97 protein-coding genes and 1 tRNA gene (1 of these 98 running past the window's edge) are annotated in these 113,813 nt (G+C 72.0%); 60 read left to right on the top strand and 38 right to left on the bottom strand.

What is annotated here, in order from left to right; translation table 11 throughout:
- Nucleotides 1-78 precede the first annotated feature (78 nt).
- From ACIF6F_RS23265 to ACIF6F_RS23290, 6 genes are all read right to left on the bottom strand, one after another.
- Nucleotides 79-432, bottom strand: coding sequence for a transposase (locus tag ACIF6F_RS23265; protein WP_399949570.1), 354 nt, complete (start codon nt 430-432; stop codon nt 79-81).
- A 415-nt stretch (nt 433-847) separates the two neighbouring features.
- Nucleotides 848-1,369, bottom strand: coding sequence for a hypothetical protein (locus tag ACIF6F_RS23270; RefSeq protein ID WP_399949572.1), 522 nt, complete (start codon nt 1,367-1,369; stop codon nt 848-850).
- Nucleotides 1,370-2,091: 722 nt separating this feature from the next.
- Nucleotides 2,092-2,484 carry a hypothetical protein gene (locus tag ACIF6F_RS23275; RefSeq protein ID WP_399949573.1) on the bottom strand — a complete coding sequence of 131 codons (393 nt, stop codon included), beginning with the start codon at nt 2,482-2,484 and terminating at the stop codon, nt 2,092-2,094.
- A 748-nt stretch (nt 2,485-3,232) separates the two neighbouring features.
- Nucleotides 3,233-3,637, bottom strand: coding sequence for a type II toxin-antitoxin system VapC family toxin (locus ACIF6F_RS23280; RefSeq protein ID WP_399949575.1), 405 nt, complete (start codon nt 3,635-3,637; stop codon nt 3,233-3,235).
- Between the two features lie 9 nt (nt 3,638-3,646).
- A complete protein-coding gene (locus tag ACIF6F_RS23285) occupies nt 3,647-3,844 on the bottom strand; it encodes a hypothetical protein (RefSeq protein ID WP_319168565.1) in 198 nt (65 codons plus the stop codon).
- Nucleotides 3,845-4,458: 614 nt separating this feature from the next.
- The gene (locus ACIF6F_RS23290) at nt 4,459-4,881 is read right to left on the bottom strand and encodes a winged helix-turn-helix domain-containing protein (RefSeq protein WP_298555283.1); all 423 of its coding nucleotides are present in this window, start codon (nt 4,879-4,881) and stop codon (nt 4,459-4,461) included.
- A gap of 328 nt (nt 4,882-5,209) precedes the next feature.
- On the opposite strand from ACIF6F_RS23290, the gene ACIF6F_RS23295 reads away from it, so the two are divergent.
- The 3 genes from ACIF6F_RS23295 to ACIF6F_RS23305 are packed head-to-tail and all read left to right on the top strand — an operon-like array spanning nt 5,210 to nt 8,405.
- The gene (locus ACIF6F_RS23295; protein ID WP_399949578.1) at nt 5,210-6,910 is read left to right on the top strand and encodes a replication initiator; all 1,701 of its coding nucleotides are present in this window, start codon (nt 5,210-5,212) and stop codon (nt 6,908-6,910) included.
- On the top strand, nt 6,907-7,098 hold the full coding sequence (locus ACIF6F_RS23300) for a helix-turn-helix domain-containing protein (protein ID WP_399949580.1): 192 nt from the start codon (nt 6,907-6,909) through the stop codon (nt 7,096-7,098). Before ACIF6F_RS23295 ends, ACIF6F_RS23300 begins: the two co-directional genes overlap by 4 nt.
- Nucleotides 7,098-8,405, top strand: coding sequence for a tyrosine-type recombinase/integrase (locus tag ACIF6F_RS23305; RefSeq protein ID WP_399949582.1), 1,308 nt, complete (start codon nt 7,098-7,100; stop codon nt 8,403-8,405). Before ACIF6F_RS23300 ends, ACIF6F_RS23305 begins: the two co-directional genes overlap by 1 nt.
- A gap of 116 nt (nt 8,406-8,521) precedes the next feature.
- Here ACIF6F_RS23305 and ACIF6F_RS23310 read toward each other — a convergent pair whose 3' ends face one another.
- The 3 genes from ACIF6F_RS23310 to ACIF6F_RS23320 all read right to left on the bottom strand — a co-directional run bounded on the left by ACIF6F_RS23310 (nt 8,522) and on the right by ACIF6F_RS23320 (nt 19,981).
- Nucleotides 8,522-9,028 (bottom strand): hypothetical protein, encoded by a 507-nt coding sequence (locus tag ACIF6F_RS23310; protein ID WP_399949584.1) that lies wholly within the window; start codon nt 9,026-9,028, stop codon nt 8,522-8,524.
- Between the two features lie 12 nt (nt 9,029-9,040).
- Nucleotides 9,041-15,880: a polymorphic toxin-type HINT domain-containing protein gene (locus tag ACIF6F_RS23315; protein ID WP_399949586.1), complete on the bottom strand. Its 6,840-nt coding sequence runs from the start codon at nt 15,878-15,880 to the stop codon at nt 9,041-9,043.
- A 378-nt stretch (nt 15,881-16,258) separates the two neighbouring features.
- A complete protein-coding gene (locus ACIF6F_RS23320) occupies nt 16,259-19,981 on the bottom strand; it encodes a LamG domain-containing protein (RefSeq protein ID WP_399949588.1) in 3,723 nt (1,240 codons plus the stop codon).
- Between the two features lie 556 nt (nt 19,982-20,537).
- Here ACIF6F_RS23320 and ACIF6F_RS23325 point away from each other — a divergent pair.
- The 4 genes from ACIF6F_RS23325 to ACIF6F_RS23340 all read left to right on the top strand — a co-directional run bounded on the left by ACIF6F_RS23325 (nt 20,538) and on the right by ACIF6F_RS23340 (nt 24,711).
- On the top strand, nt 20,538-21,944 hold the full coding sequence (locus ACIF6F_RS23325; RefSeq protein WP_399949590.1) for an FG-GAP and VCBS repeat-containing protein: 1,407 nt from the start codon (nt 20,538-20,540) through the stop codon (nt 21,942-21,944).
- A 457-nt stretch (nt 21,945-22,401) separates the two neighbouring features.
- Nucleotides 22,402-22,749 (top strand): GntR family transcriptional regulator, encoded by a 348-nt coding sequence (locus tag ACIF6F_RS23330; RefSeq protein ID WP_399949592.1) that lies wholly within the window; start codon nt 22,402-22,404, stop codon nt 22,747-22,749.
- A complete protein-coding gene (locus ACIF6F_RS23335) occupies nt 22,746-23,723 on the top strand; it encodes a DUF1648 domain-containing protein (protein ID WP_399949594.1) in 978 nt (325 codons plus the stop codon). The genes ACIF6F_RS23330 and ACIF6F_RS23335 overlap by 4 nt, the downstream gene beginning before the upstream one ends.
- A gap of 238 nt (nt 23,724-23,961) precedes the next feature.
- The gene (locus ACIF6F_RS23340) at nt 23,962-24,711 is read left to right on the top strand and encodes a chaplin family protein (protein ID WP_399949596.1); all 750 of its coding nucleotides are present in this window, start codon (nt 23,962-23,964) and stop codon (nt 24,709-24,711) included.
- Nucleotides 24,712-24,905: 194 nt separating this feature from the next.
- Here the strand turns inward: ACIF6F_RS23340 and ACIF6F_RS23345 are convergent, their stop codons facing one another.
- Nucleotides 24,906-26,186: a M6 family metalloprotease domain-containing protein gene (locus tag ACIF6F_RS23345; protein ID WP_399949598.1), complete on the bottom strand. Its 1,281-nt coding sequence runs from the start codon at nt 26,184-26,186 to the stop codon at nt 24,906-24,908.
- 275 nt (nt 26,187-26,461) lie between these two features.
- Between ACIF6F_RS23345 and ACIF6F_RS23350 the strand changes: the two genes are divergently transcribed.
- From ACIF6F_RS23350 to ACIF6F_RS23360, 3 genes are all read left to right on the top strand, one after another.
- The gene (locus tag ACIF6F_RS23350; RefSeq protein ID WP_399950172.1) at nt 26,462-27,151 is read left to right on the top strand and encodes a TetR/AcrR family transcriptional regulator; all 690 of its coding nucleotides are present in this window, start codon (nt 26,462-26,464) and stop codon (nt 27,149-27,151) included.
- Between the two features lie 110 nt (nt 27,152-27,261).
- Nucleotides 27,262-28,809: an MFS transporter gene (locus ACIF6F_RS23355; RefSeq protein ID WP_399949600.1), complete on the top strand. Its 1,548-nt coding sequence runs from the start codon at nt 27,262-27,264 to the stop codon at nt 28,807-28,809.
- Nucleotides 28,810-28,989: 180 nt separating this feature from the next.
- The gene (locus tag ACIF6F_RS23360; protein WP_399949602.1) at nt 28,990-29,778 is read left to right on the top strand and encodes a dioxygenase; all 789 of its coding nucleotides are present in this window, start codon (nt 28,990-28,992) and stop codon (nt 29,776-29,778) included.
- A 6-nt stretch (nt 29,779-29,784) separates the two neighbouring features.
- Here the strand turns inward: ACIF6F_RS23360 and ACIF6F_RS23365 are convergent, their stop codons facing one another.
- Nucleotides 29,785-30,429, bottom strand: a complete 645-nt coding sequence (locus ACIF6F_RS23365; protein WP_399949605.1) for a Uma2 family endonuclease — start codon at nt 30,427-30,429, stop codon at nt 29,785-29,787.
- Nucleotides 30,430-30,965: 536 nt separating this feature from the next.
- Between ACIF6F_RS23365 and ACIF6F_RS23370 the strand changes: the two genes are divergently transcribed.
- Nucleotides 30,966-31,970, top strand: a complete 1,005-nt coding sequence (locus ACIF6F_RS23370; RefSeq protein WP_399949608.1) for an RNA polymerase sigma factor RpoD/SigA — start codon at nt 30,966-30,968, stop codon at nt 31,968-31,970.
- A gap of 76 nt (nt 31,971-32,046) precedes the next feature.
- Here ACIF6F_RS23370 and ACIF6F_RS23375 read toward each other — a convergent pair whose 3' ends face one another.
- A complete protein-coding gene (locus ACIF6F_RS23375; protein WP_399949611.1) occupies nt 32,047-33,030 on the bottom strand; it encodes a helix-turn-helix transcriptional regulator in 984 nt (327 codons plus the stop codon).
- A 74-nt stretch (nt 33,031-33,104) separates the two neighbouring features.
- Here ACIF6F_RS23375 and ACIF6F_RS23380 point away from each other — a divergent pair, with 74 nt between their 5' ends.
- The 3 genes from ACIF6F_RS23380 (at nt 33,105) to pfkB (ending at nt 36,534) form a co-directional block, all read left to right on the top strand.
- Nucleotides 33,105-34,679, top strand: coding sequence for an MFS transporter (locus tag ACIF6F_RS23380; protein WP_399950175.1), 1,575 nt, complete (start codon nt 33,105-33,107; stop codon nt 34,677-34,679).
- 152 nt (nt 34,680-34,831) lie between these two features.
- A complete protein-coding gene (locus tag ACIF6F_RS23385) occupies nt 34,832-35,593 on the top strand; it encodes a DeoR/GlpR family DNA-binding transcription regulator (RefSeq protein ID WP_399949613.1) in 762 nt (253 codons plus the stop codon).
- Nucleotides 35,590-36,534 (top strand): 1-phosphofructokinase, encoded by a 945-nt coding sequence (gene pfkB / locus ACIF6F_RS23390; protein WP_399949616.1) that lies wholly within the window; start codon nt 35,590-35,592, stop codon nt 36,532-36,534. The genes ACIF6F_RS23385 and pfkB overlap by 4 nt, the downstream gene beginning before the upstream one ends.
- Before the next feature lie 51 nt (nt 36,535-36,585).
- On the opposite strand, the gene ACIF6F_RS23395 is transcribed toward pfkB, so the two are convergent.
- Complete coding sequence (locus tag ACIF6F_RS23395; RefSeq protein ID WP_399949619.1) at nt 36,586-37,356, bottom strand: DUF6227 family protein; 771 nt, start codon at nt 37,354-37,356, stop codon at nt 36,586-36,588.
- Between the two features lie 199 nt (nt 37,357-37,555).
- The gene (locus ACIF6F_RS23400; protein WP_399949622.1) at nt 37,556-38,593 is read right to left on the bottom strand and encodes a P1 family peptidase; all 1,038 of its coding nucleotides are present in this window, start codon (nt 38,591-38,593) and stop codon (nt 37,556-37,558) included.
- An 87-nt stretch (nt 38,594-38,680) separates the two neighbouring features.
- Here ACIF6F_RS23400 and ACIF6F_RS23405 point away from each other — a divergent pair, with 87 nt between their 5' ends.
- Nucleotides 38,681-39,328 (top strand): vitamin K epoxide reductase family protein, encoded by a 648-nt coding sequence (locus ACIF6F_RS23405; protein WP_399949625.1) that lies wholly within the window; start codon nt 38,681-38,683, stop codon nt 39,326-39,328.
- A gap of 157 nt (nt 39,329-39,485) precedes the next feature.
- On the opposite strand, the gene ACIF6F_RS23410 is transcribed toward ACIF6F_RS23405, so the two are convergent.
- Nucleotides 39,486-39,896 (bottom strand): rodlin, encoded by a 411-nt coding sequence (locus ACIF6F_RS23410; RefSeq protein WP_399949628.1) that lies wholly within the window; start codon nt 39,894-39,896, stop codon nt 39,486-39,488.
- Between the two features lie 182 nt (nt 39,897-40,078).
- On the opposite strand from ACIF6F_RS23410, the gene ACIF6F_RS23415 reads away from it, so the two are divergent.
- Both ACIF6F_RS23415 and ACIF6F_RS23420 read left to right on the top strand, forming a co-directional pair.
- Nucleotides 40,079-40,579, top strand: coding sequence for a hypothetical protein (locus ACIF6F_RS23415; RefSeq protein WP_399949631.1), 501 nt, complete (start codon nt 40,079-40,081; stop codon nt 40,577-40,579).
- A 122-nt stretch (nt 40,580-40,701) separates the two neighbouring features.
- The gene (locus ACIF6F_RS23420) at nt 40,702-40,941 is read left to right on the top strand and encodes a chaplin (RefSeq protein WP_399949634.1); all 240 of its coding nucleotides are present in this window, start codon (nt 40,702-40,704) and stop codon (nt 40,939-40,941) included.
- A gap of 233 nt (nt 40,942-41,174) precedes the next feature.
- On the opposite strand, the gene ACIF6F_RS23425 is transcribed toward ACIF6F_RS23420, so the two are convergent.
- The 5 genes from ACIF6F_RS23425 to ACIF6F_RS23445 all read right to left on the bottom strand — a co-directional run bounded on the left by ACIF6F_RS23425 (nt 41,175) and on the right by ACIF6F_RS23445 (nt 44,374).
- Nucleotides 41,175-41,519 (bottom strand): hypothetical protein, encoded by a 345-nt coding sequence (locus ACIF6F_RS23425; RefSeq protein ID WP_399949637.1) that lies wholly within the window; start codon nt 41,517-41,519, stop codon nt 41,175-41,177.
- Nucleotides 41,520-41,720: 201 nt separating this feature from the next.
- Nucleotides 41,721-42,947: a chaplin gene (locus ACIF6F_RS23430; protein WP_399949639.1), complete on the bottom strand. Its 1,227-nt coding sequence runs from the start codon at nt 42,945-42,947 to the stop codon at nt 41,721-41,723.
- 129 nt (nt 42,948-43,076) lie between these two features.
- Nucleotides 43,077-43,310: a chaplin gene (locus ACIF6F_RS23435; RefSeq protein ID WP_399949642.1), complete on the bottom strand. Its 234-nt coding sequence runs from the start codon at nt 43,308-43,310 to the stop codon at nt 43,077-43,079.
- Nucleotides 43,311-43,599: 289 nt separating this feature from the next.
- Nucleotides 43,600-44,010, bottom strand: coding sequence for a rodlin (locus ACIF6F_RS23440; RefSeq protein WP_399950178.1), 411 nt, complete (start codon nt 44,008-44,010; stop codon nt 43,600-43,602).
- 103 nt (nt 44,011-44,113) lie between these two features.
- On the bottom strand, nt 44,114-44,374 hold the full coding sequence (locus ACIF6F_RS23445) for a chaplin (RefSeq protein ID WP_399949645.1): 261 nt from the start codon (nt 44,372-44,374) through the stop codon (nt 44,114-44,116).
- Between the two features lie 175 nt (nt 44,375-44,549).
- On the opposite strand from ACIF6F_RS23445, the gene ACIF6F_RS23450 reads away from it, so the two are divergent.
- The 9 genes from ACIF6F_RS23450 (at nt 44,550) to ACIF6F_RS23490 (ending at nt 55,628) form a co-directional block, all read left to right on the top strand.
- Nucleotides 44,550-45,680, top strand: a complete 1,131-nt coding sequence (locus ACIF6F_RS23450; protein ID WP_399949648.1) for a DUF3344 domain-containing protein — start codon at nt 44,550-44,552, stop codon at nt 45,678-45,680.
- A gap of 21 nt (nt 45,681-45,701) precedes the next feature.
- Entirely contained in the window at nt 45,702-46,883 is a 1,182-nt protein-coding gene (locus tag ACIF6F_RS23455; RefSeq protein WP_399949651.1) for a glycosyltransferase, read from the top strand.
- Nucleotides 46,880-48,379, top strand: a complete 1,500-nt coding sequence (locus ACIF6F_RS23460) for an exopolysaccharide biosynthesis polyprenyl glycosylphosphotransferase (protein WP_399949654.1) — start codon at nt 46,880-46,882, stop codon at nt 48,377-48,379. Before ACIF6F_RS23455 ends, ACIF6F_RS23460 begins: the two co-directional genes overlap by 4 nt.
- 1 nt (nt 48,380) lies before the next feature.
- Nucleotides 48,381-49,811, top strand: coding sequence for an O-antigen ligase family protein (locus ACIF6F_RS23465; RefSeq protein ID WP_399949657.1), 1,431 nt, complete (start codon nt 48,381-48,383; stop codon nt 49,809-49,811).
- A 122-nt stretch (nt 49,812-49,933) separates the two neighbouring features.
- Nucleotides 49,934-51,691, top strand: coding sequence for a murein biosynthesis integral membrane protein MurJ (gene murJ / locus ACIF6F_RS23470; protein WP_399950181.1), 1,758 nt, complete (start codon nt 49,934-49,936; stop codon nt 51,689-51,691).
- Nucleotides 51,681-52,466 carry a polysaccharide deacetylase family protein gene (locus tag ACIF6F_RS23475; protein ID WP_399949660.1) on the top strand — a complete coding sequence of 262 codons (786 nt, stop codon included), beginning with the start codon at nt 51,681-51,683 and terminating at the stop codon, nt 52,464-52,466. Before murJ ends, ACIF6F_RS23475 begins: the two co-directional genes overlap by 11 nt.
- Nucleotides 52,463-53,674 (top strand): glycosyltransferase, encoded by a 1,212-nt coding sequence (locus ACIF6F_RS23480; RefSeq protein ID WP_399949662.1) that lies wholly within the window; start codon nt 52,463-52,465, stop codon nt 53,672-53,674. The genes ACIF6F_RS23475 and ACIF6F_RS23480 overlap by 4 nt, the downstream gene beginning before the upstream one ends.
- Before the next feature lie 8 nt (nt 53,675-53,682).
- A complete protein-coding gene (locus ACIF6F_RS23485; protein WP_399949665.1) occupies nt 53,683-54,453 on the top strand; it encodes a lipopolysaccharide biosynthesis protein in 771 nt (256 codons plus the stop codon).
- Complete coding sequence (locus tag ACIF6F_RS23490) at nt 54,450-55,628, top strand: GNAT family N-acetyltransferase (RefSeq protein ID WP_399949669.1); 1,179 nt, start codon at nt 54,450-54,452, stop codon at nt 55,626-55,628. The genes ACIF6F_RS23485 and ACIF6F_RS23490 overlap by 4 nt, the downstream gene beginning before the upstream one ends.
- Nucleotides 55,629-55,636: 8 nt before the next feature.
- Here ACIF6F_RS23490 and ACIF6F_RS23495 read toward each other — a convergent pair whose 3' ends face one another.
- Nucleotides 55,637-57,082 (bottom strand): glycoside hydrolase family 26 protein, encoded by a 1,446-nt coding sequence (locus ACIF6F_RS23495; protein ID WP_399949672.1) that lies wholly within the window; start codon nt 57,080-57,082, stop codon nt 55,637-55,639.
- 150 nt (nt 57,083-57,232) lie between these two features.
- Between ACIF6F_RS23495 and ACIF6F_RS23500 the strand changes: the two genes are divergently transcribed.
- The 4 genes from ACIF6F_RS23500 (at nt 57,233) to ACIF6F_RS23515 (ending at nt 62,640) form a co-directional block, all read left to right on the top strand.
- On the top strand, nt 57,233-58,717 hold the full coding sequence (locus ACIF6F_RS23500; RefSeq protein WP_399949675.1) for an ATP-grasp domain-containing protein: 1,485 nt from the start codon (nt 57,233-57,235) through the stop codon (nt 58,715-58,717).
- Nucleotides 58,714-60,000, top strand: a complete 1,287-nt coding sequence (locus ACIF6F_RS23505; RefSeq protein WP_399949678.1) for an NAD(P)-binding domain-containing protein — start codon at nt 58,714-58,716, stop codon at nt 59,998-60,000. Before ACIF6F_RS23500 ends, ACIF6F_RS23505 begins: the two co-directional genes overlap by 4 nt.
- Before the next feature lie 270 nt (nt 60,001-60,270).
- Entirely contained in the window at nt 60,271-62,352 is a 2,082-nt protein-coding gene (locus ACIF6F_RS23510; RefSeq protein ID WP_399949681.1) for a SpoIIE family protein phosphatase, read from the top strand.
- Between the two features lie 120 nt (nt 62,353-62,472).
- Nucleotides 62,473-62,640 carry a hypothetical protein gene (locus ACIF6F_RS23515; RefSeq protein WP_399949683.1) on the top strand — a complete coding sequence of 56 codons (168 nt, stop codon included), beginning with the start codon at nt 62,473-62,475 and terminating at the stop codon, nt 62,638-62,640.
- Between the two features lie 53 nt (nt 62,641-62,693).
- On the opposite strand, the gene ACIF6F_RS23520 is transcribed toward ACIF6F_RS23515, so the two are convergent.
- On the bottom strand, nt 62,694-63,131 hold the full coding sequence (locus tag ACIF6F_RS23520; protein WP_399949687.1) for a DUF6299 family protein: 438 nt from the start codon (nt 63,129-63,131) through the stop codon (nt 62,694-62,696).
- Between the two features lie 163 nt (nt 63,132-63,294).
- Here ACIF6F_RS23520 and ACIF6F_RS23525 point away from each other — a divergent pair, with 163 nt between their 5' ends.
- Both ACIF6F_RS23525 and ACIF6F_RS23530 read left to right on the top strand, forming a co-directional pair.
- Nucleotides 63,295-63,921 carry a hypothetical protein gene (locus ACIF6F_RS23525; protein ID WP_399949690.1) on the top strand — a complete coding sequence of 209 codons (627 nt, stop codon included), beginning with the start codon at nt 63,295-63,297 and terminating at the stop codon, nt 63,919-63,921.
- 57 nt (nt 63,922-63,978) lie between these two features.
- The gene (locus ACIF6F_RS23530) at nt 63,979-64,476 is read left to right on the top strand and encodes a DUF5949 family protein (RefSeq protein WP_399949693.1); all 498 of its coding nucleotides are present in this window, start codon (nt 63,979-63,981) and stop codon (nt 64,474-64,476) included.
- Nucleotides 64,477-64,632: 156 nt separating this feature from the next.
- Here the strand turns inward: ACIF6F_RS23530 and ACIF6F_RS23535 are convergent, their stop codons facing one another.
- The gene (locus ACIF6F_RS23535) at nt 64,633-65,895 is read right to left on the bottom strand and encodes a cytochrome P450 (RefSeq protein ID WP_399949696.1); all 1,263 of its coding nucleotides are present in this window, start codon (nt 65,893-65,895) and stop codon (nt 64,633-64,635) included.
- Between the two features lie 103 nt (nt 65,896-65,998).
- A complete protein-coding gene (locus tag ACIF6F_RS23540; protein ID WP_399949700.1) occupies nt 65,999-67,165 on the bottom strand; it encodes a low temperature requirement protein A in 1,167 nt (388 codons plus the stop codon).
- 347 nt (nt 67,166-67,512) lie between these two features.
- Between ACIF6F_RS23540 and ACIF6F_RS23545 the strand changes: the two genes are divergently transcribed.
- From ACIF6F_RS23545 to ACIF6F_RS23565, 5 genes are all read left to right on the top strand, one after another.
- Nucleotides 67,513-68,937, top strand: coding sequence for an MFS transporter (locus ACIF6F_RS23545; protein WP_399949703.1), 1,425 nt, complete (start codon nt 67,513-67,515; stop codon nt 68,935-68,937).
- Nucleotides 68,938-69,214: 277 nt separating this feature from the next.
- Entirely contained in the window at nt 69,215-71,482 is a 2,268-nt protein-coding gene (pflB, locus tag ACIF6F_RS23550; protein WP_399949708.1) for a formate C-acetyltransferase, read from the top strand.
- A gap of 145 nt (nt 71,483-71,627) precedes the next feature.
- Nucleotides 71,628-72,443, top strand: a complete 816-nt coding sequence (gene pflA / locus ACIF6F_RS23555; RefSeq protein WP_399949711.1) for a pyruvate formate-lyase-activating protein — start codon at nt 71,628-71,630, stop codon at nt 72,441-72,443.
- A gap of 73 nt (nt 72,444-72,516) precedes the next feature.
- Nucleotides 72,517-73,938 (top strand): NarK family nitrate/nitrite MFS transporter, encoded by a 1,422-nt coding sequence (locus ACIF6F_RS23560; RefSeq protein ID WP_399949714.1) that lies wholly within the window; start codon nt 72,517-72,519, stop codon nt 73,936-73,938.
- 64 nt (nt 73,939-74,002) lie between these two features.
- Nucleotides 74,003-74,185, top strand: a complete 183-nt coding sequence (locus tag ACIF6F_RS23565; protein WP_399949717.1) for a hypothetical protein — start codon at nt 74,003-74,005, stop codon at nt 74,183-74,185.
- A gap of 10 nt (nt 74,186-74,195) precedes the next feature.
- Here ACIF6F_RS23565 and mscL read toward each other — a convergent pair whose 3' ends face one another.
- From mscL to ACIF6F_RS23595, 6 genes are all read right to left on the bottom strand, one after another.
- Nucleotides 74,196-74,684: a large conductance mechanosensitive channel protein MscL gene (gene mscL / locus ACIF6F_RS23570; RefSeq protein ID WP_399949720.1), complete on the bottom strand. Its 489-nt coding sequence runs from the start codon at nt 74,682-74,684 to the stop codon at nt 74,196-74,198.
- A 126-nt stretch (nt 74,685-74,810) separates the two neighbouring features.
- Nucleotides 74,811-75,332 carry a hypothetical protein gene (locus ACIF6F_RS23575; RefSeq protein WP_399949723.1) on the bottom strand — a complete coding sequence of 174 codons (522 nt, stop codon included), beginning with the start codon at nt 75,330-75,332 and terminating at the stop codon, nt 74,811-74,813.
- A 173-nt stretch (nt 75,333-75,505) separates the two neighbouring features.
- Nucleotides 75,506-76,339: an S-methyl-5'-thioadenosine phosphorylase gene (locus ACIF6F_RS23580; protein WP_399949726.1), complete on the bottom strand. Its 834-nt coding sequence runs from the start codon at nt 76,337-76,339 to the stop codon at nt 75,506-75,508.
- 95 nt (nt 76,340-76,434) lie between these two features.
- Nucleotides 76,435-76,746, bottom strand: a complete 312-nt coding sequence (locus ACIF6F_RS23585; RefSeq protein WP_399949729.1) for an FmdB family zinc ribbon protein — start codon at nt 76,744-76,746, stop codon at nt 76,435-76,437.
- Nucleotides 76,747-76,813: 67 nt separating this feature from the next.
- The gene (locus ACIF6F_RS23590; RefSeq protein ID WP_399949731.1) at nt 76,814-78,148 is read right to left on the bottom strand and encodes an MFS transporter; all 1,335 of its coding nucleotides are present in this window, start codon (nt 78,146-78,148) and stop codon (nt 76,814-76,816) included.
- Between the two features lie 275 nt (nt 78,149-78,423).
- Complete coding sequence (locus tag ACIF6F_RS23595; protein WP_399950184.1) at nt 78,424-80,019, bottom strand: potassium/proton antiporter; 1,596 nt, start codon at nt 80,017-80,019, stop codon at nt 78,424-78,426.
- A 178-nt stretch (nt 80,020-80,197) separates the two neighbouring features.
- On the opposite strand from ACIF6F_RS23595, the gene ACIF6F_RS23600 reads away from it, so the two are divergent.
- Complete coding sequence (locus ACIF6F_RS23600; RefSeq protein WP_399949734.1) at nt 80,198-82,942, top strand: penicillin acylase family protein; 2,745 nt, start codon at nt 80,198-80,200, stop codon at nt 82,940-82,942.
- Nucleotides 82,943-83,028: 86 nt separating this feature from the next.
- Here ACIF6F_RS23600 and ACIF6F_RS23605 read toward each other — a convergent pair whose 3' ends face one another.
- The gene (locus ACIF6F_RS23605) at nt 83,029-83,574 is read right to left on the bottom strand and encodes a 5-formyltetrahydrofolate cyclo-ligase (protein ID WP_399949737.1); all 546 of its coding nucleotides are present in this window, start codon (nt 83,572-83,574) and stop codon (nt 83,029-83,031) included.
- Between the two features lie 147 nt (nt 83,575-83,721).
- Here ACIF6F_RS23605 and galU point away from each other — a divergent pair, with 147 nt between their 5' ends.
- The 8 genes from galU to ACIF6F_RS23645 all read left to right on the top strand — a co-directional run bounded on the left by galU (nt 83,722) and on the right by ACIF6F_RS23645 (nt 89,882).
- Nucleotides 83,722-84,624: a UTP--glucose-1-phosphate uridylyltransferase GalU gene (gene galU, locus ACIF6F_RS23610; RefSeq protein ID WP_399949739.1), complete on the top strand. Its 903-nt coding sequence runs from the start codon at nt 83,722-83,724 to the stop codon at nt 84,622-84,624.
- A gap of 4 nt (nt 84,625-84,628) precedes the next feature.
- Complete coding sequence (glp, locus tag ACIF6F_RS23615) at nt 84,629-85,951, top strand: gephyrin-like molybdotransferase Glp (protein WP_399949742.1); 1,323 nt, start codon at nt 84,629-84,631, stop codon at nt 85,949-85,951.
- A gap of 72 nt (nt 85,952-86,023) precedes the next feature.
- Entirely contained in the window at nt 86,024-86,503 is a 480-nt protein-coding gene (gene moaC / locus ACIF6F_RS23620; RefSeq protein WP_399949745.1) for a cyclic pyranopterin monophosphate synthase MoaC, read from the top strand.
- Nucleotides 86,500-87,093, top strand: a complete 594-nt coding sequence (locus ACIF6F_RS23625) for a molybdenum cofactor biosynthesis protein B (protein WP_399949748.1) — start codon at nt 86,500-86,502, stop codon at nt 87,091-87,093. Before moaC ends, ACIF6F_RS23625 begins: the two co-directional genes overlap by 4 nt.
- A 17-nt stretch (nt 87,094-87,110) precedes the next feature.
- The gene (locus ACIF6F_RS23630; protein WP_399949749.1) at nt 87,111-87,716 is read left to right on the top strand and encodes a GNAT family N-acetyltransferase; all 606 of its coding nucleotides are present in this window, start codon (nt 87,111-87,113) and stop codon (nt 87,714-87,716) included.
- Between the two features lie 175 nt (nt 87,717-87,891).
- Nucleotides 87,892-88,944 (top strand): hypothetical protein, encoded by a 1,053-nt coding sequence (locus ACIF6F_RS23635; protein WP_399949752.1) that lies wholly within the window; start codon nt 87,892-87,894, stop codon nt 88,942-88,944.
- A gap of 106 nt (nt 88,945-89,050) precedes the next feature.
- A tRNA-Ala gene (locus tag ACIF6F_RS23640) sits at nt 89,051-89,124 on the top strand.
- 194 nt (nt 89,125-89,318) lie between these two features.
- Nucleotides 89,319-89,882: a hypothetical protein gene (locus ACIF6F_RS23645; protein ID WP_399949755.1), complete on the top strand. Its 564-nt coding sequence runs from the start codon at nt 89,319-89,321 to the stop codon at nt 89,880-89,882.
- 123 nt (nt 89,883-90,005) lie between these two features.
- Here ACIF6F_RS23645 and ACIF6F_RS23650 read toward each other — a convergent pair whose 3' ends face one another.
- On the bottom strand, nt 90,006-90,932 hold the full coding sequence (locus ACIF6F_RS23650; RefSeq protein WP_399949758.1) for a LysR family transcriptional regulator: 927 nt from the start codon (nt 90,930-90,932) through the stop codon (nt 90,006-90,008).
- Nucleotides 90,933-91,067: 135 nt separating this feature from the next.
- On the opposite strand from ACIF6F_RS23650, the gene ACIF6F_RS23655 reads away from it, so the two are divergent.
- The gene (locus ACIF6F_RS23655; RefSeq protein ID WP_399949761.1) at nt 91,068-91,502 is read left to right on the top strand and encodes a nuclear transport factor 2 family protein; all 435 of its coding nucleotides are present in this window, start codon (nt 91,068-91,070) and stop codon (nt 91,500-91,502) included.
- Nucleotide 91,503: 1 nt separating this feature from the next.
- On the top strand, nt 91,504-91,710 hold the full coding sequence (locus tag ACIF6F_RS23660; RefSeq protein WP_399949763.1) for a 4-oxalocrotonate tautomerase family protein: 207 nt from the start codon (nt 91,504-91,506) through the stop codon (nt 91,708-91,710).
- A 105-nt stretch (nt 91,711-91,815) separates the two neighbouring features.
- Here ACIF6F_RS23660 and ACIF6F_RS23665 read toward each other — a convergent pair whose 3' ends face one another.
- Complete coding sequence (locus ACIF6F_RS23665) at nt 91,816-92,091, bottom strand: DUF6355 family natural product biosynthesis protein (RefSeq protein WP_399949766.1); 276 nt, start codon at nt 92,089-92,091, stop codon at nt 91,816-91,818.
- 207 nt (nt 92,092-92,298) lie between these two features.
- Between ACIF6F_RS23665 and ACIF6F_RS23670 the strand changes: the two genes are divergently transcribed.
- The 3 genes from ACIF6F_RS23670 to ACIF6F_RS23680 all read left to right on the top strand — a co-directional run bounded on the left by ACIF6F_RS23670 (nt 92,299) and on the right by ACIF6F_RS23680 (nt 95,223).
- Nucleotides 92,299-93,666: a CoA transferase gene (locus tag ACIF6F_RS23670; protein WP_399949769.1), complete on the top strand. Its 1,368-nt coding sequence runs from the start codon at nt 92,299-92,301 to the stop codon at nt 93,664-93,666.
- 178 nt (nt 93,667-93,844) lie between these two features.
- Nucleotides 93,845-94,330, top strand: a complete 486-nt coding sequence (locus ACIF6F_RS23675) for a GNAT family N-acetyltransferase (RefSeq protein WP_399950187.1) — start codon at nt 93,845-93,847, stop codon at nt 94,328-94,330.
- A gap of 101 nt (nt 94,331-94,431) precedes the next feature.
- A complete protein-coding gene (locus ACIF6F_RS23680) occupies nt 94,432-95,223 on the top strand; it encodes an exodeoxyribonuclease III (RefSeq protein ID WP_399950190.1) in 792 nt (263 codons plus the stop codon).
- An 18-nt stretch (nt 95,224-95,241) separates the two neighbouring features.
- Here the strand turns inward: ACIF6F_RS23680 and ACIF6F_RS23685 are convergent, their stop codons facing one another.
- Nucleotides 95,242-95,976, bottom strand: a complete 735-nt coding sequence (locus tag ACIF6F_RS23685) for a MerR family transcriptional regulator (RefSeq protein ID WP_399949772.1) — start codon at nt 95,974-95,976, stop codon at nt 95,242-95,244.
- Between the two features lie 167 nt (nt 95,977-96,143).
- On the opposite strand from ACIF6F_RS23685, the gene ACIF6F_RS23690 reads away from it, so the two are divergent.
- From ACIF6F_RS23690 to ACIF6F_RS23700, 3 genes are read left to right on the top strand one after another with little or no spacing between them, the layout of a single operon-like run.
- A complete protein-coding gene (locus ACIF6F_RS23690; protein ID WP_399949775.1) occupies nt 96,144-97,781 on the top strand; it encodes a flavin-containing monooxygenase in 1,638 nt (545 codons plus the stop codon).
- The gene (locus ACIF6F_RS23695) at nt 97,778-98,701 is read left to right on the top strand and encodes an alpha/beta fold hydrolase (RefSeq protein ID WP_399949778.1); all 924 of its coding nucleotides are present in this window, start codon (nt 97,778-97,780) and stop codon (nt 98,699-98,701) included. Before ACIF6F_RS23690 ends, ACIF6F_RS23695 begins: the two co-directional genes overlap by 4 nt.
- Nucleotides 98,698-99,582: an SDR family oxidoreductase gene (locus tag ACIF6F_RS23700; RefSeq protein WP_399949781.1), complete on the top strand. Its 885-nt coding sequence runs from the start codon at nt 98,698-98,700 to the stop codon at nt 99,580-99,582. The genes ACIF6F_RS23695 and ACIF6F_RS23700 overlap by 4 nt, the downstream gene beginning before the upstream one ends.
- Nucleotides 99,583-99,668: 86 nt before the next feature.
- On the opposite strand, the gene ACIF6F_RS23705 is transcribed toward ACIF6F_RS23700, so the two are convergent.
- Nucleotides 99,669-102,944 (bottom strand): S41 family peptidase, encoded by a 3,276-nt coding sequence (locus ACIF6F_RS23705; RefSeq protein ID WP_399949784.1) that lies wholly within the window; start codon nt 102,942-102,944, stop codon nt 99,669-99,671.
- Between the two features lie 233 nt (nt 102,945-103,177).
- Between ACIF6F_RS23705 and ACIF6F_RS23710 the strand changes: the two genes are divergently transcribed.
- Nucleotides 103,178-103,768, top strand: coding sequence for a TetR/AcrR family transcriptional regulator (locus ACIF6F_RS23710; RefSeq protein WP_399949786.1), 591 nt, complete (start codon nt 103,178-103,180; stop codon nt 103,766-103,768).
- 103 nt (nt 103,769-103,871) lie between these two features.
- Entirely contained in the window at nt 103,872-106,082 is a 2,211-nt protein-coding gene (locus tag ACIF6F_RS23715) for an MMPL family transporter (protein WP_399949789.1), read from the top strand.
- 60 nt (nt 106,083-106,142) lie between these two features.
- Here ACIF6F_RS23715 and ACIF6F_RS23720 read toward each other — a convergent pair whose 3' ends face one another.
- A complete protein-coding gene (locus ACIF6F_RS23720; RefSeq protein ID WP_399949792.1) occupies nt 106,143-106,637 on the bottom strand; it encodes an SsgA family sporulation/cell division regulator in 495 nt (164 codons plus the stop codon).
- A gap of 171 nt (nt 106,638-106,808) precedes the next feature.
- Between ACIF6F_RS23720 and ACIF6F_RS23725 the strand changes: the two genes are divergently transcribed.
- The 4 genes from ACIF6F_RS23725 to ACIF6F_RS23740 all read left to right on the top strand — a co-directional run bounded on the left by ACIF6F_RS23725 (nt 106,809) and on the right by ACIF6F_RS23740 (nt 110,715).
- Nucleotides 106,809-107,870 (top strand): energy-coupling factor ABC transporter permease, encoded by a 1,062-nt coding sequence (locus ACIF6F_RS23725; protein ID WP_399949795.1) that lies wholly within the window; start codon nt 106,809-106,811, stop codon nt 107,868-107,870.
- 1 nt (nt 107,871) lies between these two features.
- Nucleotides 107,872-108,633, top strand: a complete 762-nt coding sequence (gene cbiQ, locus ACIF6F_RS23730) for a cobalt ECF transporter T component CbiQ (RefSeq protein WP_399949798.1) — start codon at nt 107,872-107,874, stop codon at nt 108,631-108,633.
- Nucleotides 108,621-109,415, top strand: coding sequence for an energy-coupling factor ABC transporter ATP-binding protein (locus ACIF6F_RS23735; RefSeq protein ID WP_399949802.1), 795 nt, complete (start codon nt 108,621-108,623; stop codon nt 109,413-109,415). Before cbiQ ends, ACIF6F_RS23735 begins: the two co-directional genes overlap by 13 nt.
- Nucleotides 109,416-109,497: 82 nt before the next feature.
- A complete protein-coding gene (locus ACIF6F_RS23740; protein WP_399949804.1) occupies nt 109,498-110,715 on the top strand; it encodes a serine hydrolase domain-containing protein in 1,218 nt (405 codons plus the stop codon).
- Nucleotides 110,716-110,810: 95 nt separating this feature from the next.
- On the opposite strand, the gene ACIF6F_RS23745 is transcribed toward ACIF6F_RS23740, so the two are convergent.
- Entirely contained in the window at nt 110,811-112,427 is a 1,617-nt protein-coding gene (locus ACIF6F_RS23745) for a penicillin-binding transpeptidase domain-containing protein (RefSeq protein WP_399949806.1), read from the bottom strand.
- Between the two features lie 661 nt (nt 112,428-113,088).
- A protein-coding gene (locus ACIF6F_RS23750) for a dolichyl-phosphate-mannose--protein mannosyltransferase (RefSeq protein ID WP_399949809.1) crosses the window boundary here: on the bottom strand, nt 113,089-113,813 show its final stretch. 1,021 nt of this gene lie beyond the right edge of the window; only the last 725 of its 1,746 coding nucleotides appear in the window; the start codon falls outside the window, past its right edge — the gene reads right to left on this strand; its stop codon occupies nt 113,089-113,091.

A 113,813-nucleotide genomic window follows, 5' to 3' on the forward strand; every position in this document is an offset into this window, starting at 1 on the left:
GGTTCAGGCCGAGGACCTCGCAGAGCCGCTTCACCTCGTAGGTGTCCCGGTGGTCGTCAACGAACTGGAAGCGGCTCCTCACCAGTTCGTCTCTCCGGCGAAATACTTGGCCGCCTTGCGGAGTATGTCCCGCTCGGTCGCAAGCTTCCGCTCACTCGTCTCGAGCTCGGCCACCCGGGCCTCCAGTTGCCTGATCCGCTCGTCCGGATCGGCGGACGCCGTCGCCTGCGTGGCTCGGGCGGCTGTCCCCCCGGCCCGGGCGGCGACCGAGCCGGCACCTCGGCGTTCCCGGTCCCGCAGCACCCACTCACGCAGGGTGGCCCGGTTGACGCCCAGGTCCGCGGCGATGCTCTTGTAGGTCGCCCCGGGTGTGGACTCGTACAAGGCCACAGCGTCAGCCTTGAACTCGTCCGAGTAGTCCTTCATCGCCATCGGCGGTGTCTCGCTTCCTCCGGATCAAGCAGATCCAGTATCAACGTGTCCACCACTCAGGGGGAGGCCCCTTCCCCGCCCCCAGTCGGTCCCGCTCAGACCGGCCCGTGTGATCACCGCTTGGGGCAGGCCCAGGCGCTGGATGGGTGAAGCGCCGCGCCGCCGTAGCCAGCGCTCCCGACGGGCGCACTCGTGTGGGCTGAGCGAGTTCCAGTCGTCATAACGGACCCCGCGGGGCCGATGGGGCCGGCCTCGTGTGAAGCCTGCTGTACGAAGCCGAACTCGGCGGGGGCATGGCGCAGGGCGATCAGGGCCCAGGCTGTTTCGTAGTCGAGTGTGGGCCCGTGCTGCCGCATGAGACGGTACGTACGCCAGTGACGCACAGGGGCGAGGAGCCGGCGCCTGGTCTTCAGGTTCACGTGGTCGGGCCTCCGGGGTCGGTCAGGCGGGTCGGCAGCCAGGAGGCCGCCGACTGTTGGAGTTCGGAGCTGCTGAGGGTGTGCAGGGCCTGAGTGAGAGCGCGCAGGAACACCTCGTGTTGCTGCGGTGTACGCATGTCGGTGAGCGGCCGGTCGACGAAGCGGCTGACCTCGCCGTGAACGACGTCATGGTCGGAGTCGCGCGGGGGCTTGAGGTCTTTCGTCTCCCTGGCCAGATGGGTGAGATCGCCGATGCGGTCAGGGTGCTGGTCGAGCCACCACACGAGGCGGAGATCGGGATCGGCGAGGAGACGCTGGAGGAAGACGAGCCGTTGGTGAGCATCCCGCTCTTCCAGCTCAGCCGTCTGCCGGCGCCGCAGGTGCTTTTCGGCCAGGGTCCTGTCGCCCTCAGCGACGGTGAGACAGGCGGCGCCGTACGAGAGCAGTCCGTCTTTGGGGTGAAGTGGCCGGCCTATGGCCAGATTCACGGCGTCCTGTGCCGCGGGGAGTTCGAGCACGGTGTAGCCGACGAGCGTACGACGGGCTCGTTCGCGCAGGTCGTGACGAGCGAGGCTCGCCTGTCGCGTTGCATCCGGCTGCTCGAGAACGTCCCCGGAGGGCACGCACCAGCCGGCCGTCGATGTGCTCGGTGAAGGAGACGCACGGGCTCGGATTACACAGGTACGGGAAGACCCGCTGGTGGCCAAGGGCGACTGGGGGATTTGCTGGAGGGCTCGGCGCGGCGGCAGCCACGTTTGCTGTCGCTCTTGAGTGGCTTGCCGCTACCGACCTCCCGCAGGACTCGGTTCTCCTGGCGGTCGTGACGCCTGCCGGACCCGCTGGGTGGCGGAACGAGATGCGCAGGACGTGGTGCCAGCGGCCCTTGCCGTCGCCGATGTTCGGTCCAGCTCGGCGATCGGTTGGTGCACCTCCCTCGACCGCCGGTGGCGGCCTTCACAGCGAGGGCGAATGGCGGCAGGCCGCTCATGGCGAGGTCGGGCACTGCGTTGCGCGCCCTCTCCCGACGGCCGCGCTCTCCGGCTAGACCATCCCGGCGGCCTCGAAGCACATGCCGCCTACACCCACAACGAAGATGTAGCGCCGCCAGTGCCCAGGACCACCTCCACGCCTTGAACCTCAGCGTCAGACAGCTGAGGAGCCCCGCCGAATCACGTGGAGCTCCTCAGGTGTACTCGACTCTATGGCCTTATCGACCAGCGGGTACCGATCTGAGATTTGACTAAATTACTTCGACTTCATGCCCGTACTGCTCCTTTATATTCGCGGCCATTTCATGGCCGGCGATGCGGGGGAGTTTTCGCTCCCACCAGCCACGGCCGCCTGTAACCTCGAACCCCTGAGCCAACAACCTCGCAAAGATCTCATCTGCTCGATGGATCTCTGATTTAAACCACGCGAGTTCGGGAGTCTCTTTGATTGCGGGGTCGTCGATTACGCGCTGCAGAAAACTGCGAATTGTCAGGTCGTCCCAGTACTCAAAGAGAGTTCCCTCGTACCCCTCTGCGCAATCGTCGACGAAGTCTGACCACTCTTCGACGGCTCGATGGGGGGTTAGTCCCGGGGATCGTCTGAGATCGCCAGCCAATTCCCTGAATCTCTCAAGGAACTGCATTTCGTATCTCCTTCTGAGCTTTACCGATACCGCATCGTGGTTCGGCGGAAATAGGAGAGACCATCCGCCGGTCGGAAGAATGTCGAGATACTCCCGCTGCTGTTCATGTATCCGTAGTACCCCGTGGCTGGATCGTAGCGATGCATGCCGCCACTCTCTGTGCGGACGGTGATTGCCGAGTCGGGGCCGTCGCCGCCCATGAGGTCGCGAGCGGCTTGCCTGTATGCCTTCCTGCCGCCTGGTCGATCGAACTCCGGCATGTCGGGTTCTACGGCACGCGGTTCGCGCTGCCTTCCCTTCTTGAGTCGCACGTCCACTCCCTTGACGTGCTTCGCGTAGTGAACTGCCGCAGACAGGTCAGAGTTGAAATCTGGGCAATTACTATTGTGGGCCAGAATCGGGGTCGTGCCCGCCAGCACATAGTACGTGTGCTACGCGAGCTCTCTCTACCTGCGTTTTCGCAGGTCAAGACCATATTCGGCGGTCCGTCGAGGTGCGGGTTCGGCCGGGGTTGTTCGTGGTTGTTGCCGTCATTACTGCCGTCAAGGGTCTTTACCCTCAGGCGGGGCTGAGGCCTCGCAGCGGCCCGGCCGCCCGTCCGGCAGTGCGGGGCGGGTTCGCCGCTCGGAGGGGGGGCCAGCTTTGCTCCCCGCCGGAGGCGCCGCGCCGGCAGCCGGCTTCTGCTCAGCCTGGTCACGGGCCGCTGCCTCGTTTGTGAGCCGGATCCGGCTGCGCCAGCGGCGAGCGGCTACTCCGCGCCGAGGATGCGCAGACCATGGTGGGCCCGGAAGTCCTCGTAGTCCTTGAGGTTGAGCGTGGCCAGCGGCAGGTCGTAGGTGAGGGCACAGGCCGCGATCCACATGTCGTTGATCGGGCGTGGGCGTCCGCGCTGGATGCCTGCGGCTGACAGGCGGCCCCAGGTTGCGGCGACGGCTTCGTCGCCGGGCAGGATCGGGATGCCGGAGAGCCAGTCGGCGAGTTCCTGGCGGCTGCGGGTGCCCCAGTGGCGGATCTCGGTCCACTTGGTCAGTTCACCGAAGGTCACGAAGGTGATCAGCGGCTTGCGGCCGATCAGCCTGGTGGCGAGCGAGCCGGTGAGCTTGCGCTTGTGGGACAGCGACGCGACGTCGGTGTCGAGGATGACGGGTTGCATGGCGGCGGCTCAGGCGACGTCGCGGTGGCGCTCGGCGTACGTGAAGGCCAGGAACTCCTCCAGTTCCTCGTCCGACTCGAAGGTGTCGGCGGCAAGGTCGTCCAGGGACCGGATCGGCTGGGTGTTCTTCACGGCCAGCAGTTCCTCGACCGAAACGCGGGGCCGAAGCGGTGGGTAGCCGGAGTACTCCGCGTCGGGTGTGCTCATCGGGACCTCCACGGGACGGGGTGTGGCTACCGAGGCCAGCATACGGGGGCTGCCCCGCGCTGACACCGGGCTTCACCCCACGGAGCCGATCTCCGAACGTGCGTGCGCCGGTCCTCGTAGGTGCTGGCGGGATCTTGGGCCGGTGGCCTGCCTGGGGTGGGTCGGGTATGGGCAGGGGGCCGTAGGCCGGGACGGCGAACGGGGCAGGCACTTGGTCTGCTGCATCAGCGCGTTCGTGGGCGGGATCGGCCGATGGTGGGGCGCTGGGAGCTTCGCTCCCCGCCGGAGGCGACGCTGGCTACCGTCCTCGGTGAGCCCGGTGACGGACGTGAAGGGTCGGCCTCCTGGTCGGCCCTGTGCCTGCGATCCGGCCGTAGGACGGTCGTCGGCGACAACTTGCTCCGCCAGGAGCCCGGTTCCGGTCATCCCGGCAATCTGGTCGGTTGCCGCTCTCGCAGTCCTGGACCGTTCCCTTGCCGGGGCGGCTGGCCTCCCGAGCGAACGGCGGGCTTGTCGGCGGCGGCGGTCAGCCAATGCGGGCGGGGCCCGCCTTGAACCTCGTACAGAAAATCTGGACGCAGGGCCCAGGTCACCCAGGTCTACCCGGAACGGGGTCAGTGGCCGGGCTCATCGTTGCCCGCTTCCAGAACTGCGACGCGGGCGCGGAGCTCGGCGAGCTGCTCGACCGCCTCGGCCAACGCCTGCTCCAGTGCCTCGACTCGGGCCGCCGTCCCACCTGCCGGGGCGGCCGCTTCCGGGTGATCGAGAGCATCCGCGTCGGCCTGGTCGTGGTGGGCGACGAAGGCGCCCTTGCCGGGCCGGGAGACCGCCCAGCCGTCCTGCTTCAGCAGGGTCATGGCCTTCTGCACGGTCAGGCTGGAGGCCCCGAACTCCCGCATCAACGCGGTCTGCGTCGGCAGCGCGTCGCCCGGCTTCAGTCGCCCGGAGTGGATCTGCTCCCGCAGGGTCTCGGCGATGACCTCGAACGTCAGCTGCACCCCGCCGCCCGCCTGCCTGCGCCCGCGCCGCGTCGTCATCACGCTCGCCACCCCGTCGCCTTCCGTGCCCACTATCAGGTATTTCCGGCCCGTCCAAACCGGGAAACCGGCCCCACACTACCCGCGTCCCGCCACCTACAGAAAGGAATGAGGAGGGATGCACTTGAATGCGCCCGTGGGGCGATGTTAACGTCACGCACCCGCCGGTGATCACCACCGCGCCCACGCCGCCCAGACCTCGCCGGTCCCGGCGTCCGCGCCCACCCACGAGGCGCCCGTTCCCCTGTGAGGTCGAACGCTTCGGCCTGCCCACGCACCCGCGTCGCCCCTCTCACCTTCCGCCTTCCGCCGAAAGGGCCATCCACCCATGCCCGCACAGCTCCAACTGCCGCCCACCTCGACACACGGCACCACCGACGCGTTCGCCCGTCGGCATTCGGCGCTGGAGCGCCGAGCCAGGCTCACCGCCAGGCTGGCGAAGCTCGCCGCCACCGGCCAACTCGCACCCCTCGCACGACAGATCAGCACGCTCGGCGGGTGCGCGCACCCGATCCGCCTCACCGGGCACCGCACCCGTCTGGACAGCGCGACCGGCGAGATCCTCGACCACTTCGAATCCGGCCGACTCCCGGCGGGCGAACTGCTGGTCCGCTGCGGCAACCGCCGAACCACCCGCTGCCCCGCCTGCTCCACCGTCTACCGCTACGACACCTACCAGCTCATCACCGCCGGACTACGCGGCGGCAAGACCGTCCCCACCAGCGTCGCCGCCCACCCCCGCGTCTTCGCCACCCTCACCGCACCCGGCTTCGGCCCGGTCCACAACCAACCCGACACCGGCCGCTGCCACTGCGGCCACACCCACCCCGACGACGACCCGCTCCTCGGCACCCCGCTCGATCCCGAGCACTACGACTACACCGGCGCGGTCCTGTGGAACGCCCACGCCCCGGCCCTGTGGGCACGCTTCACCACCCACCTGCGGCGGGAGATCGCCAAGGCCGCCGGCCTCACCCAGCGGACCCTGCGCCACCACGCCACCCTCTCCTACGCCAAGGTCGCCGAGTACCAGAAACGCGGCCAGATCCACTTCCACGCCGTCATCCGCCTCGACGGACCCACAGGCCCCACCAGCACACCACCCGACTGGGCCACCACCCAGCTCCTCGACCACGCCGTCCGCGCCGCCGCCACACGCACCCGCGTCCACCACAAGGGCCAACCGCCGAAGCAACCACAGCCCGCCGGGGACATCCCCGCGTCCCAGCCCCAAGGCTCAGATCGGGCAGGGCGGTTGGTGTTCCGGTTCGGGCGGCAAATAGATGTCCGGGCGATCCGCAGCACCGACTTCACCGGCGGCCCGGTCACCGACCGGCACGTCGCCGCCTACATCGCCAAGTACGCCACCAAGGGAGCCGAGACCACCACCGGCACCCTCGACCGCCGACTCCGCCTCCTCGCCGAACTCGCCACCCACGACATCACCGACCACGCCCGCCGCATGATCCACACCGCCTGGCACCTCGCCACCAAACGACGGCACGCCCACCTCCGCCTACGCCAATGGGCCCACATGCTCGGCTTCCGAGGCCACTTCTCCACCCGCACCCGCCACTACTCCACCACCCTCACCCACCTCCGAGTCGAACGCACCGCCTGGCGAACCGGCCGACCCGACACCCACACCCCAGCCCCGGCTGAGACGCAGGCCGGCCAGATAGACGACAGTCCGGTCAGTGACCGCGCCGGACACCCCACCGACCTGGCCCCCGGTCACCGACCCGGTCACGGTCATTCCACAGGTCACCATCCCGGTCACCGCGATATCGCCGCACGGCCCGACGGTTCGGACACGACGCTGGTCATCTCCCACTGGCAGTACGCCGGAACCGGCCTCCTGCCCGAACTCGAACACCTCGCCAACCTCCTGGCCGCACAACGGCAGACCCGACCCGAGCAACCGACCCGAACCCGACGCTCGAAGCACTCCGGCGACCGCGCCGGTCACCCGGTCAGTCACTCCACTGATCGGCTGACCAGTGCTGTCCGGCCGGGGGCCGTCGCGTGACCGCCAGCACGGAACTCCTCACCGTCCCCCAGGTCATGGAACGCCTCCAACTCGGCCGCACCGCCGTCTACGACCTCATCCGCACCCGCCAGCTCGCCTCCCTCACCCTCGGCCGCGCCCGCCGCATCCCCGCCCACGCCCTCACCGACTTCATCCGTACCCGCCTCGACCAGGAAGCCGCCGCCTGATGACCACGCCCCGAGACACCCCCGCCTCCCGCCGCACCCGCGCCAACGGCGACGGAACCGTCTACCAGCGCAAGGACAGCCGCTGGGAGGCCGCTGGATACGTCCTCGCCCCCGGTAACACTCGCAAGCGCGTCCGCGTCTATGGCAGCACCCGCAAGGAAGCGCTGGTCAAGCTCACCGAGAAGATCGCTGCCAGCAACCGCGGGCTCCCCGTCCCCTCCGCGCAGGGCAGCCTGGCTGCGTACCTGACGTACTGGCTGGAGAACGTCGCCGTCCACCAGCTCCGCGAGAACACCCACACCCGCTACACCGCCTGCGTCAACCGGTACCTCATCCCTGGCCTCGGCAAGAAGAAGCTCACCAAGCTCACCGCCAAGGACGTCCGCACCTGGCTCAACCAGCTCCGCACCACATGCCAGTGCTGTGCGCGAGGCATTGATGCGGGGCGTGATGAGCCCCGTTGCTGCGCCGTCGGATCGTGCTGCCGCAAGCTGCTCTCCCCGCTGACGCTCACCTACATCCACTCTGTGCTCAAGTCCGCCCTGGAGCACGCCGTGCGCGAGGAGGAAATCCCTCGCAACGTGGCCCGTAATGTCCGCACCGGCACCCCACGGCCCCGACGCTTCGAACCCCTCACCGCCGACGAAGCCCGCCAATTCCTCACAGCCGCGCGTGGACACCGGCTCCATGCCCTGTTCGAACTCGCACTCCACACCGGACTCCGCAAAGGCGAACTTCTCGGCCTCCGCTGGGAAGACCTCGACCTTGACCGTGGCACGGCTGTCGTCCGCCGCACCTTGCAGCGCACAAGCACGGGCGGACTCATCACGTTGCCCACCAAGACCCGGTCCTCCGAGCGCCGCATCGCCCTCCCTGCCCGCTGCCTCCAGTCGCTGAAGCACCACCATGAGGAGCAGCAGCGCGAACGGGATACCGCGGGCACCGCGTGGCGGCACAGCGGTTACGTGTTCACCACGCCGCAGGGCAGGCCGATCGACCCGACCAACCTCACCCGGACCTTCACCATGCTCCTCCGCAAGGCCGGCCTCCGGCGCATCCGATTTCATGACCTCCGCCATTCGACCGCGACGCTGCTCCTGGAGCAGGGAGTCGAACTCGTCGTGATCAAGGAACTCCTCGGCCACGCCCACATCGGCGTCACCGCCACCGTCTACGCCCACGTAAGGCTCCGCCTCCAGCGCGACGCCATCGACACCCTCAGCACCGCGCTTGACGGTCCTGCCAACGACGAGTCGACCCGCGACGACGGCGGCGACCCGCCGCTGTACGGAGCCACCGTCCACTGACGTTGCCGTCAACTACTGCCGTCACCCACCGCAGAAGCCCCGCCAGGACGTACCTGACGGGGCTTCAAGTTTGCTGCTGCTATCCAGCGCGAGGGTTGCGGGATCGAGCAGCGAGGCTACACCTCACCCTCCAACCAACGCTCGAATGGTGCGACCTCCGACAGTTCGGAATTGATCGCCTTCAACCCTCTGGCGAAGTCTTCGGCCAATTTCGAGAGCATCGCGACTAGCTCACTCTGTGCAATGCTCTCGCGCTCTGGGTTTGGAACCCAATTGGTCCGCGACTCGCAGTGAATCATCACGAGATCCCCGCTTGGGCGGAAAATCAAAGTCCTCTCGATGCCCTGCGAGTAGAGATCCACCTCGACTTCGCGACGGTCGCGCACACCCGCCAGAAGCGACGGGAGCTGCTCCAAGAAGGCAGACAAGTCATAGGCGACATCGAGCGGCCACTCATCACTCCCGAAGCCGCCAATGTGGAACCTGCTGCCTCCAGCATCAGAGAGGGCGCTACACGCCTCCATGACCAGGGTTTCGTAATCGTCACCCGGCTCCAGACCCGCTGAAGCAGGAGACACAGCACCTGACGGCACGGCCGGATTGAACGACACGGAGAAGCTCATCTCTCCAGCCTCCTAGTTCGGACCAATGATCGGGAATCCCGTCTTGTACAGCCCATTTGGACTCGGGATGATGGTAGCTGCCCGCGCTTGGACGATACTCCCATCCGGCATAATCACCTGCCCCAGTCCGTCCGGAATGCGCACCGACCTGGGCCCGGCTCCTTCGACATGGAGTCCCTTCAAGAACTCTGCCGCGGCATCATTGTCCAGCCACTGACCTTGCTGATTATTGGTGCTACGAGCGCGATCGGTCAGAGCCTTCGTGTTCTTCGCTCCGGCGCCATGAGTCTTGAATGTATGACCCCACGTTTTAACGCTGTTGGAGGCCCAGTTCACGCATCCATTGCTGTTGTGAACGAGCACCGGCGTCTCGCCCGCCAGCACATAGTACGTGTGGAGGTCGGCGACGGTGAGGTTGTAGGTGGTGGCGTGCTTCGAGAAGGGCTTGTTGCCGGTGACGATGACGGTGGTGCCGTCGTCGGTCAGAAGCGTCATTCCCGGCTTCAGGTCCTGGGCATTCATCCACGCGCGGGCGGACGGGGACCAGAAGGGGTGCTCGTAGGTGGCGGTGAGGGTCTCGATGCCGTTTTCGGTGGCGATGGACAGACGGTTGAAGTGCTTGTCGTCCGCGGTCTTGATGAGGCGGGTTACTTCACGTGCGCCGGTCTTGCCAGTCTCCGGGTCGGTTGCCAGGACCTGGTCACCGATTTCGACGTCCTCGATGTCCTTGGTGGAGCCATCGGCCATCAGGACGTCGGTGCCGGCGAGGAAGCACTGGGTGCAGCCTGAGCCGTAGTTCCTGTTGCTCGTCCAGCCGCTGCGTCCAGCTCCCTTGGCCGCACGAAGGCCGTAGACGCCTGTGCCGTTGCCGTCGGACCCACCCGCAATCACGCCGGATTCGGCGCCTGCGGCGAGCATCTTCGTCCAGGTGAAGACGTCGACGTCACCGCAACCGCCCGCGACTGCGCCGCACGCCACCATGACCGCGTACATCCGGGCGTGTGCGGAAGGTCCTTCGGGGCTCGTCCACTGGCAGGCGGCCGATCCGTAGGAGCGTCCGCAATTGCCCTGGATGTAGGAGTTGAACTTGTCGATGAACTGGGCTGCGTGGTCCCAGTTCAGCGGGATGGTGACCTCGGGGTAGACGATCACCGTTTCGTTGACGACGGTGAAGGTGTTGCCCTTGTCGGTGCTGGTGACGATTTCCTGTGAGCCGACCCCGCTCGTGCCGCGGGTGTCGTCCTGGCCGCCCTTGCCACCCTCGATCTCGTGCTCCTGCTTCGGGGGCTCCCAGTCGTCGGCCGGACGCTGCAGACCAGTCGGGTCGCTGAAGCTGACCGGGTTGTTCGTGGCATAGCTGTAGCCGTTGAGGGATTGGTGCTGGTCCAGAGTCAGGATCGGGTCGACGCTCAGGAACTGGCCCGCGTACGGGTCGTACTCCCGGGCGCCGATGTGGGTGAGCGCGGTGTTGGTGTCCGCTGACTTCCCGAGGAAACGCTTGTCGTCCGGCCACTCCCCGACGCCGTTGCCGCGCGGGGCGCCGAACGGGGTGATGTAGCGCTTGCTGGCGGTCTGCTCCTCGCCGCTGTCGATGCTCACGCTCGACGTGCCGTGGTGGTCGCCGCCGAGGAACGAGACCTTGGACGTGCCGGTCTCGGTGCTCCGGACGGCTACGCGCTGTCCACCGAGGGAGTAGTAGCGGTTGGCCCACTTCTTGGTGCCGTCGAGGTGGACCTCGGTGTTTCCGGCGTAGAGGACCGTTTCGCCCGTCGCGTTGCGGCGAATCAGGAGCTCGCCGTCGGCGTCGTAGAGGTAGTCGGTGACGTCGGTGCCCTCGGTGAGCTTGCTGAGCTTGCCCTCCGTGTTCCAGAGCAGTGACTGGCTGGTGGTGCTGGAGGGCGCACGGAGGCGCTTGGTGGTGTTGCCCGCGTCGTCGTAGGTGTACTGCGGGGTGATGCCGGTGCAACTGGTGCCGCTGGTGGTCGTCGCCTGGAGGGCGTGTGGCCGCGCGGGGTCGTAGCAGTAGGTGCGGGTCGAGGTGCTGGTGGAGGTGTGGGTGGTTTCGCTGGCCCGCTGGCCGGCGGTGTTGTAGGTGTAGCTCTTCCAGTAGGGGGCGGCGCCGTCGAGGTTGTCGGTGGTGCGTCCGGCGGCGGAGCAGTTGTTCGTCTTGGGGGTCCAGGCTTCGGTGAGGCGGCGCTGGCCGTCGTAGGCGAAGCACTGGTAGTCGGCTCCGCTGATGGAGCTGACCGGATCGGCTATGGACAGGACGTTGCCGGCCTGGTCGTACGTGTAGGTGAGGTCCTGCAGCGGACCGGAGTGGGTCTCGTCGCTGATCTTGGTGTTGATCAGGCGGCGGGTTCCGTCTTCGTAGGTGTTGCTGATCCTGGCCTTGGCGACGCCGACGGCTTCGGAGCGCGCGAGGTCCATGGACCAGGCCTCGCCGTACTCGGTGTAGGTCACGTTCTGGACGTAGCCGCTGGTGCCGCCGAGCTTGGTGGGCAGGTCGTAAGCGTTGTAGTTGGTGCCGACGATTTCGGAGGCCAGCCCCGCGGCCGCGGGCTCGAAGAGCTGCGAGACCGTGCCGTCGAGACGGTGGTTGACGCGGAACTCGGTCGTTGCCTGCACCGCTCCCGAGGTGACCAGTGGGTCGTCCGTCGGAAGCTTGAGCTGAGTGGTGGTGGGCCGGTTCAAGGAGTCGTAGGCGGTGACTTCCTTGGTGTACTTGTCGCCGGCTATGCCGCCTTCGTAGCGGATGGACGCGGTCGGCAGGCCCTTGAAGACGCTGTCGTAAGTCCAGGCGGCGAGCTTGTTGGTGTCCGTGCGGCTGCTCTTCCACATGCCGGTCTTGCGGCCGAGCTCGTCGTACGCGAAGAGGGTGGTGATGCCGCGGCCGTCTTCAACACTGGAGATCTGGTCCAGCGCGGTGTAGTAGGTGGTGGACGTGCCCTTGTCAGGGTCGGACGCGGTGCGCTGACGACCGTAGAGGTCGTAGGTGTACGACCACTTCGCGCCGTCAGGGCCGGTCATCGTGGCGGGGAGATTGTCGACCGTGTAGGTGTTCTTGACACTCGTGTAGGAGGTCCCGAGGGTGGCGCCGTAGGCCGCGTCATCGGGCTTCGTGCCGGCGTACGTACGGGTCTCGGCAGTGCGTCCGAGGGCGTCGGATATGACGCGGGTCGCGGTGCCTCCGTCCGGGGCGGTGGTGGCCACGGAGTCGCCGGTGTAGCTGGTGGTCGTGGTCCACTTCGTGACCCCCCCGACCTGGAACTCCGACGTGGTCGGTCGGCCAACCGCGTCATACGTGGTCAGCGTGCGGGCCGGAGTTTCGCTGATGCCCGCTCGCTTGTAGATGCCGCTGGCAGTGCTGTCCGCGTCGTAGATGCCGGAGCGGCTGTCGATCACCAGACCCCGGGAGTCGTAACGGGTGTCAGTGAGGATCCGCCCCGTGATCGCGGCCGGGGTCTGGGTCTGCAGAGGCCTCAGCATCGAGTCGACGATGGTGTAGCTGGTGCGGTAGCTCTCGCCGTCCGCACGGAGCGTCGACGTGCTGCTCCACGGGGCCGCAGCTCGATCAAACGAGTAGGCGTGCTTCACGTTGGCCGACTCGCCCGAATCACGGTCGCGATTGGGCAGCCAGGTCGCCGTCGTGCGGCCCAGCGCGTCATAGGTGGTGTCGCTGCGCTTGTTGTTGGCGTCGTAGATGCGAGTGACCTTGCCGAAGGCAGGGTCGTAGTACGAGACGGTTACGTGCTCCTGCCCGTTCGAGGCCAGCTTCGGGCTCGTGACGGACTGCGCGGTCAGCGGGCCCGCGCTTGCCGGGACGTACTTCGTCGTCGTCGTTTGTCCGGAGCCGTTCGTGACGGTCAGAGGTCGGCCGAGCGTGTCGTATGTAGTGGTGGCCGCCGTCTGCCACCCACCGCTCTCCACGGGGTTGCGGTCCTCGTCGCCGTTGACCGCGGGGTAGGACTTGGCCCGGCCGGTCCAGGTGGCGAGGCCCTTCGAGGGAACCTGCCCCGGCGCCCAGCCGGTCACGGTGGCATCGTCGTAGACGGTTGCCTTGTCCGCGATGACGTCCCCGCGGCTCGTGAAGCTGGTCGGCAGATCCAGCTTGTCATCGGTGATCGTCTTGCCGTCGGCGTCCGTGCAGGAGCCTGTCACCGTGCGGCTTCGGGAAGCCAGGTTGATCAGACCGATGGCGGTATTGCGGGCGTACCACGTGCGCGTGCACGTCTCGTCGCCGGACTTGTTCGAGTCGCCGGCGGAGTTGACCTGCTTGACCATGCCGTATCCGTCGTACTCGAAGTCCGTGTGCGTCCGGCGCCAGCTGTTGGAGGCGGTCAGGTACGTGTATTGGTACGAGCGCTGGGTGCGGACGTAGTAGGCCTTGATGTCGGCATACGACCTCTGCTGACTGATGGTCAGGTCGCTGTACGGATTGTCGATGGTTGAGGCCACGGGAGTCGACCCGTTGTAGGTGACCTGCTGGCGCAGGAAGCCGGCGTACTGGTCGTTGTCCACCCAGGAGGTGATCGAGATGGGGCCGCTGCCGTCGATGTCGATCGGCGTGACGGTGGCGCTGCGCCGCGGCGTGTTGGTCGTGGGGTCGGTGTTCTTGAGCCGGTCCCCGTTCATGCCCTGCATGAAGACCTGGACGGTCTTCGTGCGGTCCGTGTCCGTCGTGCCGGAGTAGGTGGTGACCCGCCCGTAGCCGCGCCAGATCGACCAGGTGCGCTCCTTCTCAGGAGTCATGGGGTCGTCGTTGTAGTGCCAGGCGGGGTTGGCGTACTCGTAGGTGTTGTGCGTCGTTGCGCTGTCGCCATGAGCGTCGGCGGTGGAGACGGCCAGGACGCGGTACTTGTGGAACCAGTCCAGCTCCGCGTCCCCACCATTGACGGGCCACCAGACGGGATAGCACGGGAGGGTGTTCTGATCCTCGGCCGGCTTGGCCATCGCGGCCGTGCACTCGTCCTCCGAGGAGAGGGCCACCGTGGTGACAGCTCCGGTCTCTGAGGTGATGGTCTGGATCCGGGGACGGTGCAGGGGCAGGATGTCGTCGTCTTCGGCGTCGACCCGGTTGGCCCGCATCTGGTACGTGAAGTCGATGGGCTTGAGCGGGATGTCGGTGCCGTGCTTCGCTGTGCGTTCGATCGACATCAGGGCCAGGCTCTTGTCGCTGGTGTCACCGATGTCCGCGCCGTCGAGGTACTTCTGGGTGAGGGCGTACGAGTCGACGGCGGTGTACGCGTCGGGCTCCGAGGACGTGGACCAGACGTACGTGTCGATGCTTGTGAGGCGCTTGCGGGTGAAGAACGACGGCCCGGTCGCCTCGCAGTCGGTGTCCGTCGACGAGCAGATGGCATGGAACGGAACGTCGGGCCAGTTGTCCGACGTGTCCTGGTTCAGTGACGTGCAGTCCGTGGCGAAGCAGCGCTCTGCATAGGTGAAGGCGACCTTGCCGGAGGCGACGCCGGTGAAGAGGGCGTCGGCCCGCTGGCCGTACTTGATCTCCTTCAGGTAGCCGCCGCGGGTGTAGCTGCCGAGGGCGGTCTTGTCGCCGTTCTTGGCGTAGTAGTTGCCCTCCTTGGTGTACCAGTACGTGGAGGCGTTGCCACGCAGGTCCTGGACCAGGTCGAGGTTCCAGCGCCAGGCCTGCTGGACCGAACGGCCGCTGAAAAAGGTCCCCTTCTTGTAACCCGGTTCGCCGGCGTCGTCGCCGTAGACGGGGACGGTCCACACCGAGTTGGTGCGATCCGTGTCCGGTGCACCGGGCAGCTTGTTCAAGCCGAACGTGTAGGAAGTACCGTCGCCGGTGACGACGCGCCAGTACTCGCCGTCCTTGTCATTCGGGTCCGTCAGCGGGTCACCGTCGTCGGTGCTGTCGGCGCCGGTCTCGCGGTACACCCGCGAGGCGTCGTCGTCCTTCATGCGCCAGGTCCGGCCTGTGGCGTCGGACTCGTCCTTGACGAGCTCGGTGGCCTTGCCGTTCAGGACCAGGGACGCGTTGTCGTACTTCCAGCAAAGGTCGTACTTCGTGTCGCCCTGGCCGTCGTCCTTGCACGAACCGTACTTGCGCTCGACGTAGGACATGGGCAGGTCAAAGCCCTCGCCGACCTGAGAGCCCTGGTTGTTCGTGTTCGCGGTACGGCCGTCCACGCTGCCGGAGTCGTAGGACAGCCGCACGGTGGGAACCGGCCCGGCAGCGGCTGGAGGGACACCGATCGGGTAGGACCAGGAGAAGGACCCGGAGGAGTTGCCAGCCTGCCAGGTCGAGGACGCCGACAGGGGGGTGGCGGTGCTCATGCCCGCTCCCTTGGCCGGCGCTGCCGCATCGGCAGTGACGGCGAAGACGGAAGCCTGAGGTGCCGAGCCGCCTACGGCTCGCGCCTCCGGCCCGATCGAGGGGCCGGCAAGGTTGACCCGGGCAGTGACGGTCCGCGTCTTCAGGCTGTTGCTGGACACGAGCTTCGTGGTCTTGCGGCACTCGGGCTTCTGCGGAGTGGTCAGAGCACAGGCGGGCAGCGAGACCAGCCCCAGCTGCGCGGACCAGTTGCCGCCGACGGCGGAGGCGAACGACGAGTAGTCGACGCTGACCTCGGCAGGGCCGGCCTGCTGGGGCGCGGCGGTGAACAGGACCCCGACGACGCCCGCCCTGCGTGCGGCCTGCTGGTCCAGGACTCTCACCGCCGTAGCGTCCAAGGACGCGGCGGCAGTCTTGGAGGCGCTCTTGCCCGCGGCCGCGGCCCTCACACGCACGATCTGCCGCAGTGCTGCCGACTGGTCGCCGATGGCCGGAGTGAAGGTGGTGGCGGCAGGCCATGTCGTGGCCTTGTCGCCCCTGGCGCGCGCTGCCATGGCCTCAGTGGCGGCCCGGGCATGGGCGAGCTGTTCTTGGACCGCTTTGGCTGCCTTGGGATCGGGAGCGTTCACCTTGGCATCCCGCGCCGTGTAGCGGGCGGCCGGCAGGGGGCTTCCTTCCGCTGCCGCTGCCAGGGGCACCAGTGGGCTGGGTACGGTCAAGGTGAGGGCCAAAGCCCCGATGAGTGGTATCTGGCGGCTGCGGACGCGAATCGCGCCTCGGGCCGCCCGTGTGGGCAACAAGAATCTGCGCACGGTTGGTCTCCGAAGATGGCAGACCGGGCCGCAGCCCGGTCTCGATGGATTGCAAGAGAACCGGCCACCCGTCCCCGGGCCCGCTCCTGACTTGGCGGGCCCGGGGACGGACGGCTCGGCTCAGGTGATTACGCGGGTACCGATCTGGTTGTCATCGAAGGCACCCACCCACAGGCGTGCTTCGCGGATCCGGCCGGGGAGGTAGCCGCCCCACTGGCCTCCGACGTAGCCCTTGCCGACGGCGAACGTGCCGTTGCCCGCCTGGGCGGTGAACTCCTGCCCGCGCTCGTGGATCCCGTCCCCGAGGTAGAGGGATATCTCGCCCTCTTGTGCGTCGAAGACACCGGTCACCTGAAGCTGGGAGGTCCCCTCGATCGTGTTGCTTGAGGCCGAGGTGTAGGACGTGGAGCCGAGACGGCCGAAGTGCCACTTGCCCTTGACGTCGACCGGCACCTCATTGAGGTCCGCATCCCTGCCCATGACCACACCGGTCTTCTCGTACCAGATGCTCCACGCGGAACCCGCGGACGTCCGCTGGCCCATGACATGCACCTTGGTGTTGACCGGCAGGGACATCAGCTTGTCGTGATCGAGCTCGACCCGGGCCGTGGCGGTGAACGAACCCGTGTCGTCCAGTGCGGGGGCCGGTAGGGTGCCTGCCCCACTGGTGCCGTTCAGGTTGAGGTACTCGCCGCTCAGGGCGGCGCCCGATGACAAGGCCAGGTCACGGTTGTAGCCCGAGGTGTCGCTCAGGGTGCTGCCCGTGGGTCCCTCCGGGTTCCAGTTGGCGACCAGCTCTGCGAAGGCCCCATCCGTATCCGGGTCACGCAGCTTGGCCTCGGCCTTGATCTCCTCCGGAGTGAGAAGGTCTTGCCAGACCGTTACCTCATCGATCAGACCGGGGAAGTAGTCCACCCAATTGCCCTGGTACTTGATTCTCCCGAACGACATCCCACCTCCGGCCCATACAGGGTGGAGTACCTCGGTCTCACCCTGCTTCTCGCCGTTGATGTAGAAGCGCAGCATGTTCGACGACGCGCTGTATGTGGCCATGATGTGGGTCCACACTCCCGCCACGGCGGGACGCTTGGCCATCACCACGTTGGTGCTGATGTCTGCGCCGGGCTCGTCCTTTGTGGGCAGACGGACCGACCACGTCGCGCCTGCGTGGTGGGAGATGGATACGCCGCTCATGTAGTCGCCGGCCTGGCCCAGCACGGAGAACGTCCTGTCCACCCGGTCCGGACGCACCCATACCGAGATGGAGTACGACGACTGAGTGCTGATGATCCGGTCCTGGGTCGCGGCGTACGCGCTGGTTCCGTCCAGCTTCAGGGCCCGGTCCTCGTAGTCGTACTTGGGGAGCCAGCCCCGTCGCCCATCGCTCGGGCGCGAGGCGCCACCGGCCAAGGTCGCGGCGTCATCAGGGTCCGACACCGCCTTTTCCGGATTCGTGGTCAGCGGATCGGTATCGAGCGCAGGGCCGGAGGTCTCGCCGAAGTTCCAGTGACCCACCGGTGCGGCACGACGAGCCACGTTGAACGAGACATCCGCCTGAGCCCCCCACGCCAGGCCGTCGAAAGCCTGCACGTACAGCGTCACGAGGCCAGAGGTATTGGGCACCACCCGCACCTCGGGCGCGGCGCCGTTGATCGGGTCGGACCAGTCGCTCTTCGTGTCAGTGTTGAGGCGGTACCGGTATGCGGTGTTCACGTCTCCCGAGGCAGGCTTGAACTTGAAGTCACCGCCACGACCCGGGCCACCGTGCGGGGCGCACTCGTCGCCTTCCTTGGTCGGGTCCTGTTCCAGGCACTCGGTGTAGGTCGAGACGAACTCGACCACCGGGGGCTTCGGCTTGAGGGTGTCCACCTGGAAGTAGCAGCCAGGGGTGATGGGGCCGCCCCAGTAACGGGACGAGGTGGCATCTGTGTAGGACCGCACCCAGGCGCGGTACCGGTACAGCGGGCCATTGAGCAGAGTGTCCAGAGAGTCGTGCGTGACAGGTTTGCCGTCTGTGGCATAGGCGGGTGCTTGGGGCCAGTTCCGGTCTCCGGTATCCCCGACACGCGTCCAGCTACCGTCACCGTTCTGCTTCTCCACCAGCATCACGACACGCAGGTACGCTGACGTCTCGCCTCCAGGCGCAGTCTGCGCCAGGGCTGTGAAGGTCGGCTTGGTCTCCGAGATGACCATGGGCTTGCCGGGGTCCTTCGCGCAGTCCCCGCCCGATCCACCCTCGCGGACTGCGACTCCGGTGGGCAGCCCGGGGCGGCCGGTGTACTTCACACTCAGGACGGCGTCATTACGGAACCGCTTCCAGGCGCTGGTGTCCGTCTCGTCCTCCGCGCGAAGCTCCAGCGTGAGCCGGTCGAACTTGCCGTCGGCGAAGTCCTGCACGGTAGGAGTGAGGTTCTCGTCCGGCTCGTCCGGGTTGTCGTTGAACTCGATCGGCGCCGCAGGTGAGTTGGGGTCACAAGCGGAGCCGCGGCCTGCCGAGACCCATCGGTCGCCCAGTAGGTCCTTGTACGCAGGCTTGGTCGACCACGTGGTCGACTTCGTGATCTCCGATGCGGTGCGCACCAGCCACACGTTGCGAGGCTCGCACTGGAAGGCCCACGGCTCCGTGATGCGGAAGGTAGCGTCCAGAGCGATCTTCCCGCGCAGGAACGCGGGTGTGAACTCGAAGTACAAGCGCTGCACGTATCCGGGACCACACGGCTCCCCGTTCCACGAACCGCACTTGCCGACACCCTTGCCCAGGTTGTCGTCGCCGTTGCCCCAGCCGTAGTTCTCGTAGCCGTCGCTCCGCAGCAGCAACCGCTCTACTTCGTTCGACTCCTCGAAGTTCGGATCGATGTAGATCGGGAACGCTGACGGCTCCGTGGTGGCAAGCATGTCGGCGTCGGGGACGACGGTGACCGAGTCGTGGTCTACGTCGACGGGCACGTCGGCTTTGGCGTCATCCTGGTCCGGGCCGTCGAGCGAGGACTCCGCCATGCCGGATGTCTCCGTCGGGGAGTCCTCAGCGGCTGAGCTCACCGCGGACACGGTGGTGAAGGCGGCGGTCTTGACGCGGCTCTGGGTCTCGGCCACCGCCGTGTCGCCAGTGCTCGCGTCCCCGCTCGAGTCCCACATCAGGGCTGGTGGCGCAGCGAAGACGGCCTTCCCGTCGCTGTCAGTAGCGGTGATGCCCCCTTCCTTGGAGCCAGCAACTGCCAGCCCGTCGGACTTCAGGGAGAACTCGATGCGCTTCAGGGCCGGATTCGCGGCAGCCTGTGGCGTCTTGACCACCAGCACCTCGCGGTAGCCCTCGACGGTGGCGGTCATCCGCAGGTCGACGCCAGGAAGAACCTCCTGGTACGTAGCGTTCGGGCCGTCAAGGGTGGGCTTGGGAAGGTTCCCGGGCCAGCCCAGGGCCAGTGTGCGCTCGCCCTCTGCCAGTTCAACCAGGTCCGTTCCGGCACCGCCGTTGGAGAAGCTCACGTCCACCACGGCAGCCTTGGGGCCAATGGTCCCGTCCGGGCGCACTTCAAGTGTCGCGTCAGGGGCCATCCAACCACCCGCATCCGTCTTGACCCGGACCGGGACTGCCGACTGGTCTAGCTGAAAGGATTCTCCGTCAGGGTTGGCGTACGTGGTGGTGAACTCACTCCGTTCGCCCACCACCTCAACCGGCTTTCCGGTCTCCGTCGCCTGCACCAGGGCCCGCTCGGCCTCGGACTGCGCCTCCGGGACGGTGTCGGCGGCGGTCGCGCCGATCGCAGGCGCCATGCCCGCCACCAGCGTCACGCCGAGGGCCGCACTCAGGACGAGGCTTAGTCTTCTATGGCGTTTTTCGGCCACTATCCCCCCAAAAATATCAAGAGGGCTCCCCCGAACCCTCAGTGTGCAACCTGCAATTCACGACAGGTCTGAGTTGTAAATGTAGGTCCCACGTATGACACTCGGCCCGCCGCCCCTGGTTCGAGCCGGCAGCGTGTCATCGAGGATGAGCAAACTGGCCCGATCGTCCGAATTGACCGTCCTTCCATTATTGGTGCGCCTTAAGGGGATTCGGGAGATAGGGACTGTTGGATTGTTTATGGCGATCTGCGCCCCGGATAGCCAGAACTGCCGCCGATCTGCGACGATCCACCGTTCGTCGCCCATGAGGTGCGGGCCGGGAGAAGGCCCGAACAGGCGTGGCCGCCAAGGCGAACGGGATTCCGGCTGAGCGTGTGACATGAGCCCATTCAAGGGGGGTGAGCTCTTGTTGGAAGGCGTGTGATTTCATCTCCACTCCACATATGACCTTGAAAGGCGTGGGGGGATTCGCGTGAGTGTGCGTAGGGTTGGAGCGGTTGGTCTGTGTTCCATGGCGCTTTTTGCGGCGGCGTGCCCGTCTTCGGCCGTCGCCAGTGTGACGTCGGCTTCCAGCGCCTTGAAGGGTGCCGGGGTCGATTCCGCCGACTTCAACGGTGACGGCTTCTCCGACCTCGCCATCTCCGCGACGTACGCGGTGATCAACGGCTCGGAGCGCGCGGGTGCCATCGGCGTCCTGTACGGCTCCGCTGCCGGCATGGGGAAGCAGAACTCGGCCCTGATCACCGAGGCCAGCCCCGGGGTGCCCGGCACACCGGGTTACGGCCACGACTGGGGGGCGATCCAGGGCCACGGCGATCTGGACGGTGACGGCTTCGACGATCTGCTCGTGAGCGGGCGCAGGCTGGCCGAGAAGTACCAGTACCTGGTGCTGTGGGGCGGCAAGGCGGGCCTGTCCGGCGGCACGCTGGTGCCGGCCGGCGTGCCATCCACGACCGTCTCCCGTCTCACCCCCGAGCGGGCCTCGGTGGCGGACGTGAACGGCGACGGCATCGCCGACATCGCCGGCAAGGGCTACCTCGGAATCGGCGCCCAGACCGGGACCGGACTGAGGACCATGCTCGGACCGTTCAGCCGAACCACCGGGAAGCCCACCACGACCAAATACCGCGCCACCGGTGTACTGGACCGCCTCCTGGCGGTCCATCCGGCCGTCGGTGACATCACCGATGACGGCCGCGCCGACGTCGTGACGCAGGTTGCCGACGCCAACTACAGGATCACGAACATCGTCTACAAGGGCACGTCCACCGGAGCGTTCGTCAAGGCCAACTCTCTGTCGCCCGACTGGGGCAAGCCCGGCTACTGGAAGAACGCCGCCTTCGGGGACATCAACGGCGACGGTTACCGGGACTTCGTCGCAGGGAGCATCCCTGGTTCGGGCGACAATCTGATCGGGCGCATCCACGTCGCCTACGGCGGGCCGGAAGGCTTCAGCACCACCATCCCGGCCAGGACCTACCGCCAGTCCACGGCCGGTGTCCCCGGCACGAACGACCGCGCCGACGAATGGGGAGTGGCGGTGGCCATGGGTGACACCGACGGCGACGGTTACGCCGACATCGTCATCGGCGCCCCCCGCGAGGCCGCGGCCGACGGGACCCGCTGGACCGGCGCCGTGACCGTCCTGCGCGGCAGCGCCGGCGGCGTCACGACCACCGGCGCGAAGCTGATCACGCAGAACACCTCCGGTGTCCCCACCGCCAGCGAGGAGTTCGACCTGTTCGGCACCGCCGTCAGCGCCATCGACAGCGACAACGACGGGCACAGCGAGGTCTACGTCGGCGGTCCGGGCCAGGACAAGTTCGGCGGCCGGGTCTGGAAGCTTCCCTCGGGATCTTCCGGCGTCACCGGCACTGGTGCGACGTCGTTCAGGCCGACCGACTTCGCCGGCTTCGGCAGCCCCATCGGCGAAACGAAGTTCGGGGCTGTCCTCACACGGTGACGGCATCCTGCCTGTCGGCCCCACCTGCTGCGTGTGCGGGTGGGGCTGAGGGGAACGTGCCGCAGGCCGGATGATGGCCGCGACTCGCAGGATCGGACGCATGGGCTGCGGCGGGCACTCCGCCATCAGAGTGACCCACAAGGTGTTCGGAGCGGTGTACCGCCAAGATGAGCGCAACCGCCTCGGTGACCTGCATTGATACGCAGTACGTTCCGCAGGGGCCGGGGTGGCGTTTCGCGTCGCTCCCATCGCAGGGCTCTGACCTGCACTTCTGGGGTTATCTCCAAGCCCTACGAAGGCGGAAGGCGTGGTGGCAGCCCGTGAGGGTGTGGCCACCGCGGTCAGTGTAGCGGGTGGCGCATGATCCGCAGGCGGCAATACGCGCGTGCTGGGTCGGGGCGTGGGAGGGGCGGTGATTCCGCGGGATGGCGGGGATGGTGCTAGCTTCATTGGCATCATGCTGCTGAAGTTGGACGCGAGTGACAGTCGGCCGCTGCACGAGCAGGTCGCCGGGGCGATTCGGCGGGCCGTTGCCGAAGGGGAGTGCGCGCCGGGCGACCGGCTGCCGCCCGCGCGCGATCTGTCGCGGGCGCTCGGTGTGAACGCGAACACCGTGCTCCGCGGCCTGCGCGCCCTGCGCGACGAGGGCGTGCTGGAGTTCCGGCGCGGTCGGGGGATCAGTGTGGCCGAGGCCGCCGATCAGCGGGCGCAGCTCGTGGAGCGGGTCCGTGAGTTGGTGGCCGACGCGGCGCGGGCCGGGTACGGGAGGGACGACGTGGTCGAGATGATCAGGGGGCTTTCGTGATCGTGCGTACGGGGGCGAAGGGTGCCCGGTGGGCTGTGGTGACCTGGGTGGCCGGGGTGGCGGTCTTCCTGGCGGCGCTGCCCGTTGTCGCGCGGGGGAGGCTGCCCGGGCGGCTCGCCACCCACTGGGGGACGGGTGGGCCGGACGGCTCGATGCCCTTGTGGGCGGCGGCTGCCTTCCCGGTGCTGGTCTGGGGCGTCCTGGCTTTCGTGGCGGCTCTGGCCGGACGGCGGGCAGGCGAGTCGGCCGGGGCGTGGGGCGGTGTCGCGTTGGTGTCAGGAGGGGTGCTCCTGGCCGGTGTCCAGGCGTTCGTCGTACGGGCCAACCTGGACCGGACGGACTGGCGGGACGTGGGTTCGGTCGGGTCGGGCGTTGCGATCACGGCGGTCGCCGCCGTGGTGGCGGGCGCGCTCGGGTGGCTGGTCGGCCGTCGCGCGTCCTTTCCCGCCCAGCCGGCGCAGCCCGCCGCGGGCGACGTCATGGAGATCCCCGGCGGGGAGCGGCGCGTCTGGCTCTCCCGTACGTCCAACCCCTGGCTCCACCTCGTCGCGGCGGTCACCGGCCTGGTTGCCGCGGCTGCCGCCGTGGCGGCCGCGGGTGGGCTGGTCGGTGTGCAGTGGGGCCTGATCGCCCCCTTCGCGATCGCCTCGCTCTGCGTGCTCGCGTGTTCCTCGGTGCAGGCGTGCGTGACGGAAGCCGGGCTGGAGGTGTCGTTCGGCCCGCTCGGGTGGCCGGTGCGTCGCTGGGCGGCCCGCGACATCGTCTCGGCGCGCTCCGAGACGCGTTCCCCGGCGCAGGTCGGGGGCTGGGGCTACCGCCTGAGCGGACTCGGCACCACCGTCATGCTCCGGTCCGGCGAGTGCCTGGTCGTCCGGCCGCGCAAGGGGGCCGAGTTCGCCGTGAGCGTCGACGACGCGGGGCGCGGCGCCGCGCTGATCAACGCCCTCTCCGCGGGCGGCCGCGTGGACACGTGAAGGGGGTTCGGGAGGGGCGGAGGCGGGGGAGCGCGGGCTGCCGTGGGTCGCTCGTGTGCGACCTTCCGCGCTTGCGGGGTGCGCCCTCCCGCACTCGCCCGTTCGGCGGTCGGTTCGCCGGTCCGTTCGAATGCCGCATAGGGGGCGAAAGGCTGACAAGCCATAACCCTCCCGGTCCGCCGGCCGTTTCACCTGGCGACCGCGGGTAGCCGCGATTTCGTCCGGAAGGCAGGGACCGATGAGACGGGCCAATCGGAACAGCGTGATCACCATCGCGGCCGCGTCAGGCGTGATGGCCTTGGCGGGGCCGGTCAGTGCCGACTCCCACGCGGACGGCTCGGCGGCCGGTTCGGCCGGGCTCGTCTCCGGCAACGGCATCCAGCTGCCGGTGCAGCTCCCCGTGCAGGTGTGCGGGAACACCGTGAACGTGGCGGGCCTGCTGAACCCGGCCGCCGGCAACACGTGCGCGCACAAGGGCGGGGGCGCCAAGGACCGTACGCCGGCGCGGGATTCCAGTACGTCCGGCAGCGTGAAGGATTCGCCGGGCGTCCTGACCGGGAACCTCGTCCAGCTCCCGGTGAAGGTGCCGGTCAACGCCAGCGGCAATTCCGTGAACCTGGTGGGCGTCGGCAACCCCGTCTTCGGCAACGGTGCGGAGAACGGCCCCGCGGAGCCCGTCGAGCCGGTCCGGCCGGAGCAGCCCGTCGAGCCGGTGAAGCAGCCGCCCGTCAAGGAGCCGACGACGCGCGTGGTGCCGCCGGCGCCCGTCCGGCCGCAGGAGCCGACCGCCCCCCGGCCTCTCCCGGAGCCGCTCCCCGCCGAGGTCCCGGTACGTACGACCGGCGAGCTGGCCCGTACCGGCGTGGAGGAGGGCAGCCTCGGCGTCGCGGGCCTGAGCCTGATGTCCGTGCTCGGGGGCGGCGCGCTGTACGCGGGGATGCGCGGGCGGACGCGCCGCGGCGCGGCGTCGCCCCAGCAGGGCGCCTGAGCCGCAACGCGCTAATGCGCTAACGCGCTAATGCGCCAATGCGCTTACGCGCCCACCCTCACCCCCGGTGCAGGCGGGCGGCCGCGACCGTGCCGCCGCCCGCCCAGCCGTACGCTCTCTGCCGCACAGCCCTCCGCCGCACACCCCGGCCCCACGCCACGGCCGTGTCCCCGCGCCACGGCCGCGTCCCCTCCCTACGGCCGCGTCACCCGCACCTGGTACGCCCCGGTGCGGAGCTGGCCCACCACCGAGATCGAGATGCCGGCCTCGTCGTCCGTGAAGGTCTCGCCCGGGGAGAAGGGGGCGTCCGACAGCTCCGCATGGACGTTCGGGCGGCGCGTGCAGCCCCCGCTGTCGCGGGTGCTGTCCGAGACCGTCACCGGCCCGCGCCCGGTGTCCACGTCCGAGTCCACCTTGTAGATCAGTACGCCGGGCTTGCAGACCGCCTCGTCGTTCCCGGCCCGCGTCCGCACCTCCACCGCGTACCCCGCCGACTCCGACGTCGGCACGAAGGCCAGCTTCGTGCCGCCCGCCACCGCCAGCGGCGACAGGACGTGGTCGCTCGTCCCCGCCTTGGAGGCGCAGCTGATCTGTGACGCGTCCAGCCAGCCCAGCTTCCACTTGTGCCAGCCCAGCAGGTCGTTGTTGGCGCCCCAGTCCTCGGACATGATGTCCCAGTGCCCGACGGCCCCGCCGCCGTCCGCGGTGTAGAGGTCGGGCAGCCCGAAGACGTGGCCGTTCTCGTGCGGCAGCACCCGGTAGCCGGTCTCGCGGTACGAGCCCGAGCCGTCGTCCTGGCGGCTGTAGACGAACGAGGTGTTCGCGAGCGGCACCCCGTCCGCCACCGGCGCGTCCGTGTTCCCCGAGAAGGTCACCGACAGCACGGTGTCCAGCGCCGACGGCCCCGCGTTCGGCGTGACCAGGATGTTGACCAGGTCGTACCTGCTGAAGTCCACCTCGTCGTCCGCTGCCGCCACGATGTGCTGGACCAGCTGCCGGTACCCCGGCTCGTACGGGGCGCCGCGCTCGATCCCGTACGCGGCGAACGGCATCGGCATCCGAAGCCACTGCCGTATCGGCGCCTCGGGCCGGTAGCTGAGCCGCCCGTACGAGCTGGTCCGGAACCAGTCCGAGGTCTGCGGGAAGAACTCGGCGAGCCGGTCCGCCGCGGTCCCCTCGCCCTTGGCGTCGGGGAAGTCGACCATCAGGTTCAGCGCCCGCACCTCGCCCGTGGAGCGCGAGTACCCCGGTGGCGTGGGCAGCCCTTCGGACATCTGGACGCCCATCGAGCCGGAGATCCGGCAGGGCGCGAGGGTCGCCGTCTCGTTCGCGGCGGCCACGGGGCCCGGGGACGAGTGGCCGTGGTGGGAGATGCCGGTGCTCGCGGTTGCGGTGACTCCGAGCGCCAGTGCGGTGAGGCCGATGTACGCACTGGTGCGGCGGTGTCTGCATATGCGGTGCCGGATCTGCGCCATGCCGCCGCCCTCGTGCCTCGTCGGCCGCCCGGCCCGTCCCGGATGGCGCCTGTGCGATCACCCTCTGCCGCCGCTCGCGAGCCCGCTCGCCGGAGTCGTCCGAACGTGGGGTGTGATGTGACTCAGGTCACACGGGCGAGTGAAATAAGCGGGGACTCCCTCCCCGTTTGCATGACTGTCCCCGAAGCGGGGAGTCGTTCCCCGGTTTGTTCGTCGCGGGTGCGGCACGGGGGAAGGGCCTGATCAGCGAGGAGGACGCCGTGCAGGCGCCAGTCATGGACATCGGCAGTACGGGCCAGGCGGGCCCGCCCCACCGCGTACCCCGCCCCCGTGCCGACGCCCTGCGCAACCGCGAGCGCATCCTGGTCGCAGCCCGTGAGGTCTTCGTGGAGCACGGGTCCGACGCCCCGCTGGACGAGATCGCCCGCCGGGCCGGCGTCGGGAACGCCACGCTCTACCGCCACTTCCCCGACCGGAAGCTCCTCGTCCACCACGTCGTCCTGTACGTCATGGACCGGGTCGCCGACCAGGTCGAGACCGCCCGCGCCGAGGAGCCCGACGCCTTCGCCGCGCTCCGCCGCTTCGTCCACTCGGCCGCCGACGAGCGGATCGGTGCCCTGTGCCCGATGCTCTCCGACGGCTTCGACCGCGAGCACCCCGAGCTCCTGGCCGCGCGCGACCGCCTGGAGGGCGCGGTCGAGCGGGTGATGGCCGAGGGCAGGGACGCCGGACTGCTGCGCACGGACGTGGCCGTCGGCGACCTGATGGTGGCCCTTTCCCAGCTCAGCCGCCCGCTGCCGGGCAGCGGCTGTCTGTCGTTCGACCGCTACGTCCACCGCCACCTGCAGATCTTCCTCGACGGGCTGCGCGCGCCGGCCCGCTCCGAACTCCCGGGCATGGCGGCCACGCTCGACGACCTGAGGCGCTCCGACACGACCCGAGACGCCCGAGGCGGGTCCGTATGACGCCGACCTCCTAGCGGCTGGTCACCGGTCCGACCTCCACCGAGCCTGAATCTTCAACTCGCCCTTTTTCTCGGGTTCTTCCCGATCCGCATCACGAAGTGGGTACCCCCATGTCCAAAACAGCCCCCTCCCCGGCCCCCGGCGGCCTGCCGCAGGCCGACCCCAGCCGCTGGAAAGCGCTCGTGTTCATCGCGCTCGCCCAGCTGATGGTCGTGCTCGACGCGACGATCGTGAACATCGCGCTCCCCTCCGCCCAGCAGGACCTCGGCATCTCCGACGCCAACCGGCAGTGGGTCATCACCGCTTACGCCCTGGCCTTCGGCGGCCTGCTGCTGTTCGGCGGCCGCATCTCCGACCTGTGGGGCCGCAAGCGCACCTTCGTCACCGGCCTGATCGGCTTCGCCGCGGCCTCCGCCCTCGGCGGCGCGGCCACCGGCGAGGCCATGATGCTCGGCGCCCGCGCGCTCCAGGGCGCCTTCGGCGCGCTGCTCGCGCCCGCCGCGCTCTCCCTCCTCGCGGTGATGTTCACCGACGGCAAGGAGCGCGCCAAGGCGTTCGGCATCTACGGCGCGATCGCCGGCGGCGGCGGCGCCGTGGGCCTGATCCTCGGCGGCTTCCTCACCGAGTACCTCAACTGGCGCTGGACCTTCTTCGTCAACATCCCCTTCGCGGTCGTGGCCGCCGTCGGCGCGTACTTCGTGATCCACGAGCCCAAGGGCGGCCGCAACCGCGCGTCGCTCGACATCCCGGGCGTGGTCCTTTCGACCCTCGGCCTGGTCTCCCTGGTGTACGGCTTCACCCGCGCCGAGTCCGCGGGCTGGACGGACGGCCTGACGCTGGGCCTGTTCGTGGCCTCCGCCGTCCTGCTGGCCGCGTTCGTCTTCACCGAGGCCAAGGTCCGCTCGCCGCTGCTGCCGCTGCGCGTCCTGACCGAGCGCAACCGCGGTGGCGTGTACCTCTCCCTCGGCCTTGCCGTCATCGCGATGTTCGGGCTCTTCCTCTTCCTGACGTACTACCTCCAGGTCGTGAAGGGCTACTCCCCGGTCAAGACCGGCTTCGCCTTCCTCCCGATGATCGCGGGCATGATCACGGGCTCCACGCAGATCGGCGCGCGTCTGATGACCCGGGTCGCCCCGCGCCTGCTGATGGGGCCGGGCTTCCTGACCGCCGCCGTGGGCATGCTGCTGCTGACCCAGCTTGAGGTCGGCTCCTCCTACCCCGCGCTGATCCTGCCGGCGCAGCTGCTGCTGGGCCTCGGCATGGGCATGGCCTTCATGCCGGCGATGTCGCTGGCCACGCACGGGGTCGCCCCGGTCGACGCCGGTGTCGCGTCCGCGATGGTCAACACCTCGCAGCAGGTCGGCGGCGCGATCGGCACGGCGCTGCTGAACACCATTGCCGCCTCTGCGACCACCGGGTACCTGGTCTCGCACGCCGCCGAGGCGGCGGGCGGCAAGCAGGCCGCCCTGGCGCTCCAGGCCGAGGCCATGGTGCACGGCTACTCCAGCGCCATCTGGTGGGCCGTGGGCATCCTCGTGGCTTCCGCGGCGATCGCCTTCACGATGATCAACACGGGTCGGCCGGGTGCCGCCGGCGCGGTGGCGGGTTCGGGTGCGGCCGAGGGCTCCGAGCCGCAGGTGCCGGTGATCGCCCACTGACCGGGCGGCGTCGACGTGACTGAAGCCCTCCGGGCACGGGTACCCCTTGACCCGTCCGCCCCGGCCACACCTGACGGTGGCCGGGGCGGACGGCTGTCCGGACCTCGGCGCGGCACCCGCAGCACTTCAACCTCGAACCATCTTCTTCAAATTTGAACTAAATGGGTCTACGCTGGTCCCATGACCACCGCCCCGGAACGCATGCCCGCCCTCTACCTCAGCCACGGCGCCCCGCCCCTGGCCGACGACCCGGTCTGGCCGGGTCAGCTGGCCGCCTGGTCCGCGGACCTGCCGCGTCCGCGCGCGATCCTGATGGTCTCCGCCCACTGGGAGGAGGCGCCCCTCGCCCTGGGCGCCACCGAGACCGTCCCGCTCGTCTACGACTTCTGGGGCTTCCCCGAGCACTACTACCGGGTCCGGTACGACGCCCCGGGCGCCCCCGGGCTCGCGGAGGCCGTCCGGAAGCTGCTGCGGGCCCCGGGCGCCCCCGTACAGGACATCCCGGACCGGGGTCTCGACCACGGCGCGTACGTCCCGCTCGTCGAGATGTTCCCGGAGGCGGACGTCCCCGTGCTCCAGATCTCCCTGCCCACCCTCGACCCGCGCGCCCTCATGGAGATCGGCCGCAGGCTGGCCCCGCTCCGCGACGAGGGCGTCCTGATCGTCGGCAGCGGCTTCTTCACCCACAACCTGGCCGCCCTGCGCCACTCCGGACCCGGCGTGCCGGCCTGGTCGGCGGAGTTCGACAGCTGGGGTCACGAGGCGCTGGCCGCCGGGGACGTGGACGCGCTGCTGGACTTCGAGCACAAGTCCCCGTCCGGCCGCCTGGCCCACCCGCGCACGGAGCACTTCGCCCCGCTCTTCGTCACCCTCGGCGCGGCCGACGCCGCCGGCGACCTCACGGCCCGCCGCGACGTCATCGACGGCTTCTGGATGGGCCTGGCGAAGCGGTCCGTGCAGTTCGGCTGAGGGTCCCTAGCCGATCGCGTTCCGCGGCGGTCCCGTGATCGCCTCGTCGATCACGAAGCCTTTGGCGGGGCCCTCGGGGATGACCACCTCGCTGCCGTACTGGACCCGCAGCTCCCCGGTGTAGCGGGCCTCGCCCGGGATGGGCGAGGTCAGCACGCTGACGGTGCCGTGGCCGTCGTAGTCGTCGACCAGCACGTACACCGGGATGCCGGCCCGGGCGTAAGCGCGGCGCTTGCGGACCCGGTCCCGAGCCGTGCTGTCGTGGCCGGGAGGGACCACCTCGACGACGAGCGGAACGGCGGATGCATCGACTCCGAGACCGTCCTCCGTGACGTACTGTCCGTCGTCGTCCTCGGAAAGGACGAACACGTCCGGGATCCAGACCTTCCGGCCGTGGATCACGTTCACGTCCTGGCGCGCGGCGTACTCCGAACCCGCCAGGAACGCACTCAGTCTGTCGCGCAGACGGTTGACGATCCGGGAGTGCGAGTAGCGACCCGTGGGCGACACCTCGATGAACCCCTCGACGATCTCCGCGCGGTAGCCCTCGGGGAGTTCCATCGCCTTCCACGCCTGCCACAGGACCTCGTCCAGGTCCTGATGCGGCATCTTCGCTTCGGGAGCGTCGTGCTCGTGGGCGAGAGCGGTCATGGGGCGGCACCTCCTCCTCAAGTGTGGGCGTCGGTGGCCCGCTGCCACAAGCGACACCCGGACGGTAGGGGAGGGAGGCGGCATATGCCGGGGGAATGGTCCTGTGATCACCCGGACGGGTGGCGGTCCTCGGGTGGCGGGGCGATCCGGGGGTACACGCAGGCAACCAGGACGTGGCTCCGGCCGTCTTCAGGGGTGTGGGAGCAGGTACGGGCAGCGTCGCCCGAGGGGTGGATCCGCGCCGCACCTGATGTGACGGCTGTCTCATCGGAGCGGGGTCTCGGGTGTCCGCGGGGCCTCCGGCCCGACCGCCGCTCCCGGCCTGACCTGCGTCTCTTCGTGGTCAGGTGGCGTCCGGCCCCCGTGTGGGCGGGGCAGGATACTGCAAGATCTCGAAAATGGGGCGCGGCGTGGGAATTCTGTCCCGATTCCGGTCGTTGTCTCCTTCGGATGCAGGGCACTCGGGAGAGTGTCGAGGCACCCGGACAGAGCCGCACCAGCCACACCGCGACCGAACTCATCGCAAGGGAGCACGCATGGCAACCCGCGCCGTCGCCCGTCGCCAGTCCGACACGGCCAACACCGTTCGCGCCGTCAGCGGGGAGATCGCCGACCGCGACCTGGTCGGCATGTACCTGGACGAGATCGCGCGAACCCCGCTGCTCGACGCCGCCAGGGAAGTGGAGCTCTCCCAGATCATCGAGGCGGGCGTGTACGCCCGGCAGATCCTCGACGAGGAGGGGCAGGGCACCGGGAACACGGACGGCGGGGCCGCCGCCGGGGCATCCCGTGAGGAGCTCCAGGCGCTGGCCGATGCCGGCGAGCGGGCGAAGGAGGTCTTCATCCGGTCCAACCTCCGCCTGGTCGTCGCCGTCGCGCGCCGCTACCCGCGCAGCGGGCTGCCGCTGCTCGACCTGATCCAGGAGGGCAACGCGGGCCTGGTGCGGGCGGTGGAGAAGTTCGACTACACCAAGGGCTTCAAGTTCTCCACGTACGCGACCTGGTGGATCCGCCAGGCGATCACCCGCTCGATAGCGGACCAGTCCCGCACGATCCGCCTCCCCGTCCACCTGGTCGAGGAGCTGGGCCGCATCCGCCGCGTCCAGCGTGAGTTCAACCGCGAGAAGGGCCGCGACCCGGAGCACGCGGAGATCGCGGCCGAGCTGGGCTCCACCGAGCAGCGCGTGGGCGACGTTCTGGACTGGGCGCGTGACCCGGTCAGCCTGAACATGTCCGTCGACGACGAGGGCGACACCCAGTTCGGCGACCTGCTGGAGGACACCTCGGCGATCTCCCCGGAGCAGTCCGTGCTGGCACTGCTGCGCAGCGAGGAGCTGGAGGACCTCATCGGCAAGCTCGACCAGCGCACCGCGTCGATTATCAAGATGCGTTACGGCATCGACGACGGTCGGGAGCGTACCCTTACAGAAGTGGGCAAGCAGCACGGACTGACCCGCGAGCGGATCCGGCAGATCGAGAAGCACGCCCTGCTGGAGCTGAAGAAGATGGCCCGGGACACGGGCTTCGACGCCGCCGCCTAGAGCGGCCGGCGCCCCCCAGCCGCCCCGGCACCTATCCCCCCCAGGTGCCGGGGCTCTCCCGTTCCCGGACCCGGTGTCACCCCTCGCGCGCCCCCGTACCGGCCCCCGCCGCCAGCCGCGCCCCCAGCGCCCCCGCCGCCGCCACCAGCGCCTCCGGCGAATGGATCGTGAAGGGCAGGCCGGTCAGCGCGAGCCGGACCGCGACCCAGTCCAGCGTCTCCGAGGTCTCGAAGCGCAGCCGGGAGCCCGTGCCCGCAGGCCCCGGTTCCGGTACGCCCACCCAGGCCGGCGTCACCGCGGCCACCTCCTCGACCGTGGCCGCGAAGGAGACGTCCACCCGGTACGCGGGGGCCTGCCGCCCCCGTACCGCCTGGGCCACGAAGGCCAGCACGTCCCCCATCGGCAGCTCCCGCGGCGTGAACCGGGCCCCGGTCGCGAAGGGCTCGCTCACCCGGTCCACCCGGAAGGTCCGCCAGCCCGACCGGTCGAGGTCGTAGGCCGCCAGGTACCAGCGGCGCCCCGTCGACACCAGCCGATACGGCTCCACCAGGCGCTTCGAGGCCGCACCGTCCCCCGCCCGGTACGCGAACCGCAGCCGCTCCTGGGCGGTGGCCGCACCCGCGATCGCGGTCAGGGTGTGCGGATCGATGCTCGCCCCGTCGCCCCGGGTCAGCGGCACGGTCGCGGCCTGGAGGGTGCCGACCCGGTGCCGGAGCCGCGCCGGCAGCACCTGCTCCAACTTGGCCAGGGCCCGTACGGACGCCTCCTCGATGCCCTCGATGGCGTGCCCGGCCCCCGCCCGCAGCCCCACCGCGATCGCCACCGCCTCCTCGTCGTCGAGGACCAGCGGCGGCAGCGCGGCCCCGGCCACCAGCCGGTACCCGCCCTCCGCGCCCAGCGTGGCCTCGACCGGGTACCCCAGGGCCCGCAGCCGGTCCACGTCGCGGCGGATCGTCCGGGAGCTGACCCCGAGCCGCTCCGCGAGCTCGCGGCCGGGCCATTCGCGGGGGGTCTGCAACAGCGAGAGCAACGTCAGCAGGCGCGCGGGTGTATCGGTCATGGAATCCAGGTTCCCCGGGAAATAGGACACGATCTGTCCTACTCGCAGTCTACGGTTCCCCCATGAGCACCGAGATGAAGAAGACGCCCCAGGCGGGGGCGGAACCCGAGAACACAGCCGGCGACGCCGGCGACCGCCGGCGCTGGTTCGCGCTGGCCATCGTCATGACCGCGGCCTTCATGGACCTGGTCGACGTCACCATCGTCAACATCGCGCTGCCCAGCATGAAGACGGAGTTCGGCGCGTCCGACACCGCGATCCAGTGGATCACCGCGGGGTACGCCCTCGCCTTCGCCGCCGGTCTGATCACCGGCGGCCGTCTCGGTGACATCTACGGCCGCAAGCGGCTGTTCCTCGTCGGCATCGCGGGCTTCACCGCCGCCTCCGCGCTCTGCGGCTTCGCGGCCAGCCCCGAGATACTCGTCGCCTCCCGGATCCTCCAGGGAGGCATGGCGGCCCTGATGGTCCCGCAGGTGCTCGCGATCATCCACGTCACCTTCCCGCCGCACGAGCGCGGCAAGGTCTTCGGCATGTTCGGCGCGATCGTCGGCCTCGGCGCCGTCTCCGGCCCGATGCTCGGCGCGCTGCTCACCGAGTGGAACCTCTTCGGCCTCGAATGGCGCCCGATCTTCCTGATCAACCTGCCCGTCGGCATCGCCGGCCTGCTCCTGGGCTACCGCTTCATCACCGAGTCCAAGGCTCCCAAGGCGCTGCGCCTCGACCTGGTCGGCGTCGTGATGGTCACCCTCGGCCTGGTCATGCTGATCTACCCCCTCACCCACGGCCGCGAGGCGGACTGGCCGCTGTGGGGCTTCATCTCGATGGGCGCCACCCCCTTCGTCTTCGCCGCCTTCATCGCGTACGAGCGGCACAAGACCAGGAAGGACGGCTCCCCGCTGGTGGAGCTCTCCCTCTTCAGGATCAAGAGCTTTGCGGGCGGCATCGCGGTCCAGCTGACCTTCGGCATCGCGCTCGGCATCTTCTTCCTCTGCTGGACCCTCTACATGCAGATCGGCCTGGGCTGGACCCCGCTGCATGCCGGCGTCACCGGCATCCCCTTCTCCCTGGCCGTCTCCGTGGCCGCGGGCATCTCCGTGCAGAAGCTGGTCCCGCGGTTCGGCCGCAAGGTGCTCCAGGCGGGCGCGCTGATCATGGCCATCGGCGTCCTGATCTACATCTGGGAGGCCAACCGCTACGGCCTCGCCATCCACTCCTGGCAGATGGCCCTCCCGCTGGTCGTCATGGGGCTGGGCATGGGCCTGATCGTCGCCCCGCTGACGGACGCCGTCCTCGCCGACGTGCCGCGTGAGCACGCCGGCTCCGCCTCCGGCCTGATCAACACCATGGGCCAGGTGGGCAACGCGCTCGGCCTCGCCCTGGTCTCGGTGGTCTTCTTCACCGTCATCGACGACAAGCTGCCCGAGGTCGGCCCGGGCACGGCGTTCGTCGAGGGTTACCAGACCGCCCTCTGGTACGTGCTGGGCGTCCTGGCCCTGATCTTCGCCGTGATGTTCCTGCTGCCGCCGCGGCAGAAGCAGGGCGTCGGCCACGAGGCCGAGGCCGGCGCGCTCGAAGCCGGCACCGAGGAGGCCGCCGGCACGGAAGAGGCCGCCGGCACCGGCGAGCCGGTGAAGGTCGCCGCCGGCTGAGCGTGACGCCGGCCCGGCCGGCTGCGCACGCCCCACGGACATACCCGCCCCGCCGCGGGCGGGTATGTCCGTTTCGTCTGTTCTGTGCCCTGCGTGCGGGTAGTCTGGCCTCGAATCCACACATTCGGGCATCGAACGGACTCGAAACCCCCATGTACGCTCCGGAGCGCCGGCAGGAGATCCTCCGCCTCGCCCGTGCGGCGGGCCGGGTGGACGTGCTCTCCCTGGCCGAGGAGTTCCAGGTCACCGCCGAGACCGTACGCCGCGACCTCAAGGCCCTCGACCGGGCCGGCCTCGTCCGCCGCGTCCACGGGGGCGCCATCCCCGCCGGACGCCTCGACTTCGAGCCCGACCTCGCCGAGCGCGAGGCCACCGCCGCCGACGAGAAGGACCGCATCGCCCGCGCGGCCCTCGCCGAACTCCCCGACGGGGGGAGCGTCATCCTCGACGCCGGCTCCACCACCGCCAGGCTGGCCGCCGCCATCCCCGTCGACTCCGCGTTCACCGTGGTCACCCACGCCCTGCCGGTCGCCGCCCGCCTCGCCGCCCACACCGGCATCGACCTCCACCTGGTCGGCGGCCGCGTGCGCCGGCGCACGCGGGCCGCCGTCGACGCCTGGGCCCTGCGCGCGTACGCCGAGATCCGTGCCGACGTCGCCTTCCTCGCCACCAACGGCTTCAGCGCAGAACGGGGCCTGACCACACCCGACCTCGCCGAGGCCGCCGTCAAGACCGCCGCGCTGCACGCCGCCCGCCGCGTGGTCCTCCTCGCCGACTCCGCCAAGGCCGGCCAGGAGCACTTCGCCCGCTTCGGCGGCTTCGCGGACGTCGACCTGCTCATCACCGACGCGGGCCTGGACCCCGCCCAACAGGCGGCCATCGAGGCCGCCGGTACGGAAGTCGCACTCGTATGATCCTGACCGTCACGCCCAACCCCTCCCTGGACCGCACCTACGAGGTCGCGGCCCTGGAACGCGGTGCCGTGCTGCGCGCCACCGCCGACCGGGTCGACCCCGGGGGCAAGGGCGTCAACGTCTCCCGCGCCGTCGCCGCCGCCGGCGGCCGGACCGTCGCCGTCCTCCCGCTCGGCGGGCCGCCCGGCACCCTCATCGCCGAACTCCTCGGCGGCCAGGGCATCGACGTGACGGCCGTGGCCATCGCCGGCCAGACCCGCTCCAACATCTCCGTGGCCGAGCCCGACGGCACCCTCACCAAGATCAACGCGGCCGGTCCCTCGCTCACCGGCGCCGAGGCCGACCTCCTCCTCGGCACCGTCCGGCACCAGGCCACCGACGCCGACTGGATCGCATGCTGCGGCAGCCTGCCGGGCGGCCTGCCCGTCGGGTGGTACGCCGACCTGGCCGCCCGCGCCCACGAGGCCGGCGCCCGCGTCGCCCTCGACACCGCGGGCCCCGCCCTGCTCGCCGCCCTCCCGGCCCGCCCGGAGGTGGTCAAGCCGAACGCCCACGAGCTCGCCGAGGCCACCGGCCGGCAGCTCATCACGGTCGGCGACGCCGTCGCCGCCGCCCGCGAACTCCGCGACCGCGGCGCCGCGGCCGTCCTGGCGAGCCTCGGCGCCGACGGGCAACTGCTGCTGGAGGCGGGCGGCACGTACTACGGCACCGCCGGCGTCACCGCGGTCCGCAGCGACGTCGGGGCCGGCGACGCCGCCCTGGCCGGCTTCCTGCTCGCCGGCGGCCGTGGCCCCGAGGCCCTCGCCTCGGCCCTCGCGCACGGTGCGGCGGCGGTCCGGCTGCCCGGCAGCGCGATGCCCACGCCCGCGGACCTGGACCCCGCGGCGGTCACCGTCACCACCGAACTCCCCCTGGACCGCCCCCTGTCGAAGCCTGCCTGACGAACCGCCGGGCCGGACCCGCCGCCGGGCCGGACCGCGGCAGCCGGCCCCTCAGCGCACCCGGGCCCGCAGCTCCATCGCCCCCCGGGCCGCCTGCTCGCTCGTGTACACCTCGCACATGTGCCGCCCGTCGGGCGTGGCCGTGTGCTCGACCTCCCACAGGCTGAACTCCGTGCCGTCCAGCAGCACGAACGCGTGCTCGTACAGCGTGAACCCCGCGTCCCGGCCGTCCGCCAGGCACTGCCGGCTCCCGAACGCCTGGGTGATCTGGTGCGCGTACGCCGAGGCCAGCAGCCGCCCCACCGCCGGACCCGGCCGGTCCGGGTTCTCCGCGCGCCGCAGCACCCGGCGCGCGTGGTCCGCGGACTCGTCCACGGCGTACATCCGACGCTGCCGCGGCAGGCCGGGCCGGGCGAACAGCGCCCCGAGCACCGCGAGGTCGTCCTCCGCGTCGTCCGGCGCGTCCGGGGCCTCCGCCACCGCCGTCGCCACGTCGAACTGCTCGCCGAACAGGCGGTTCGTGGCCAGGCAGAGCTCCGCCCTGCTCGCGAACACCTCGTGCTCGGTCCGGCTCGTGCCCGGTGCGCGGTACGCCAGCTCCCACAGGCACACCGCCTCGCCGTCGGACAGGAGGTAGGTGTGCCGGAAGGTCTCGCGGTGCAGCCCGGTCACCGAGCTGTGGTGCGAGGAGTACAGGGCCGAGCTGTGGGCGAGCGCCGTGCCGAGGCGCTCGACCAGCTGGTCGGGCAGGTCGTAGGAGTTGAGGGCGCGGCCGAGGAGTCGCTCGAGGTGCGCCTCGGTTGTCTCGTACGGATCGCTCAAGGTGGGTCTCCAGGCCGTCGCAGCTTGTCACTTCACGGACGCTCAACGTAGCCCCTGGGTCTGACATCGCGCCCGGGTTATGGAAAGACGTACGGCATCCGCGGCAGGTTCCCGGGGGTCGGCCCGATCCGTACCCCGCCACCCGCGCCACCGCCGGGGCCCGGACGGGCCCCCGGACCCCGGCTGCCGGGGCGGCAGGTCAGTACAGGTCGCGGTACGAAGGGAACACGCCCCCGGGGCCGTCCACGCCCTCCGCGTGCACCACCGCCCGCACCACCGCCCGCGTCACCGCGTCCGCGCCGGCCGCCAGCACGGCGTTGAACTCGTCCACGCCCGGCACCTCGCGCCCGCCCGCCGACAGCGCGAAGACCGTGTCCCCGTCGTGCATCAGGTGGACCGGCCGCACCGCACGCGCCAGCCCGTCGTGCGAGGTGCCCGCCAGCTTCCGCGCCTGCGCCTTGGTCAGCGCCGCGTCCGTGCCGACCACGGCCAGGGTGGTGTTCAGCTGCGGCCGTACGTAGCCGGCCGCGCGCTCCGCGGTCGCCGCCTCCGCCGCCGCCAGCCGTTCCAGTGCCGCCTCGTGCACGGGGTCCGCCGGGTACGCGATCCTGCCCTCCAGCATCCGCCCGTACAGCACCCCGGTGAGCGGGTCCACGACCGAGCCCGCCGCGTTCACGACCACCAGCGCCCCCACGGTCACCCCGGAGTCCAGCCGTACGCTCGCCGTGCCCACCCCGCCCCTGAGGCCGCCGGCCACCGCGCCGGTCCCCGCGCCCACCGAGCCCTGCGCCACCGGTGAGCCGGGCTCCGACGCGGCCGCGGCCTCCACCGCCGCCCGCCCCACCGCGGCGTCCGGCCGGGCCCGCCAGTCGCCGCCGCGCCCGAGGTCGAAGAGCGCGGCGGCCGGCACGACCGGCACCACCTGCGAGGGGTCGGGCCCGACCCGGACCCCGCGGCCGCGTTCCTCCAGCCAGGCCATCACCCCCGACACGGCGTCGAGTCCGTACGCGCTCCCGCCGGTCAGTACCACCGCGTCGACCCGGGAGACCAGGTTGAGCGGGTCCAGCGCGTCGGTCTCCTTGGTGCCGGGGCCGCCCCCGCGCACGTCCACCGCGGCCACGGCGCCGCCCTCGGGCGCGAGCACCACGGTGGTGCCCGTCAGGGCGCCGTCCCCGGCCAGCCGCGCGTGCCCCACCCGCAGCCCGGTCACATCGGTCAGAGCGTCTACTCGGTCCATGCGTCATCAGTACCAGTTCTCGTCAACTTGCGTACCAGGACGCGACGTTAGCCCATGTCTGTCCGGGAATGCGGGAGTATGGCGGGCATGGCAACGAACGTAGTGGGCGACTCCATCCCCCGTCAGCAGGGGCGGTCGCACGGTCAACGAGAGTCCGAAGGGGCCGGTTCCGAGCGGGGCACGGCCTGGCTGCTGGCGATCACGGGCGCGGCCGGCCTGCTGGCCTCCTGGGTGATCACGCTGGACAAGTTCCTCCTCCTGGAGGACCCGAACTTCACTCCGGGGTGCAGCCTCAACCCGGTGGTCTCCTGCGGCAGCGTCATGAAGAGCGACCAGGCCGCCGTGTTCGGCTTCCCCAACCCCATGCTGGGCCTGGTGGCCTACGGGGTCGTGGTCTGCGTGGGCGCGGGCCTGTTGGCCGGGGCCCGGTACCGCGGCTGGTTCTGGCTCGGCCTCAACGCCGGCCAGCTGTTCGGCGTCGCCTTCTGCTCCTGGCTGATGTTCCAGTCCCTGTACCGGATCAACGCGCTGTGCCTGTGGTGCTGCCTGGCCTGGGTCGCGACGCTCCTGATGTTCTGGGCCACCACCGCACGCAACGTGCGGGCCGGGGTGCTGCCGGCGCCGGCCCCGGTGCGGGCGGCCGCGGCGGAGTTCGCGTGGCTGCCGCCGGTGCTGCACGTCGGGGTGATCGGGATGCTGGTGCTGACCCGCTGGTGGGAGTTCTGGACGAGCTGACGGCGTACGGGCCCGGTCTCCCGCACCGGGCCCGTACTCCCGCGCGGTGCGGGGCCGTTCACCACGAGACCCCCGGCAGCTGGAGGCTGCCGGGGGTCTCGTCGGGTCTCGTCACATCGCTCCACGGGCGTCAGCCCGGACGGAAGGTGGAGCGGGGTCAGCTGCCGACGGCACCGTTGCCGGAGAGCGCCGAGATGTCGTCCAGGATGTGCGAGAGCGGCTCGTCGCCCTTCGCCTGGGTGGAGTTCTCGGCGCACTGCTGGGTCTGCGGCGCGGACAGGACCGGGATGTCCTGGACGCCGACGTTGACCAGGGCGAGGATCGACTGGGCGTTGACCTTGGCCGGAACGCCGATGCAGGGCTTGTTGAGGGTGCCCTGGACCAGGCCGAGCTGCGGGCTCATGTCGCCGTGGGTCTTCTGGTTGCCGTAGACCTGCGAGGCGCCGTTGCCGTTGAAGGTGGTGGTGCCGTTGTCGTTGCCGATGGCCAGGGCCTGCGGAGCCAGGGCGGCGCCCGTGCCGATCACGGAGGCGGTGACCGCGGCAGTGGCCATAATCTTCTTGAGCATGGGATTGGTCCTTTTGTCGCACGAGTGCCCGCTAATGGAGCGTCCTGGTCAACTGCCCCTCCTGGGGGTTGGTTCCGCTGCTTCACTCAAACGGCCCGCGGGCGTTGCGCGGTGTGGACGCTGATCCCACGGTGGACGAGGGGGGTTGTCCCCGGTCTTCGCACCCCACCGAAGGAAGTTCCATGCATCCCAAGAAGGCGCCCCGCGTCCTCGTCCCGGCCGCGCTGAGCGCCGCCCTGCTGTTCGGCGCGGCCGCCCCCGCGAGCGCTCTGGTCCGTGACGACGACGCGGAGCTGCGGCAGCGCGTCGCCGCCGTCCAGTCCGTGCGCGAGGAGGTCGAGGACCGGGCCGCCGCCGCACAGGCGGGCCCGCTCGACGACCTGCTCGCGGGTCTGTCCGCCACCCTCAACAGCCTGCTCGGCTCGCTGACCGGCATGCTGGGCGGCATCAAGCTGCCGCCCATCGAGCTGCCCAAGCTGCCGCCGCTCGAACTGCCGAAGCTCCCGCCGATCGAGCTGCCCGTCGAACTCCCCAAGCTCCCGCCCGTCGAGCTCCCGCTGGAGCCGCCGAAGCTCCCGCTGGAGCCCCCGGCCGTACCGCTGGAACCTCCGGCCGTACCGCTGGAGCCCCCGGCGGCGGCGCCCGTCCAACTGCCTGCGGTGCCCGACCTCAAGCTCCCGTGAGCTGACTATTGGGCTGAACAGGGTGAGTTTCCCTCCTGGCCGTGTCGTCCTGGCCGGTGCGCCGTTCCCCTCGTTGTGAGCCCCGGATCGGGGCAGATCATCGAACAGAAGGTGCACTTCCCATGAACTCTGCCAAGAAGGCCGCCCTGGTCCTGGCCACCGCCGGTCTCGCCGCGGGCGCGGCCGCCGGCTCCGCCGTCGCCGACTCCTCGGCGGAGGGCGCCGCGGTGGGCTCCCCCGGCGTTCTGTCCGGCAACCTGGTCCAGGTTCCGGTGCACGTCCCGGTCAACGTCTGCGGCAACACCGTGAACGTGATCGCCGCGCTGAACCCGGCGTTCGGCAACCACTGCGTCAACGACTGACGCCCGCGACGCGTTCTCCGTGGCGCCCCCGGCTCGGGCCGGGGGCGCCACGCGCGTTTTCCGGGGCGACGGGGGTGCTCCGGAAGGCGCGCGGGGGAGTGCGGGGCGTGCGGGCGTGCGGGGGGGGAGCCGCGTACGTGGTTGCGTACGCATGCGAAGACCGCCCGCGCCGCGGGAGTCGGCGGCACGGGCGGTGCGGGCGGTGCGGAGGGGCGGCGCGAACGTCGGCCGGCTCAACCGTGGTTGATGTTCAGACCGCCGAGCAGCTGGGGCGCGACCGGGGCGGTCTCGGTCGCGGTGGTCAGGGTCCCCAGGACCTCGTTGGGGGCGTTGTTGCGGAGGCGGTTGACGCCTTCGGCCCCCTCGACGGCGGAGTGCAGCACGGATCCCTGCTCCTCCAGCGCGTTCTCGAGGTGCAGCGGGAGGTTCTCCGACAGCGGGGCGGTCGCGGCGACCGCGTCCATCGCCCCGCCGTTCAGGCTCATCGGCTGCATGTCGTCGGCGGCGAACGCGGGGGTGACGGCACCGAGTGCGGCCACGGAACCGGCGACGACAGCGGCGACCTTCGAGAACTTCATTTGGGATCCCTTTCTCCAGCGGCGACCGTCGCGCCACTTCCGTCATGCACAACGATTCCTCGCGGCTGCGGAAACTCCGCGTCCACCGCTTTCTTGCCCGGCCGCTCGGACAAGTGATCGGCCGGAGAATCCTGACGGATTCTCCGGCCGATATTTATTCACCTTTTTCGATTACCGGCAAAGCTGCGGCCGAATGCCCGGTCAGGCGATTCGGGAGCGCCGGTACAGGACGGCCCCGCCGAGCAGCAGCCCCGCGCTGAGGGCGGCCGCGGGGAGGGTCGCTCCGGTCGCTCCGGTCGCCGCGAGGACGGGGACCTGGCGGGCGGGCGCCGCCGGGACGGACTCGGTGGCCGGAGCGGGAGCCGGCGCCGCCTCGTGGGGTGCGGGTGCCGGGGTCAGGTCGACCGGGCGGTCCTCCTCGGGCGCCGAGGGGGGCTGGTCGGCCCGGGGGACGTCCACGGCCGGGGCGGGAGCCGGAACCTCGGCGACGGGGGCGGGCGCCGCCGGGGCCGCGGGGACGGGCGCGGGCGCCGGCGCGGGCGCCGGTGCCGCCGGAGGGACGACGACCGGCGCCGGGGCGGGGACCTCCTCCTGGTGGCCGCGGCGGGGACGCGGCTCGGGGACCTCGACCGGGGCGGGGGCCGGCAGCGGCTTCGCCTCGTGGACCGGCTCGGGCTTGTGGTCGGGCTTCGGCTCCGGCTTCGGTGCGGGCTCGGCCTCCGGACGGGGCTCGGGCTTCGCCTCCGGCGCGGGGGCCGGCGGCATGACCGGCGGAGGGGCGGGGACGGCCTGCTCGGGGACGGTCTCCGGGACGGGAGCCGGCTTGGGCTGAGGCTTCGGCTCGGGCTGCGCGGGCCTCGGGGGCGCCTGGTGCGCGGGCGGGGTGCCGTGCTCCTCGTCGCACTCCTCCTCGGGGGCGCCGTACCCGGGCCCGTGCTCGTGCCCGTGGCCGGCCTGGGGGGCCGGGGCGGGCTTGCGGTGCTTGCCCGTGCCAGGGCCGGGCCGGTGGTCCTCGCGGCCCGGACCTGCCCCGGGCCGCGCGTGCTGCGGCTCGGGCCGCTCGGGCGCGGGGCGGAGGTAGCGCTCGTAGTCGCGCGCCTCCGGCTCCAGGTACCGCTCGTAGTCGTACCCGCCCCCGTACGAGCCGCCGTAGTGGTGGTGCTCGTGGGAGGCGCCGGTCTCGCAGTGGTTGCCCATCGAGGGGTTGAGCGCCGAGGCGGCGTCCGCCGAGTTGCCGCAGAGGTTCGGGCTGACGGTCAGCGGTACCGAGACGCTGTTGCCGGACAGTACGCCCGGGGAGTGCGAGGCCTCGGCGCTCGCGCCCGGGTGCGCGTAGGCGGCGCCGGCGCCTAGGGACAGCAGGCTCGACGCCGCCGCGGCGGTGAGTACGCCCTTGCTCAGTACTTGTCGGCTCAGTACCTGTCGCATGGGTCCTTCCCTGTCTACCGGCGCTCGCCGCCGGTGCGGTGTAAGTCAAGGTGGCCCCGGAGTGCACCGCCGTGCACTCCGGGGCCACCCCGAGGAGGTTTGCCCTGGCGGGCGAGGACGCTTCGCGCGTCAGTCGTTGACGCAGACGTTGCCGAACGCGGGGTTCAGCAGGCCGACCAGGTTGGCCGAGTTGCCGCAGACGTTGACCGGGATGTTGATCGGCACCTGGACGTTGTTGCCGGAGCCGACGCCGGGGGAGCCGACGGCCTTGCCGTAGGCCTCGGAGTCGGCCATGGCGGGGGTGGCGGCACCGGCGGCGATCAGGACGCCCGCGGTGACGGCGAAAGCCTTCGTGTACTTCATTTTCGATCCTTCCCGCAGAAGTGTTCCGCCGCATGCACGACCCTCGTGCTGCGTGCCCAGTTTTCTGTTCTTCAACACCGCTGCGAGTTGAGTAACGAGTCGCCATGGGAAAGGAAACCGAAAATTCGGGAGCCGCTCTTCCGATTTCACTCCGTTGCCGTCGGGCAAACTCGGAGACCGGAATTCGCCGCGTATTTCAGGCCGCTTTGCGGATCGATTTCCGCCGCACAGACGACGAGGCCGCCGCGACCCGAAGGTGCGGCGGCCCCGTGGCACTGGGCGGTCCCGACTAGCTGTTGACCGCGCCGTTGCCGGAGAGCGCCGAGATGTCGTCCAGGATGTGCGAGAGCGGCTCGTCGCCCTTCGCCTGGGTGGAGTTCTCGACGCACTGCTGGGTCTGCGGGGCGGACAGGATCGGGATGTCCTGGACACCGACGTTGACCAGCGCGACGAGGGACTGGACGTTGCCCTTGACCGGCAGGGCCACGCAGGGCTTGTTGAGCGAGCCCTGGATCAGCGCCATCTGCGGGCTCATGTTCCCGTAGGTGGCCTGGTTGCCGTAGACCTGGGAGGCGTGGTTGCCGTTCACGGTGCTGACGCCGTTGTCGTTGCCGATCGCCATCGCCTGCGGGGCCATCGCCGCGCCGGCGCCCACGACCGAAGCCGCGACCGCTGCCGTGGCCATCATCTTCTTGATCACTGTCATCCCTTTTCTGAGGATTGCCCGGTACAGGAGCATCCGGATCAACGGCCCTTCCCAGGTTTGGGTTGCGAGCCTTCACCCGAACGGGCCCCTGGGGGTCCTATGCGTTGATGCAGGTGTTGCCGAAGGCCGGGTTCAGCAGGGCGACCAGGTTCGCCGTGTTGCCGCACAGGTTGACCGGGACGTGGACCGGGACCTGGACCAGGTTCCCGGAGAGGACGCCCGGGGACTCGGCGGCGTAGCCGGCCGCGGAGGCGCCGCTGCCGTCCTGGCCGTGGGCGGCGGCGATGCCCGCGCCGCCCATCAGCACGGCAGCACCCGCGACCGCCGTCGTGGTGGTGCGGATCAGCGTCTTCTTCATCTCGGATTTCCCTTTCTGTTCGAATGTGGTGCACCCGCATAACGAGCGCCGGACGGCAAGGGTGCGCACCTTCGCCCAAAAGGCCGTACGAGCGAGTCCGACGTGATTTCCAGCTGGGTTTCTGACAAAGTGCACTCCTGTTTTGACGCCTTGATCGGAAATGGGAGACCTGGTCATGCCGGAGGCTTCGAAGTCGACTGGGCGCAAGGCCTTCCGCGCCCTTGGCGTGCTGTCCGGCCTGGGGCTTTCGATGTCCCTTCCCGCCGCCGGAGCCTCCTCGGCCGTCAGGGAATTGCCGGAGATTCCTTTCACCCAGCGTTACCAGGCCGTCCAGCACGGCGGGTTCGCACGGGCGTCCAACTCCGGCATCAGCTGCGAGAAGCGGGCCGATGCCGAGGCGCAGCCGTGCGGGGACGTCAAGCGCGGTGCGGCGGGGGTGAACGGTGACTTCGAGATGCTCTACAGCGACCTCGACCGGGACCCGAACACGTACAACTCGACCCGGGCCGAGCTGGTGGTGCCGAAGGGGGCCCGGATCACGTACGCCCGGCTCTACTGGGGCGGGAACCTGAGGGTCGGCGAGCAGAAGCCTCCGGAGGACAACGGCCGCGTGCTGGTGGCCGAGCCGGGCGGCTCGTACAAGGACGTGCTGGCGGACACCCGGATCGCGCACCGCGACGCCGACGGCAGCGACGCCTACCAGGCCTCCGCGGACATCACCCCGCTCGTCCGGAAGTTCGGCGGGGGGATGTGGACGGTGGCGCAGCTGAACATCGCCAAGGGGCACTCGGACGTGGGTGCCTGGGGCGGCTGGACGCTCGTGGCGGCGTACGAGAAGCCGGACGAGCCGCTGCGCCAGCTGTCCCTGTGGGACGGCTTCGCGGCCCTGCGGGGTGCCGAGGACGCGGACGCCGACGGGGCCCGGGACACCGGGCGGACGGTCGAGCTGACCGGGTTCGAGGTGCCGGCCCGTGGGGCCGGGCGGGCCGGGGTGGTCGGGTACGACGGGGACCGCGGGGCGCTCGGCGACTCACTGACCGTGACCGCGGACAGCGGGCGGAGGATGAACCTCAGCGACGCCGAAAACCCCTTCAATGATGTGATGAATTCTACGATCACAGAATTCGGCCGTCCCTCTTCCAGGCGACAGCCCGAACATATGAATAATCTCGGATATGACGCGGACGTGTTCGATCTCGGCCCCGTGCTGTCCGAAGGTGCCCGAAGCCTGAAGTTCAGGTTCGAGGCGGAAAACCAGGGTCATTTCCTCGGCGTGCTCTTCGTACAGGCAGACGCGCGCCGCTGAAACGTACGGAGATCACTCCACGTGCAGTCAGACACCGCGACCGCCGACACCGCGCCGACGGTCCTCCACCTCGTCCAGCCCGTGGAGGGCGGAGTGGCCCGGGTCGTCGCCGACCTGGTCCGCGCCCAGATCCGGGGCGGCCTGCGGAGCATCGTCGCCTGTCCGCCCGGCGGGACGCTCCCCGACGCCGCGCGCGAGGCGGGCGCCGAGGTCCTCACCTGGCGCGCCGGCCGGGCCCCCGGCCCCGCCCTCGCCTCCGAGTCCCTCGCGGCCGCCCGGCTGGTCGGCCGGGTACGGCCCGACCTGCTGCACGCGCACAGCGCCAAGGCGGGACTGGCCGGGCGGCTGGCCGTACGCGGCTCCGTGCCCACCCTCTTCCAGCCGCACGCCTGGTCCTTCGACGCCGTCGGTGGCACCACCGCCGCCCTCGCGCTGCGCTGGGAGCGGCTCGCCGCCCGCTGGGCCGACCGGGTGCTCTGCGTCAGCGAGGCCGAACGGCGGGCCGGGGAGTCGGCCGGCATCGCCGCCCGTTGGGCCGTGATCCGCAACGGCGTGGACCTCGAACACTTCAGCCCGCGCGAGGGCGAGGACCAGGCGTCCGCCCGCGCCGGGCTGCCCCTGCTCTCCCGGTCCGCGCCCCAGGGCCCACTCGTGGTCTGCGTCGGCCGGCTGTGCCAGCAGAAGGGCCAGGACCTGCTGCTCAAGGCCTGGCCGGAGGTCACCGCGACCGCCGCCACCGCCCGCCTGGTGCTCGTGGGCGACGGCCCCGACGCACCCCGGCTGCGCCATTCGGCCCCCTCCGGGGTCCTCTTCGCGGGGGCGGCCGCCGACATCAGGCCGTGGCTTCGGGCCGCCGATCTCGTTGTATTGCCGTCGCGCTGGGAGGGCATGGCGCTCGCCCCGCTCGAAGCAATGGCCTGCGGCCGGCCGGTCGTGGTGTCCGACGTCAGCGGTGCCCGAGAGAGCCTGCCGCCCGGGCAGGCGCCCCTGTGCCTGGTACCGCCGGAGGACCCGACGGCGCTGGCCAAGGCGCTGGGCCGGCTGCTCTCGGAACCGGAGCTGCTCGACGAACTGGGGCGACAGGCCCAGGAACACGCGCGTACGGAGTTCGACGTGCGGCGGACCACGGCCGCGGTCACCGGCCTGTACCACGAACTGCTGGGCCTGCCCCGGCCCTCGAACCAGGAGCGCAACAGCCGATGACGATGGACAGCGCACACGCGCCACACACCGGGCGGAAGGGCGCCGGGACCACGGCCGTCCGCCGCTCGGTGACCTCCATCCACCCGCCCCGCGGGCCCAAGGCGGACCAGGCCCGGCCCGCCGTACGGCCCCAGCGGCACCGCCGCCACGAGGGCGTCGGCCCGCTGCTCACCGCCGACGCGGTCGCCGCGCTCGTCACCGCGGGCGCCCTGCCCGGCCTCGACTGGCCGCGCGAGGCGGCCGCCCCGATCGCCGTCGCGCTGGCCGCGCTGCACGCGCAGGCCGGGCTCTACCGGCCCCGGCTGTCGCCCTCCGCCCTGCTCGAACTGCCCGCGCTGCTCGGCCGTTCGCTCGCCGTCTGGTGCGGCGCGGCCGCCGTCGCCGCGGCGATCGACCCCGGCCGGGCCCTGGGCTGGGGCCCGCTCGCCGCCGCCGTGTGCCTTCAGGTCGTACTGACGTGCGCGGGACGCGGGTTCGTCCACCAGCTGCGCCGCCGGTCCGCCGTACGCCGTCCCCGCTCCGCCCTCGTCGTGGGGCCCGCCGCCGGAGCCCGCCAGGTGGCCGCCGCGCTGCACGGACGCCGCGAGTACGGGCTCCGGCCGGTCGGCCTCGCCGACCCCAGCCAGGAGCCCGACCCCGCGGGCACCCTCGCCCTGCCCGTGCTCGCCACCCACGAGGACGTCCGCAGGGCCGTGATCCAGAACTCCGTCCGGCACGCCGTCTTCACCCGTCCGCCGGAGGCCGACGAGCGCACCGCCGCCCTGGTCCGGCTCTTCCGCGACCACGGCTGCCGGCTCTGGCTCGCCGACCCCGCCGGCACCGCCCAGGTCACCGGCATGCGCGTCGCCGAGCCCCACGACCACCTGTGGGGCTTCTCCGTGCAGCCGCTGCTGCCGCGCCCCGCCCGCCCCGTCGAGCGGGCCGTCAAACGCCTGATCGACGGCGTGCTCGCCGCCGTGGCGCTGGTCTTCGCCGCGCCCCTGATGGGCCTGTGCGCCCTCGCCGTACGCCTCTCCGACGGCCCCGGCGTGATCTTCCGCCAGGAGCGCGTGGGGCTGTACGGGCGGCCCTTCACCCTGCTGAAGTTCCGCACCCTGCGCCCCGCCGACGAGCACGAGTCCGCCACCCGCTGGACCGTCGCCAACGACAACCGGATGAGCAGGGTCGGCAGCCTGTTGCGCAAGTCCTCGCTCGACGAGCTGCCGCAGCTGTGGAACGTGGTCCGCGGTGACATGAGCCTGGTCGGCCCCCGCCCCGAACGCCCCTTCTTCGTAGCGAAGTTCAGCACCGTTCACCCCGGCTACGAGGCCCGCCACCGGATGCCGGTCGGCATCACCGGGCTCGCCCAGATCAACGGTCTGCGCGGGGACACGTCCATCGAGGACCGGGCCCGCTTCGACAACCACTACATCGACACCTGGTCGCTCTGGCAGGACCTGTGGATCCTCGCCCGCACCGCCGCCTCCTTCTTCCGCTTCAGGCTGGGGGGAAGCTGACATGAGCGGCGCCGCCCTCCCGCCCGGCCTCCTCGCCGGCGGAAGTCCCCACCCCCCGCAGGGGCTGCCCGAACTGCTGCGGCGCCACTGGCCGCTGCTGCCGCTCGCCGCGACCGTGCTGCTGCTGGTCGTGCCGCTGCCGGCCGGTGACGCCACCGCCTCCGGCAAGGTCACCCCGGCCGACGCGGCCTCGCTGCTGCTCGTCTTCTGCTGCGCCGTGCAGGCCCTGCGGGGCGAGGTGCGGCGGCTGAGCCCGTTGGGCGCCCTGCTGCTCGGCATGCCGGCCGTCGGCCTCGCCGCCGCCACGGTCACCGCCGGGGACCCGTACGCGGCGCTGCCCGGCTTCGTGCGCTACCTCCAGGTCTTCGTGCTCGTACCGGGCGCGATCGTGCTGCTCGTGCGGGACGCCCGGGAGTTCCGGCTGGCCGCGGGGTGCTTCGTGGTGCTGGCGCTGGTGCAGGGCGCGGTGGGGGTGGTGCAGTACGCGACCCACACCGGCGCCTCGTACCAGGGCGAGGACATCAGGGCCGTGGGCACCTTCGGTCCCGGCGACGTGATGGGCATGGCCACCGTGGTCGCGTACGGGCTGGTGATCGCGGCGGCGCTGGCGCTGGCCCCGGGCACCCCGCGCAGGCTGCGCGGGCCCGCGGCGGTGAGCGCCCTCGCGCTGGTGGTGCCGCTGGTGCTGTCCTTCAGCCGGGGCGCGTGGATCGCGACCGCGGGCGCGCTCGCGGTGGTGATGCTGCTGGCCGGGGTGCGGCGGGCGCTCAGGACGCTGTCGGCCCTGGCCGCGGCCGGGGTGGTGCTGGTGGGCGGCTTCGGCGTCGGCTCCGAGATGATGGCCGAGCGGCTGACCAGCATCACCCAGGTGAGTTCGGCGCCGGACCAGTCGGTGACGGACCGGTACACGATGTGGGCCGCCGCCACGTCCATGTGGCAGGAGCGGCCCGCCGCCGGAGTGGGGCTCAAGGGCTTCCCGGCGCACCGCGACGGCCACTCCTCGCTGGGGCTGTCCTCGGGCAGCGACACCGCGGGCGCGGGCCAGGCGTACCTGCGCCAGCCCCTGCTGTCCCCGCACAACATGTACCTGCTGGTGCTGAGCGAGCAGGGGCTCATCGGACTGACCGCGCTGGCCGGCGGCTGGACGGTGCTCCTGGTGGCGGGGCTGCGCCGGGCGCTCCGGCCGGATCCCGCGTCCCGCCCGGTGCGGGACTGCGGCCTGGCGGCGGTGGGCCTCCTGGTGTGGCAGCTGACGGACTTCCTGTACGCCGACATCGGCGGCCCGTCCACCGTGCTGACCGGCGTGATCATCGGCCTCGCGGCCTGGTGGGCCCTCGGCTCCGCCGCGGCCGGCGGCACCGGCGCGGGCGGCAGGGACACCTCCGCCGCGCGCGTCCCCGCACCCGCACGCGAAGGCGCGGCGGTCGCGTGACGGAAACCGCGGCGCCGCTCCCCGGGGCCCTGCCTCCGGAGCTCCCCCCTGCCTACGGCCCGGGAACCCCCGGCGCACCGACCGCCGCACGCCCCTCTCCGGCGGGCGCGGGAGGCACCGGACTGCCCTCTTCGCTGCCCGCCAACACCCGTACGGCGACCGGAAGTTCGGCCGCCGCGGGGGGTTTCGGCGCGGACGGCCGAGGGACGCTTCCCGGGGGCGCGGGGCCCGGTGGGGGACCGCCCGGGACCGAGCGGGGGACCGACGTGCAGGGGGAGCCGCCCGGCGGGGCACGGCTGGGAGGATTCCTCGCCAAGGCCGCCGCCGTGACCGCCGGACTGACCGTGGCCGGCGCGGTGTTCGGGCTGCTGCGCGACCAGACCATCGCGCACCTCTTCGGCGCCGGCCACGACAGCGACGCCTTCCTCATCGCGTGGACCGTCCCCGAGATGGCCTCCACGCTGTTGATCGAGGACGCCATGGCCCTGCTCATGGTGCCCGCGTTCAGCCATGCGCTGGCCCGTCGGTCGGCCGCCCGGGCCGGGCTCACCCGCCGGGAGGCGCGCGCCCAGGACCCCGTACGGCTGCTGGTCGGCGCCACGCTGCCGCGGCTGGCCGTCACGCTGGCCGCCGTGGCTGCCGTACTGCTGGTCGCCGCGCCCCTCGTCGTCGGGCTGCTCGCGCCGGGCCTGCCCGACCCGGACCTCGCCGTCCAGTGCACCCGGCTGACCGGCCTGACCGTGCTGACCTTCGGCATCGCCGGGTACTTCAGTGCCGGGCTGCGGGCCCACCGGTCCTTCCTGCCGCCGGCCGCGATCTACGTCGCGTACAACGTCGGCATCATCGGCACGATGCTGGCCCTGCACGCCACCCTCGGCGTCCGGGCGGCCGCGGCCGGGGTCGCGGTCGGCGGGCTGCTGATGGTCGCCGTCCAACTCCCCGCGTTCGTACGCCACGTGGGCTTCGGCAACCCCCGCCCGGGCCGCGCCCACCGGGCGCTGCGGGAGCGCGACCGGCCCACCCTGCTGGCCTTGGGCACCCTCGCGCCGGTCATCTTCTTCGCCGTGTCCCGGCAGTCGCAGGTGCTGGTCGAGCGGTTCCTCGCCGCCTCCCTGCCGCCCGGCGCCATCTCGCACCTCAACTACGCGCAGAAGGTCGCGCAGATGCCGATGGTGCTCTCCCTGATGATCTGCACCGTCACCTTCCCCGTCGTCGCCCAGGCCATGGCCGGCGGCGAGCGGGAGAAGGCCAGGCGGCGCGTCGAGCAGGACCTCGCGCTGGCCTCCCTGGCCGTGCTGACGGGCACCGCGCTCGTCATCGGGTACGCGCCCCAGATCATCCAGGTGCTCTTCGAGCGCGGGGCGTTCACCCACGAGGACACCCTCGCCACGGCCACCGTGATGCGCGTCTACGGCGTCGGGCTGCTGGGCCACTGCCTGGTCGGGGCGCTCAGCCGGCCGTTCTTCTCCACCGCCAGACCGATGTGGTTCCCGGCCGCCGCGATGGCCGCGGGACTCGGGGTGAACGTCGTGGCGGGGGCCTTCGCCGTGGGCTGGTGGGGCACGTACGGCATCGCCGCGGCCAACGCGGCGGGCATCTCCGCCACCGCGGCCCTGCTGCTGTACGGCATCGGCTCGCGCGTGATCGCCATCCAGGTCCGCCGGGTGGCGGTCAGCCTCGGCCGGCTGTCCGTCGCCGCCGCCGCGGCCTGCTTCACCGGCTGGCTGGCCGGGCCGATGATCCCCAACCCGCTGCTCAGCGCCGCCCTCGGCTGCGTGCTGGTGCCGGCCATGTTCATCGCCGCCGGGATGGCCATACGGGCCCTCGACGTCAACGCCCTGCCCGCCACGATCACCCAGAGGTTCCGTCATGTCCGCTGACACGGCGACACCCAGCGCCTCGCGCCCCGCGCCGCGCCCCCGCGCGAAGCACGCACCCAGGACCCCCTGGGTGCTGATGTACCACTCGATCGCCGAGTTCACCGACCCGGCCGAGGACCCGTACGGGATCACCGTCACGCCCACCGCCCTGGAGGAGCAGCTGCTGTGGCTGCGCTCGCGGGGGCTGCGCGGGGTCTCCGTCGCCGAGCTGCGGGCCGCCCGCGCGGCCGGGCATGGCGCCGGGCTGGTCGGACTGACCTTCGACGACGGGTACACGGACTTCCTCAGCGGGGCGCTGCCGCTGCTGCGCCGGTACGACTGCACGGCGACCGTCTACGTGCTGCCCGGCCGGCTCGGCACCGACAACGTCTGGGACCCGCTGGGCCCGCGCAAGCCGCTGCTCACCGCCGAGGACGTGCGCCGGATCGCCGCGGCGGGCCAGGAGATCGGCTCGCACGGACTCCTCCACCAGGACCTCACCGCCGCCCCGGACGACGTGCTGGAGCAGGAGCTGAGCGGCAGCCGCGAGGCGCTCCGCCGGATCACCGGCACCGCCCCCGCGGGGTTCTGCTACCCGTACGGGAACGTCGACCGCCGGGTCGTCGATGCGGCCCGGGCCGCCGGGTACGCGTACGCCGTGGCCATCGACCCGGGCCGGCTGGGCGGCGCGTACGCGATGCCCCGCACCCACGTCAGCCAGGCCGACGGCGCCGCCCGGCTCCGCGTCAAGTGGCTCCGCCACCGCGCCAGGTACCTGCTGGGAGCCGCCTCGTGAAGGCCCTGCACATCATCACCGGCCTCGGGGTCGGCGGCGCGGAGCAGCAGCTGCGGCTGCTGCTGCGGCACCTGCCGGTGCGCTGCGACGTGCTCACCCTGACCAACGACGGGCCGGTGGCCGAGGGGCTGCGCGCGGACGGCGTCCGGGTGGTGCACCTCGGCATGACCGGCAACCGCGACCTGCGGGCCCTGCCGCGGCTGGTGCGGTTCATCCGCCGGGGCCGGTACGACCTCGTGCACACCCACCTGTACCGGGCGTGCGTGTACGGGCGTCTTGCGGCCCGCCTCGCGGGGGTGGGCGCCACCGTCGCGACCGAGCACTCCCTGGGCGAAGCGGAGATCGAGGGCCGGCCGCTGAGCGGCGGGGTGCGCGCGCTGTACCTGGCGAGCGAGCGGCTGGGCGGGGCGACCGTCGCCGTCTCCGACACGGTGGCCGCCCGGCTGCGCGGGTGGGGCGTGCCGGAGGCGCGGCTGCACGTGGTGCCCAACGGGATCGAGGCGGTGCGGTTCCGCTTCGACCCGGAGGCGCGGCGCACCGCCCGGGCCCGCACCGGACTGCCCGACGACGCCTTCGTGGTGGGCGGGGTCGGGCGGCTGGTGCCGGGCAAGCGGTTCGACGTCCTGGTGCGGGCCGTGGCCGCGCTGCCCGGGGTGCGGCTGGTGATCGCGGGGGAGGGGCCGGAGCGGGCCGCCCTGGGCGCTCTGGCCGCGGAGCTCGGCGCGGCCGACCGGGTGCACCTGCTCGGTGAGCGGGACCCGCTGGGCGACGGGCCGGACGGCCGTACGCCGGGGGTCCCGGCCCTGCTGTCTGCGATGGACGTGTTCGTCTCGCCCTCCCGCGAGGAGGCGTTCGGGCTGGCGGTGGTCGAGGCGCTGGCCGCCGGGCTGCCCGTGCTGCACGTGACCTGTCCGGCCATCGACGACCTGCCCGCCTCCCAGGCCCCGGGCGCCCGCCGCATCGGGCCCGGCGCGGACGAGCTGGTGTCGGCGCTGCGCGAGCACGTGGCGGCCGGCGCCCGGCGGCTGCCCGCGCCGCCCGTCGTGCACCGCTACGACATCGCGAACAGCGCCGAGGCACTGCTCCGGGTGTACGCGCAGGTGCTCGCACCCGTCCCGTTGCCGCCCGGCGCCCCCCGGGCCCCGTTCGTCCCGCAGTCCCCGTCCCCCTCGCAGACCTCCAAGACCTCACCGTCCTCGAAGAAGTGAGTACGCACATGGCCGAGTCCGGCACCGCCAAGAACGACCGGAAGAGCACGCCCGCCGACGAGCCCGCCGGCCCGTCCCGCCGCGCCCGCAGAGCCCGCCGGCGCCTGCTCCCGCCGCCCGCGTGGTGGCCCCTGCCCGCCTGCGCCGTCCTCGGCCTGGCCGCCGGAGGCGCGTACGGGGTCCTGAAGGCCCCCGAGTACGCGGCCACCGCCTACGTGGTCGCCGTCCCGGACGAGACCACCGAGCCGGCCACCGCCCTCGGCTTCGCCCAGGCGTACGCGCGCATCGCGACCAGCGCCTCGACCCTCGCCTACGCGCAGCCGCGGGCCGGGATCCCGGCGCGGCAACTGCGCACCCGGGTGCGCGCGGAGACCTCGCCCGAGTCGCCGATGATCGCGATCACCGGCACCTCCGGCAAGGCGTCCGAGGCCGCCGACATCGCCAACGCGGTGGCCGACGCGCTCTCCCTGAGCAGCAACCAGGCGGCCAAGAACACGGGTGTCCGGCTGCTGCTGTTCAACCAGGCCGTCGCCCCGGCCGAGCCCGCCTCGCCGTCGGCCGCCGTCAGTGCCGCGGTCGGGCTGTGCGCGGGCGGCCTGATCGGCGGCCTGGTGCTGCTGACCCGGCCCAAGGGGCGGCGCCGGGACGAGTCCGCGCCGGCCGTGGAGGCGGCGCCGGTGCAGGTCGCCGGGGTGACCTCGCTGCCCGGACCGTCCCACGGCGAGGCGGCCGAGGCCGCCGCGGCCGCCGCCGTGAAGGAGAAGGAGCCGGTGCGATGACGGCCGGCTCCCCGGGGGGCCCGGCCGCAGCGGGGTACCGGGAGCTGTCGGTGACCCTCTGCAGGGATCCCCGCCGGTTCGCGGCGCTGGAGGCCGAGTGGAACCGGCTCATGCGGGCCTGTCCCACCGCGACGCCCTTCCAGAGCCACGCCTGGCTGCACTCCTGGTGGCTGTCGTACGGCAGGGAGGGCCGGCTGCGGATCGTGCTGGTCCGGCGGGCCGGCGAGCTGGTCGGCGCGGCCCCGCTGATGCTGGTGCACCGGCCGCTGCCGCTGCTCGTGCCGCTGGGCGGGGGCATCACCGACTACTGCGACGTGCTGGTGGACGACGCGCACGCGGCGGAGGTCGTGCCCGCGCTGGCCCGGGGGCTGCACCGGGCCGCGCGCGGGGTGGTCGTGGACCTGCGGGAGGTGCGGCCGGGGGCCGCGGTGGAGCGGGTGGTGCGGGAGTGGGACGGCGCGCACGCGGTGCTGCCCGACTCGTCCTGCGCGGAGTTTCCGGTGCTCTCCTTCGAGGACCTGGTCAAGCGGATGCCGTCGGCCGGCGCCCAGCGCACCCGGGCCAAGGTCCGCAAGATCGACGCGCTGCGGATCGAGGAGCACCAGGTGTCCGAGCACGAGGTGCCGGAGACGGTGCGCACGCTGCTGCGGCTGCACGAGGAGCAGTGGCGGGGCCGCGGGGTGACCCCGGAGCACGTGAAGCCGCGGTTCTCGGAGCACCTGATCAGGGCCGCGCGGCGGATGGTGCGGACCGGTGACGCCCGGCTGACGGAGTTCCGGCTGGAGGGCCGGGTGGTCGCCGCCAGCCTGACGCTGCTGTCGGCGGGACTGACCGGCGGCTACCTCTACGGGGCCGATCCCGAGCTGCGGGCCCGGAAGGTGGACGTGGTCACGATGCTGCTGCGGCACGAGGCCCAGCACGCCCACGCGCGGGGGCGGGGTGTGCTGAGCCTGCTGCGCGGCAGTGAGCCGTACAAGAACCACTGGCGGCCCGAGACGGTGGTGAACCAGCGGTTCCTGCTGGCCCGTTCCTCGCACCTGCCGCTGCTGCGGCTGCACGAGTCACAGGTCTCCGGGCGCGAGCGGGCGGTCAGCGCCCTGCGGGAGGCGCTGCCCGCCGCTCGTGACTGGCGGGCCCGGATCAACGAGTGGCGGGCGGACGGGGTCCGGCGGTGAGGTGGGGGCTAGAACGGCCACCAGCCGCTGTCGTCGGGCTCGTTGGTGTCCCAGTCGTCCTTGCCGTTCCAGCCGTCCTCCTTGTCCCAGTCGTCTCCCTTGTTCCAGTCCTCGCGCTGGTCCCAGCCGTCTCCCTCGTCCCAGTTCCAGGACCAGCAGATCTTCTTGCTGCCGAACATGTCGTCGAACCAGTCGCCGAAGTCGAGCGGCATGCACCATTCGCGCTCGACGGGCGGCTGGGGCTTCGGGGGTTCGGGCGAGGGCTTGGGCGTCGGCTTCACCGGGCTCGGCTTCGGCGTGGGCTTCACCGGGCTGGGCTTGGGCGACGGGTTGAGCGGCGAGGGCTTGGGCGACGGCTCGACCGGGCTGGGCTTGGGCGTGACCACCGGCGGGGTGATGACCGGCGGGGGGATGACCGGCGGGGTGATGACCGGCGGGGTGACCACCGGGGGCGTGACCACGGGCGGCTTGTACGAGAGCGCCTCGCGGAACACCTGCGAGGAGCGCGGGTTCTGTCCGCACTGCCAGACGCCGTGCGGGCAGTAGTCGGTGATCGTGTGGTAGAGCGGCTTGTGCTGCTGGATCCACTGGAGCATGCGCCGCATGTACTCGGGGTTGTCGCCGTTGCGGAACAGCCCCCACTCCGGGTACGAGATGCGCTTGCCGTGCTCCTTCGCGAAGTCCACGTGCTGCTGCAACCCGTACGGCTGGCTGATCTGCTCGTCGAAGGTGCGCCCCGGCGCCTGGTCGTACGAGTCCATGCCGATGATGTCGACCACGTCGTCGCCCGGGTAGCAGCGGGTCCACCCGATGGCGTCGGTACCGCGGTTGGGGGCGAAGTCGAAGCGGAACTCCTGGCCGGGCACCGAGCGCATCGTGGTGACGATCCGCTTCCAGTACACCTTCCAGTTCTCCGGGTCGGGCGCGCACCGGTGCGTGTACGTCACGCCGTTCATCTCCCAGCCGAGCACGATCACCGTGTCCGGCACGCCCAGGTCCACCAGGCGCTCGGCGAGCTTCCTGAAGTGGTGGTCGTACGCGCCCTGCGCGCCCGACCTGATCAGCTGGGCGACCTGGTGGTCGGGGACGCCGGCCTCGTTCCGCTCCTGCATCGGGACGTTGAGCACGAAGAGCCGGTCCGCCTTGGCCCTGCGCCACTTCGCCCAGCTGTCCAGGAAGTTCGGGGCGCCCTCGATGTTCGACCACGCGTCGCCGGGCAGGTACGTGTGCCCGACGCGCAGTTCGGTGCCGCCCAGCCACGTGGACAGCTGGGGGATGCGGTCCACGCCCGGTGCCCCGTAGTGGAGATAGGCGCCCATGGCGGTGTCGCCCGCCCCGCCCTGTTTCGCCGGCCCGTCGTCGGGGGCGGCGGCGAGGGCGGCACCGGTGGCGAGCAGGCCGGCCGTGACCGTCCCGAGGCAGGTGCTCGCCAGTCTGCGGCGGTGAGAGGACATGGCGGCTCCAGAGGCTTCCTGAATCGATGCGCTTAGCAAAGACGTTAGGCAGCCAATCCGATTAATGGCCTGTCTGGTGGCCCGTTGATGGGCCATTCGCGACTGCCAACCCCCTCCGCTTGCTCCGACTAGGTGAAAGACAGCGTTCCCATGGCCGTGTTCGCCACCGATGTGCCCGCACTTCTGCTCCGCCTCGACCGCAACCCCTTCCACCACGGCACCCTCGGCGCCGTCAGATCCCTGGGCCGCCAGGGCGTCGAGGTGCACGCCGTGGTCGAGGCGGACGGCGGACCGGTGGCCCGCTCCCGCCACCTGCGGGCGGCCCATCCGGCCCCCGCGGGCGACCTCGACCCCGACGCCCTCCTGGACTGCCTCACCGGCGTGTCGGAACGCATCGGCCGGCCCGCGGTGCTCTTCGCCATGGACGACCTCGGCGCCATCACCGTCTCCCGCATCGCCCCCCTGCTCGCCGGCCGCTACCTGCTGCCCGCCCAGCCCGGCGAACTCCCCGCCCGCGTGGCCGACAAGGCCGAACTCGCCGCCCTCTGCGCCCGCTGGAACGTCGGCCACCCCGAGACCGTCGTCCCCGCCAGCGGCGCCGAGGCCGCCGAGGCCGCCTGGCGCCTCGGCCTGCCCGCCGTCGCCAAGTGGAGCCGCCCCTGGCTGCTGCCCCCGGACAGCGGGCTGCGCAGCACCACCCTGATCACCACCGCGGCCGAGGCGCGGCGGCTGTACGAGCGGACCGCCGAGGCCGGCAGCCCCCTGCTGCTCCAGCGCTTCCTGCCCGGCGGCCCCGACACCGACTGGTTCTTCCACGGCGCCTTCGCCCGCGGCGGCCGGCCGCTGCTCACCGGCTCCGGCCGCAAGGAACTGTCCTGGCCGGTGCGCACCGGCCTCACCGCCGTCGGCCGGTGGCTGCCCGACCCGGCCGCCGAGGAGGCCGGGCTGCGCCTCGCCGCCCGCCTCGGCTACCAGGGCATCCTCGACCTCGACTTCCGCCGGGACGAGCGCGGCCGCCTGCGGCTGCTGGACTTCAACCCCCGGCCCGGCGCCCAGTTCCGGCTCTTCACCGACACCGCGGGACTGGACGTCGTACGCGCCATGTACCTCGACCTCACCGGGCAGCCGGTGCCCGAGCGGGCGGGCGGCCCCGGCCGGGTGTTCGTCGCCGAGAACTACGCGCTGCTCGCCGCGCTGGCCTCCCGGGGCGCCGCCCCGCGCCGGGGCGGTGCGCGGATCGAGCCCGCCTGGTTCGCCGCGGACGACCCGCTGCCCTTCCTGGCCATGGCCCGCGCCTTCCTGGGCCGGGGCCTGCACAAGGGCGGCCGCCGCCTCTGGGGGACGCTGCGGGGCGTGCCCGCCGGGGGCCGGCGGACGGCCCGCGCCGTCGTACGGGTGCCCCGGGCCTTCGTACGAGCGGCGCCCCGGGCCTTCGTACGGGCCCCGCGGGCCGTCGTACGGGCGCCCCGGCAGCGGGGTGGCGACCCGCTGCCCGCACCCGCGCACCCGCTGCGCGCACCCGCCCCGCCGACGCCGTCCGGGACCGCCCCGATCGCGCCCCGGCGACCCGCTGACCCGGTACGGCCGACGACGGCACGACCGATGCCCCACCGACGAAAGGGCGTGATCCCATGAACCGCACGGACGATCTCGTGGTGATCGGAGCGGGCCCGTACGGGCTGTCGATCGGCGCCCACGCGGCGGCCGCCGGACTGGCCGTCCGGGTGCTCGGCCGCCCCATGGAGTCCTGGCGCGACCACATGCCCGGCGGCATGTTCCTCAAGTCCGAGCCCTGGGCCTCCAACCTCTCCGACCCCGCCGGGCGCCACACCCTCGCCGACTACTGCGCCGGCCGCGGCCTGGTCGCCGAGCACGGCCGGCCGCTGCCGATCAGCGCCTTCAGCGAGTACGGGCTCTGGTTCGCCCGGCACGCCGTCCCCGAGGTGGAGGAGCGCACCGTCACCGCCGTCGCCCCGCACGGCACCGGCTTCCGCATCACGACCGACGAGGGCCCGCCGCTGCTGGCCAGGACGGTGGCCCTGGCCGTCGGCGTCATGCCCTTCCGGCACTACCCCCGGGCCCTGCGCGCCCTGCCCGGCGATCACTGCTCGCACAGCAGCGGCCACCAGGACCTGGGCCGCTTCCGGGGCCAGGACGTGATCGTCGTCGGCGGGGGCCAGGCGGCGATGGAGACCGCCACGCTGCTGGCCGAGCTGGGCGCACACGCCCGGCTGGTGGCCCGGGCCGGGCGGCTCAACTGGAACACCCCGGCCAAGCCCCTGTCCCGCAGCCCGCTGCGGCGCATGCGGGACCCGCACAGCGGCCTCGGCACCGGCTGGCGGAACTGGGTGTACGCCGAGCTGCCCGGCGTCGTACGGCGGCTCCCGGCCGCCCGGCGCGAGCGGATCGCCGCCACCGCCCTGGGCCCCGCGGGGGCCTGGTGGCTCCGGGAGCGCTTCGAGGAGCGGGTGCCGGTCCTGCTGGGGCACCGGCTGCTCAGGGCGGTGCCCGCGGGATCCCGGACCCGGCTGGGGCTGACCACCGCCGGGGGCGAGGACGTCGTACTGGAGGCCGGGCACGTCATCGCGGCGACCGGGTTCGTACCGGACCTGGCGCGCCTGGACCTGCTGGACGACGGGCTGCGGGCCGGGCTGCGGCGGGTCGGGGCGGGCGGGACGCCCGAGCTCACCGCCGGCTTCGAGTCCTCGCACCCCGGACTGTTCTTCGCGGGGCTGCTCACCGCTCCCTCATTCGGCCCTTCCATGCGATTCGTGCACGGCGCGGGCTTCGCTGCGGGGAGACTGGTGGAAGGAGTCAGGCGGCGCCTCGGAGACCGGGGCCCGCTGCCCGGTTCCTCCCGCGCCCGCTCCGCCGGTCCGGGGCGGGGAGCCGGGTACCCGACGTCGTCCGTGCGGTGAGAGGGGTCGGCGATGAGCCCGGACCGAGCAGAGGGGCGTGGCTGGGTGCGCATCCCGGCCAGCCGGGTGGAAGCCCGGCCGTACGCCGGACCCGCCGCGCCCCCGACGTACCCGGACCAGTCCACGATCTACCTGTCGCTCGTCAGACGGTGGCGGGAGGCTGGAAGGACCCTTCCCGGGCATCCTGACCCAGAATGGGAACGGCTGATCTCCCAGCCGTGCTGGCCCGGTCCGTAGCGTCCGACGTCCGTAGCGTCCGGAGGGAGTCCCATGGCGGAGGCTGAGTCGGGTGCGGAGGAGCGGGGCCCGGTGGCGGTGCCCGCCGTCGGACCCGGGGACCGGCTGGCCCTGAACAAGATGGGCAGCTTCGACTGGGACCTGGACAGCGGTCGGCTCGACCTCGACGCCGGGGCCCTGTCGGTCTTCGACCTGGAGCCGGAGGAGTTCGACCACACCTCCTCGGGCCTCGGCCTCCGCATCGCTCCGGAGGACGGGACGCGGCTCCAGGCCGTGGTGCAGGCCGCCCTCGACGCGGGCGACACCGAGTACGGCTCGTACTTCACCGTGCAGCGGCGCGACGGCACCGAGCAGTGGACCCACACCCAGGGCCGGATCATGCGCGACGGGGACGGCAAGGGCCGCAGGATCCTCGGGATCGTCCGCAACGCCACCGCCGAACTCGCGCACTCCACGCTGCTGCGCAAGCTGGAGGCGGCCCGCGCCAAGCAGACCACGATCGTGCAGCGCACCACCGAGGCCCTCTCGCGGGCGGTCACGGTCGACGACGTCACCGCCGTGCTGACCGGCGCCGGCGCGCTGGAGCGGCTGGGCGCGGACGGGCTGGCCCTGGGCCTCGCCGAGAACGGCACGATGAAGATCATCGCGCTCAGCGGGGAGTCCCTGGACATCCTCGACGAGCGCCGGTACACCCGGCTGGACGGCTCGCTGCCCCTCTCCCAGGCGGTGCTCACCCGCAGGGCCCGCTTCGTGACCTCCCTGCACGCCCTCGCGGACGAGTTCCCGCTGCTCGGCGACTACCTGCGGCGGATCGAGTTCGACGCGGCCGCCTACCTGCCGCTGATCGCCCAGGACACCGCCATCGGCGGGCTGGTGCTCTTCTACCGCAGGCGCAGCGAGTTCAGCCCCGAGGAGCGCAACCTCTGCCTCGGCCTGGCCGGCATCGTCGCGCAGTCGCTCCAGCGGGCCCTGCTCTTCGACCAGGAGCGCGAGTTCGCCACCGGCCTCCAGGCGGCGATGCTGCCCCGCCGGATCCCGGAGATCAGCGGCGGGGAGATCGCGGTCCGCTACCACTCCGCGTGGAGCGGCCGGGAGGTCGGCGGCGACTGGTACGACGTGATCGCCCTGCCCCGCGACCGGGTGGGCCTCGTCGTGGGCGACGTACAGGGCCACGACACCCACGCGGCCGCGATCATGGGTCAGCTGCGGATCGCGCTGCGCGCGTACGCGGGCGAAGGGCACCCGCCCTCGACGGTGCTGGCCAGGGCCTCGCGCTTCCTCGCGGAACTCGACACCGAGCGCTTCGCGACCTGTACGTACGCCCAGGTCGACCTGGAGACGGGCGGGGTACGGGCGGTCCGCGCCGGCCACCTCGGCCCCCTGATCCGGCACACCGACGGGCGCACCGGCTGGCCGAACCTGCGCGGTGGGCTGCCCCTCGGGCTCGCCTCGGTCTTCGAGCAGGAGGAGTTCCCCGAGACCCGGCTCGACCTGGTGCCCGGCGAGACGCTGGTGCTCTGCACGGACGGCCTGGTGGAGGAGCCCGGCACCGCCATCACGGCCGGCATGGAGGCCCTGGCCCACGCGGTCAGGAGCGGCCCCCAGGAGGCCGGCGCGCTGGCCGACCACCTCTCCGACCGGCTCTGGGAGCGCTGGGGCTCGGGCGACGACGTGGCCCTGCTGGTGCTGCGCCGGGCGCCCGACCCGGGCACCCACCGCGCCCCTCGCATCCACCAGTACGTGCACCAGGCGGACCCGGAGGGGCTCTCCGAGGCCCGGTACGCGCTGCGCCAGGCGCTGCGGGACTGGGGCATGCCGGAGCTGGCCGACGACGTGGAACTCGCGGCCGGGGAGCTGCTGGTCAACGCCCTGCTGCACACCGACGGCGGCGCGGTGCTGACCATGGAGGTGCTGCCGGAGCCGGTCCGGCGGATCCGGCTCTGGGTGAAGGACCGTTCCAGCGTGTGGCCGCGGCGGCGCTCGCCGGGCGAGGCGGCCACCACGGGACGCGGGCTGCTGCTGGTGGACGCGCTGGCCACGCACTGGGGCGTGGAGTCCCGGGGCGACGGCAAGGCCGTGTGGTGCGAGTTCTCGGGGCCGGTCGAGAGCACGTGAGACCGGTCCGGAGCCGCCGGTGGCGAGGCGTGCCGGATCGCCCGGTGTGTCCGGACGGTCACGTCGAGTTGTGGGCCGGGTGGTGCCGGGTGACCATCGGCGTATGGAACGGATTCAGCCATGCGGTGGATGACCAAGGGGGCCCTGACGGGGCTGCTGCTCCTCGTGCTCGCGGTCGTGGCACTGCCGCTCGCCGCCGCGCGGACGGCGGACCGGGCCCCGGAGGGACCCGGCTGCCGCACGGTGGCGTACATGTCGGTCGTGGGCGTCGGCGCCGAGTGCCCGTAGGCGCGGCGGCGCCGACGCCCGCGGTGCTGCCGCCACCGGCGGTGCTGCCGCCGTCAGGACCGGTGGTCGACGAGGGCGACCCCCTCCTCGTGGCCGGCCAGCCCGCGGGGCAGCGGCAGCCAGCCGGAGTTCTCCAGGGTCATCAGCCGGGCCTGCACCCGCGCCGGACCCTCGCGGAAGCCCAGGTCGCCGCCCAGCGGCTCGACGGGCCCGCTGCTGGACCACGGGTGCTCGTCCCCGTCGCAGACGGCGTCGGTCGAGCCGAAGCCGATCTGGCGGCCGTTCTGCTCCAGGCTGCTCGTCAGGAAGACCGCCCGCTCGGGTGACGCGCCGGAACAGCGGTAGGTGCCGGAAAGGGTGACCGTACCGTCGGGCGCGATGTGCACTTCGTCCTGTACGGAAATCTGACCGGAGAATGCGTCGGCCACGGCGGGTGAGGTGAAAGTCGCCAGTGCGGCCAGGGCGGCCAGGGCGAGTCCGGTGATGCGCATGATGCCTTCCGGGGGTGGGGGGAACGGCGGCGGTGCGCCGCCGAATCGAATTGTGCTGATCGAGCGGGGCGAACTCACTCGCCGTGCCCCGTGTCGTTGGGTGCATTTGTCCGCGCGACCGCGTGAGTATGGCGGGAATTCGAATCCCCGGAAGGGACCCCCCATGCGTCGAGCCGCGCCCCTCTCCCTGGCCCTCCTCCCCCTTCTGCTGCTCGGTTCCGCCGCGTGCCAGAGCGCCCCGGGGGGTGCGGGCGGTGCCCCCGCCGTGGCGCTGCCGCCGGCCGCGCGCGACGACGCCCGGGGCGGTGCCGACGCGGAGGGCGCCGATGCCGCGGACGCGGTGGTCCGGGGGCAGGAGCGGGCCGGCAGCCGGGCTGGGGCGGCCCGGATCGGGGACACGGTGACCTTCCGGGGGCGCGAGCTGGGGCGCCACCTCCAGGCCGTGCTGCACGCGTACGTCGACCCGGCGGTCAGCGCCGCCAAGGAGTACGCGCCCGCCGCGGGCAAGCGGTGGGTGGGCGCCGGGATGCGGTTCGTCAACGTCGGGGGTGCCTCGTACGGGGCGCTCGGGAGCATGTGGGCGATCGACGCCGAAGGGGTGCGCCACCCCTCCGTGCCCACGGGTGAACTGACCACCGGGAAACCGCTCCCCTTCGATTCCCTCGCCGTCGGCGAGCAGGCCGAAGGCTGGGTCGTGTTCGAAATTCCGGAGAACGTGCGCATCGTCCGTCTCCAGTACCGTGACGCGAACATGCAGGCGAATTCCGGAGAGGGTTTCTGGCAGATCTAGTCCGACGGGGTGAAAGGGCGGGAAAGGGCGCCGGGAAATGCCACTAGGGTGCCGCGCATGACTTCGACTCACACCGAATCCGCGGTACGCGGGAACCAGCTGGGCACCCTTTCCGTCCTCGCCTGGATCGGCGACCCGGAGGAGGGCCACGACATCCCCTACCTGCTCGCCTACTCCCTCGGCGACGGCGAGGGCGGGCCCGAGGCGGGCGAGGCGGCCGTGCGGGCGCTGCTGGAGAAGACCGGCCTGCCGATCGGCGACGTCGTCCTCGACGGCACGCGGTTGCCGAGCCTCCCGGTCACGGTCCTGGTCGAGGCCGAGCAGGCGGTGCTCACGATGCCGGGCATGAACGTGCAGTGCCCCGCCCCGCCGGAGTGGGTGGCCGCCGCCGACGAACTCGGCCAGGTGTACTTCCTGTTCGCGACCCGCCCCTGGCCCGAGGCCACGCCGGGCCGCCCCGTCAGCCCCGAGCAGCTCCAGGCCTTCGCGGGCGACGAAGGGGTGCTGACCAGCAGCGCCCACTGCCTGCTGCCGGTGACCAAGCTCCGCAAGTGAGCGAGCGGTTCCCCGGTTCCTCCCCGGACGGGGGCGCGGGGAGGGCGGCCGCCGCCGGGCTCCCAGCCTGCCCGGTGGCGGCCCGTCCCCGGTGCCGGGGGCGGGGCGCCGTACGTGCGGCTCGTGCGTACGGCCTCGTGCGTACGGCCGGGGGCCCTACGGCCGGCGCTCGCCCGGGCAGGAGAACGCGAACCGCAGCGACCTGACCCGGTTGTCGAAGTTGGAGCCCGCGAGATCGGGCAGCCCCACGGCCCGCAGGCCCACCGGCCGGGTCAGCAGCTCGTGGAACAGCGCCTTCATCTCCACCTTCGCAAGGTGCGCGCCCAGGCAGAAGTGCGGGCCGCCGCCGCCGAACCCGAGGTGCGGGTTCGGGCTCCGGGTGATGTCGAAGGCGTCGGGGTCCGGGAAGACCGCCTCGTCGCGGTTGGCGGACGCGTAGTAGAGCACCACCTTGTCGCCCGGCCGGAACGTGTGCCCGCCCAGCGTGTGCTCGGCGGTCACCGTCCGGCGGAACTGGATGATCGGCGTCGAGTGCCGGATCATCTCGTCCACCGCCCCGTCCGCGTACCGCTCGAAGTCCGAGAGCAGCAGCTCTCGCTGGTCGGGAAAGTCGGTGAGCAGGGTCAGCCCGTGGGTGATGGCGTTCCGCGTGGTCTCGACCCCCGCGACCATCAGCAGCGAGAAGAAGGCGCCCAACTGGCGGGCGCCCAGCGCCTGCCCGTCGACGTTCGCACACACGAGGGCCGAGATCAGGTCGTCGGTGGGGTGGCGGCGGCGCTCGCGGCCGATGCCCGCGACCATCCGCTGCATCCGCGCCAGCGCCCGCAGACCCCGGCCGGGCATCCGCAGTCTGGTTGCCAGGCCGCGCTCCACGCCGATGTTCTCGGACGCGTGGTTGACCCGGTCCGCGATCTCCGCCCGGTACTCCTCCGGGATGCCCATCATGTTGCAGATGACCTCCAGCGGCAGCCGGGAGGACACGGCGGCGACGAACTCGTCCGGGCGCCGGTCGAGCATGTCGTCCACGATGCGCGCGGCCACCTTGTGGATGTCGCGCTCGGCCTCGGCCAGCAGCCGCGGGGTGAACGCCCGCGAGACGATCTTCCTGAGCCGGGCGTGGTCCGCCCCGTCCAGGTTGACCATCGAGTCGCCGAACAGGGCCCGTACCCAGCGCGCGGGCTCGGGGGTGGTCACCCCCGGCGCGCTGGCGAAGACCTTCGGCAGCCGGCTGGCCTCGGTCACGTCGGCGTGCCGGACCAGCGCCCAGTGGCCGCGCTCCGGCCCCCGCAAGGAGGCCGGCCGCTCACGGAAGTAGGCCGGCCCGTCGAGGGCGCGCAGCCGCGCGAACTCCCTGAGGCGGTCGGCCGGGGCCAGTTGCCAGAACGCCGGATCGGCGAGGTTCCCTGTCACGGCCGTCATCCTCACGTGCCGTGGGCCGGGTCGAGGGCCCGTACGGCGGATGGGCGGGCAGATTCCACCCATCGTGTGAGGCGGTGTGTGTTTACGTGGACACGGGTGCTCGTCATACGGACATCCGGGCGGGGGGACCGGTGCGCTCGCTCAGGACGACGCCCACGGCCACCGTCAGGGCCGACACGAGACCGGCCACCAGGACCGCCCCTTCGCCCGCGAACGAGCAGGCCAGCACGGCCAGCGCGGACACCGGCAGGACCAGCTGCTGGGCCGCGCCCCGCTTGAAGTGGCGGGAGTGCAGCAGCCAGACGGTGATCAGGAAGACGGCGGTGGGCACGGTCACCGACAGGTTCGCGGCGAACTGCGAGATGTGCCCCTCGCCCGTCGCGTGCTCGACGGCCACCTCGATGCCGGCGCCGATCGCCGCGGCCGACCCGAAGATCACGTAATGGCCGTAACCCCAGGGGATGGCCTCGCGGTTGCCGGTGAGGATCTCGTGGCTGGGCACGGCGAAGTAGATCCACCAGGCCGCGAAGACGATCAGCAGACCGCCCGCGGCGATGGGCAGCAGCTCGTCCAGCGCCTCGTGCTCGTCGAGCGCGGACTGGACCGCCACGGTCGCCGCCGCGATGGTCTCGCCGAGCACGATGATGGTGAACAGTCCGTACCGCTCGGCGATGTGGTGCGCGTGCCAGGGCGTCTCGAAGCCGCGCTCGGCCACCATCGGCACGGCCAGCTCGGCCACGACCAGCACGAGGAACAGCCAGCGCCTGCTGCTCTCCGGAGCCGCCAGCAGGGCCACCCAGCCCACCTGGCAGATCATCAGCCCGACGGCGTACGTGAGGGCCGTGCGGCGGGCCGGCCCCTGCTCGCCGGCGGCGGCACGGAGCCACTGGGTGGTGAGCGCCAGACGCATCAGCACGTAGCCGAGGACCGCGACGGTCCAGTCGTTGTCGTTGAAGGCGCGCGGCACGCCGGCGGAGTAGACGAGCACGCCGGAGATCTGCACCAGGGTCGCGATCCGGTAGGGCACGTCGTCGACGTCGTAGGCGGAGGCGAACCACGAGAAGTTCATCCAGGCCCACCACACCCCGAAGAACACGAAGAGGTAGCCGGTGATGCCGGCCGCCGCATGGTCCTCGATCAGGGCGTGCACCAGCTGTTTGCCGGCCTGCGCGACGGCGACGACGAAGCACAGGTCGAAGAAGAGCTCCAGCGGGGTGGCCGCGCGGTGTTCCTCGTCGCGGCTGCGGGCGGTCATCGGTTGGTACGCCATGCCGCCCAGCACACCAGAAGGGGCCCGCCCGGGCAGGCCGGACGCGCGGCGGGGCGGCCCGGCATGCCTCGGGTGGTCGCGGGGTGTGCCGAGGCGCCGGCCCCGCGGGCGGACGCCGCACCCGGTGCGAGGTCCGGCGAGGCGGCCCACACGCGCCTGCCGGGCGGGCCGGCGGCCTCGGCGCCGGTGTGGAGCTGCGGACCTGAGTACCGCGGAGCACGTGCCGACGGGCCGTGGGACGACGGGACCTTTTCCGGCTCCCACGGTCCCTTCGCCTCTGATGTGAGGCCTTCCACGGGGCGAATCCTGGAAAAGTCAGGCAACGTACCAACATCCGGGAAGATCCGATGAGTTCCGCTATCCAGGACGCGCGCACGACGCAGGGCGGACGTGCGCAATCGCCCGATCCCGAGCAGTACCGGCCAGGACGCACCATCACCGACTGGGCCCCGGAGGATCCCGCCTTCTGGCGGTCCACCGGCAGGAAGGTCGCCACCCGCAACCTGTGGATCGCGGTCCCCGCGCTGCTCGTCGCCTTCGTGGTCTGGCAGGTGTGGAGCATCACCGCGACCAACCTCAAGGACGTCGGCTTCGGCTTCAGCCAGTCCCAGCTGTTCTGGCTGACCGCCGTGCCCGGCATCACCGGCGGGACCGCCCGGATCTTCTACACCTTCCTCGGCCCGATGATCGGCCAGCGCCGGTTCACCGCCGTCTCCACCGTGGTGCTCGTCGTCCCGCTGCTGTGGCTGGGCTTCGCGGTGCAGAACCCGGAGACCCCGTACGGCGTGATGGTCGCCATCGCCGCGCTCTGCGGCATCGGGGGCGCCAACTTCTCGTCCTCGCTGGCGAACATCGGCTTCTTCTACCCCAAGCAGGAGAAGGGCAACGCCACCGGCATCAACGGAGGCCTGGGCAACCTGGGCGTCTCCGTCGTGCAGCTGCTGACTCCGATCCTGATCACCTCCTCGGTGCTGGCGATCGGCGCGGGCCAGAAGAAGGCGAACGGCTCGGAGATCTACCTCCAGAACGCCGCCTTCGTGTGGGTCCCGGTGCTGGTGGTCCTGGCGGCCGTGGCCTGGTTCGGGCAGAACGACCTGAAGGTCGCCTCGACCCCCTTCAGCCAGCAGAAGATCATCTTCAAGCGCAAGCACAACTGGCTGATGACCTGGCTGTACGTCGGTACCTTCGGCTCGTTCATCGGCTTCGCGGCGGCGCTGCCGCTGCTGATCAAGACCACGTTCCCGGCCTACTCGGTCGCCACGTACGCCTGGATGGGTCCCGCGCTGGGCGCGCTCGCCCGGTGGGCGGGTGGCTGGATCGCCGACAAGCTGGGCGGCGCGCGGGTGACGATCCTGTCCTTCGCGGGGATGGCGCTCTCGATCATCGGCGTGATCAACTTCCTGCCGTCCGGTGGCGGCGAGGGCAACTTCTACGGTTTCTTCTTCTGCTTCCTGGCGGCGTTCTTCTTCTCCGGCATCGGCAACGGCTCGACCTTCCGCCAGATCCCGGTGATCTTCCGCGGCCAGCACCTGAAGGGCCTGACCGAGGGCACCCCGGAGTACGCGAAGGCGCTGAAGCAGGCCGAGATCGAGTCCGGTGCGGTCACCGGCTTCACGGCCGCGATCGCCGCCTACGGCTTCTTCTTCATCCCGGCGATGTTCGCCAACTTCGCGGTGACCAGTGCGATGTGGGGCTTCGTGGGCTTCTACGCGAGCTGCATCGTGGTGGCCTGGTGGTTCTACGCCCGCAAGGGTGCCGAAGCGCCGAGCTGATCCCGCGCTCCCGATGCCGTTCCGGCCGGGGGTGATGGCCGAGGCCATCACCCCCGGCTCGCGCATGGGCTGACCAAATTCTTGTGAATGCATTCACAAATCCACGAGGGTACTAAGTCCCGACGGAAACCCCAGGTCAAGCCGGGTGCCAACGGAAGTCGCAGGTGGCGGGCGGGACCTCCGGCCCGCAGCTGGGGACCAATGCGGCGCCAAATGATCGATCAAAAGGCGTGCAATGGAAGCAAGCAATTGAGGCGAGTTCGGAAGGTTGCGGGTCATGACTGCTCGTACGGAGACGACCGTGAACGGCGGAGCCTGGGAGGGCTTCAAGGGCGGGCTGTGGCGCGACGCCATCGACGTCCGTGACTTCATCCAGCAGAACTACACCCCCTACGAGGGCGACGACGCGTTCCTCGCCGGCCCCACCGAGCGCACCACCGCCGTGTGGAAGGCGATCACGGACCGCTTCCCCGAGGAGCGGGAGAGGGGCGTCTACGACGTCGCCCACGACGTCCCCTCCACCATCACCGCCCACGCCCCCGGCTACATCGACCGCGACAAGGACCTCATCGTCGGTCTCCAGACGGACGCCCCGCTGAAGCGGGCGATCATGCCGTACGGCGGCTGGCGCATGGTCGCCGGCGCCCTGGAGACCTACGGCTACCCGGTCTCGGCCGAGCTGGAGAAGGTCTTCACCGAGTACCGCAAGACCCACAACGCCGGCGTCTTCGACGCCTACACCCCCGAGATCCGCGCCGCCCGCAAGGCCGGCATCGTCACCGGCCTCCCGGACGCCTACGGCCGCGGCCGCATCATCGGCGACTACCGCCGCGTCGCGCTCTACGGCGTCGACCGCCTCATCGCCGCCAAGAAGGACGAGAAGGACGAGCTCAACGCCCTCCCGCGGGACCCCGCCGAGGTCGAGGAGACCATCCGCCTCCGCGAGGAGCTCTCCGAGCAGATCAGGGCGCTCGGCGAGCTCAAGGCCATGGCCGCCTCGTACGGGTACGACATCTCCGGCCCGGCCGCCACCGGCCGCGAGGCCATCCAGTGGCTGTACTTCGCCTACCTGGCCGCCGTGAAGGAGCAGAACGGCGCCGCCATGTCGCTGGGCCGCACCTCCACCTTCGTGGACGTCTACCTCCAGCGCGACATCGAGGCCGGTCTCCTCACCGAGGAGCAGGCCCAGGAACTGGTGGACGACTTCATCATCAAGCTCCGCATCGTCCGGTTCCTGCGCACCCCCGAGTACGACGAGCTGTTCTCCGGCGACCCGACCTGGGTCACCGAATCCATCGGCGGCATGGGCGAGGACGGCCGCCCGCTGGTCACCAGGACCTCCTTCCGCTACCTCCAGACCCTCTACAACCTCGGCCCGGCCCCCGAGCCGAACATGACCGTCTTCTGGTCCCCCCGGCTCCCGCAGGGCTTCAAGGAGTTCTGTGCCAGGGTCTCGATCGACACCTCCTCCGTGCAGTACGAGTCGGACGAGCTGATGCGCCCCCGCTTCGGCGACGACACCGCCATCGCCTGCTGCGTCTCCGCGATGCCGGTCGGCAAGCAGATGCAGTTCTTCGGCGCCCGGGTGAACCTCGCCAAGACCCTGCTCTACGCGATCAACGGCGGCCGGGACGAGAAGTCCGGCGCCCAGGTCGGCCCGGAGACCGGGTCCATCACCGCCGAAGTCCTCGACTACGACGAGGTGATGGCGAAGTTCGACGAGCAGATGGAGTGGCTCGCGAACGTCTACGTCCACGCGCTGAACGTCATCCACTACATGCACGACAGGTACGCGTACGAGCGCATCGAGATGGCGCTCCACGACCGCGACGTGCGCCGCACCATGGCCTGTGGCATCGCCGGCCTCTCGGTCGCCGCCGACTCCCTCTCCGCCATCAAGCACGCCAGGGTCACGGTCCACCGCGACGAGACGGGACTCGCCACCGACTACACCGTCGAGGGCGACTACCCGGCCTACGGCAACAACGACGACCGGGTCGACGACATCGCCGTCTGGCTGGTCGAGGAGTTCATGAAGAAGGTGCGCAAGCACCCCACCTACCGCAACGCCGAACACACCCAGTCGGTCCTGACCATCACCTCCAACGTGGTCTACGGCAAGAAGACCGGCAACACCCCCGACGGCCGGCGGGCCGGCGAGCCCTTCTCCCCGGGCGCCAACCCGATGAACGGCCGCGACACCCACGGCTACGTCACCTCGGCGCTGTCGGTCGCCAAGCTCCCCTACGAGGACGCCGAGGACGGCATCTCCCTGACCAACACCGTCACCCCCGACGGCCTGGGCCGCACCCCCGAGGAGCGGATCAGGAACCTGGCGGGCGTGCTCGACGGCTACATGGCCAGCGACGGCTTCCACATGAACGTGAACGTCCTCAACCGCGACGTGCTCCAGGACGCGATGGAGCACCCGGAGAACTACCCGCAGCTGACCATCCGCGTCAGCGGCTACGCGGTGAACTTCGTCCGGCTGACCCGCGAGCAGCAGCTCGACGTCCTCAACCGCACCTTCCACGGCTCCCTCTAGAGCCCCCGACCGCGCGGCCCGGGGTCCGGCCCTCACCCGGCCCCGGGACCGCGCGCCACCACCGGGCACCGCCCGCCGGTGCCGACGACGGCCGGCCGGCCCCAGACCGGACAGCCCGAGACCAGACAGTCCAGGAGCGCCTGCCATGACCATCCTGCTGGGCCAGAACCCCTCCCGTCCCGCAACCGGCCCGGCCGCCGTCACCCCCGCCGCGGCCGTCACCGGCCGCCCCAGTGAGGGCTCCGTGCACTCCTGGGACCTGTCGACCGGCGTCGACGGCCCGGGCACCCGCTTCGTCACCTTCCTCTCCGGCTGCCCCCTGACCTGTCTCTACTGCCACAACCCCGACACCTGGCGGATGCGGAACGGCAAGCGGACCTCCGCCGACGACGTCATCGCCGAGGCCGCGAAGTACACGCGCTTCATCGCCGCCTCCGGCGGGGGAGCCACGATCTCCGGCGGCGAACCGCTCCTCCAGCCCGTCTTCGCCGGCGAGCTGCTGCACCGCATGAAGCACGAACTCGGCCTGCACACCGCCCTGGACACCTCGGGCTTCCTCGGGGTCCGGGCCACCGACGCGCTCCTGCGGGACGTGGACCTCGTCCTCCTCGACATCAAGTCCTGGGACCCCGCCACCTACCGCAAGGTGACGGGCCGCCCGCTGGCACCCACCCTCGCCTTCGCCCACCGTCTCGCGGACCTCGGCAAGGAGGTGCACGTGCGCTTCGTGCTCGTGCCCGGCCTCACCGACGACCCGGCGAACATCGAGGGAGTGGCGTCCTTCGCCGCCTCCCTCGGCAACGTCTCCCGCGTGGACGTGCTGCCCTTCCACAAGCTGGGGGAGGGGAAGTGGCAGGCGCTCGGCATGGAGTTCACCCTCCACGACACCCCGTCCCCGACGGCCGAGCAGGTCGCGCACGCCCGGGGCGTATTCGCCGCCCAGGGCCTGAACGCCGTCTGAGTCCCGGGCCGCGTTGGGCCGTCCGCGGGACGCACGACAGGCCGCATTCGGACATCCGACCTAGCGTGGACGAGTGTCCATACCGACCAGAACCACCCCGCGCTCGCACCGGGCCGAGACCTACGGGCCCGGATCGACCATCGTCGAGTGGCGTCCCGAGGACGACGCCTTCTGGCAGGCCACCGGCAAGCGGGTGGCCACCCGCAACCTGTGGATCTCGATCCCCGCGCTCATGCTGGGCTTCGTCGTCTGGCAGGTCTGGTCCGTCACCGTCGTCCGGCTCGGAGACGTCGGCTTCGGCTTCTCCAAATCGCAGCTCTTCTGGCTGACGGCCGTCCCCGGCATCACCGGCGGCACCTTCCGGATCCTCTACACCTTCATCGGCCCCATCTTCGGCGAGCGGAAGTTCACCGCCTTCAGCACGCTGATCCTGGTGGTCCCGATGCTGTGGCTCGGCTTCGCCCTCCAGGACACCGGCACCCCCTACTGGGAGATGGTCCTCATCGCGGCCGTCTGCGGCATCGGCGGTGCCAACTTCGCCTCGTCCATGGCGAACATCGGGTTCTTCTTCCCCAAGCGCGAGAAGGGCAACGCCAACGGCCTCAACGGCGGCCTGGGCAACCTCGGCGTGAGCATCGTCCAGCTGGTCGCCCCGCTGGTCGTCACCGCAGCCGTGCTGGGCGCCCCCGCCGGCGGCCCCCAGCACGACACCAGGAAGGACACCGACGTCTGGCTCCAGAACGGCGCCTTCGTCTGGGTCCCCCTGCTCGTCGTCATGGCCTTGCTCGCGTGGTTCCTGATGAACGACCTCAAGGTCGCCGCGGCCCCCTTCAGCCAGCAGAAGATCATCTTCAAGCGCAAGCACAACTGGCTGATGACCTGGCTCTACGTCGGAACCTTCGGCTCCTTCATCGGTTTCGCCGCCGGCCTGCCGCTGCTCATCAAGGACAACTTCGAGTCCCAGGGGTACCAGGCCCTCACCTACGCCTGGGTCGGCCCGCTGATCGGCGCGCTCACCCGCTGGGCGGGCGGCTGGCTCTCGGACCGGATGGGCGGCGCCAGGGTGACCATGCTGTCCTTCGTCGGCATGGCCGCCTCCCTCGTCGTGGTGATCTTCGCCCTGCCCCACGACGGCGACCAGGGCAGCTTCTGGACCTTCTACACCGGCTTCCTGGCCGCGTTCTTCTTCTCCGGCCTCGGCAACGGCTCGACCTTCCGGCAGATCCCCGTCATCTTCCGGGACCAGCACGCCAGGGCCGCGCAGGACCAGGGCGAGCAGGCGCAGGCCGCCGCGCTGAAGCAGTCCGAGATGGAGGCGGGCGCCGTCACGGGCTTCTCCTCCGCCATCGCCGCCTACGGCTTCTTCTTCATCCCCGCCATGTTCGCGAACCTGCACGTGACCACAGCGCTGTGGATCTTCATCGGCTTCTACGCGACCTGCCTCGCGGTCTGCTGGTGGTTCTACGCCCGCGAGGGCGCCGAGGCACCGAGCTGAGCCACCCGCAAGGGCACCCGGGCACCGAGCCGAGCCACCCGCACCCCCGCCGTACCCTGGAGCCATGAGCAGCACCGCCCCCACCCCCGAGCCCGCGCCCCGGCCGAAGCCGGCGCTGATCTTCGACGACCCCCTGGACCGGCAGTCCTCGGACGACACGGACCACGGGTGGGGCGAGCGGCCGCCCGCCGACAGCGCCGCGGACCTCGCGCGCTTCCTCGACGAGAAGCCGCCCCACCACCTCTGAGCGGCCCGGACTAGTCCGCGACGGTGGCCCGGTGGCTGCCGGTGCCGCCCTCGCGCTGGGTGACAAGGTGGTCGCGGATCTCCTTCAGCACCTCCAGTTCGGTGATCTCGACGATCTCCTGCACGCCCTCGCGGGCCTTGCGCCGGTCCTCCTGGCGGGCCAGGTACTTCGCCATCGGCAGGACCATCAGGAAGTACACGACCGCCGCGGTGATCAGGAACGTCAGGGTGGCGTTCAGCACCGAGCCCCAGAGGAGGTTCACCCCGGTCGGGTTGCCCGCCCCGTCCACCCCACAGGGTTCCTTCAGGCAGGTCGCGTACACGTCCAGGTTCTTCGTGCCGACCGCGCCGACCAGGGGGCCGATGATCCCCTTCACCACGGAGTTCACGATGTTCGTGAACGCCGCACCGATGACCACGGCCACCGCGAGGTCGACCACGTTGCCGCGCATCAGGAAGGCCTTGAACCCCGCCAGTACGCCGACCTTCTTCTCGCTCACCACTGAGCCTCTCTTCGCAGGTGTCACAGGACACGGAGCCAACGGTTCCGAAAACTACGGCAGTCGGGCCGCGCAGTGTCCAATCGACGCTCACCCCAAGGCGACTTGACCGGGCGCGTGTACGAATCAACACAGCGTCACCGCCAGTCGAGCCACCGCACCCGCCCCCACCAGCGCCTGCGCGGTCTCCCGCGGCACCGACAGCACCACCAGCGCCCCCGCGTCCCGGGCGTCCTCCTCCGGTGCCGGTACGGCGCTCACCCGCGCCGCTGCCGCCACCACCCGGGGCCGCTCCCGCTCCCGCCCCGGCTCGCCCGCGGCCACCACGTCCACCCGGTCCCCGGCCCGCAGCAGCCGCACCGTCGCCGCGTCCGCGATCCGCACCGGCGCGGACACCAGCGGCACCGCGGCCGGCGCCACCACGGGCCGCACCGGCGCCGGATCCCCGCGCGAGGCCTCCGCCCGCGGACCGGCAGCCGCCAGCGCGGCCGCCACCACCGCCAGCCCGGCCGCGGTCGCCCGGCGCCTGCGCCGCAGCGCCCTGCGCAGCCGGGCCGCGCCGCCTCCCCGTACCCGCAGGGGCTCGAACATCGGCACCGCGCGCGGCGGGGGGCACGTGACGGAGGGGAAGGCATCGGATCCGGACATGACGAACACCGCCCATCGTGAGGCTCCAGCACCGGGCACTCCGCCCGGACAGCCCCCACGATCCGCCACCCGCCCCCCACCCCGCTCCGCCCTGTGGACCGCCCACAGCATGTGGAAAACCCCGCCACCCACACGGGTGACGGGGTTTGCGATACCCACCGGCAGTGCGCCGCCTACGGCAGCTCGATCCCCAGGTCCCAGCCGTCGTGCGCGTGGGTGCAGAGGCAGTCGCGCTCGTCCGTCTTCGGCAGCGCCTCCACGGCGTCGAAGAGCACCGACCGCAGCCGCCCGATGTTCTCGCCGAACACCCTCAGCACCTCGGTGTGCGACACGCCCTCACCGGTCTCCGCACCCGCGTCCAGGTCCGTGACCAGGGCCATCGACGTGTAGCAGAGCCCCAGCTCGCGGGCCAGGACCGCCTCCGGGTGCCCGGTCATCCCGACCACGGACCAGCCCATGGCCGCGTGGAACTGCGACTCGGCGCGCGTCGAGAAGCGGGGCCCCTCGATGACCACCATCGTGCCGCCGTCCACCGGCTCCCAGGAGCGCCCGCGGGCGGCCGCCACGGCCACCCGGCGCCCCGCGGGGCAGTACGGGTCGGCGAAGGTCGTGTGGACGACGTTCGGCCGGGTGCCGTCCGCCAGCGGCTCGCCGTCGAAGAAGGTCTGCGCGCGGTCCTTCGTACGGTCGACCAGCTGGTCCGGCACCAGCAGCGTCCCCGGCCCGTACTCGGCCCGCAGGCCGCCCACCGCGCAGGGGCCCAGCACCTGGCGGACGCCCACCGAGCGGAGCGCCCACAGGTTGGCCCGGTAGTTGATCCTGTGCGGCGGCAGGTGGTGGCTCCGGCCGTGCCGCGGGAGGAAGGCGACCGAGCGGTCCGCGATCCGCCCGATGTAGAGCGAGTCGCTGGGCTTTCCGTAGGGAGTCTCGACCGCCAGTTCCGAGACGTCCTCCAGGAAGGAGTAGAAGCCCGAGCCGCCGATGACACCGATCTCTGCATGCACCATGCCGTTCACCCTAGCGGGGGACGCGAAGACCCCGCCGTCCGACAGGACGGCGGGGTCTTCGCGCGAGTGGTGCAGGCAGTGCGAGCGGTCCGCGATCAGGCGGCGGAGCTGCTGCTCGACGAGGCAGCCGAGGAGGCCGAGGCCGAGGACGAAGCCGCAGGGGCGGACGACGGGCTCGACGACGAGCCCGACGAGGCGGGCTTCGAGGCGGGCGTGCTGCTCGAAGAGGCGCCGCGGCTGTCGTTGCGGTAGAAGCCCGAGCCCTTGAAGACGATGCCGACCGCGGAGAACACCTTCTTGAGGCGTCCCTTGCAGTTCGGGCACTCGGTCAGGGCGTCGTCGGTGAACTTCTGCACCGCCTCGAGGCCTTCGCCGCACTCGGTGCACTGGTACTGGTAGGTCGGCACGAATTTCCTCCTGGCACTCTGACTCGATGAGTGCTAACGAAACTCCATGGTGACGTATTCCGCCCGATCAGTCCACCGTCACCGGCACGCGGTGACCGACACCACGCTCGGCGGACCGCCCGCCCGCGGCCTTGGCCACGGTCGTCACCGGCGTCGTCGCCGAGGCGTTGACGATCCGGCTCGGGGCCGTCGGGGCGAGCTTCGCACGCAGCGCCACCAGGGTCACGAAGGCCAGCGCGGTGGCGGCCAGCGGGACCAGGAAGCCCGCGCCTGAGCCGTACGCGTCGGCCAGCCGGCCGGCGACGGTGACGGCGGCGGCCTGGCCCAGCGCCACGGCGCCGGTCAGCCAGGTGAAGGCCTCGGTGCGGGTGGCGGCCGGGACCAGCTTCTCGACCAGCGTGTAGCCGGTGATCAGCGCCGGGGCGATGGACAGGCCCACCAGCAGGCCGAGGCCCGCGAGCAGGTAGACCGAGTGCGCGGCCCACAGCACCGAGGCGGCCACGGTCAGCGCGGCGTAGCCCAGGACCAGCCGGCGGCGCGGGCCGATCTTCCAGGCGATGGCACCGCAGGCGATGCCCGCGATCATGTTGCCGGCGGCGAAGACGCCGTACAGGACGCCGTTGACGCCCGGGTTGCCGATCTCCTCGGAGAAGGCCGTCAGCGAGACCTGCATGCCGCCGAAGACGGCGCCGATGCCCAGGAACGCGACGATCAGGACGCGCACGCCCGGGATGGACAGGGCCGAGGCGTGCTTCTCGCCCGCCACGGCGGCGCGGCCGTGCGGCTTGGGCTGCGTGGCCCGCTGCGCGGCGAAGAGCAGACCGCCGAGCAGGGACAGGGCGGCCTCGGTGACCAGGCCGGCGGCCGGGTGCACACCGGTGCACAGCGCGGTGGCCAGCACGGGGCCGACAACGAAGGTGAACTCGTCCGTCACGGACTCGAAGGCCGCGGCGGTCGGCAGCAGCGGCGAGCCCTCCAGGCGCGCGGCCCAGCGGGCCCGCACCATCGGGCCGACCTGGGGGACGGAGGCACCGGCCGGGACGGCGGCCAGTGCCAGCGCCCACAGCGGGGCGCCGGCCAGCGCGAGGGCCGTCAGGCCGCTCACGGCGGCGGCGTGCGCCAGGACGACGGGGAACAGCACGGCGCTCTGGCCGAACCGGTCGGCCAGCTTGCCCATCTGCGGGGCGAACAGGGCCATGGAGACACCGGTGACGGCGGCCACGATGCCGGCGCTGCCGTAGGAACCGGTGGTGTGCTGGACCAGGAGCACGATGCTGATGGTCAGCATTCCGAAGGGCAGCCGGGCGGCGAACCCCGGGAGCAGGAAGCTGATGGCGCCGGGCGTGCGCAGGAGCTGCCCGTAGCCCGGGCGGGACTTCTCGGTCGTGACCGCGGATGCCACGGCCTGGCCTTTCTGCCGCCTGGTAGAGCCCCCGTCTGCGGACGGCGCGTGCTTTGTGGGCCGCGCCCGTACTACGGAGCCCCGAGAGCTGTCCTCATGCGCAGAACCGAGTGATACCTGGGCCACCCACTGCGGGAGGGGGGCCACGGCCGCCGAGCGGTCGCGCCAGCTCTGCGTCAGGCAGAGTTGGTTCGATCTGGTGTCCTGCCATGATACAGGGGAGCGGCACACCGTGCCTTGTGATTTCGCAGATAAATTTGAGATTCCACCTGCGATTAACGGGATGTGCGCGGCCCAGAGCCTCTGGAACCGTCCTGACCATGCGAAGTTCCACCGCCCCCGGTCCCCAGCCAGCCCGCCAGCTTGCCACCGCGTGCCACGGCGCGCAGCCGCGCCTCGGCGGCGTCCCGTACCGGATCGGTGGCCACGACGAGCAGGTCGTCCCCGCGCCGCAGCACCGTCGCGGGCAGCGGTACGAAGCTCTTCGCGTCCCGCACGACCAGGGTGACCGAGGCCCCCGCGGGCAGCCGCAGCTCGCTGACCTCCACACCGTGCATCCGGGAGCCCTCGGGGATGGAGAAGGAGAGCAGGTGGCCGCGGAGCCGCTCCAGTGGCGCGGACTCGATCCCGAGGTCGGTGGGGGCCCGGTCGGTGCCCAGGTCCAGCTTTCTGGCCAGCCACGGCAGCGTCGGTCCCTGGACCAGGGTGTAGACGACGACCAGCACGAAGACGATGTTGAAGACCCGCTCGCTGCCCTCGATCCCGGACACCATCGGGATCGTGGCCAGGATGATCGGCACCGCACCGCGCAGGCCGGCCCAGCTCATCAGGGCCTTCTCCCGCCAGGGCAGCCGGAAGGGCACCAGGCTGACGAACACCTCCAGCGGCCGGGCCACCAGGGTCAGCACCAGGCCGACCAGCACCGCGGGCAGGAAGTCGTCGGCCAGCTCGTGCGGCGTGACCAGCAGGCCGAGCAGGACGAACATGCCGATCTGGGCGATCCAGCCGAGCCCGTCGGCGAACCCGCGGGTGGCGGGCCAGTGTGGCAGCTTGGCGTTCCCCAGCACCATCGCCGCCAGGTAGACGGCGAGGAAGCCGGAGCCGTGTGCCAGGGCGCCCGCCGCGTACGCGACCACGGCGATGGCCATCACGGCGATCGGGTAGAGGCCCGAGGCGGGCAGGGCCACGTGCCGCAGCCCGTACGCGCCGAGCCAGCCCACCGCCAGGCCGATGCCGGCGCCGATGGCCAGCTCCAGGGCGATCTTGCCGACCAGTACGTACCACTCGTCCACCGGGCCGACCGTGGAGAAGGCCACCACCAGGATCACGACGGGGGCGTCGTTGAAGCCGGACTCGGCCTCCAGCACACCCGTCACCCGCGAGGGCAGCGGCACCTTGCGCAGGACCGAGAAGACCGCCGCCGCGTCGGTCGACGAGACGACCGCGCCGATCAGCAGCGCCTGCCGCCACTCCAGGCCGACCAGGTAGTGGGCGCCCGCGGCCGTCACACCGACGCTGATCGCGACGCCGACCAGGGAGAGCGAGATCGCGGCGGGCAGGGCCGGCCTGATCTCCTTCCACTTCGTGCCGAGACCGCCCTCGGCGAGGATCACGACCAGGGCCGCGTAACCGATGACCTGCGTGAGCTCCGCGTTGTCGAAGGTGACCCCGCCGATCCCGTCCTGCCCGATGGCCACTCCGATGCCCAGGTAGATGAGCAGGCTGGGCAGGCCGCTGCGCGAGGAGACGCGCACCGCCGCGACGGCGATGAGCAGCACGAGCGAGGAGACCAGGAGGAGCTCGTTGAGCTGGTGGACGGTCAGCGGGCGGTCCTTTCGCGGGATCGCCTGGCGGGATCGTTTCTCCGGCAGGCGGACGGCACGGTTACTTCGTTACCTTACCTAATCTTTGACGATTCCTTGACTGGATTGCCACATTGTGAAACGCCAGTTCGAGGAAGTGCCTGACACCGCGTCCGAATGGGGTGGGCGCTGCGCCTATGGTTGCTCCCAGCACTCCAGGACCACCCTGCCCCCTCGAAGGACAGCGATGCCCGCGAACGAATCCGCCCCTTCCGCCAAGAAGAAGGGACGACGCGCCCGTCTGATCGTGCTCCTCCTGGTACTGGCGCTGCTCGCGGGCCTTGGCTACGGCGCCTACTGGACCGTCGACAGCGTCCGCGCCTCCTACCCCGAGACCACCGGCGAGATCCGGCTCAAGGGACTGGCCGGCCGGGTCGAGGTCAAGCGCGACGCCCACGGCATCCCGCAGCTGTACGCCGACAGCGACGAGGACCTGTTCCGCGCGCAGGGGTACGTCCACGCGCAGGACCGGTTCTGGGAGATGGACGTCCGGCGTCACATGACCTCCGGTCGGCTGTCGGAGATGTTCGGCGGCGGTCAGGTCGAGACCGACGCCTTCCTGCGCACCCTCGGCTGGCGCCGTGTCGCCGAGACCGAGTACAACACCAAGCTCTCCCCCCAGACGAAGAAGTACCTCCAGGCCTACGCCGACGGGGTCAACGCCTGGCTGAAGGGCCGTTCCGGCAAGGACCTGTCCGTCGAGCACGCCGCGCTCAAGCTGACCGAGGACTACGCCCCCGAGCAGTGGACCCCGGTGGACTCCGTGGCCTGGCTCAAGGCCATGGCCTGGGACCTGCGCGGCAACATGCAGGACGAGATCGACCGCTCGCTGATGTCCAGCCGCCTCACCAAGGCGCAGATCGACGAGCTCTACCCGCCGTACCCCTTCGCCCGTAACCGGCCGATCGTGACGGGCGGCGACGTCGACTCCGCCACCGGCAAGTACGACCCCCAGGGCGCCTCCGGCTCCGGCTCCTCCTCCGGCAACGGCTCCGGCAGCAGCCTCCGGGGTGCCGGCCAGGGCCTGCGCACCCAGCTGACCGCCCTCTCGGAGACCCTGGACGAGATCCCGGCCATCCTGGGTCCGAACGGCTCCGGCATCGGCTCGAACTCCTGGGTCGTCTCCGGCCGCCACACCACCACCGGCAAGCCCCTGCTGGCCAACGACCCGCACCTGGCCCCGCAGCTGCCCTCCGTCTGGTACCAGATGGGCCTGCACTGCCGCACGGTCTCGGCGTCCTGCCAGTACGACGTCGCCGGCTTCACCTTCTCCGGCATGCCCGGCGTGGTCATCGGCCACAACCAGGACATCGCCTGGGGCATGACCAACCTCGGCGCCGACGTGACCGACCTCTACCTGGAGCAGGTCCGGCCCGAGGGCTACGTCTACGACGGCAAGACCCTCCCCTTCGCCACCCGCGAAGAGGTCATCAAGGTGGCCGGCGGGGCCAGCAAGAAGATCACCGTCCGGACCACCAACAACGGTCCGCTGGTCTCCGACCGCAGCGACGAGCTGGCCACGGTCGGCGAGCGCGCGCCCGTGGCCGGCTCCGCCCCGGACCGCGGCACCGGCTACGCCGTGGCCCTGCGCTGGACCGCGCTGGACCCGGGCAGGTCGATGGACGCCGTCTTCAAGCTGAACCGGGCCAGGGACTTCAAGGAGTTCCGGGCGGCCGCCCGCGACTTCGAGGTCCCCTCGCAGAACCTGATCTACGCCGACAACAAGGGCGCGACCGGCAACATCGGCTACCAGGCCCCGGGCCGCATCCCGGTCCGCACCACGGGCGACGGCCGGATGCCGGCGCCGGGCTGGGACTCGAAGTACGCCTGGAAGAAGTTCGTACCGCAGGACGAGCTGCCCTGGGACCACAACCCCAAGCGCGGCTTCATCGTGACCGCCAACCAGGCCGTCATCCAGAGCGGCGAGGGCAAGTACCCGTACACCCTCACCACGGACTGGGGCTACGGCGCCCGCAGCCAGCGGATCAACGACCTCATCGAGGCGAAGATCAAGGACGGCGGCAAGGTCTCGACCGGCGACATGCGCACCATGCAGACGGACAACAGCAGCGAGATCGCCACGCTGCTGACGCCCATCCTGTCGAAGATCCAGATCGACGACCCGGACGTGCGCGAGGCGCAGCGCCTGCTGGAGGGCTGGAACTACACCCAGGAGCCCGACTCGGCCGCCGCCGCCTACTTCAACGCCGTCTGGCGCAACATCCTCCAGCTGGCCTTCGGCGACAAGATGCCGAAGGAACTGCGGATCGAGGGCCGCTGCCTGAACGTCCGCGCCGACGCCAGCGGCCCGGCCGACGACCTGAGCGAGCTGGTGCGCGAGTGCGGCCAGCGCGACGAGGACTCGGCGCAGCCGGACGGCGGCGACCGCTGGTTCGAGGTGGTCCGGAACCTCATCAAGGACGAGAAGTCCGCCTGGTGGCACTCGCCGGCGACCCGCCTCGACCCGGCGAGCACCACGCGTGACCAGCTCTTCGCCCGTGCCATGAAGGACGCGCGCTGGGAGCTGACCGCCAAGCTCGGCAAGGACACCGGTACCTGGAGCTGGGGCCGCCTGCACCGCCTCACCCTCAAGAACCAGACGATCGGCACCGAGGGCCCCGGCTTCATGCAGTGGCTGCTCAACCGCGGCCCCTGGAACCTGGGCGGCGGCGAGGCCACGGTCAACGCCACCGGCTGGAACGCGGCGAGCGGGTACTCCGTCACCTGGGTCCCGTCGATGCGGATGGTCGTGAACCTCAACGACCTGGACAAGTCCCGCTGGATCAACCTGACCGGAGCCTCCGGCCACGCCTACAACAGCCACTACACGGACCAGACGGACCTCTGGGCCAAGGGCGAGCTGCTGGACTGGGCGTTCAGCAAGGAGGCCGTCGACAAGGCGACCGAGGACACGCTGGTCCTCAAGCCGTAGGGGCCGAAGAGCCTGGTGCGGCCGCAGCCGAAGGAGGAGGGGGATCCCGCAGGGGGTCCCCCTCCCGGCGTTTTCCGGGCGCGTCCTCAGGCCGCCCGGAAGCGCCGTACGCCCGAGGGCGTCGCCACCGCGTCCACGGGGTGGTCGTGGGGCTCCTCGGGGACCCGGTCCACCACCTCGGCGTCGTACAGCAGCACCACGAGGTCCGGGTGGGCCCGCGCCGCCTCCAGCCGCGCGAGCACCCGGTCGTACGAGCCCCCGCCGCGCCCCAGCCGCATCCCGCGGGCATCGACGGCGAGCCCGGGCAGCAGCACCGCGTCCGCGCCGGTCACGGCGGCCGGCCCCAGGCGCGGCCCGGCCGGCTCCAGCAGCCGCATCTTCCCCGCGTGGGCCACCTCGGCGAGGCTCTCCGGGCCCTCGTACAGGGCCCAGTCGAGGTCGTTGTCGGGCAGCAGCACCGGCAGCAGCACGCGCGTCCCGCGGGCCCGCAGCGCGTCGATCAGGGCGCGGGTGCCGGGCTCCGTGCCGACCGAGACGTACGCGGCGACGGTTCCGGCACGGGCGAGTTCGGGCAGGTCGAGGGCCCGGACGGCCAGCCGTGCGGCGGCGTCCTCGACGGCCTCGGGCGTCAACGCGCGTCGCGAGGCGATAAGTTCGCGCCGAAGGTCCGATTTGGCGGATCTGTTCTCAGTCACAGCTGGCCCGTAAACCCTTCTAAAGCAGCCCGTATTAACCGGAAGCAAACCTTCTGCACAGGGTCAGCGGATATCGTGCCGCCCATGACTCAGTCGCACCCAGTGATCACCAAGGCTGTCATCCCGGCGGCCGGACTCGGCACCCGGTTCCTCCCGGCAACCAAGGCCACACCCAAGGAAATGCTGCCCGTCGTCGACAAGCCGGCGATCCAGTACGTGGTGGAGGAGGCGGTGGCCGCGGGTCTGAGTGACGTGCTGATGATCACGGGCCGTAACAAGCGGCCGCTGGAGGACCACTTCGACCGCAACTACGAGCTGGAGTCCGCGCTCGTGGCCAAGGGCGACGACGACCGCCTGAAGAAGGTCCAGGAGTCCAGCGACCTGGCCACCATGCACTACGTCCGCCAGGGCGACCCCCGCGGCCTGGGCCACGCCGTCCTGTGCGCCGCCCCGCACGTCGGCGACCAGCCCTTCGCCGTCCTCCTTGGCGACGACCTCATCGACCCCCGCGACCCCCTGCTCGCGAAGATGGTCGAGGTCCAGCACCGCACCGGCGGCTCCGTCATCGCCCTCATGGAGGTCGAGCCCGCCCAGATCCACCTCTACGGCTGCGCCGCCGTGAAGGCCACCGAGGACGAGGACGTCGTCGTGGTGACCGACCTGGTGGAGAAGCCGGAGGCCGCCGAGGCCCCCTCGAACTACGCGATCATCGGACGGTACGTCCTCAACCCCGCGATCTTCGACATACTGCGTGAGACCGAGCCGGGCCGCGGTGGGGAGATCCAGCTCACCGACGCCCTGCAGAAGCTCGCCGCCGACGAAACCGTGGGCGGCCCGGTGCACGGCGTGGTCTTCAAGGGCCGCCGATACGACACCGGGGACCGGGGAGACTACCTCCGGGCCATCGTCAGGCTCGCGTGCGAGCGCGAGGACCTCGGCCCCGAGTTCCGGACCTGGCTTCGCAGTTACGTCACCGAGGAGATGTAGCACCTTGAGCAGCACCGCACCCCAGGACACCGGCCGCCTCTGGTCGGTGGACGAGCACCTGGCGGACGTCCTCGCGGCCGTCCGCCCGCTGGAGCCGATCGAGCTGCAGTTGCTCGACGCCCAGGGCTGCGTCCTCGTCGAGGACGTCACCGTGCCCGTTGCCCTGCCGCCCTTCGACAACAGCTCGATGGACGGGTACGCCGTCCGCGTGGCCGACGTCTCGGGCGCCGGCGAGGAGTACCCCGCGGTGCTGACCGTCATCGGCGACGTCGCGGCGGGCAGCGGCGAGCTGCCCACCGTCGGCCCCGGCCAGGCCGCCCGCATCATGACCGGCGCCCCGCTCCCGCCGGGCGCCGAGGCCGTCGTGCCCGTGGAGTGGACCGACGGCGGCACCGGCGGCGGCGCGGCCACCGGCATGACCGCCGCCAGCGCCGCCCCCGAAGGAGCCGGGGGCGAGGTCCGGGTCCACCGCCCCGCCGAGGCCCGTGCCCACGTGCGGTCCCGCGGCAGCGACGTCCAGGCCGGGGACCTCGCGCTGAGCGCGGGCACCGTCCTCGGCCCGCCGCAGATCGCCCTGCTCGCCGCCATCGGCCGCGGCACCGTCCGGGTCCGGCCCCGCCCCCGCGTGGTCGTCCTGTCCACCGGCAGCGAGCTCGTCCAGCCCGGCGAGCCGCTGACCGAGGGCCGGATCTACGACTCCAACAGCTTCGCCCTGGCCGCCGCCGCGCGGGACGCCGGCGCCATCGCCTACCGCGTGGGAGCGGTCGCGGACGACGCAGAGACCCTGCGCTCCACCATCGAGGACCAGCTGATCCGCGCGGACCTGCTGGTGACCACGGGCGGCGTCAGCGTCGGCGCGTACGACGTGGTCAAGGAGGCGCTGTCCTCCGTCGGCGACGAGGACGAGCCCGGCAGCGGCATCGACTTCCGCAAGCTCGCCATGCAGCCCGGCAAGCCCCAGGGCTTCGGCTCCATCGGCCCCGACCACACCCCGCTGCTGGCGCTGCCGGGCAACCCGGTCTCCTCGTACGTCTCCTTCGAGCTCTTCGTACGCCCCGCCATCCGCACCCTGATGGGCCTGGACGACGTCAGCCGGCCCAGCGTGCGGGCCGCCCTCAAGTCCGACAAGGCGCTGCGCTCCCCGGCCGCCCGCCGCCAGTTCCTCCGCGGGAAGTACGACGCGGAGAGCGGCACCGTCAGCCCGGTCGGGGGCTCCGGCTCCCACCTGATCGCGGCGCTGGCCCACGCCGACGCGCTGATCGTCGTACCGGAGGACGTCACCTCGGTCGAGCCGGGCACCGAGCTGGAAGTGGTCCTGCTCGGCTGAGGAGGGGCCGGTGCGGGTACCGTGTCGCCCACACAGGCCCTTGCGGGGCCCGGAACGGGAGCGGCACAGCACATGAGCAGCAACAGCAGGCTGACCCACATCGACGAGGCGGGCGCGGCCCGGATGGTGGACGTCTCCGAGAAGGACGTCACCACCCGGACCGCCCGCGCCAGTGGACGGGTGCTGGTCGCGCCCCGCGTGATCGAACTGCTCCGCGGCGAGGGCGTGCCCAAGGGCGACGCCCTCGCCACCGCGCGCATCGCGGGAATCATGGGCGCCAAGAAGACCCCGGACCTGATCCCGCTCTGCCACCCGCTCGCCGTCTCCGGCGTCAAGGTCGACCTCGCGGTCGCCGACGACGCCGTGGAGATCCTCGCCACCGTCAGGACCACGGACCGCACGGGCGTGGAGATGGAGGCGCTGACCGCCGTCGCCGTGGCCGGCCTCACCGTGATCGACATGGTCAAGGCCGTCGACAAGGGCGCGGTCATCACCGACGTCCGGGTGGAGGAGAAGACCGGCGGCAAGTCGGGCGACTGGAGCCGGTCGTGACCCCCCGCGGCGGCGAGGCGCACAGCCACAGCCACGGTCCGGGTCCGGCGGCCGGTGAGGCCTGGGCGGCGCAGCCGCCCGCCGCGGACACCCCCGGCCTGCGGGCCCTGGTCGTCACGTGCTCCAACCGCGCCTCGGCGGGCGTCTACGAGGACAAGGGCGGCCCGCTGCTCGCGGACGGCCTGACCCGGCTCGGCTTCGAGGTCGCCGGCCCGCGCGTGGTGCCGGACGGCGACCCGGTGGAGCAGGCGCTGCGCGAGGGCGTGGCCGAGGGCTTCGACGTCATCGTGACCACCGGCGGCACGGGCATCTCGCCCACGGACCGGACCCCCGACATGACCGCCCGCGTGCTGGACTACGAGGTCCCGGGCATCCCGCAGGCCGTCCGCGCCGAATCGCTGGCGAAGGTGCCGACCGCGGCGCTCTCCCGCGGCCTGGCAGGCGTGGCGGGCCGCACCCTGATCGTGAACCTGCCGGGCTCGACCGGCGGCGTACGGGACGGGCTCGCCGTACTGGAGCGGATCCTGGTGCACGCCGTGGACCAGATCCGGGGCGGCGACCACCCGCGGCCCGAGGGGAGCCCGAGCTGAACCGACCCTCCTGGCCCGTGGTGCTGGCGGACGGCGATGTGGTCCTCCGGCCCATCAGGCTGCGCGACCAGCGGCCCTGGCGCGAGGTGAACCGGCGCAACCGCGACTGGCTGCGCCCCTGGGAGGCGACGATCCCGCCGCCCGCGCCGTGGGGGCCGGTGATCCACCGCCCGACGTACCGGCAGATGGTCCGGCACCTGCGGTCGGAGGCGAACGCGGGCCGGATGCTGCCGTTCGTCATCGAGTACCAGGGCCGGCTGGCCGGCCAGCTCACGGTGGCCGGCATCACCTGGGGCTCGATGTGCGCCGGCCACGTGGGCTACTGGGTCGACCGCGAGGTCGCGGGCCGGGGCGTGATGCCCACGGCCGTGGCGCTGGCGGTGGACCACTGTTTCCGCACCGTCGGACTGCACCGCATCGAGGTGTGCATCCGCCCGGAGAACGGGCCGAGCCGGCGGGTCGTGGAAAAACTCGGATTCCGCGAGGAGGGACTGCGACCGCGCTACCTCCACATCGACGGCGCGTGGCGCGACCACCTGGTTTTCGCCCTGACCGCCGAGGAGGTGCCGGAGGGGCTGCTGAGCCGCTGGCACCGGGCCCGGCCGGGAACTCCACAGAAATAGGAAATCTGTTCGAATAATTTCGGCCGGAGTTGTGTCCAGGGTCAGGGCTGGAATCCGATTCATCCATAAACTGATCCGAAGAATCACAAAAAAAGTCCGTGATATCAGCCAGATCGTGCGACACACCGGCCCAATTGGCCGATGCCGCCGCCCCAACCCCTCTACGGTGTGGGGTGTGAGCAGCAGCGGCCTCATCTACGCAGTCATTGTCGGGGCCTGGGCCGCCTACTTGGTGCCGATGTGGCTCCGCAGGCAGGACGAGCTGAACGAGGCCCGTCCGACGGAACGCTTCTCCACCGCCATCCGGCTGCTGTCCGGCCGGGCGGGGATGGAGCGCCGTTACGCCAAGGGTCTGCGTGAGCGCGGTGTCGAGGGGGCGGAGTCCCATTCGGACCCGGACGCCGGGACGGAAGCGATCCCTTCCGCCGACGCCCGGGCCGTCGTCGTGCCCCCGACCCGGCCCGAACCGGCCGTCGTCACGGCCGAGCGCGCCCGGCGCCAGCAGCGCACCAAGGTGCTGGCCCGGCGGCGCCGTACCACCGCCGTCCTCTTCCTCGCCTTCACGCTGGGGGCCGTCGTCGCGGCCGTCGGCGGCCTGGGCTTCCTGTGGGCCCCGGGCGTCCCGGCCGTCCTGCTGAGCGCGTACATCGTCCACCTGCGGGTGCAGGAGCGGCGGCGGTTCACGTTCACGATGGACCGGCGCCGGGCCGAGGCCGCCGCGCAGCGGCTGCGGGAGACCGGCCAGCGGCGGCGCGAGCCTGAGGCCGCGGAGCCGCGTACGGAACCCGAGCCCGCGCCCGTCGTCTCCCCGCAGGAGGCCGGGCGCCGCGCGCTGGTCGAGCAGACCGACCACGCCGAGTGGGTGGACCAGCAGCGCGAGCGCGAGCGCGGACCGGCGCGCGGCGACAGCTGGGAGCCGGTGCCGGTGCCGCTGCCGACGTACGTGACGGCACCCGTGGCCCCCCGGGCCACCGGTCCGGCGGTGACGGACGGCTGGAGCGCGGCGCGGTCGTCCACGGCCGAGCCGACGGACCCGCGCCTGAAGGCGCGCCCGCAGGAGCCGAAGGCGGACGCGAAGCCGGCCCAGGACGCCGCCCCCGGCCAGCCGGGGATCCGCCCCCAGGGCGGCCAGCGCCCGGCCCCGCAGCGCCGCCCGCGCGAGCGCGGCCGCACGCCGCTCTTCGACCAGTACGAGGACGGCGACCGCCCCCGCGCCGCGAACGAGTGACGCGGCGCGGCCCCGCCCGCACCCCGCGCGATGACCTGCACGAAGGCGCCCGGGGAACGGATTTTGGAGCCGCCCGGATCACCTGCTAATGTTTCACACGTCGCAAGGGCCTGTGGCGCAGTCTGGTAGCGCACCTCGTTCGCATCGAGGGGGTCTGGGGTTCAAATCCCCACAGGTCCACAGACGACAGTTCTCGGATAGCTACCGGGAATCGTCACGAGATCCCGACCGGTCGAAAGACCGGCCGGGATCTCGGCGTTTCAGGACCCTTTCGCCCAGCGGTCCCTGCCGTCTGCCGTCTGCCGTCTGCCACCCGAACCGATCGGCCGTCGGCGCCGTGGGCGGGTGTCGGTGGGTGGGTCTAGGTTCCGGGTATGGGGATCTACTTGTGCGGTGTCGATGCCGGGGACTGGGGTGACCCGGAGGTTTACGGGGGGCTGGCGGGGGCGCTGGGTGTGGAGTTGGGGCGGCGGGGGGTGCCGGCCTTCGGGGCGCGGGCTGGGGCGTCGGTGCGGTTCGAGGAGAAGATGAGCCGGCCCATCGAGGGGTTCGAGGCGCTCTGCCGGGCTCAGGCGGGCGGGGGTGAGGTCGTCGACGCGCTGCTCGGGTGGGATCTGCTCGTACCGGCCGAGTTCAAGGGCGTGTTCGAGCTGTCCGTGCCGGCGCCCTACAGCGAGGTCACCGCGGTCGGCAGTGCGCGGGGGGCTCTGGAGGCGGCTCGGGGGCTGGCGGTGCGGCTCGGGCTTCCCCCGCAGGTTCCCCGGGACGGCGGCAACCTGGCGCTGACCAACTGGTTCGACAGCGAGGAGGCCGCGGCGGCGGCCGTCAGCCATCCGGGGCCGTGGGCGGAGGACCTGGACACCGCCTTCTACGCCGCCGTCCACCTCAGGGCGGCGGAGCACTCGGTGCGGTGGTCGTGCCCGATGACCTACTCCTGACCCGCCGTGAGCCCGCGGTACGCGTCCGCCCCGGCGGTCGCTGTCCCCTGGTGGGGCCGCCGGGGCGGGTTCGGGTAGCCACGCGCCCGGCAGCAATCGGGTGTGTGGGTCGATGCGGCCACGTTAGGGGCGGGCACTGACAGCGGGGTGGGTGCGGAGGTGCTCGGTGAGGACCTCCGCGAAGGCCGCGACGTGGGGCGGGAGGGGGCCCCGGCGGGTGGCGCAGGACCAGGTGCGGGTCAGGGGGTCGGGTGCCGGGCGGACCAGGGCCAGGCCGTGTGTCGCGACGTACGGGGCCGCGGCCCAGTTCGGCAGGACCGTCACGCCCTGGCCGCCCGCCACCAGTTCGATCACCAGGTCCGTGACCACCGGCATGGTGGTGATCCGGGCCGGCCGCGCGCCGTGGGGGAGCGGCAGCGGGACCGACGGGACGCGGGTCTGGTCGTACGCGTCGAAGAGGATCAGGTGGGCTTCGGTGAAGTCCTCCGCGGTGAGGTGCGGACGCGCGGCCCAGGGGTGGTCGGCGGGTACGACGGCCATCATCTCGTCGTCGAAGAGGCGGGTGAGGGCGACCCGGTCGGCCTCCCGGTCCGGCTTGGTGACCAGGGCCACGTCGACGAGGTCGGCCAGCAGCGCGGGGACCGGGGCGTCGTCGGGGACGGTCTCCATGCGGACCTCGGCCTCCGGGTGCCGTTCGCGGAACGCGCGGATCACCGGCGACAGCCACGGCAGGGTGGTGCTGCACTGGGCGGCGAACCGGACCCGCCGGTCGCGGCCCTCGCGCATCTCCCGCAGGTCGCGGGTGGCGGAGCGGATCTCGCCCAGCACCCGGTGGGCCGTCACCAGCAGCCGCTTCCCGGCGGCGTTGGGGACCAGCCGTCGGCCGCTGCGGTCGAAGAGCGGCATGCCCAGCCGGTCCTCCAGGCGGGTCAGCCGCTGCGAGAGGGCGGGCTGGCTGACGTAGAGGATCTCGGCGGCGGCTGTGAGGGAGCCGGACTCGGCGGTGGCGGCGAGGAGTTCGAGGTCCCGCACGTCCATGTCCTGGTTCATAAGGCCACGTTATCGTTTGCTTCCTTTTCCGTCGTGGTGTGATCGGCCGGCCGCTCGTAGCGTCGGGGTGCGGGTTCCGGCGAGTGCCTCTGGGCTCTCGTCTGTTCTCGCGACCTGCGACGAGAGGCGGCGGACATGGCCAGGGAATTGATCACCGGTGCGAGGGGTGCGCCCGGCGCGGTCGGGCGGGAGGACGCCGTCCGCGAGGTGCTGGGCCGGTATTTCGACGGGCTGTACGCCGGCGACACGGAGCTGCTCGCGGGGGTGTTCCATCCCGGGGCCGTGTACGCCACCGCCAGCGGGGGCGAGTTGCTGCGGCTGAACATGGACGCGTACTTCCCGGTGGTGGCGCGGCGCGAGCCGCCCGCGGCGCGGGGCGAGCGGCGCCGCGACCGGATCGTGTCGGTCGACTTCGCCGGGCCGGTGACGGCCCTGGCGCGGGTGGAGTGTGCGCTCGGACCCCGCTTCTGCACCGACTTCCTGACCCTGGTCCACGTGGACGGGCGCTGGCAGATCGTCGCCAAGGTCTTCCACTACGAGACCTCCGCCCCCGAGAACGGAGGAGGCTGAAGTGCCGTACGTCAACGTGAAGGTCACGCGGGAAGGCGTCACCCCCGCGCAGAAGGCGGAGGTCGTCGCCGGGGTCACCCGGCTCCTGGCCGAGGTCCTCGGCAAGGACCCCGCGACCACCTTCGTGGTCATCGACGAGGTCGAGCCGGAGGACTGGGGCATCGGCGGGCTGCCCGTCGCGGAGTACCGGCGCCTGGCGGCGGACTGAGCGCCGCCGGGGAACAGGTGGTGGTCCCGCCCGGGCCTCGCACGCCGGGCGGGACCACCTGTCAGGAGGTGTGGCAGGGAACGGGAAAGAGGGGCAGGGCGCCGGTCAGCAGGTGCGGCCCACGTACCAGGCGCCGTCGATCTTGCTCGCGGAGCCCAGCCACGTGTCGCCGGGGCCCACGCAGCGCTCGTAGTTGGGGCCCCACACCTCGACCTCGATGATGACGCGCGTGTCGGTCGCGCAGTGGTTGTACCAGGCGTCGCTGTGCGTCTCGTAGAAGCCGCAGGGGTTGGCCGCGGCGGGCGAGGCGACCGCGGTGGACAGCCCGAAGAGCAGGGCGGTGGCGGCGAGCGTGCTGGTCAGGGCTCGGTACTTGGGCATGGCGAAAGCTCCTGTCGAGGAGTGGAAGAAGGCCCCCGGTCGATCACCGGTGCCGCTACCGAGTGTGGCCAGTGTCACTGTCCGTGGTCACGCCGGTTCGCTCGGGCGAGCGAAACTGTTCACCGGTTCGAGTGGCATGAGGTTTCGGCCGCGCGACGTGACGAACTGCACGGTCTCCGGCCGTCGTCGGCGTGGCATGAATGGATCATGACGACAACACGGGGAGACGAGACCACCGCGCAGGCCTGGGCCGCGCTGGGTGGCGACGCGGCGGCGGCCGGACGCGTGGAGTACCGGGGCGGCAGCGCCCTCGGCACCGGACGGCTGCCGGTGCGCGAACTCGCCAGGGCCACCGTCGGGGCCTGCTCGCTCGCCGCCGCCGAACTCGCGGAGGTCCGCGCGGGCCGCGGGACCGGGTCCGGCGACGGCCCGCTCACCGTGGACGAGGGCGCGGTCTCCACGGCCTTCGTCAGCGAGCGCCACCTGCTCGTCGAGGGCCGCGCACCGGTCAGCTTCGCGCCCCTCTCCGGCTTCTGGCGGACGGCGGACGGCTGGCTGCGGACGCACGCCAACTACCCGCACCACCGCGGCCCGCTGCTCGGCGCCCTGGGCATCCCCGACGACGACCGCGCCCCCGAGGCGATGCGCAAGGCGCTCGAAGGGCTCCGCGCGGCCGAGGTCCAGGAGCGGGTGTACGCCGCCGGCGGGCTGGCGGTCGCGGTGGCGCAGCCGTACGGGGACCCGCAGCCGCTGGTCACCTGGGGGCCCCGGTCCGGCGGGGGACGGGAGCTCGGGCCGGCCGCCACCACCGGCGACGGCGCGGTGCTGCCCGCCTCCGGCGTACGCGTGCTCGACCTCACCCGGGTGATCGCGGGCCCCGTCGCCACCCGCACGCTCGGACTGCTGGGCGCCGACGTGCTGCGGGTGGACCCGCCGCAGATGCCCGAGGCGGACGACGCGCACGCCGACACCGGCTTCGGGAAGCGCTCGGCGCGGCTGGACCTGACCGCCGCCGGGGACCGGGCGGTGTTCGAGGAGCTGCTGGCCACCGCCGACGTGGTGGTCTCGGGGTACCGGCCGGGTGCGCTGGACCGGCTCGGCCTGTCCGCGGAGGCCCTGCTGGAGCGGCGGCCGGGGCTGGTCGTGGCCGAGCTGTGCGCGTGGGGCTGGACCGGCGACTGGTCGGGCCGCCGGGGCTTCGACTCGCTGGTCCAGGCCGGTTACGGGATCTCCGCCGCGGAGGCGGACGCGGAGGGGCGCCCCGGGGTGCTGCCCGCGCAAGCGCTCGACCACGGTACGGGGTACCTGACGGCCGGTGCCGTGCTGCGGGCGCTCGCCGGGGGCGGGGGCCGCACCGTGCGGCTCTCCCTCGCGGGGACGGCCTCGTGGCTGGTGCGGGAGGTCGCGCCGGTGGCGCCCGGCGAGGAGCCGTACACCCCCGGGGACTGGCTGCGCCCGGCGCCCTCCGGGTACGGGGAGCTGCGCCACGCGCTGCCGCCCGTGGCCGTCGGACCGGCCGACTGGTCCCGTACGCCGTCCCGCTGGGGCACGGACGCGCCGGTCTGGCTGCCGTGACGGCGGCCGGCCTGCCGGCGAACGAGCCCGGGGGAGGGAGCCGGGCCCACCAGGCCAGGCCCACCAGGCCAGGCCCACCAGGCCCGGCCCGCCCGGGCCCCGCGGCACGGCTCAGTACGATGTTCGAATGCCTTACGGGACCACGGACGGGACCGCCCGCCGCACCGACCACGGGATCATCGAGATCCGGCCCACGCCGTACGACCACCCGGACGCGGTGGAGCTGAACGACCGCGTGCAGATCGAGTACCGGCAGCGGTACGACGGCGAGGGCGACGCGACCCCGCTCGACCCCGGCATGTTCACCCCGCCCAACGGCCTGTACCTGCTGGCGTACAACGCCGCGGGCGAGCCGGTGGCCAGCGGCGGCTGGCGTGCCCAGGACGAGAACGAAGAGGGCTACGCGGACGGCGACGCCGAGCTCAAGCGCATGTACGTCGTCCCGGAGGCCCGCGGGCTCGGGCTGGCCCGGCGCATCCTGGCGGAGCTGGAGGACTCGGCCCGGGCGGCGGGACGGCTGCGGATGGCCCTGGAGACCGGCGACCAGCAGCCGGAGGCGATCAAGCTCTACCTGTCCGAGGGGTACACGCACGTGACCCGGAAGTTCGGCCTGTACCGGACGTACGACTCCAGCCGCTGCATGGCCAAGCCGCTCAACCCCTGAGCGCCGCCCCGCCCCGGGAATGAGACGCGGAGCCGCCGCGGGGCCGGCTCCGGTTAGGCTCTCCACGTTTTGTCCGATCTGGGGAGCCCGCTTTGATCACCGTGACCTCCGTGAACGTCAACGGCATCCGTGCCGCGTCCAAGAAGGGCCTGGTGCCCTGGCTGGCCGGCACCGACGCCGACGTGGTCTGCATGCAGGAGGTGCGGGCCGAGGCGCACCAGATCCCCGACGAGCTGCGCGAGCCCGAGGGCTGGCACACCCTGCACGCCCCCGCCGCGGCCAAGGGCCGGGCCGGCGTCTCGCTCTACACGCGCCGCGCCCCCGAGCGCGTCCAGGTCGGCTTCGGCAGCGAGGAGTTCGACGGCAGCGGCCGGTACGTGGAGGCCGACCTGCCCGGCGTGACGGTCGCGAGCCTCTACCTGCCCTCGGGCGAGGCGGGCACCGCCAAGCAGGACGAGAAGTACCGGTTCATGGCGGAGTTCCTCCCCTACCTCGCCGAGCTGAGGGTCCGCTCGGCCGCCGAGGGGCGCGAGGTGCTGGTCTGCGGCGACTGGAACATCTGCCACAACGAGGCGGACCTCAAGAACTGGAAGACCAACCGCAAGAGCGCCGGCTTCCTCCCCGAGGAGCGCGAGTGGCTCGGCAAGGTCTACGGCGACGAGGGCGGGTACGTCGACGTGGTGCGCGCCCTGCACCCCGAGCAGACGGGTCCGTACTCCTGGTGGTCCTACCGCGGCCGCGCCTTCGACAACGACGCGGGCTGGCGGATCGACCTGCACGTCGCCACGCCCGGGCTGGCCGCGAAGGCCGTCAAGGGCTTCGTCGAGCGCGCCGAGACCCACCCCGAGCGCTGGTCCGACCATGCGCCGGTCACCGTGGTCTACGACCTCTGACGGGCGGACCGGAGCCGGTCACTGCCCCCGCAGCCGCCGGTCCATCGCCATCGAGAGTTCCGCCTCCACCACGCTCTTCGCGAGCGGGCGGAGGCGGTCCACGGCCTTGGCCAGCGCCTCCGGGTCCACCGGGCCGGCCGTGTCCCCTGGCTCCGCCGGTACGTGCGCCGCGATCAGTTCCGTGAAGAGGCCGGCCAGCGCCTCCGCGTGCTCCCGCACCCGCCGCCCCGTCTCCAGGACGGCCGCCAGCGGCACGCCCTCGCGCACCAGCGCCGAGGACACGTCCAGCAACCGCCGGCTGACGTGCACGATCTCGTCGCCGTCCACCGCCAGGTAGCCGAGGTCCAGCGAGGCGGCCAGGTTCTCCGGGGTGACCTCGCCCTCGAAGTAGTCGGCCAGCTCCTCGGGGGTGAGCCGGACCGGCGTCTCCTCCGACCAGCCCAGACCGCCGCCCTCGCCGAGCCCCAGGAGCTCGCCGAGCTGGTTCACGTCCCGGCCGTTCTCGAAGGCGGCCGTCAGCTCCGCGATGCCGCCCAGGGTGTGCCCGCGCTCCAGCAGGGCCGCGATGGTCCGCAGCCGGGCCAGGTGGTGGTCGTCGTACCAGGCGATCCGGCCCTCGCGGCGCGGCGGCGGCAGCAGCTTCCGCTCACGGTAGAAGCGCAGGGTGCGCACCGTGATCCCGGCCGCATCCGCCAGCTCCTCCGTGCGGTATTCGCGTACCGTGCCCTGGGGTTCCGCCTCGTGTTCCGACACACCCGCAGCCTAAGCGCTCGCGGGTCCGGCGAGAGGACCGGTCGGGCGACGGCCCGTACCGGCGGTAACTTTCCCCGCGGGCCCCCTACCCATGAGTACGGAGCTGCTCTACGCTCCACCGTGCCAGTGATTGCTGGCAGAGTCGCGAACTGCGGGAGGGCGGCGGCATGGCCGAGCGCGAGCACGTACGAGTGGCGGTGGTCGGATCCGGATTCGGCGGCCTGGGGGCGGCCGTCCGGCTGCGCCGCGAGGGGATCACCGACTTCGTGGTGCTGGAGCGCGCCGGCTCCGTGGGAGGCACCTGGCGGGACAACAGCTACCCGGGCTGCGCCTGCGACGTCCCCTCCCACCTCTACTCCTTCTCCTTCGCCCCCAACCCCGACTGGCCCCGCACCTTCTCCGGTCAGCCGCACATCCGCGCCTACCTGGAGCACGTGGCCGACACCTTCGGCCTGCGCCCGCACATCCGCCTGAACCACGAGGTCCGGATGATGCGCTGGGACGCCGAGGAACTGCACTGGGAGATCGAGACCTCGGACGGCGACCTCACCGCCGACGTGGTGGTCTCGGCGACCGGGCCGCTCTCCGACCCGAAGATGCCCGAGGTCCCCGGCCTCGCGGACTTCCCCGGCAAGGTCTTCCACTCGGCCCGCTGGGACCACGACTACGACCTGCGAGGCAAGCGCGTCGCGATGGTCGGCACCGGCGCCTCGGCCATCCAGATCGTCCCGGCCGTCGCGCCCGACGTCGAGCGGCTGACGCTCTTCCAGCGCACCCCGCCGTGGGTCCTGCCGCGCACCGACCGCGCCATCACCGGCGTCGAGAAGTGGCTGCACCGACAGCTCCCCTTCACCCGCGCCGCCCGCCGCGGACTCCTGTGGGGCATCCGGGAACTCCAGGTCAGCGCCTTCACCAAGCGCCCCAACCAGCTCGGCTTCATCGAGGCCCTGGCCAAGTCCAACATGGCCCGGGCGATCAAGGACCCGCAGCTGCGGGCCAAGCTGACCCCCGACTACCGCATCGGCTGCAAGCGGATCCTGCTGTCCAGCGAGTACTACCCGGCGCTCGCCCGGCCCAACGTCGACCTGGTCGCCTCGGGCCTGAAGGAGATCCGGGGCTCGGTGCTCGTGGCCGCGGACGGCACCGAGACCGAGGTCGACGCGATCGTCTTCGGCACCGGCTTCCACGTCACCGACATGCCGATCGCCGACCGCGTCGTCGGCGCCGAGGGCCGCACCCTCGCCGAGGAGTGGAAGGACGGCATGCAGTCGCTGCGCGGCGCGACCGCGGCCGGCTTCCCGAACTGGATGACGATCATCGGCCCCAACACCGGGCTCGGGAACAGCTCGATGATCCTCATGATCGAGTCCCAGCTGAACTACATGGCCGACTACCTGCGCCAGCTCGGGGTGCTGGGCGGGCGGGTGGCGCTCGCCGCCCGCCCCTCCGCCGTGCACGCCTGGAACCGCAGGGTCCAGGACCGCATGAAGCGGACCGTGTGGAACACCGGCGGCTGCACCAGCTGGTACCTCGACGCCGCGGGCCGCAACACCACCGTCTGGCCCGGAACGACCGGCGAGTTCCGGCGCGAGACGCGGACCGTCGACCTGGGCGAGTACGAGATCGTGCGCGTCGGCAAGCGGGTTCCGGCCCAGGCGGCAGCGCCCGCGCGGACCGCTGCGAAGGCCCCGGCCGAGACCGCGAAGGAAGCGAAGGACCCCGCCGGGACCGCGAAGGAAGCCAAGGCCGCCGGGACCGCCAAGGCCGCCGGGACCGCGAAGACCGCCGGGGAGGCCTCCGCATGAGCCGCCTCATGCACGTCACCGCCGGTCCCTACGCGCCCCCCGCCGCCCGCCGCGAGCTGGTGGTCACCTCCCGCGACGGCGCCCGGCTGCACGCCGAGGTGCACGGCCCCGAGGACGCCCCGGCCGTCGTGCTCGCCCACGGCTGGACCTGCTCCACGGCCTTCTGGGCGGCGCAGGTACGGGCCCTGTCGGCCACCCACCGGGTGGTCGCCTACGACCAGCGCGGCCACGGCCGCAGCCCCGCGTCCCCGGGCCGGTACGGCACGGAGGCCCTGGCGGACGACCTGGCCGCCGTACTGAAGGCCACCCTCGCGCCGGGAGAGAAGGCGGTGCTCGCCGGCCACTCCATGGGCGGCATGACCCTGATGGCGGCTGCGGACCGCCCCGAGTTCGCCGAGCACGCCGCCGCGGCCCTGCTCTGCAGCACCGGCAGCTCCCGGCTGACCGCCGAGGCGCTCGTGCTGCCCCTCAGGGCCGGCGCCCTGCGCACCCGCGTCACCCGGACCGTGCTCGGCGCCCGCGCCCCGCTCGGGCCCGTCACGCCGGTCGCCAGGAAGGTGCTCAGGTACGCCACGATGGGCCCGGGCTCCTCGCCGGACAAGGTCGAGGCCTGCGCGCGCATCGTGCACGCGTGCCCGACCGGCGTCCGCCACGGCTGGTCCCAGGTGCTGGCCACCCTCGACCTGGACGCGGGGGTACGGGCGCTCCGCGTGCCCACGGCCGTGCTCGGCGGCACCGCCGACCGGCTCACCCCCATCACCCACGCCCGCTCCCTCGCGGAGCGCCTCCCGGACTGCGCCGGCCTCACCGAGCTGGCCGGCATGGGCCACATGACCCCCGTCGAGGCCCCCGAGGCCGTCACCGGCCGGATCGCCGAACTCGCGAAGCTGTACGTACCCGCCAAGGAGGAGACGCCGTGAGCGCACGCAGGAGTCTGGAAGGCCAGGTCGCCGTCGTCACCGGAGCCGCCCGCGGCGTCGGTGAGCTGCTGGCCCGCAAGCTGTCGGCGCGCGGCGCGAAGGTCGCGCTGGTGGGGCTGGAGCCCGCGGCGCTCAAGGAGGTCTCCGAGCGGCTGGCGACGGACAGCGACCACTGGCACGCCGACGTCACCGACCACGAGGCCATGGCCCGCGTCGCGCAGGAGGTCAAGCAGCGCTTCGGCAAGGTCGACATCGTGGTCGCCAACGCGGGCGTCGCCGCGGGCGGTCCGTTCGCCGACTCCGACCCCGACGCCTGGCGCCGGGTGATCGAGGTCAACCTGATCGGCGGGGCCGTCACCGCGCGGGCCTTCCTCCCCGTACTGATGGAGAGCCGCGGCTACTTCCTCCAGATCGCCTCGCTGGCCGCCATCACCCCGGCCCCGATGATGACGGCGTACTGCGCCTCCAAGTCCGGCGTCGAGGCCTTCGCGCACAGCCTGCGCGCCGAGGTCGGCTACAGGGGCGTGCGGGTGGGCGTGGGCTACCTGTCCTGGACCGACACCGACATGGTGCGCGGGGCCGACCAGGACGACGTGATGCGCGAGCTGCGCCAACGGCTGCCCTGGCCGTCGAACCGCACGTACCCGCTCGGGCCGGCCGTGGACCGGATCGTCGCCGGCATCGAGCGGCGCTCCGCGCACGTGTACGCGCAGTGGTGGCTGCGCGGCATGCAGTCGGTGCGCGGCTACCTGCCGGGCATCATCGCCACCGTCGGGCAGCGGGAGATGCGCCGCTTCGAGCCGCGCCTGGGGAACGTGCGCAAGGGCCTGGTCGGCGCCGGGGGTGCGGCGGACGAGCAGGAACGCACGACCACGCACTGAGCACCGCCCGGCGGGCCCGTACGACACGGCCCGAACGGCACGACCCGCGGAGCGTGGACCGGATCCCGGTCCGCGCCCCGCGCGCTTCAGGGGGACCGCGGCGGGAGCGCGGGCCGGCGGCGGTCCGGGACGTCGCTGTAGCCCGGCGGCACCGAGGCGGGGGTGCGCTCCAGCAGTTCCAGCGCCAGGTGCACGGCGTCGTCGAGCTGCGTGTGCCGGCCCTCCGCCCAGTCGAGCGGGGTGCGCTGGACGGAGAGGTCCGGCTCGACGCCGTGGTTCTCCACGCCCCAGCCGTACTCGTCGAACCAGGCGGCGTTCATCGGCACCGTGATGACCGTGCCGTCGCCCAGGGTGTGCCGTCCGGTCATGCCGACCACGCCGCCCCAGGTCCGCTGGCCGACCACCGGGCCGAGCCCGAGCAGCCGGAAGGCCGCGGTGATCATGTCGCCGTCGGAGGAGGTGGCCTCGTCGGCGAGGGCGACGACCGGGCCCCGGGGCGAGTTGGAGGCGTACGAGACGGCCTGGGCGTCGCGGGTGAGGTCCCAGCCCAGGATGCGGCGGGTGAGCTTCTCGACCACCAGCTCGCTGATGTGGCCGCCGGCGTTGCCGCGCACGTCCACGATCAGCGCGGGCCGGGAGACCTCCATCCGCAGGTCGCGGTTGAACTGGGCCCAGCCCGAGCCGCCCATGTCCGGGATGTGGAGGTAGCCGCACTTGCCGCCGCTGACCTCGCGGACCACGGCCCGGCGCTTGGCCACCCAGTCCTGGTAGCGCAGCGGCCGCTCGTCGATGAGCGGCACGACCGCCACCCGCCGGGAGCGGCCCTCGCCCTCGGCCGGCTGGAAGGTCAGCTCGACGGTGGTGCCGCCGGCCGCGGCCAGCAGCGGGTACGGGCCGGTCACCGGGTCGACGGGGCGGCCGTCGACGTGGGTGAGGACGGCGCCCTCGCGGATGCCCGTACCGGCCAGCGGGGACCGGGCCTTGGAGTCGGACGAGTCGCCGGGCAGGATCCGCGAGACCACCCAGCCCTCCTCGCGCGGCACGAGGTTGGCGCCGAGCAGGCCCATGGCCCGCTGGTAGTGCGGGGGACCCTCGTTGCGGCGGGCGGCGGCCACGTACGCGTGCGAGGTGCCCAGCTCGCCGAGCACCTCGCGCAGCAGGTCGGCGAACTCGTCGGGAGAGGCGACGCGTTCGACCAGCGGCCGGTACTGGGCCAGTACGCCGTCCCAGTCGATCCCGCACATCTTCGGGTCCCAGAAGTACGCCCGGATCAGCCGCCCGGCCTCCTCGTACGCCTGCCGCCACTCGGCGGCCGGGTCCACCTCGTGCAGGATCCGCCGCAGGTCCAGGTAGACGGTGGAGTCCCCGTCGCCGGACTCGGTGGCGGGCACGGCGCGCAGGTCGCCGTCGTCCACGACGACGAGGCGGGTGCCGTCGCCGCTGACCGCGAACCAGTCGAGGTCGCCGACGAGTTCGGTCTTGCGGGCCTTGGTGATGTCGAAGTGCTCCAGCGAGGGCTTGCCGGAGGTGTCGGCCGGGTTGGCGAAGGTCTCGCCCAGCGCGCCCGAGATGGGCCACCGCATCCAGACCAGGCCGCCGCCGCTGACCGGGTACAGGGCCGAGTACTTGGAGGCGGTCACCGGGAAGGGGGTGACCCGGTTCTCCAGCCCCTCCACCTCGACCGTCACCGTGCCGTCGCCTCCCTCGCTCTCGGTCGGGTCGAGCCCGCCCGCCGCCGGCCGGCCGTCGGGCAGCAGCGCGAAGGGGGAGGGCGTGGCGGAGGAGAGCGGGACGAGGTACGGGCGGCAGCCCAGGGGGAAGGAGAGGTCGCCGGTGTGCACGTCGTATACCGGGTCGAAGCCGCGCCAGGAGAGGAAGGCCAGGTAGCGGCCGTCCCGCGTGAAGACCGGGTTCTCGTCCTCGAAGCGGCCGTTGGTGACGTCCACGATGGTGCGGGCGCCGGGCCCGGCGATCCGGGCCATCTTGATCTGGCGCAGGGACCGGCCGATGCCCGGGTGGGACCAGGTCAGCCAGGCGCCGTCGGGGGAGAACGCCAGGTCCTTCACGGGGCCGTTGATGGACCTGATCAGCTCGGTGGCCTCGCCGGTGGACTCCTCCGTGGCGTCCAGGAGGAGCAGCCGTCCGTCGTGCGCGGCCACCGCCAGCCGCTCGCCGTCCGGGTCGGCGACCAGCTCCAGGACCCGGCCCAGGTCCCCGGAGGCCAGCCGCCGCGGTTCGCGGTGGCCGCTGGCCCGGGGCAGGTACGCGATCTCGATCGCGTCCTCGCCCTCGGCGTCCGTCACGTACGCGACCTGGCCGCCCGCGCCCAGCATCTCGGGCAGCCGCACCCGCACGCCCGGGGTGTCCGCGATGGTCCTGGCCGGCCCGTCGCGGTGGGTGAGCCAGTACAGCGAGCCGCGCACGACCACGGCGCTGGCCCGCCCGGTGGCGTCCACGGAGAGGGAGTCGACGTGACTGGCGGCCGGCACCGAGTACGTACGCCGCCCCGTGCGCGCGCCGCCCAGCCGGACCGCCAGCCTGCGCGGCTCCGCGTCCGGTTCGAGGGAGTCGACCAGCCACAGGTCCCCGGCGCACTGGTAGACCACGCGCCGCCCGTCGCTGGAGGCGTGCCGGGCGTAGAACTCGTCGTGGTCCGTGTGGCGCCGCAGGTCGGTGCCGTCGGGAAGGCAGGAGTAGAGGTTGCCGATCCCCTCGTGGTCGGAGAGGAAGGCGATCCGCCCGGCCACGAACATCGCGCAGTCGAGGTGGCCGCCGAGGTCCGGCAGCAGCTGCTCGCCGTGCAGCCACAGCCGACCCGTGGCCCCGCCGCGGTAGCGCTTCCACGCGGCCGGCTCGTGCGGGGGCTTGCCGGTGAGGAGCAGGGTCTTGCGCTCGCCGTCCGTCTCGGCGACCGCGATGTCGGAGACGGGGCCCCAGGGCAGGCGCTTGCCGGGGCTGCCGTCGGTGGCCTGGGTGTAGGCCCAGGAGAAGTACGAGAAGGGCTGGCCGTGCGAGGAGACGGCGAGGATGTCGCTCCGGCCGTCCTTGTCCGGCGGGGTCCAGCCGCAGACCCGGGTGTCGGTGGAGCCCCAGTGGCTCAGCCGCCGGGCGGTGCCGCCGTCCACCGGCACCAGGTGGATCTCGGGGTCGAGGCTGCGCCAGGTGGTGAAGGCGATGTGTGACCCGTCCGGGGAGAACCGGGGATGGCCGATGCGGGTGCGGTCGACGGTGATCCGCCAGGCCCGGCCGGGGGTCTCGCCCTCGGGGACCAGGGGGGCGACCCACAGATCGTCCTCGGCGGCGAAGCACAGGAGGTCGTCGTGCAGGTGCGGGAACCGGAGGTACGCGACGTCGTGACTCACCCCCCAATGCTTTCCGCGCCAGGGGGGCCCGGCAACTCGTACAGACGAACGCGTGATGCGAACGCGCGTGCGGTCAGGCGGGGGCGGGTGCGTGGTCGAGTCGGCGTCGGAGCGGCGTCGAGGCGTGACGGAGCCCACCTCAAAAGCGAAACGAAACGGTTTCGTTTCGCGAGCCCGCGGGGGTATGGTCTTAAGAGTACGGAACGGTTTCGTTTGGATGGGAGTCCGGAACGATGGCGGACACGAGCGCCTCACGGCGCAGCCGGATCACCCCCGAGCGGGAGGCCGAGCTGCACGAGGCGGTACTGGACCTCCTGCGCGAGGTCGGGTACGAGGCGCTCACCATGGACGCCGTCGCCGCACGTACGAAGTCCAGCAAGGCCACCCTCTACCGCCAGTGGGGGAGCAAGCCGGAGCTGGTCGCGAAGGCCCTGCGCTGCACCCAGCCGGTCTCCCTCCGGGAGATCGACACGGGCTCGCTGCGCGGCGACTTCGCGGTGATGGTCGAGAAGTCCGACGACGCGCAGATGGCCAAGGACACCGCCCTGCTGCGGGGCCTGGCCCACGCGGTGCACGAGAGCCCCGAGCTCCACACCGCACTGCGCGAACTGCTCATCGAGCCCGAGATCACCGGCCTGGACGCGATGCTGCGCCGGGCCGTCGACCGGGGCGAGGTGGCCGGGGACTGTCCCGCCCTGAGGTTCGTACCGCACATGCTCATCGGCGCGTTCATCGCGCTGCCGCTGATGGAGGACCGCACGCCGGACCGCGCGTTCCTCGCCGATTTCATCGACTCCGTGGTGTTCCCCGCCCTCGGCGTCTGACCCAGCACCTTCCCCTGAGGACCACCTGACACGCCGCTCTCGTCGTCGGGCCGGCTTCCGCATGCCCTGATCCGCACCACGACCTGAACGGGAGAACCACCTCGTGGCCACCTTCCTCTACCGCCTCGGCAGGGGCGCCTTCCGGCGCCGCCGCCTCGTCGCCCTCGTCTGGGTGGCGCTGCTGGTGCTCGCCGGCTTCGGCGCCGCCTCGGCCGCCACTCCGACGTCCAGCTCCTTCTCGATACCCGGCACGGAGGCCCAGAAGGCCTTCGACCTGCTGGAGAAGCGTTTCCCCGGCTCCCGCGCCGACGGCGCCACCGCCCGGGTCGTCTTCAAGGCACCCGACGGCAAGAAGATCACCGACCCGGCCGCCAAGGCCGAGGTGGAGAAGGTCGTCGCCGACCTGAAGTCCGGCTCGGACCAGGTCGAGCGCGTCGTGGACCCGTACCAGGGCCACGCCGTCAGCCAGGACGGCAAGACGGCCTACGCGCAGGTGACGTACAAGGTCAGCGGCATGGAGCTGACCGACGACACCCGTGAGGCCCTCAAGGAGTCCGGCAAGGAGGCCCAGGCCGCCGGCCTGAAGGTGGAGATCGGCGGCGACGCGCTGATGTCCGTGCCGGAGAGCGGCCCGGGCGAGGTCGTCGGCGTCGTCGTGGCCGGCATCGTCCTCGTCATCACCTTCGGCTCGCTGGTCGCGGCCGGACTGCCGCTGCTCACCGCGCTGCTCGGTGTCGGCATCGGCGTCTCGTCCATCACCGCCCTGGCGAACGTACTGGACCTCGGCAGCACCACCTCCACCCTCGCGATGATGATCGGCCTCGCGGTCGGCATCGACTACGCGCTCTTCATCGTCTCCCGCTACCGCGCGGAGCTGGCCGAGGGCCGCGAGCGCGACGAGGCCGCCGGCCGCGCGGTCGGCACCGCGGGCTCGGCCGTGGTCTTCGCCGGCCTCACCGTGGTCATCGCCCTGGTGGGCCTGGCCGTGGTGAACATCCCGATGCTCAGCAAGATGGGCTTCGCGGCCGCCGGCACCGTGGTCATCGCCGTCCTGGTCGCCCTCACCCTGATCCCGGCGATGCTGGGCTTCGCGGGCCGCCGCGTGCTGCCCATGGGCACCAAGAGCCGGCTCTTCGGGGGCGGCAGGGAGAAGTCCGCGGCCGCCGCGGAGAAGCCGAACATGGGCACCCGCTGGGCCCGCTTCGTACTGCGCCGCCCCGTGATGGTGCTGCTGGCCGGCGTCATCGGCCTGGGCGTCATCGCCGTACCGGCGAGCAAGCTGGAGATGGGCCTGCCGGACGACGGCGCGCAGCCGGTCTCCACCACCCAGCGCAAGGCCTACGACATGCTGTCCGACGGCTTCGGCCCCGGCTTCAACGGCCCGCTGCTGGTGGTCGTGGACGGCAACAAGGCCGCCGCCGACCGCACGGTCGAGCAGATCAAGGACCTGAAGGGCGTGGTCGCGGTCACCCCGCCGACCCTCAACAAGGCCGGCGACACCGCGATGATCACCGTGGTGCCGAAGGACCGCCCGTCCTCGCCCGAGACGGAGGACCTGGTCCACGGCATCCGCGACGCCAGCGGCGACGACGTGCTCGTCACCGGCCAGACCGCGATGAACATCGACTTCTCGCAGAAGATGAACGACGCGCTGCTGCCCTACCTGGCGCTCGTCGTCGGCCTCGCCTTCCTGCTGCTGATGGTGGTCTTCCGCTCGGTGCTGGTCCCGCTCAAGGCGGCCCTCGGCTTCCTGCTCTCCGTGGTCGCCGCCCTCGGCGCCGTGGTAGCGGTCTTCCAGTGGGGCTGGCTGGGCTCGCTGTTCGGCGTCGAGCAGACCGGCCCGATCATGAGCATGATGCCGATCTTCATGGTCGGCGTGGTCTTCGGCCTCGCGATGGACTACGAGGTCTTCCTGGTCACCCGGATGCGCGAGGCGTACGTCCACGGCGAGCGCCCGGGCCAGGCCATCGTCACCGGCTTCCAGCACGGCGCCCGGGTGGTCGTGGCCGCGGCGGTCATCATGATCGCGGTCTTCGCGGGCTTCATCGGCTCCAGCGAGCAGATGGTCAAGATGATCGGCTTCGGCCTGGCGGTGGCGGTCTTCTTCGACGCCTTCGTGGTCCGCATGGCCATCGTCCCGGCCGTGCTCGCGCTGCTGGGCCACAAGGCCTGGTGGCTGCCGGGCTGGCTGAACCGCCTGCTGCCGAACGTCGACGTCGAGGGCGAGGGGCTGCGCAAGCACCTCGGCGACGACGCCGCCCAGGGCCCGGGCGAGCCGGGGGCCGACGCGCAGCGGGAGCTGGTCGGCGTCTAGCGGCGGTGGCGGACTGCCGCCGCCGGAGCGCGCCCTCACGGACGGCCCGGTCCCATCGGGTCACGGACGGCCCGGTCGCACCATCGCGGTGCGGCCGGGCCCTTTCGTGTGCGGGGCGGACGCCGCGGCCCCGGGGGGCGCGGCACCCCGGGCCGCGGGCCCGGCCGCACCGGCCCGCAGCGCGGACCTCGGTGCGCCGGCACCGGTCGGCGAGACGGCGTACGTCCGGCGCAGGAAGCGGCGCAGTGCGGAGGTGTCGAACTGGACGACGGCCACGCCGTCGGGGGAGTGGAACTCGACGACCGCCTGCACCCGGCCGCACGGCCAGACCCGGACGTCACCGGTGCCGGTCGGGGCCTGGAGTCCGGTCTCCAGCAGGGTGCGGGCGAGCACCCACTCGTTCTCGGTGCCCTCGGGGGAGATCCCGGCGGGGAAGACGATGCGCACGGCGAGTGGCTCGTCCGGCAGGAACCGCAGGGCGACCGGGATCACCCGGTAGAGGGGATCGTCCGTCACGACCCGGCCGCGGACGCGCTCTTCGATCGGGGAACTCACGGATCGGGCTCCTCACACTCGCGGCATTTATCCCCAATGTCGCATATTTCAGGGGAAACGTTCCCTCGCTTTTTGGCATGTGGACGCTCTTGCCAGTCATTTGCAAGTGGGCCCTATCATCAGACGTTGCCCACGCGGAGGCAGAAGACACGCAGGAAGCGGAGCCCGACCATGCACGTCCCCGACGGATTCATCGACGCACCGGTCTCGGTGGCCGCGGGAGCGGTGGCCGCAGCGGCCGTCGCCGTCTCCCTCCGCGGTGCGCGCAGGGAACTCGGGGACACCGCCGGGTCCGGCGGCCTCGACGGGGAGCGGACCGCCCCGCTGGCCGGCCTCGTCGCCGCCTTCATCTTCGCCGTCCAGATGCTCAACTTCCCCGTCGCCGCGGGCACCAGCGGCCACCTGCTGGGCGGCGCCCTCGCCGCGATACTCGTGGGCCCCTACACCGGCGTGCTCTGCGTCTCCGTGGTCCTGCTGATGCAGGGCATCCTCTTCGCCGACGGCGGCCTCACCGCCCTCGGCGTCAACATCACCACGATGGGCGTCGTGACGGTCGTGGTCTCCTACGCCGTCTTCAAGCTGCTGGTGAACGTGCTGCCCAAGGGCCGCCGCTCGGTCACCGCGGCCGCCTTCGTCGGCGCCCTCGTCTCCGTGCCGGCCTCCGCGGCCTTCTTCACCCTGCTCTACGCCATCGGGGGGACCACCGACGTCCCGATCGGCAAGGTGCTCGCCGCCATGGTCGGCGTCCACGTGCTGATCGGCATCGGCGAGGCCGCGATCACCGCCTTCACCGTGGGCGCCGTGATCGCCGTACGTCCCGACCTGGTGCACGGCGCCCGCGGCCTGGCCACACGCCTCAAGCTCCGCGTCGGCGGCGAGCTGGTCGACGCGCCCGCCACCGCCCCCGCCCCCGCGGCCGCCCGCCCGGCCCGGAAGGTGTGGGCCGCCGGTCTGGTCACCACCCTCGTCCTGGCCGGATTCGTCTCCTACTACGCCTCCGCCAGCCCCGACGGCCTGGAGAAGGTCGCCGCCGACCAGGGCATCGACCGCAAGGTCGAGGAGCACGCCGCCGCGGACTCCCCGCTCGCCGACTACGGCGTCAAGGCCGTCTCCGACGCCCGCCTCTCCGGCGGCCTCGCCGGCGTCATCGGCGTCGGCGCCACCGCGGCCCTCGGGACCGGCGTCTTCTGGGTCGTCCGGCGCCGCCGCACCGCCGAAGCCCCGGCGGTCTGACATGGCCGCGGGCCACGCCCACAAGCTCTACCGGCACGGACACTCCGCCGTCCACGCCCTGCCGCCGCACTGCAAGCTCGTCGCCGTCCTCGGCTTCGTCGTGGTCGTCGTCGCCACCCCCCGCGAGGCGGTGTGGGCCTTCGCCCTGTACGCCGTACTGCTCGCCGGCGTGGCCGCGGCGGCCCGGATCCCCGCCGGCTTCCTGCTGCGCCGGCTGCTGATCGAGGTGCCCTTCGTCCTCTTCGCCGTCCTGATGCCCTTCGTGGCGCAGGGCGAGCGGGTCGAGGTGCTCGGCATGTCCCTGAGCGTCTCCGGCCTGTGGGGCGCCTGGAACGTACTGGCCAAGGGCACCCTCGGCGTCGCGGCCTCGGTGCTGCTGGCGGCCACCACCGAACTGCGCGAGCTGCTGCTCGGGCTCCAGCGGCTGAAGCTGCCGCCGCTGCTGGTCCAGATCGCCTCGTTCATGATCCGCTACGGCGACGTGGTCACCGACGAGCTGCGCCGGATGTCCGTCGCCCGCCGCTCGCGCGGCTTCGAGGCACGGGGCCCCCGGCACTGGGGGGTGCTGGCCAAGACGGCCGGCGCGCTCTTCATCCGCTCGTACGAGCGCGGCGAGCGCGTCCACCTGGCGATGCTCAGCCGCGGGTACGCCGGGACCATGCCGGTGATCGACCAGGTCACCGCCTCGCGCACGCAGTGGGCCCACGCGGCCGCACTGCCGGTGACGGCCCTGGCCGTCTGTCTGATGGGATGGACGCTGTGACTGCCCCGACCTCCGCCACCACACCCTCGCCCGCCACCGCGCCCTCCCTCGACGTGTCCGGCCTCGCCTTCGCCTACCCCGACGGTCACCAGGCCCTCTTCGGCGTCGACCTCGCCATCGGCCGGGGCGAGCGCGTCGCGCTGCTCGGCCCCAACGGAGCCGGCAAGACCACCCTCGTCCTGCACCTCAACGGCATCCTCGGCGGCGGCGTCGGCACGGTCAGGGTGGCCGGACTGCCGGTCGAGAAGAAGAACCTCGCCGAGATCAGGCGCCGGGTCGGCATCGTCTTCCAGGACCCCGACGACCAGCTCTTCATGCCGACCGTCCGCGAGGACGTGGCCTTCGGCCCGGCCGCCGCCGGACTGCGCGGCGCCGAGCTGGAGGCCCGGGTGACCGCGGCGCTGGAGCGCGTGGGCATGGCGGAGTTCGCCGGCCGGCCCCCGCACCACCTGTCCTTCGGGCAGCGCCGCCGGGTCGCCGTGGCCACCGTGCTCGCCATGGAGCCGGAGATCCTGGTGCTGGACGAGCCCTCGTCCAACCTCGACCCCGCCTCCCGCCGCGAGCTGGCCGACATCCTGCGCTCCCTCGACGTGACGGTGCTGATGGTCACCCACGACCTGCCGTACGCGCTGGAGCTCTGCCCGCGCTCGGTCGTGCTGAGCCAGGGCGTGATCGCCGCCGACGGCCGCACCCAGGACCTGCTGTGCGACGAGGACCTGATGCGGGCGCACCGGCTGGAGCTGCCGTTCGGCTTCGACCCCCGGTCGGTCGCCGTCCCGTAGCCCGCCGTCCTCAAGTTCCGGCGGGTGTGACGTGTGACGTACTGCGGCCCCGGAAGCAACGCGGGTCGTTTCACGTTGCACCATGTTGGTCGGCACCACCCGGGTGCCGAGTGGCACCAGGGAGCGGGACGTGGACGTCGACGTCCAGGGCAGCGTGGCGGCGGGCTTCGAACCCGTCAGGGACGCCTTCGTACGCAACTTCACCGAGCGCGGCGACCGCGGCGCGGCCGTCACCGTCTACCGCGACGGGCGCCCGGTCGTGGACCTCTGGGCCGGCACCCGCGACGCCGACGGCGGCACCGAACCCTGGACCGCGGGCACCGCGCAGATCGTGCGCTCGGCCACCAAGGGCGTCGCGGCCTCCGTACCGCTGCTCCTGCACCAGCGCGGGCTGCTGGACCTCGACGCGCCGGTGGGCGACCACTGGCCCGAGTTCAAGGCCGGCGGCAAGGAGCGGGCCCTGGTCCGGCACCTGCTGTCCCACCGGGCGGGCGTGCCGGCCCTCGACACCGGGCTCACCCCGGAGCAGGCCGCCGACGCCGAGCAGGCCGCGCGGGCCGTCGCGGCCCAGTCCGCCGCCTGGGAGCCGGGGGAGGCCCACGGGTACCACGCCCAGACCTTCAGCTGGCTGCTCGGCGAACTGGTGCTGCGGGTCACGGGCCGCACCCTCGGCCGGTGGCTGGCCGAGGAGGTCACGGGCCCGCTGGGGCTGGACTTCTGGATAGGCCTGCCGGACGAGGAGGCCCACCGGGTGGGCCGGGTCGCGGCCGTGGCACCGCCGCCGGTCGCCGCGGGCGGGCTGAAGACCCGGCCGAAGCGGAACGTCTCCGCCGCGTACGACGACCCCGACTCCCTCACCCGGCGCGCCTTCGCCGCGATCGACCCGCTGCCGGACGAGAACGCCCCGGCCTACCGCGCCGCCGAACTGCCCGCCTCCAACGGCATCGCCACCGCCCGTGCCCTGGCCCGGTTCTACGCGGCCACCTTCGGGGAGGTCGAGGGCGGCACCCGGCTCTTCACGCCGGAGACCACCGCGCTGGCCGGCACCGAGGAGGCCGCCGGCCCGGACCGCGTACTGGTCGTGAACACCCGCTTCGGCCCGGGCTTCATGCTGCACGGCCCGGCCTCGCCGCTGCTCTCCCCGGCCTCGTACGGGCACCCGGGCCGCGGCGGCTCCCTCGGCTTCGCCGACCCCGACGCGGGCATCGGCTTCGGCTACGTCACCAACGCCCTGGCGAAGTCCGTCACCGCGGACCCGCGCGCCCAGGCCCTGGTACGGGCCGTGAAGTCGGTGCTCTGACGGCGGCGCCGGGCCGGGCGCGGGACCGGCTCGGCCCGGTCCGGCAGGGCACGGCCCCACGGCCGATCCCGCCCGCAGCGCCGACCCCCCTCCGCTCAGCCGGCGCGGAGCACCTGCGCCACCAGCGGGCCGGCCGCCTCCGCGCCGTGCCCGCCGCCCTGGACGAACGCGGCCGCGGCCACGTCACCGCTCCACCCGGTGAACCAGCTGTCCGGGTTCACCGCCCCGTCGACCTCCGCCGACCCCGTCTTCGCCCCCTTCGGGCCGGCGACGGACGCCATCGCGGAGGCCGCCGTACCACTGGCCGCGGTCTGCTGGAGCATCCGCTTCAGCTGTGCGGCGACCGCCGGCTTCATCTGCCGCTCGGCGGTCGCGATCCTCCGGTCGCCCAGCTCCGCCGGCACGACCAGCGGCTGGCGGAAGACGCCCGTCTTGGCGGTGGCGAGCATCGAGGCGATGGTCAGCGGGTTCATCCGGACCTTCCCCTGGCCGATGTACTCGGCCGCCGCCTCCGCGCCCGTCACCTCGGGCACGTCGCCGTCGAAGCTGGCCACCCCGGTCTGCCACTCCAGCCCGATGCCGAAGACCTCGCGCAGCTCCCGCGGCAGCGCCGCGTCGTCGTCCACCCGCTTGATCTGCTTGATGAAGGCCGTGTTGCAGGAGCGGGCGAAGGAGGTGGCGAAGGTCTTCCCGGTCAGCGAGAAGCCACCCTGGTTGCGGAAGGGCTTGCCGTACCAGGACACCGTCCCGGGGCAGTCCGCCACCCGGTCCGCCGCGACCAGGCCCCGGTCCAGCAGCATGGCGGCCGTACCGATCTTCAGCGTCGAGCCGGGCGCGGTGGTGCCGAGCATCGCCGCATCGAAGCCGTCCTCGCGGTTGTTGGCCACGGCCAGCACGTCGCCCGTGCTGGGCCGGAGCGCGACCACCGAGGACGACCCGTGCGCCTTCACCGCCCGCTCGGCGGCCGCCTGCACCGTGGCGTCGAGGCGCGTCCTGATCGACCCCGGCCGGCCGGGGTCGAGGGTCAGCACGGTCCGCTTCGGCTGCTCCGCGACGGCCGGCTCGATCCAGAGCTCGGCCCCGCCCTTGCCGCCGGCCCCCGCGGAGTACCGGGCGCGCAGCTCGTCCAGGATCCGCCGCAGCGAGGGGTACTCCTCGGCGGTGAGCGGCCTGCCCGCGCGGTCCAGGATCCGTACGGGCGGCAGCGCGGGCTCCCCGGCCCGCAGCTTCTCGCCCTCGCGCAGCTGGGGGTGGATGACCGAGGGCACCCAGTCGACCAGCGGCTCCTTGCTGGTCAGCCCCCGGACCACGGTCAGCGAGGAGGCGTACTCCAGGGGTTTGCCGACGCCCTGGTACGAGACCCGCGCCCGCACGGTGAACGGCACCGTGGTGCCGCTGGGCTTCCCTGCCGTGATCACGGCCCCGGTGACGTGCGCCTCCGCCGCGTAGTCCCGGACGGCGTACTGGGCGGCCCCGGGGTTGTTCGTCAGGCTCGCCGCGGCGTGCTCGTCCCCGGCCGCCCAGGCGGCCAGAAAGGCCCTGGCCGTCCGCAGCGCCTCCTCCTCCCCGATCGGCCCGCCGCCCTTCGCGGCCCTCACCCCGGTCTCCGGGCCGGCATCGCCGCCGGCCAGGGAGTACACCCCGTACCCCGCCCCGCCGACCATGGCGAGGAACACCCCGCCGACGACCGCGGCCTTCCCCGCACCCCGCATCCCAAGCCCCTCCCCAGACGCTCCGCGAACGCGCTCGAAGCTACCCGGGGCCCGCGCGGAGGACCTGAGTACCGCTACTCAGATGTCACTCACCCCCAAGTCCCCCAGGTCCCCCAAGGCGATCGCCCGTGCCCGCGCCGAGGCCCGCACCGTCACCGTCGAGTTGCGGGCCCTCCCCCGGGGCGACTCCGTCCGTCCACCGGATCGAGGGTGTGGCGCCGCGTTCATCGTGCCGCTGGGCCTCCTCGCGGCGGCCATGCTGTGGCTCGGCGGGGTGTGCGTGGTGCCGTGGTTCCACGAGACCCGGCTGCGCAGGCACGGCGTGACCGTCGACGCGGAGAGGGCGGACGGACCCGGGCAGGTACCGCTACACGGACGCCACCGGCACGACGCGCGTCTTCGCCCACCGGAGCACCGCCGAGACCGTCCGGGTCGCCTACCCCCCGCGGGATCCGTCGGGCGTGCTCGTGCTCCAGGACCGGAACGACCGCATCCTCGGCATCGTCCTGGGCCCCGGCTTCATCTTCTCCTGGCTGGTCATCATGGCGTTCCCGATCTGGCGGTCATGATCCTCCAGGGCGCCGCTGCCCTGGACCCTCCGCGCGCGGCACCGGCAGAGCCCCGACGCCGTCACCGACGCCGGGGCTCCACGTCCCCCGCCCTAGACCCAGGTGTCGAACCACATGCGGTTGCGCCAGGCGTCCATCGGGAGGGTCTGGCCCGTGTAGATGGGCCAGAAGTAGATGAAGTTCCAGATGATCAGGAGGACCAGGACGCCGGTGGCGACGGCGCCCACGGTGCGGCGGCGTTCCGTGGCGCCCGGGGGGCCCAGGAGGGCGCCGGCCAGCATGGCGACCGCCAGGCACAGGTACGGGACGAAGACCACCGCGTAGAAGTAGAAGATGGTCCGCTCCTGGTAGTTGAACCAGGGCAGGTAGCCGGCGGCGAGGGCGCAGGCGATCGCGCCGGCCCGCCAGTCGCGGCGGAAGAACCAGCGCCACAGGACGTAGAGGAGGGCGAAGCAGCCCGCCCACCACAGCAGCGGGGTGCCGAGGGCCAGGACCTCGCGGGCGCACTTGGACGCTTCGGTGGCCGGGCAGCCGTCGGTGCCGGGGGCGGGGGACTCGTAGAAGTAGGAGACGGGGCGGCCGAGGACCAGCCAGCTCCAGGGGTTCGATTCGTACGTGTGGCCCGAGGTCAGGCCGACGTGGAAGCTGTAGACCTCGGTCTCGTAGTGCCAGAGGCTGCTCAGCCAGTCCGGGGCCCACCAGACCCCGCCCTGCTTGGCGGACCAGTCGCGGAAGTAGCCGCCCTTGCCGTTGTCCGGGCTGAGGATCCAGCCCGTCCAGGACAGTACGTACACGGCGAGCGCCACCGGGACCGTCG

Source organism: Streptomyces sp. NPDC086023, assembly GCF_044540325.1.
Taxonomy (GTDB): domain Bacteria; phylum Actinomycetota; class Actinomycetes; order Streptomycetales; family Streptomycetaceae; genus Streptomyces.

What these genes read in the sequence shown, in the direction of transcription:
- ACIF6F_RS23265 (WP_399949570.1), bottom strand. Translation starts at nt 432, where the DNA reads ATGGCGATGAAGGACTACTCGGACGAGTTCAAGGCTGACGCTGTGGCC.
- ACIF6F_RS23275 (WP_399949573.1), bottom strand. Translation starts at nt 2,484, where the DNA reads ATGCAGTTCCTTGAGAGATTCAGGGAATTGGCTGGCGATCTCAGACGA.
- ACIF6F_RS23280 (WP_399949575.1), bottom strand. Translation starts at nt 3,637, where the DNA reads ATGCAACCCGTCATCCTCGACACCGACGTCGCGTCGCTGTCCCACAAG.
- ACIF6F_RS23285 (WP_319168565.1), bottom strand. Translation starts at nt 3,844, where the DNA reads ATGAGCACACCCGACGCGGAGTACTCCGGCTACCCACCGCTTCGGCCC.
- ACIF6F_RS23290 (WP_298555283.1), bottom strand. Translation starts at nt 4,881, where the DNA reads ATGACGACGCGGCGCGGGCGCAGGCAGGCGGGCGGCGGGGTGCAGCTG.
- ACIF6F_RS23295 (WP_399949578.1), top strand. Translation starts at nt 5,210, where the DNA reads ATGCCCGCACAGCTCCAACTGCCGCCCACCTCGACACACGGCACCACC.
- ACIF6F_RS23305 (WP_399949582.1), top strand. Translation starts at nt 7,098, where the DNA reads ATGACCACGCCCCGAGACACCCCCGCCTCCCGCCGCACCCGCGCCAAC.
- ACIF6F_RS23310 (WP_399949584.1), bottom strand. Translation starts at nt 9,028, where the DNA reads ATGAGCTTCTCCGTGTCGTTCAATCCGGCCGTGCCGTCAGGTGCTGTG.
- ACIF6F_RS23315 (WP_399949586.1), bottom strand. Translation starts at nt 15,880, where the DNA reads ATGGCAGCGCGCGCCAGGGGCGACAAGGCCACGACATGGCCTGCCGCC.
- ACIF6F_RS23330 (WP_399949592.1), top strand. Translation starts at nt 22,402, where the DNA reads ATGCTGCTGAAGTTGGACGCGAGTGACAGTCGGCCGCTGCACGAGCAG.
- ACIF6F_RS23340 (WP_399949596.1), top strand. Translation starts at nt 23,962, where the DNA reads ATGAGACGGGCCAATCGGAACAGCGTGATCACCATCGCGGCCGCGTCA.
- ACIF6F_RS23345 (WP_399949598.1), bottom strand. Translation starts at nt 26,186, where the DNA reads ATGGCGCAGATCCGGCACCGCATATGCAGACACCGCCGCACCAGTGCG.
- ACIF6F_RS23350 (WP_399950172.1), top strand. Translation starts at nt 26,462, where the DNA reads ATGGACATCGGCAGTACGGGCCAGGCGGGCCCGCCCCACCGCGTACCC.
- ACIF6F_RS23355 (WP_399949600.1), top strand. Translation starts at nt 27,262, where the DNA reads ATGTCCAAAACAGCCCCCTCCCCGGCCCCCGGCGGCCTGCCGCAGGCC.
- ACIF6F_RS23360 (WP_399949602.1), top strand. Translation starts at nt 28,990, where the DNA reads ATGACCACCGCCCCGGAACGCATGCCCGCCCTCTACCTCAGCCACGGC.
- ACIF6F_RS23365 (WP_399949605.1), bottom strand. Translation starts at nt 30,429, where the DNA reads ATGACCGCTCTCGCCCACGAGCACGACGCTCCCGAAGCGAAGATGCCG.
- ACIF6F_RS23370 (WP_399949608.1), top strand. Translation starts at nt 30,966, where the DNA reads ATGGCAACCCGCGCCGTCGCCCGTCGCCAGTCCGACACGGCCAACACC.
- ACIF6F_RS23375 (WP_399949611.1), bottom strand. Translation starts at nt 33,030, where the DNA reads ATGACCGATACACCCGCGCGCCTGCTGACGTTGCTCTCGCTGTTGCAG.
- ACIF6F_RS23380 (WP_399950175.1), top strand. Translation starts at nt 33,105, where the DNA reads ATGAAGAAGACGCCCCAGGCGGGGGCGGAACCCGAGAACACAGCCGGC.
- ACIF6F_RS23385 (WP_399949613.1), top strand. Translation starts at nt 34,832, where the DNA reads ATGTACGCTCCGGAGCGCCGGCAGGAGATCCTCCGCCTCGCCCGTGCG.
- pfkB (WP_399949616.1), top strand. Translation starts at nt 35,590, where the DNA reads ATGATCCTGACCGTCACGCCCAACCCCTCCCTGGACCGCACCTACGAG.
- ACIF6F_RS23400 (WP_399949622.1), bottom strand. Translation starts at nt 38,593, where the DNA reads ATGGACCGAGTAGACGCTCTGACCGATGTGACCGGGCTGCGGGTGGGG.
- ACIF6F_RS23405 (WP_399949625.1), top strand. Translation starts at nt 38,681, where the DNA reads ATGGCAACGAACGTAGTGGGCGACTCCATCCCCCGTCAGCAGGGGCGG.
- ACIF6F_RS23410 (WP_399949628.1), bottom strand. Translation starts at nt 39,896, where the DNA reads ATGCTCAAGAAGATTATGGCCACTGCCGCGGTCACCGCCTCCGTGATC.
- ACIF6F_RS23415 (WP_399949631.1), top strand. Translation starts at nt 40,079, where the DNA reads ATGCATCCCAAGAAGGCGCCCCGCGTCCTCGTCCCGGCCGCGCTGAGC.
- ACIF6F_RS23420 (WP_399949634.1), top strand. Translation starts at nt 40,702, where the DNA reads ATGAACTCTGCCAAGAAGGCCGCCCTGGTCCTGGCCACCGCCGGTCTC.
- ACIF6F_RS23425 (WP_399949637.1), bottom strand. Translation starts at nt 41,519, where the DNA reads ATGAAGTTCTCGAAGGTCGCCGCTGTCGTCGCCGGTTCCGTGGCCGCA.
- ACIF6F_RS23430 (WP_399949639.1), bottom strand. Translation starts at nt 42,947, where the DNA reads ATGCGACAGGTACTGAGCCGACAAGTACTGAGCAAGGGCGTACTCACC.
- ACIF6F_RS23435 (WP_399949642.1), bottom strand. Translation starts at nt 43,310, where the DNA reads ATGAAGTACACGAAGGCTTTCGCCGTCACCGCGGGCGTCCTGATCGCC.
- ACIF6F_RS23445 (WP_399949645.1), bottom strand. Translation starts at nt 44,374, where the DNA reads ATGAAGAAGACGCTGATCCGCACCACCACGACGGCGGTCGCGGGTGCT.
- ACIF6F_RS23450 (WP_399949648.1), top strand. Translation starts at nt 44,550, where the DNA reads ATGCCGGAGGCTTCGAAGTCGACTGGGCGCAAGGCCTTCCGCGCCCTT.
- ACIF6F_RS23460 (WP_399949654.1), top strand. Translation starts at nt 46,880, where the DNA reads ATGACGATGGACAGCGCACACGCGCCACACACCGGGCGGAAGGGCGCC.
- ACIF6F_RS23465 (WP_399949657.1), top strand. Translation starts at nt 48,381, where the DNA reads ATGAGCGGCGCCGCCCTCCCGCCCGGCCTCCTCGCCGGCGGAAGTCCC.
- ACIF6F_RS23475 (WP_399949660.1), top strand. Translation starts at nt 51,681, where the DNA reads ATGTCCGCTGACACGGCGACACCCAGCGCCTCGCGCCCCGCGCCGCGC.
- ACIF6F_RS23485 (WP_399949665.1), top strand. Translation starts at nt 53,683, where the DNA reads ATGGCCGAGTCCGGCACCGCCAAGAACGACCGGAAGAGCACGCCCGCC.
- ACIF6F_RS23490 (WP_399949669.1), top strand. Translation starts at nt 54,450, where the DNA reads ATGACGGCCGGCTCCCCGGGGGGCCCGGCCGCAGCGGGGTACCGGGAG.
- ACIF6F_RS23495 (WP_399949672.1), bottom strand. Translation starts at nt 57,082, where the DNA reads ATGTCCTCTCACCGCCGCAGACTGGCGAGCACCTGCCTCGGGACGGTC.
- ACIF6F_RS23500 (WP_399949675.1), top strand. Translation starts at nt 57,233, where the DNA reads ATGGCCGTGTTCGCCACCGATGTGCCCGCACTTCTGCTCCGCCTCGAC.
- ACIF6F_RS23505 (WP_399949678.1), top strand. Translation starts at nt 58,714, where the DNA reads ATGAACCGCACGGACGATCTCGTGGTGATCGGAGCGGGCCCGTACGGG.
- ACIF6F_RS23510 (WP_399949681.1), top strand. Translation starts at nt 60,271, where the DNA reads ATGGCGGAGGCTGAGTCGGGTGCGGAGGAGCGGGGCCCGGTGGCGGTG.
- ACIF6F_RS23515 (WP_399949683.1), top strand. Translation starts at nt 62,473, where the DNA reads ATGCGGTGGATGACCAAGGGGGCCCTGACGGGGCTGCTGCTCCTCGTG.
- ACIF6F_RS23520 (WP_399949687.1), bottom strand. Translation starts at nt 63,131, where the DNA reads ATGCGCATCACCGGACTCGCCCTGGCCGCCCTGGCCGCACTGGCGACT.
- ACIF6F_RS23525 (WP_399949690.1), top strand. Translation starts at nt 63,295, where the DNA reads ATGCGTCGAGCCGCGCCCCTCTCCCTGGCCCTCCTCCCCCTTCTGCTG.
- ACIF6F_RS23530 (WP_399949693.1), top strand. Translation starts at nt 63,979, where the DNA reads ATGACTTCGACTCACACCGAATCCGCGGTACGCGGGAACCAGCTGGGC.
- ACIF6F_RS23535 (WP_399949696.1), bottom strand. Translation starts at nt 65,895, where the DNA reads ATGACGGCCGTGACAGGGAACCTCGCCGATCCGGCGTTCTGGCAACTG.
- ACIF6F_RS23540 (WP_399949700.1), bottom strand. Translation starts at nt 67,165, where the DNA reads ATGGCGTACCAACCGATGACCGCCCGCAGCCGCGACGAGGAACACCGC.
- ACIF6F_RS23545 (WP_399949703.1), top strand. Translation starts at nt 67,513, where the DNA reads ATGAGTTCCGCTATCCAGGACGCGCGCACGACGCAGGGCGGACGTGCG.
- pflB (WP_399949708.1), top strand. Translation starts at nt 69,215, where the DNA reads ATGACTGCTCGTACGGAGACGACCGTGAACGGCGGAGCCTGGGAGGGC.
- pflA (WP_399949711.1), top strand. Translation starts at nt 71,628, where the DNA reads ATGACCATCCTGCTGGGCCAGAACCCCTCCCGTCCCGCAACCGGCCCG.
- ACIF6F_RS23565 (WP_399949717.1), top strand. Translation starts at nt 74,003, where the DNA reads ATGAGCAGCACCGCCCCCACCCCCGAGCCCGCGCCCCGGCCGAAGCCG.
- ACIF6F_RS23575 (WP_399949723.1), bottom strand. Translation starts at nt 75,332, where the DNA reads ATGTCCGGATCCGATGCCTTCCCCTCCGTCACGTGCCCCCCGCCGCGC.
- ACIF6F_RS23580 (WP_399949726.1), bottom strand. Translation starts at nt 76,339, where the DNA reads ATGGTGCATGCAGAGATCGGTGTCATCGGCGGCTCGGGCTTCTACTCC.
- ACIF6F_RS23600 (WP_399949734.1), top strand. Translation starts at nt 80,198, where the DNA reads ATGCCCGCGAACGAATCCGCCCCTTCCGCCAAGAAGAAGGGACGACGC.
- galU (WP_399949739.1), top strand. Translation starts at nt 83,722, where the DNA reads ATGACTCAGTCGCACCCAGTGATCACCAAGGCTGTCATCCCGGCGGCC.
- moaC (WP_399949745.1), top strand. Translation starts at nt 86,024, where the DNA reads ATGAGCAGCAACAGCAGGCTGACCCACATCGACGAGGCGGGCGCGGCC.
- ACIF6F_RS23645 (WP_399949755.1), top strand. Translation starts at nt 89,319, where the DNA reads ATGGGGATCTACTTGTGCGGTGTCGATGCCGGGGACTGGGGTGACCCG.
- ACIF6F_RS23650 (WP_399949758.1), bottom strand. Translation starts at nt 90,932, where the DNA reads ATGAACCAGGACATGGACGTGCGGGACCTCGAACTCCTCGCCGCCACC.
- ACIF6F_RS23655 (WP_399949761.1), top strand. Translation starts at nt 91,068, where the DNA reads ATGGCCAGGGAATTGATCACCGGTGCGAGGGGTGCGCCCGGCGCGGTC.
- ACIF6F_RS23665 (WP_399949766.1), bottom strand. Translation starts at nt 92,091, where the DNA reads ATGCCCAAGTACCGAGCCCTGACCAGCACGCTCGCCGCCACCGCCCTG.
- ACIF6F_RS23670 (WP_399949769.1), top strand. Translation starts at nt 92,299, where the DNA reads ATGACGACAACACGGGGAGACGAGACCACCGCGCAGGCCTGGGCCGCG.
- ACIF6F_RS23690 (WP_399949775.1), top strand. Translation starts at nt 96,144, where the DNA reads ATGGCCGAGCGCGAGCACGTACGAGTGGCGGTGGTCGGATCCGGATTC.
- ACIF6F_RS23695 (WP_399949778.1), top strand. Translation starts at nt 97,778, where the DNA reads ATGAGCCGCCTCATGCACGTCACCGCCGGTCCCTACGCGCCCCCCGCC.
- ACIF6F_RS23710 (WP_399949786.1), top strand. Translation starts at nt 103,178, where the DNA reads ATGGCGGACACGAGCGCCTCACGGCGCAGCCGGATCACCCCCGAGCGG.
- ACIF6F_RS23725 (WP_399949795.1), top strand. Translation starts at nt 106,809, where the DNA reads ATGCACGTCCCCGACGGATTCATCGACGCACCGGTCTCGGTGGCCGCG.
- cbiQ (WP_399949798.1), top strand. Translation starts at nt 107,872, where the DNA reads ATGGCCGCGGGCCACGCCCACAAGCTCTACCGGCACGGACACTCCGCC.
- ACIF6F_RS23735 (WP_399949802.1), top strand. Translation starts at nt 108,621, where the DNA reads ATGGACGCTGTGACTGCCCCGACCTCCGCCACCACACCCTCGCCCGCC.
- ACIF6F_RS23740 (WP_399949804.1), top strand. Translation starts at nt 109,498, where the DNA reads ATGTTGGTCGGCACCACCCGGGTGCCGAGTGGCACCAGGGAGCGGGAC.
- ACIF6F_RS23745 (WP_399949806.1), bottom strand. Translation starts at nt 112,427, where the DNA reads ATGCGGGGTGCGGGGAAGGCCGCGGTCGTCGGCGGGGTGTTCCTCGCC.